Here is a 114,878-nt window from a genome sequence, read left to right on the forward strand (position 1 = left end):
TAATGAACAGCGACATATTTGCTTCTTCTAATGGATTACCTTGACGATGCGCACTTAGTGATAAGCGCACCGAACAACAAGGCTAGTTGATGTTTGCCTCAAGCCTCGTCGGTCTCTGCTGCGGCGAGCGCAATACCCATAAAGCTGTCGGCAGTAAGGCTCGCCCCGCCGACAAGCGCGCCGCCGACATTGGGGACAGCAAATATCTCGCTCGCATTTTCGGGCTTAACCGAGCCACCGTAGAGGATGCGAACGGCCTCGCCGTGCTCTTCGCCGTAAAGCTTGATCAACAGCTTGCGGATCTCACCATGCATTTCTTCGATGTCAGCGGCCTCAGCCGTCTTGCCTGTGCCAATCGCCCAAATCGGCTCATAGGCGACGGCCAGCATCTCGGTGGGGTTCTCAATTTCAGCTGGCAACGACGCTTTTAGTTGGCGTGTGACAAACGACACCGCATTGCCCGCCTCGCGTGTCTCATCGCTCTCACCGCAGCACATGATGACCCGCAGGCCAACAGAAAGCGCCGAATCGGCCTTAGACTGCACCAAAGCGTTGGCTTCTTTGTACGCTTGGCGCCGCTCAGAGTGGCCCAGGATCACAAATTTGCCGCCCGCATCAGCGACCATAGCCGCCGAGATATCGCCAGTGTGCGCGCCGCCGTCCTGCTCGTGGCAATCCTGTGCGCCCACAGCGATTTGTTCTGCCTCGCGGTGGATTGGGTGAATGAGAGTGTAAGGCGGCGCAATCGCCACCTCCACCTTCATATGACGCTGCGCCGCCCGGTCAATCGAGCGTGCTTCAGAGAGCATGGCTCTGGTGCCATGCATTTTCCAATTTCCTACGATGTAGGGCCGTTGGGACATTGAGTTACCTTGAAATCGAAATCACGAATCTTGGCTCTACATGTAAGGTCGAGCGGGCGCGTCGGCTAGCGGAGCGATTAAGTTTAGTCAAAACCCCTTTCAACCTGTTGCCGCGAGGTCGCAGGGTCGATAAAGCGCCGATGCAGCACATTGTGAGCAACGGATGCCGGGAAAAAGGCGAATTTCAGCCATTCCGACATCTTTTGTATCGCCATGATGTTGCTGACGCCAAAATGAAGCGGCGTAAAGAACAGAATAATTGCGATGCAAAACGCAAAAGCAAAAGCACCGGGAATTGACTTAGATGATCTCGCTTTTTCGTAACTTCTTCCAGTCGAAGATTGGCCTGCCCATCTTTATCGGCTTTCTTGTCATCGTGGCGCTTGCTTTTGCGTCTGCTGATGTCACCGGCTCTGCAACTTTTGGTGGGCTTAGCGGAGATGATAAAGTCGCAGCTGTTGGCGGCAACACCATCTCGGCCAATGAAGCCAGTGGCGCGATCAACAATGCCCTGAGGCGCGCAAGACAGCAAAATCCCACGATCACTATGCCGCAATTCGTCGAACAAGGCGGCATGGATGCTGAGCTTGATGTCCTGATTGATCGCTATGCCTTGGGCCTGTTTGCGCGAGAGAACGGCCTTCGTGCGGGCGACAATCTGGTAAACAGCGAGATTTTACAGATAGCCGCATTCCGCAATCTAACCGGCGATTTTGATCAGGACGTATATGAAACAGCGCTGCGCCAGCAGGGCATCACCGATGCGATCCTTAAGAAAGACATTGCTGACGGTCTTCTGGCTCAACAGATTTTGAGGCCCGCCCTCACCTCGCCAACGCTTCCGATGACGGCTGCAAAACAGTATGCTTCGCTGGTTCTGGAACGCCGCAAAGGCGCGATCGCACAGGTCTCCAGCATGGCCTACGCCCCGGAAGGCGACCCAAGCGATGAGGTTCTTTCAGAGTTCTACGGCGAGAATCAGACCAATTTCATCCTGCCCGAACGCCGCACCGTACGCTTTGCAGGTTTTGGAGCTGGCGATATCACCAAAGACCTCACGCCAAGCGCAAAGCAAATTGCAGCCCGGTTTGAACGCGATGCGGCAAACTATGCAGCGCAAGAACGCCGCTCTTTCAGCTCCTTCGTTGTTCCAACCGAGGACGCAGCAAAAGCGATCACTCAGCGTATTCGGGGCGGTACCTCATTGGAGGCTGCTGCCAGTGAGGCGGGCTTTAACGTCTCTGAAGGTGCGCTGCGCGATCAGGAGGCGACCGGGTCTTCCACCAGCTTTGCAGTCGCGGAAGAACTGTTCAAAACTGATCGCGGCGCCATGATCAACCCTGCCAGGGGCGCTCTTGGTTGGTATGTGGCGCGCGTCGATGAAATCGAACGGACCCCTGCCCGCACGCTTGATCAGGTCAGCGGTGAAATCTCCGCTCAACTCGAACAAGAAGCGCTCGCAGCAGAGCTTGCTGAACTCAGTTCCAAGATCGAGGAAATGGTTGATACCGGCACCTCCCTTACCGATGTGGCCGAACAGTATGGTTTGGAGGTGGTGACCGCCTCTAACCTTACCGCAGACGGCGCAATCTTTGGTGCGCCTGGTCAGTCGGTCAACGCAACCGTGCGCCCGCTGGTTGAGACCGCTTTCCAGATGGAAGAAGGCAATCCTCAGCTGGCAGAAATCATTCCGGGATCGCAATTTGCGGTGTTTGATGTCTCCGAAATCACCGAAAGCGCAGCGCCGCCACTCGATGAAGTGCGCGAGCCTGTCACAATGGCCTGGAGGCTTTCAGAGGGCAGTAAAGAAGCGCGCAAGGTCGCAGACAAGGTTCTCAAGAGCATTGAGGGCGGCACACCCATTGCCAAAGCATTGAGCGATGCAGGGGTTGAGGCACGCGCGCTCAGAGAAGTCGACCTTAGCCGCCGCGAGCTCTTGTCGTCACAAAACCAACGGGTGCCATCGTCGCTCGTTCTCCTGTTCTCAATGGCTCAAGGCTCGGCCAAGGTCCTTGAAAACAACAACGACCTTGGCTGGTTCATCGTCAATCTTGATGAAATTTCAGTGGAAGAGATGGCCGATGACAACCCATTGCTTTTGCAAACACAAGGCCAACTCTCACAGGCGCTTGCCAACGAATATGCCGACCAGCTTTCTCGCGCGGTTCGCGAAGAAGTTGGTGTCGAGCGAAATCCAGAGGCCATTGAAGCGCTTCGTGCAAATCTAGTCGGCGAGAGCTGATCTGCTCGCCTCTCTAACCCTCAAGGTACTCGCGTGAGCCAAGCCCCGCTTCAAGGTGCGACGCTGGAAAACGCTGTCGATGCTGTGCGTCTTCTTGAGCAAGGCGCGCCGGCACTCGTGTGGCGCAAGGTCGTGGCGGATTGTGATACGCCTGTTGGAGCTGCGCGGCGGTTGATTGAACCGGGGCGCGGGGATTTTCTGCTGGAATCGGTGGAAGGAGGCGAAGTGCGTGGGCGCTATAGCCTGCTTGGGCTTGATCCTGACTTGGTGTTTCGCGCGACCGAAGGCGAGGCGGCGATCAATGCCATGTGGAAGCATGATCGTTATGCGTTTCGCGCTTGCGAAGGCAATGCGATGCAAGAGCTGCGCGCGCTCTCGCAAAAGTGCCGGATTGATGTGCCCGAAGGTCTGCCCCCGGCTCTTGCGTGCCTTGTCGGGTATTTTGGCTATGAAACGATAGGGCTCGTTGAAACCTTGCCCCGCGCACCTCAGGGCGAGTTGGCGCTTCCCGACATGTTGTTTGTGCGGCCAACTGTCATCCTCGTGTTTGATGGATTGTCCGATGAACTGTTTTGTGTCGCCCCCATTTGGGAGACCTCCGATCCGAAAAACGCGGTCGAACAGGCCGGTGACCGCATTGATGAAACCTTAAGGGCACTCGCTCAACGTCGGCCCGAAGAACCTAGGGCTTCAGCCGACGCCGTTGTGCCGGAACTCGCGCCCGTCATGTCCGGCGACGACTACAAGGCGATGGTGGCGCGGGCGAAGGACTATATCCTTGCAGGCGACATCTTTCAGGTCGTGCTGGCGCAGCGTTTCACCTGTCCTTTTGAGCTGCCTCCTCTGGCGCTTTACCGCAGTTTGCGCCGGGTAAACCCATCGCCGTTTCTATATTTCCTCGACCTGCCCGGTTTTGCGATTGTGGGCTCTAGTCCCGAAATCCTTGTCAGGGTGAGAGATGGCGAAGTCACTATCCGCCCTATCGCGGGTACACGCCCACGCGGCACTGACCGGCAAGAGGACGATGCTAATGAAACGTCGCTTCTGGCTGATCCAAAGGAACTGGCTGAACACCTCATGCTGCTTGATCTGGGCCGCAATGATGTGGGCCGCGTGGCCTCGAAAGGCAGCGTTGAAGTCACCGACAGCTTCACCATCGAACGCTATAGCCACGTCATGCACATTGTCAGCAATGTGATTGGCCAGCTTGCTGATGACAAAGACGCATTGGATGCCGTCTTCGCAGGCTTTCCCGCTGGCACCGTATCGGGCGCTCCCAAGATCAGAGCATGTGAAATTATCGCTGAGTTAGAGCCTGAAACACGCGGGGCATATGCAGGCGGCGTTGGGTATTTCGCGCCCGATGGCTCTGTCGACAGTTGCATCGTTTTACGCACAGCTGTGGTCAAAGATGGTACAATGCATGTGCAAGCGGGGGCCGGGATCGTTGCCGATAGCGAACCGGACTATGAACTTGCCGAATGCCGCGCGAAAGCGGGCGCATTGATAGCGGCCGCACGCGAAGCCGTGCGCGTCGCAAGCGAACCGGGATTTGGCCAATGAAGCGCTATGCTGTTCTCTTAAGCGGACTTTTCGCACTTGCCGCATGCGATCAGCAACCGGCAGGCGAGCCCGTGGTGCGCGCTGAGATTGGTGATGCTGTGCCGCGTGAGGCTCAGCAGACTGTTGAAACTGTGGCTGCGGCAGATGAGACCGGAACTGACAGCGTGTGCAATTCTGTCACGTTTGAGGGCGTCTCACTAACGCATTGCGTCGCTGATCCGGCGGCGCACCGCATCTCCACCGGGCTTGCGCCATCGAGTGGCCCGAATTTTGGCACTATCGAAGGTTGGGCTGCGGGACGCGATGAAAGCGCAATCGCCTTTGTGATGAACGGCGGCATGTATGATGACGCGTTAAAACCGCTTGGCTATTTTGTGCGCGATGAGGACCGTTTGGCAGAGCTTGACCGCGCTGACGGGAGCGGGAATTTCTATCTCAAGCCCAATGGTGTGTTCTTTGGTACGGGCGGTAAGTGGCGCGTCCTGGACAGCGACACCTTCCTGCGCACCATCGGCACGCGGCCTGAATTCGGGACACAGTCTGGCCCCATGTTGGTGATCGGTGGCAAGCTGCACCCGGAAATTCAGGAAAACGGCCCCTCCAAAGCGATCCGCAACGGTGTCGGCGTGGACAGTTCGGGCAAGGCACATTTCGTGATCTCGAACGAGGCTTTGAGCTTTGGCCAGCTTGCCCGCTATTTCCGCGATGAACTCAAGACACCCAATGCGCTTTTCCTTGATGGCAACGTGTCATCGCTCTGGGATCCGGCAAATGGCCGCATGGACAGCCGCCGGGTAGGCCCATTGTTGGTGGTGAAGGCGAAGTGATGAACAGCAATATGCTCAGCTACGAACGCACGCTTTACCCGGAGATTGAGCCTTACGAAACGGGCATGCTCGATGTGAGCGAAGGGCACTCGCTCTATTACGAGCGCGTGGGCACACCGGGAGCAAAGCCAGCGGTCTTCCTCCACGGCGGCCCTGGCGGCGGCATGAGCCCTTCCCACCGCCGGCAATGGGATCCGGCCAAATACGACGTGCTCCTGTTCGATCAGCGCGGCTGCGGGCTCTCGACGCCCTTTGCCGAGATCGAGAACAACGACACATGGCGCATTGTCGCCGATATTGAGGCCTTGCGCAAAATGTGCGGCCACGATGCATGGCAAGTGTTCGGCGGCTCATGGGGTTCAACCCTTGCGCTCGCCTATGCGCAAAAACATCCTGAGCGCACCACTGAACTCGTCCTTCGCGGGGTTTTCCTCGCCCGGCAGGCGGAAAAGCAGTGGCTCTACCGTTACGGCGCAAGTGAGATTATGGCTGAGCAATGGGACGCGTTTTCCGGCCACATTCCGCAAAGCGAACGCGGCGATCTCGTGAAAGCATATTACGAGCGCCTCACCAGTGACGATGAGCCCACCCGCCTTGCGGCTGCGACCCAGTGGTCCTTGTGGGAGGGCACGGTTGCAACGCTTCTTCCCAACGACGACCTGCTCGCCGATTTCGAAGAGCCGGCAAAGGCAGTTCCTTTTGCCCGGATTTGCGCGCGGTTTTTCCTCGAAGACTTCTTCCTCGAAGAAGACCAACTCCTTCGCGATATGCAAGCGGTCGCCCACATCCCAACCATCATCGTGCAAGGCCGCCACGACATCTGCACCCCGCCCGGTGCTGCATGGGCGGTCAAAAAGGCCATGCCCAATGCAGAGCTTTGGATGATCCACGATGCAGGCCATTCAGCAGGCGAACCGGGGATTGTGGATGGTTTGGTGCGGGCAACTGACAAGTTTGCGGAAGGGTCTCAATGAGCCAAATATTGGTCATCGACAATTACGACAGCTTCACCTTCAACCTTGTCCATTATCTGATGGAACTTGGCGCGGATGTGCAGGTTGAGCGCAATGACGCCATGACGGCCAATGAAGCGCTCGCCACAAAAGCCAGCGGATTTCTCATTTCGCCCGGCCCCTGCACCCCCAATGAAGCAGGTGTGAGCCTCGATTTGGTGGCGGCTTGCGCGGATGCTCAGAAACCCTTGATGGGTGTGTGCCTTGGTCACCAATCCATCGGTCAGCACTTCGGCGGCACCGTCACACGCGGCGGATTGATGCATGGGAAGACCTCCCCTGTCACTCATGACGGCAGCGGGCTATTTGAAGGCGTCCCAACCCCCTTCACCGCCACGCGTTATCACAGCCTTGAGGTGGTCGATGTGCCCGACAGCCTTATCGCCAATGCACATGCTGATACGCCAGGCGAAGATCACCCTAGTGTTATGGGTGTCCGCCATGCTGAGCTTCCCATTCACTCGGTACAATTCCACCCAGAGAGCATTGCGACAGAACATGGCCATGCTTTGCTTGCCAATTTCATGATAATCTGCGGGCTTGAGCCAGAGGAGATGGCTTAATGACCAGCCTACCCCTCGACGCCCCCTCCCTCACCCGCGCCGAAGCAGATGAAGTGTTTGCCAATATCCTCGATCTGAAAGTCAGTGCGGAAGAAATCGAAGCCTTCCTCATCGCCCTTTCCGCACGCGGGGAGACCGCCGTGGAAATCGCCGCCGCAGCCAGCGCCATGCGCGAGCGGGTGAACGGTATCGAGGCGCCCGACAACGCGGTTGATTGCTGCGGCACCGGCGGCGATGGGCAGCATACCCTCAACGTTTCCACCGCCGTCAGCCTTGTGGTGGCCGCTTGCGGTGTGCCCGTTGCAAAACATGGCAATAGAGCCGCCTCGTCCAAATCAGGTGCAGCAGACACTTTGGAGGCCTTGGGGCTTGATCTCGATGCCGCTGTCAGATGCGCGCAGAAGACGTTGGACGAGGTTGGCATTTGCTTCCTCTTTGCCCGTGTGCACCACCCTGCCCTTGGGCCCATTGCGCCCATCCGTGAGAAAATCGGCAAGCGCACCATTTTCAATCTGCTTGGCCCCCTTACCAATCCCGCTGGCGTAAGGCGGCAGTTGATTGGTCTGGCGAGCCCTGAACTTGTGCCGATGTATGCCGAGGCTAAGGCAAGCCTTGATCCCGATCACACCTTTATTGTTTCGGGGGACGAGGGGCTGGACGAACTCTCGCTTGCTGGCGGAAACACCTTAGCCGACGTTCGCAGCGGCGGCGTCACTATGCGCCGAATTGAAGCCAGTGATATCGGCCTAGCGAACGCACCGCTTGAGGCCATTCGAGGCGATGATGCGACCTATAACGCGGCTGCCCTTACGCGTCTGCTAGATGGCGAGAAAAGCGCTTACCGTGATGCCGTGCTGCTCAATGCGGCAGGCACTCTCGTGGTCGCAGGTGTTGCGGCTGACTGGAACGAGGGCGCGGCCAGGGCGGCAGAGGCTCTCGACAGCGGGGCCGCCAAAACGCTCCTCGCCAAATGGATTGAACTCACGGTATAGCTCGGCGCTCACATGAACAAACTCGAAGAAATCTGCACCAAAAAGCGCGAAGAAGTGGCCGAGCGCAAATCCGCGACCACCATTGCCGCGCTCGAATCGGCTGCCCAAGAGCAAACAGTGCCCCGCGGTTTCGAAGCCGCATTGCGCACAAAGGTTGAAACCGGATTTGCTCTTATCGCCGAGGTTAAAAAGGCAAGCCCTTCCAAAGGCCTTATTCGCCCTGACTTTCGCCCCGCAGATCACGCACGAGAATATGAGAAAGGCGGCGCTGCCTGCCTTAGCGTCCTTACCGATGCGCCTTATTTCCAAGGACACGAGGACTATCTGGTCGAGGCGCGCGGCGCGTGCACCATCCCGGTTTTGCGCAAAGATTTCATGGTCGATCCCTGGCAGTGCCTTGAAGCGCGTGCCATCGGGGCAGACGCCATCCTCATTATCGTTGCCGCACTGGACAATGCGCAAATGGCCGAGATCGAGGTGGCGGCGCTTGAATACTCGATGGATGTGCTAGTTGAGGTTCACGATGAGGCGGAGATGGAACGCGCCCTCACCCATCTCAAAAGCCGCCTGATTGGCGTCAACAACCGCGACCTTAAAACCTTTACAACCTCGCTCTCCACAACCGAACGCTTGGCTCCGCTTGCCCCCGAAGGCGCTCTGCTTGTTGGTGAAAGTGGCATCGCAGCCCACACCGATTGCGAGCGGCTTTCTCGGGCCGGTGTGCGCACATTCCTTGTGGGGGAAAGCCTGATGCGGGCAGATGATATTGCCGGGGCCACACGCACGCTCCTCCACGGTTAGCTCTGATTGGATTGTCCTACTGCGACCAAGTCTGGCATGACGGTGCGATGACCATTCCTATCCTTGCCCTTCAATCGACTGGGTCGATTAATGCGACTTCCATTGATCGATTGGATTTCAGCCCCAGGACAGTGTGCCAAGTGTGCCAAACTTCCAACATTGGAGCCGTTGCATGAGCCGACTCACTCACCTTGGAAAAGATGGCGCCGCGCATATGGTGGATGTTGGCGCAAAGGCACAAACGCACCGCGTCGCCATCGCCAGCGGCTTGATCAGCATGTCCGAAGAGGCACTCAAGGCGATCCACGAAGGCGACGCGCCAAAAGGCGATGTCCTGGGCACAGCACGCATCGCTGGCATCATGGCGGCCAAGCGCACAGGCGATCTTATCCCATTGTGCCACCCGCTCGGTCTTGAGGCGGTGACGGTCGACTTCACCTTTGACGAATGCGCCATCCGCGCAACAGCAAGCGCCTCTCTCACCGGCAAAACCGGGGTTGAGATGGAGGCTATGGTTGCGGTCTCCACTGCCCTCCTCACCATCTACGACATGGCCAAGGCGATCGACAAAGGCATGGTGATTGGCGAGGTACGCTTGATCGAGAAGCGCGGCGGCAAGTCGGGCACATGGAAGGCGGACGCGCTGTGAGCGCAATGCTCTCGCTGCAAGAGGCACAGGAAAGGCTCCTCGCACTCACACCTCAATCGCGGTCATCGCGCGTTGCGATCAACGACGTTACCCTCTGTTCGAACCAATGGCTTGCCAGCGATCACTACGCCGCCCGCACTCAGCCACCATGCGACCTGTCAGCGATGGACGGTTATGCCATCAGCGGCGCTGGACCATGGCAAAAGGTAGGCGAAAGCAAAGCCGGGACGCCGTTTGCAGGGGCGCTATTGCCTGGACAATGTACGCGCATATCAACGGGCGCCCATATGCCCGAAGGCGCTAAGGCCGTGCTCATCCAAGAGAATGCAGAGGTAGAAGGTGAGGTGGTCAAGCCCATCCACCTACCTCAGACCGGCCAACATGTACGGCGCAAAGGCTTCGACTTTGAGGACGGTCAGCTTGTGCTTCCCAAAGGCAGCGCGGCAACGCCCGCGGCCCTTGCCTTAGCGATCTCCGCTGGGGTCAGCACGCTTGATGTGGTGTCCCCGCCCTCGGTCGCGATCCTTGATAGCGGGGACGAGTTGGTCGAGGCTGGACAGCCCTGCGCACTCCACCAGATCCCGGCTAGCAATGGGTCGATGTTGGCCGCGATGCTGCACCCTTATGTAGGCGCCACAGACCGTCTCGGTCCCGTCCCCGATGACCGCGCCCGGTTGGCAGAAGCGCTGAGTCAGGCCGAAAAGCATGATATCCTCATAACCTCAGGCGGGGCATCTGTTGGCGACCATGACCTTGTGCAGGACGCTCTGCGTGAATGGGGCGCTGAGATCGATTTTTGGAAGGTTGCGATCAAGCCGGGCAAGCCGTTGATGGTGGCGACGCGCCAGACCCAAGCGGGGCGTCAAGTCATCCTTGGTCTTCCCGGCAACCCGGTCTCAAGCTTTGTGACTGCTTTTCTCTTTGCGTTGCCATTGGTGCGCAAGTGCCTTGGTGCGCCTAACCCGCTCTTTGAAACTGTACAGATGACCGCAGGCGAGGCCATCCCTGCCACCGGGCCACGTCATGAGTTCTTACGCGGCATCCTATCAGAGGGAATCGCACAGCTTGCATCTTCACAAGACTCAAGCGCTTTAGGGGCGCTCGCCGTGGCCAATTGCCTCATCAGCCGCCCACCCCATTCGCCGGCTGCCCAAACGGGTGACAAGGTGGAAGTCTATTGCCTTTGAAATGGCGGTTTTCTGCCAGCCTTGTGGAAATCGGCGTGTTGACTTGCGAACAGAAGTTGCCTATTCGTTCCGCATTCGTTCACCATAAGGGTCGAACGGTTAGCGTTCTGTATCGCACCTGTTCTGCTTTTGCGCATAGGGTGCTTCTTGGGAGCGCGCGATCTTGGCACTGCGTTTGGGATGCGCAACGTTGCGTCCTTTCGCGAAGAGTGCGGCTGATGGAGTTTGCCCATGCTTACGGCAAAGCAACATGAATTGATCCGTTTCATTCAGCAACGCCTGGAAGAAACAGGCGTGTCACCCAGTTTTGAAGAAATGAAAGAAGCGCTTGATCTTAAGAGTAAGTCAGGCGTGCACCGCCTGATCTCTGCGCTTGAGGAACGCGGCTTTATTCGGCGTCTTCCCAACAGGGCCCGCGCGCTTGAAGTTATCAAGAACCCTGAGGATGCAACACCTAATGCGCGTCCTGCTCTTGCTTCGGCGGCGAATGATACCGTTGCGGCGAATGCTTCTGCGCCAAGAGCGCCCGAACCTGCAAACGATGTGATCGAAATCCCACTGCATGGGCGGATCGCAGCAGGCGCACCGATTGAGGCGCTAGAAGGACAAAGCTCGCTTCCTGTCCCCGCAGCATTGCTCGGACCGGGGGAGCATTACGCGCTGGAGGTATCGGGCGATTCGATGATCGAGGCCGGCATCTTTGATGGTGACTTTGCACTGGTCCGGCGCACGAACACCGCGCGCGATGGCGAAATTGTGGTGGCGCTTGTGAAAGGCGAAGAGGCAACTCTCAAATATCTCCATAAGGATGGCGGCTTAGTTCGCCTTGATCCGGCCAATGCGACGTATGACCCTCAAGTCTATGGTCCAGAAGAGGTCGAAGTCCAAGGTAAGCTTGCCGGGCTATTGCGGCGTTACCACTGACCGCGATCAGTGCGGTGATATGCTGGGCGGGAGTTTAATCACTCGCGCCCGGCTTTCCACCAGCCATGCTCACCTTGTGTCTTGCTGACGCTGGTGATGGTTTGATCGGCAAGGTTGATGGAAAGGCCACCGGTCTGCTCAAGCAGGCGGCGATCGGCTTTGAGCCATTTGGGCTGGCACGAGCGTGGCAGAAACCGATCAGCCACAACTATGTCCGACTGCTCACAAGCTGCCGCAAGCGAACGCTCTTCGATGAGCTCGCGGTTGCGGGCCATAAGAAGGGACCAGTCCCTGCCCCCACGCTGGAGGACAATGGTGCAAAATTCAGGAGAGCATCGCGCGCCGTCCCACTGCGCAAGAGGAATGGGTTCGGAAGTAACACTTGAAAGTTCAAGGAGATTGTCGCGAGAATATGAAGAGCGGCTGTCGCGCAGGGACAAAAGCCTGCGCTCCCCATCTTGGCCGAGCATGGTGATGCCCACATGGCGCCCCTCCCTACCGATAAGGACATCAGGTATAGGCGTCATAACAAGCAACGCCGTCGCAATCGCAGCGGGCATAAAACCCCAGAGCCGCGCTCGACCAGACCATAAGGCAAGCCAAAGCCCGCCCGCGGTAAACAAAGCGATAGTGGCACCGCTCATCTGCGGCATGAGCTTAACCGCTCCGGGCTGCGCAGATGTGAAGTGGGCAATACCAAGAAGCAGATTGAGCGACTTTTCTGTTAGCCACCAAAATGGCGCGCCAAGCCCTACGATATCAAAGATCAAACCCAGCGCGATGAGTGGCATCGAGACAAAGGTGACAAGCGGGATCGCGATGACATTTGCAAAGGCTCCGTAAAGCCCAGCGCGGTGAAAATGGAATAGGACAATGGGCATGAGAGCGATTTCAATTACCAAGCCTGTTAGGAACAGCATCGCCGTGCCCCTACCAAAGCGCGCAAAGCTGCTCTCCTCACGCGGCGCAAGGAAGGCTCTCACAGGCGCGCTCGAATGCAAGGCGACGATGGCAAGAACGGCGGAAAAGCTCATTTGGAAGCTGGGCCCGACGACACTCTCGGGCCAAAGAAGCAGTACGAAAACGGCGGCAACCGCCACCATCCGCAAACTCAAGGCATCGCGCCCGCTTGCAAGAGCAACCAGCACAAGCATGGCAGCAGCACACGCGCGCACCGTAGGGACCTGCGCCCCGGTCAGAAGTGTGTAGCCAATGCCAGCAATTGCCCCCACACCGGCTGCAATCACCGGCAATCTCACACGCAGGGCAAGGGAGGGAAACAAAGCGAGCAATTTGACCGCCACAAGATAGGCCGCCCCGATCACGGCGGTGACGTGCAATCCGCTAATCGCAAGCAAGTGGGTAAGACCTGCATCGCGCATGGCAGCTCTGTCAATTTCTCCAATCGCCCCCCTGTCTCCGCTTGCAAAAGCCGCAGCAATGGTCCCGGCGGACCCGTCCACTTTGCCCCTTACATGGGCCGACAAGGCTCGCTGCATCTGAGCAATAAAGCCGCCGCTTTCGCCCTGTCGAATGACGTCCACAGGCCCAACCACACTCCCCGATGCCGCAAGCCCTTTGAACCACGCAGCGCGCGCAAAGTCATACGCGCCCGGCAACATAGGGCTAGCAGGCGGCATCAGGCGCACCCGCATACGCACGACGGCTCCCTCGACAAGCGTGCTTGTGCCGCCACCTGTACCAAACCGCTTGTCTGTCTCGGCTAATGTCTCAAGCGGGATGTTTACTCGGATCTTGCGGCTTTGAGCGGTCTCGGCGTCTCTCACAGCTAAAACCAAACGGATGCGGTTCTGTGAGGGCTGGTCTTCGCGTGCCAATACATACCCCTGTACCCGCTCAACGCTTGGCCGCTCGATAGCTTGGGCACCTACAAATTCGGAGCGCAGCCAGATGACGCTCATGCCGGCTGCAAAAACCAAAGCGCAAGCAATGATTGCACTGCGTAGATGGCCGCGTTCCTCGACCCCTCGCCATGCTGCGAGCGCAGCCAAAGCCAACAGCACGCAAAGGCCTATTGCGCTGGCCCATTGCCAAGGCGATTTAAGGGCGAACCAAGTGAGAATTCCGCTGGCAAACACGACGGCGAGCCATGGGGCTCGGTCAAACCCGGCATTTGCGAGAAATTCCTCAGCACCATCGCCAATAGACTGCCAAATACTGGACAATCCGGCGCCTCTTTGCCAGAGGCCGTGCGAAGCCTTTTGAGGCGCGAAAGGGGTACTGCCCGCTTCGGTTTCACCGCCAGCGGGAGCATCTCCCATAGGAATGATCGGCGCATCGGCCATCGGCTCGCTTCCCCCTCGGGTAGGCACCGCTTCTTTGCACCAAACGGATGAGGATATTAGATCGATGGCGACCCAATCGTCAAATTCTTTGGACAGTTCAACGGTAGTCACAAGGTTTGCACCGTCACCCACTGGTTTCCTGCATATTGGCGGCGCGCGTACTGCGTTGTTTAATTGGCTTTTTGCTCGTCACCATGGCGGTAAAGCGCTTTTGCGGATTGAGGACACCGACAAAAAGCGGTCCACTCAAGCAGCCATCGATGCCATTCTTGATGGTCTGGATTGGCTTGGTCTTGACTATGACGAGGAGCCGGTTTTCCAGTCGAAGCAAGCAGAGCGTCACGCCGCTGTCGCCCATCAGCTGCTCGAAGCAGGCCATGCTTATAAATGCTTTGCTTCGCCCGAAGAGCTTGAGAAAATGCGCGCTGAACAGCGAGCTAATAAGAAACCTCTGCGCTATGATGGACGTTGGCGCGATCGTGACCCATCTGAAGCCCCCGATGGCGCATCATACACCATAAGGCTCAAAACCCCGGTTGAAGGTGAAACAACGATTGCAGACAAGGTCCAAGGCGACGTGTCGGTGAAGAACGAGGAGCTTGATGACTACATCATTCTTCGCGCTGATGGGACGCCGACTTATATGCTTGCGGTGGTGGTCGATGACCATGACATGGGCGTGACCCATGTGATCCGGGGCGATGATCACTTGAACAACGCCTTTCGCCAATTGCCTATTTACCGCGCCATGAATGCGATTGAAGGAGGTTGGCCTGATCCAATCTATGCCCACGTTCCACTAATCCACGGGTCAGATGGTGGTAAGCTTTCAAAGCGCCACGGTGCACTTGGCGCAGAGACATATCGCGATGAGTATGGCATCCTTCCTCAAGCGTTGTTCAATTATCTCCTCCGCCTTGGTTGGGCCCATGGTGACCGTGAAGAGATCACATCCGAAGAAGCAATCGAACTGTTCGACCTTGCTGGCGTCGGCAAAAGCCCCTCACGGTTTGACCTGAAGAAGCTGGAGAATCTCAACGGGCATTACATCCGTGAGGAAGCCGATGAAAAGCTTGCACCACTTGTTGCAAAGCGCATCGGGGAAGGCGCCGATATCGAATTGCTAACCAAGGCGATGCCAGTCCTGAAGCCTCGTGCTAAGACCCTCGATGAACTGGCTGATGGTGCTGGTTTTCTCTTTGCCAAGCGTCCACTTGAGATGACTGAAAAGGCTGCAAAATTCTTGGACGATGACGCACGCGCACGGCTTAGGTCTATTTCTGCTGCATTATCAGCCGAAAATGACTGGACAATGGAGGCTCTCGAAGCCACTACGAAGGCGCTTGCCGAGGAATTGGATCTAGGATTTGGCAAGCTGGCGCAGCCAATGCGTGCTGCCCTGACTGGGACGACAACCTCGCCTGGAATTTTTGACGTACTGGTCCTGCTTGGACGGGACGAGATCCTTAGCTCGCCTCGACGCAGAAGCTGCGTAACCGAGGGGGTTGGGATTAGGGAAAGACAAATTAGGAGACACATGGTGGCTGACAAGCAAGCGAAGCTCGAACTTGGCGGTGGATCGAACGAATTTCCTGTGCTCGAAGGTAGCATTGGGCCCGATGTAATCGACATTCGCAAGCTCTATGGCGCAACCGATGCTTTCACATTTGATCCCGGCTATAAGTCGACGGCAAGCTGCGAAAGTGCGCTGACTTATATTGACGGTCAGGAAGGCGTTCTTCTCCACCGTGGATACCCGATCGGGCAATTGGCTGAGCATTCCAGCTTCATGGAAGTGAGCTATCTGCTCCTCAACGGCGAGCTGCCAAGCGGCGATGAACTCAACACGTTTGAGGAAACGATCACGCGCCACACTATGCTCCACGAACAGCTGTCGACGTTCTACACTGGCTTCCGCCGCGACGCGCACCCTATGGCAATCATGTGCGGCGTTGTGGGCGCGCTCTCTGCATTCTACCACGACAGCACGGACATCTCCGATCCAGAGCACCGCAAGATTTCTTCGCACCGCCTGATCGCAAAGATGCCGACAATTGCCGCAATGGCGTATAAATATGCGGTCGGTCAGCCCTTCCTTTATCCAGACAATTCATTGTCTTACACAGGCAACTTCCTGCGCATGACCTTCGGTGTGCCGGCAGAAGAGTATGAAGTTCACCCTGCGATTGAAAAGGCGATGGACCGGATTTTCATCCTCCACGCAGACCACGAGCAGAACGCATCGACCTCAACAGTGCGTCTGGCTGGGTCTTCGGGCGCTAACCCATTTGCGTGTATCGCAGCGGGTATTGCCTGCCTATGGGGCCCTGCACACGGCGGCGCGAACGAAGCTGCGCTTAATATGCTTCAAGAAATTGGCACGCCTGACCGCATCCCGCACTACATTGAGCGGGCCAAAGACAAAAACGATCCGTTCCGTCTGATGGGCTTTGGGCACCGTGTCTACAAAAACTATGACCCGCGTGCTGCCGTGATGCAGCAGACCCTGCGCGAGGTATTCGAAGCGCTCAAGACCACTGACCCCGTATTCGAAACCGCACTGAAACTCGAAGAAATCGCGCTCAACGACGACTATTTCAAAGAGAAGAAGCTTTTCCCGAATGTCGATTTCTATTCAGGCATTATTCTGAGTTCCATCGGCTTTCCAACAACCATGTTTACCGCACTCTTTGCGCTTGCACGTACGGTCGGCTGGGTGGCGCAGTGGAATGAAATGATCTCTGATCCAGCTCAGGTTATTGGCCGTCCGCGTCAGCTTTACACCGGCCCGACACAGCGGGACTATGTCCCTGTTGGTCAGCGCTAAGAAGCTTAAAGAGTTTGAAAGGGCGTGGTTTGCATTTGCAGGCCGCGCCTTTTTTGCACCTGCTTTAAACTTCTGAAAAGGCAGGAAGGATGAGGTTGAATTGGGCACCGACCAACTCATCATTGCTTTGAGGTGCAAGCACTTCAAGATCGCCTTGCATCGCGCGGGCGAGCTTTCGTGAGATGAAGAGGCCCAATCCTGAGCCGGTATCATTGCCGCCGTCACTATCGCGTCCAAGACGCTCAAACTTATCGAAAATCTTTGCCGCTTGGGCTTGAGTGACGCCGGGTCCCTGATCGCTTACTGTGACAGCGACACTTGTTTCGGATTGAGATGCAACAGATACGGTGACCTCACTTCCTTCCGGAGAATACGCAATAGCGTTGCCGATAAGATTGATAAGGATCTGGAGAACGCGGCGAAACTCAGCTTGGGCATAGCATGTTTGCACCGCACCCTCGACGTTCACAGCAATACCGCGCGCCTGGGCCCTGACACCAAGGATACCCGCGGAACGTTTCGCGACATCAAAGAGATCAACACGCTCTTTTGCTGTCTTAAAGCCGGGCGCTTCCACCACTTCTAGGTCTGCAAGGTCATCCAGCATGCCCGATAAATGTTGCCCGGCGGAGGCTATGTTGGCCGCATATTCGCTGTATTCAGCGCGCAGCGGCCCGGCAAGACGGGCGTGCATCGTCTCAGCATTGGCGATTATGCGTGCAATAGGTTGACGCAGCACCGGGGTAAGCGCGCTTCCTATTAATCGGGAATGCCCCGGCTCCCCTTCATCTGAAAGCGGTTCGACAGCAGAGAGATTGCCGAGGGGTTCGTCTGCTATGAGAAGCAATTGGAACCCTTGGGGCGCCGATGACGATGGACCGTTGGGCAGAAGTCTCACTCGCCAATTGCGCTTCGATCCAGGGACACTGGACTTGGCCCCATCGAGAAGCCGCCAATGCAGAGGCTGTTCGTGAGCTATCCCCTGCAACCCAATATAATCGCTCCACAATTTGCCGGGTTTGTCAGATACCGCTTTGGCTAGGGGAGCAGCATCCTTGCTTACCAAGGTCAGGAATTGAAGGTTTTGCCTTGCATCAAGATATCCTTGGATTTCAGCCCCGGCGCGGTCTGCCTCATCCAAGCTTTCGGCGCTGTGATGCGGATTTGCATGGTCAGCTGCGAAGTTTTGCCAATTTTCGATGACAATCTCACATCCCTTGCCGGGCTGTGAACTGTCATCGCCATGCTCAATTGGTCCAATGCGAACGAAGCCGGCAATTACATCGCGCCCATCAAAAGCACTAAATTCGCGTGCTATGCGCAGACGAAGCTCCCGGCTTTGGCGCACGAGTTCCAGCAATTCAGGAACCGCCAAAACACCCGGCAAATGCCCCCCGCATGCCTCTTGCAATTCAGCAAGCAGCTCATCGGCTTGAACCAAGCGATCTTGGTCATCTGTAAGGCCCCTTGCGGCAACGATCGACTGCTGACGGTTCATGTGCCTAAATCGCGCTCATTTCGCGCAGAGTATCAATGGCGTGGTCCCTTGCCATTGCACTAAATCCGCTGGGCATTGACTTTTGGCCCCCAAGCAATGCGATCTGCCGATCTATTGCCGCATTGTCCGCGCCTGCCGCTTTCAGGATGAGAGCAAGCCTGACGCTTTGCCCTTCGTGGCATGCGAAAATGACGCGCTCTCTATCCTGCCGGGTAAGCGAGGCGGCGCAGCTTGCGAATAGAGCAAGCCCTGCATGATTGAGATCGAGCGCTGCGATAGCGCCGCCGTGAAGCGATGTTGCAAGGCGCGTAAGAAGCGCAAGCCTGCTTTCACCTTCATCTATGCCTTGCGTTATAATGTCGCTCACGTTGTGCACCGCAAGCTGGGACAAACCAGTTTCAGCGTTTTCTACATGCGCCAACACATCACCAAGCAGGTCATGAGGCAATTCTGCGAGGGGAATTTCCATGCGGCCTTGATATTGGGCAAAGCGCGATTGGGCTGCAAGCACGCTCATGGCAAGGTCCGCGACTTCAGCTTGGTTTGATGCGATCAATTCCTGCAGGAGCGGATTGAGAACTGGATCGATGCGCGAGCGTTCATTGAGGCCTTGTGCCAGTAAACCTTCAAGAGCAACGCAATACAAATGGTCAATCAGTCGCGTATCAGCCGACAGGCGTTCGGTGATATCGAGGTGCGCCGCCATCGCTTGGGGGCTATCACGGCGGCCATCGAAGAAATGTTCGAGCAGTTGTTCTGCCAAATGGCTCAACATACCTCGCATGCGCGCAACAATTGCATCACTCACAAGGCTTGGGCCTTCTGTTTCAAGCAGATGCGTGACCACAGGCGCAAGCGAACGCAACGCGCGATTGCTGCGCGCCATTTCATCCCGAAGGAATTCGTCCACAAGAGTGGACTGAGAACGGTCTATAGCCATCTTGCCCATTGCGTACCCCTTACAGGGGCATGGTTAAGCCCTCGTTAGCCTCAAGCTTTATCTGACATCATGCCAGCGTGCAGCAGCAATTGCAAAAGCGCTCCCAGGGCAAACGCAATCAACGCCTCGGTAAGATGGTTAAAGAGCGAAGCACCAAGGAAAACAAAGAGATGTGTGGGTAAATCGCGCCAAAATGCGCTCAACACTGGAACCTTAAGCTTTGCAGCCACGTGGGAGAGACCCAGCGCAAAAATTGGAGCTGAAAGACCGACAAGCCAATCAGCGGGCGCTGTCTGCGCGAAAATGAGGACAATTGCAGCTAGGCAAACAACAGCGGGTTCCAATAGGCGATAGCGTCTTGGCGATTGGTCCGCCCCTGAGACGGCGATGCGCATGTGAGCACCAAGGCTGCCAAGTTTTGCGACAAAAGCGCCCACAGCGGCGATAGCGATCCCTGCATTGGAATAGGCTGATACAGAAAATCCGATAGCCAAGCAGAACAAACCCAGCGCCGCGAATGCCGACACCCCTGCCCCCGATTTGAGCCAATAAGCCGACGAGGCACGCACGATCGCTTTGGCAAGAAGTGCTGAAGGGCCGCTCCAGACCGCTTGAGGCAGGCTTGCATCCAACACTGATTGCGATAGCTTCTCAACGCCTTGCGTATCGCTTGCAAGAAGCCAGCGTCCTTGATCAATAAGGGCAGTAGAAAATGGCTCGCAAGGGGTTTGCGCTTGTAACCCTATGCGCAAAAGCAGCGACATCGTATCGCCATCGCTTGGCATATCCTCCAGCTGGGCCACACAGTCGCCCGAAATAAGACCAATGCCTGCCCAATTCCTGTCCCGGTCAATCCGTTCAAAGTCTTCAGGATGATCCATGCTAAACGGATGGTCGGCCGGGATTGTCCTGATGCAGGTTTCTCCAGAGACCTGCGCGTCAAAACCAAGGGCTTGGCTGTCTTGTGGAGGAATTACACCGTCCAAAAGCATCATCACATGGTCGTCTGGCTTAACAAGGCCAACAATCTGCAACGGGCTGCGCGCCGTGTGAAAGGATAAACCGGCACTTTCCAATCTGTGTTGTTGTTCAAGGATGTGGGAAGCCGGTGCGTCGGACAGACAAATAAACCGTTCGCATCCGGCTTTTCGTGCAAAATCAACTTGCCAAGCGAGCACACTGCGTCCCGCAAGCTCCTGCTCGGCCCGCAATGTGCCGATGGGCAGTCGTTTTACTGACGAGATAAGCGCAACGCGCAAGGGCAGGCTCCGCGAGATAGGAAGATAAGCCCAAAGCGCTACGCGGCCTTGCCCTTGCACATCAAGCGCAAGCGAATGTCTGTTTCCACGGTTTTGAGGTGTTTAGACCTAAAATCGGCCCTGACTGTTGCCATTGAATTTTGCAAGAACCGCCTCGATCTCGCGAATAGCAGCGGGTTCACCCGGCGCAGATGCCAGCGCGCTTTCTGCGGCTTCAAGCAATTCCTGAGCGTGAAAGCTCGCCGCTAGGCCTTTTAACCTTAACGCTGCAACATTCCAATTTCCGTCGCAACGTGAACGCTTTAGCAAATCGAGGAGCTTCTCTGCACTTTCGATAAAGGCAGCGCGAAGCTCGCCCAACAAAGCCGAGTTATCTCCAGCTGCCGCCGCCAGAGTCGCATCAAGAGCACCACTTTCATACGCCATGCGAAGGGGCATAACCGTAATCGAGTTAATGTGGGGTTTATCCTGAGCCGCGGTGTGGTATTCTCAGCCACATGGCAGGTAGGAAACACATTCGCGCGGTCGGCCAAGGAGCTGGAACCAAGGCGCAATCCGAGAGCATAGATGCAAGCGATGCAGCCGCTGGCGGCGATCTAGCCGCAAGCGAAGGCGTGGATTTCAGCGATGCGATTGAGCCAGAGGCCGCTCTCGATGATGAAGAGCTGTACCTTGAAGAAGAGGTTGAGACGACCACTACTCCTGCGCGCTTGACGTGGATTATCCCATCGCTCGCAGTTCTCGGAGTCGCGCTTTGGACTGGCTTTTATGGTTGGGCCATGCAAGCCCAAATCGTGAGCGCCTTTGGTGCACCGGTCGAATGGACACGGTTGCTAATTGATTGGTCTGTTCCTGTGCTTTTGGTGGGCGTCGCCTGGCTTCTGGCTATGCGCCACTCGCGCGTTGAGGCACGCCGATTTGCCGACAGTGCGGCGCTCTTATCTCAAGAAAGCCGAGAGCTGGAAAGCCGCTTAACCGTTGTAAATCGAGAGCTCAGCCTCGCACGCGAATTCCTCGGCGCGCAGTCCCTTGAATTGGAATCGCTTGGCCGTGTCGCAAGTGAGCGCATTTCTGCTCATGCCGACACGCTGCAATCCCTCATCAAGGACAATGGAGCTCAAGTCGACGCTATTTCCAGCGCAAGCGAGAGCGCGCTTGGAAATATGACACGCCTTCGCGATGACCTTCCTGTCGTCGCAAACTCTGCCAGGGACGTCTCAAATCAGGTCGGTGCCGCCGGTCGCACAGCTCAAGAACAAGTTGAAAAACTCGTTGGCGGTTTTGAGCGGCTCAATGAGTTTGGCAAAGCCAGTGAGAGCCAGGTCAAATCGCTCGATGGCAGGGTAGGAGATATTCTAAGCCGGTTCCAAGCGCAACTTGAGCTTATTGAAGAACACGCAGGTTCCAAGCTCGAACATGTAAAGCACGAGACCGAGGAATACCGAGGAGAGGTCGAGAGCGCTGAGAGTGCTGCGCTTGACGCGCTCAAAGAACGTCTGGGCCAACTCAAGGCCGATACGCAGAGCGTTGGCGCGGAACTCAGGCAGGCCGAAGAGAAGGCGATGGAGCAGCTTACAGCTTCGAAAGAACGCTTCTCGGATGAGGTGGCAAAGGCGATAAACTGGCTCGACGAAATTGACGCAAAAGCGATAAGTCTGGCCCGCTCCCGCGTCGATGAGCTCAACGACAAAGTCACCCTTTTCACCGACCAATTGGACACGCGCGACCGCGAATTCAATGAACAAGTCACCCGGGTTCAAGAGACCTTCTCAACCAACGAGGCTCAAGCCAGCGAGGTCCTAGCACAGCGCCTTGCTGATCTGGATGATGCCTTAGCCCTACGCCGAGAGGCTCAGAATAACGAGACCGAAAAGCTGATCGCGCATTCGAGCGCTATGACGCAGCAAGTTGAGCAGCTTACCTCCCTTATCAGCTCAGCAAGCGAGCAGAGTGAGACCGCCCGGGTAACCCTCTCATCAGGTTTGGAGACCATCGAAGAGCAATTGGAGGCGAAGCGAGAGACCCTTCGTCAAACGCAAGGCGAAATCGCGGAGCTTACCGAGGCGAGCGTGCGTCTTTTGGAGATCATCCAATCAAGCGCTTCGTTTAGCCGCGAAGATTTGCCTCAAGCGATGGAAACCGCGTTAAACACTTTGGGCGAGGTTGAAGGCCGGGCTGAAGAAGTCTCGACACTTATGCTCTCAACCAATGAGAAGGCGCAAAACCTCTCTGATTACCTTATCGATGCGCGGGGCAAGATTGATGCGAACGATGAAAGCGTCGAAGCCTTGCAAGCCAAGGTGGCTCAGCAATCAGAAGAAGCCTTGGTGAAAATTGGCGGCCTGCAAAGCGGACTTGCTCAACTGGCAGAGCAGAGCGAGGGACTTGCAGGCAAAACCAATGGCGAATTGCAGGCCAGCATCGCCAAGCTAGAAGAGGCAACCAAGGGCGTGTTTGAAACCTTGGATACAGGTGCCCGTGAAAAGGTCGATGATTTGGCCAGCACCTTGTCAAAGCGCGCTGTGGCATCGCTTGAACGCTCTATGCGCAACGATACAGAAGAGACCGTTGGAAGGCTTGAGCAGGCCGCCGCCCATGCATCAGGCGTAGGGCGTGAGGCGACCGCGCAGCTGCGCGATCAATTGGCCAAAGTGAACGAGCTAACTGTCAATCTGGAACAGCGGATTGCCCGCGCACGCGAGCTGGCTGAGGAGCAGGTCAACAATGACTTCTCGCGGCGTATGGCGCTGATCACCGATAGCCTCAATTCCTCGGCAATCGACCTGACTTCGGCGCTGGCTCAAGAGGTCTCGGACACATCGTGGGATGCGTATCTCAAGGGAGATCGGGGCATCTTTACACGCCGTGCGGTTCGTTTGATTGACAACGGCGAAGCAAAAGAAATCGCTGAACTTTATCAAAACGATGACGAGTTTAAAGCCAATGTGAGCCGCTACATACACGACTTTGAAGCAATGCTTCGATCAGTCCTTTCGACCCGCGATGGTAAGGCTTTGGGCGTGACGGTGCTGGGTTCTGATGTAGGTAAGCTTTACGTGGTTCTCGCCCAATCGATCGAGCGCCTGCGTCAGTGATCTTGAGCAAGAACGTGCTCTAATTTGCCGCGCTCTGTGGAGGTTTAGGCAAGATATCAAGGTCACTCACGCTGACCCAGCCATACTCATAATTCAAAACAAAGAGCGTTGTTAGGACAATCGCCGCGACTGTTGCACGAATAAGCAGCGGGCCAGGCTTGAAACTGGAAGGAGCGCTCTCGGCCTGACCTGGCACCAGCGCTTCCCCAACTTCTTCGGATGTGCGCACGCCAAAGGGCAGCATGACAAAAGCGCTCATCACCCAGAAGAGGAAATAGATGGCGAGGATTGACGTCCACTGCATTAGTCGGCGTCCTTTCTCAGCCCCGGCATCAACACGCGAACTTGCGGATTTTTGCCCGACCAACGCCGTGCAGCGCGGCGCGCTGCGAGACGCGCTGCCTCATGAACGGCCGCCGGGTCTTGAGCATCGCGCCCTTTGAGCCTGCCGATAGCCTTCAGGATGTCCTCGCTGGTTTCCTCGATGAACTCGGCCAAGTCCTCATCAAGCGGAAGACCGATGGCCTCCACTAGCGGAGCTTCTCCGCGCGCAAGGACCACCACCACCAGACCCTCGAATGAGATGCGCCGACGCATTGTGACAGCATCGCCGTCAGCAGGTGCAATTATGTCGCCATCAAGAACGAGCCGCCCGTTGCGCACTTCACCAAGTTTGCCCGGCTCACCCGGAGCGAGACGAACGATATCGCCATTGGATTGGACGACATTGCTCGGGATGCCAAACTCTTTGCCGACCCGAGCTTGCTCTCGCATGTGCCGCATCTCACCGTGAACAGGGACGAGCACCTCAGGACGCAGCCAACCATAAAGTGCCTCGAGTTCCGGGCGTCCCGGGTGGCCTGATACGTGGATAAAGCTTTGGCGGTCGGTGATCATCTCGATCCCGCGCGCAGCAAGCTGGTTCTGCATCTTGCCAACGGCGATTTCATTGCCGGGAATGAGCCGCGAGGAAAACAGGATAACATCACCCGGCACCAGTTCTAACGGGTGATTGTCATCAGCGATCCGAGCAAGAGCCGCGCGAGGTTCCCCCTGCCCGCCGGTCGCTAAGATCATCACCTCGCCGCGCGGCAATCTCATTGCTGTGTCGAAATCGACTGGTGTGGGGAAGTCTTCGAGATAGCCATTGTCCTGCGCGACTTCGAGGATTCGGTCGATTGAGCGACCAGCAACGCAGACTTGTCGGCCATTTTCACGGGCGACTTCGCCAAGGGTTTGAAGCCGAGCAACATTGCTAGCAAATGTCGTCACCAGGACGCGCTTGCCCTTGTGCTTTGCGACCTCTTCCATCAACCCTTTATGAACGGCGCCTTCGGACCCAGATGGTTCGGGGTTGAATACATTGGTGCTGTCACACACCAATGCCAAGACACCCTCATCGCCAATCTCGCGCAGCTCGTCCTCTGTGGTCGGCTCTCCGATAATGGGGTCTTCGTCGAGCTTCCAATCGCCGGTGTGGAACACGCGGCCATAAGGCGTATCGATGAGAAGAGCGTTCCCTTCGGCAATAGAGTGTGCGAGCGGGAGATAGGTTACATTGAAAGGCCCTATATCAATCTGACCGTGGTCTTCCTCGATAATGTTGAGTTCAACCTTGCCCAGAAGGCCTGCTTCTTCAAGCTTCCTTGCCACCAGGTCGGCGGTGAATGGCGTTGCATAAAGTGGCACGCCGAGTTCGCCCGCGAAATAGGGTACGGCGCCAATATGATCTTCATGCGCGTGGGTTAGGACAATGCCGAGCAGATCCTTGGTCCGCTCTTCGATGAACTCAAGGTCAGCAAATACGAGGTCTACCCCGGGGTACTCACCGCCCGAAAAGGTCATGCCAAGGTCAACCATCAGCCATTTGCCATCGCACCCATACAAGTTGACGTTCATGCCAATTTCGCCTGAACCGCCAAGGGCTAGGAACAGCAGTTCTTTTTCTGGTGTATAGTTCTTTTTCACGTGGGGTTTATCGTTCTTTTATAGGAGTTTGAGCGCTTTAGGACAGAGCTTGTTTCGCAAGGATCGCGAGACCCTCAATAGTCAAATCCGTGTCCACTTCGTCAAAGATATTGGTCGCTTCATCAAACAGGATCGCAAGCCCGCCCGTGGCCACCACCTTTACGGGGCGGCCAATTTCGGTCTTCATTCGCGCTACAATCCCTTCCATCATAGCGACATAACCCCAGAACACTCCAATGAGCATTTGGTCTTCGGTGTTGCGTCCAATGACACTTTGGCTGGCGGGCGTTGCTATAGCGATACGGGGAAGCTTTGCGGTTTTGCCCACCAATGCGTCGAGCGACAGATTGATCCCCGGTGCGATAGAGCCGCCCTTATAGGTGCCGTTAAAGTCAATCGCCTCAAACTTGGTGGCGGTTCCAAAATCGATAACGATCAAATCGCCGCCAAACTTGTGGTGCGCGGCTAAGATATTGAGCGCTCGGTCTGCACCAAGCGAGGTGGGTTGATCTACATCAGCAACAAATGGCCAAGCCGCTTTGCCCTCGCCCGCCTTCAAAGGCGTGATGCCGAAATATTTCTGCGCGAGCACCGTCAAATTGTGATCGGCGCGAGGTACAACCGAGGCGTAGATAATCCCCGTAATATCCTCGCGCGCAACACCTTCAATCGTGAGCAATTGCAGCAACCACACCGCATACTCATCGCCTGTCCGGCGCGGGTCCGTCGCAATCCGCCAGCGCGCTTTAGGAGGTGTGGCAAAACCGCCCTCCCCATTCGGTTCGAACAGCGCAAAGACAACATTGGTATTTCCAACATCAGCTGCCAGCAGCATCAGCTATGCTCCCTCAAGAAATCACGCTCAAGAAATGTCCCCTGCCCGAATGACACGTTCCGAGCCATCCGCCAAGCGCAGCCGCAAAGCCCCGTCACTTTCTTCCAGACCTGCGAAGGTCCCGGTGATGTAAGTGCCATCTGTATCGTGCACCGTCACGCTTGATCCGCTGGCATGAATGGAGCGTTCGAGGAACTGCGAAAGCAGTGGGGCAAGCCCATTTTCCCGCCACTGCACGAGCCAATGAGCAAACCTTGCAGCGAGGGTTTCGGCAAAGCTGGATAGCTCAACCGGGCCGGCGATATCCGAGAGTGCTGCAGTTTTGCGGTCGCTAAGGTCGGGTGCTTTGGCCAAGTTCACCCCGATGCCTGCCACGATCTTGTTGCCCACTAGCTCCAGCAGGATGCCGGAGAGTTTGCCCCCATCCAGCACAACGTCATTGGGCCATTTGAGGCGTAGCTTTTCGGTGTCCGGCAAAGCTGTTGCTGCCGCATCGTAAACCGCCATCGCGGCGACAAAGCTGAGCGAGGCAGGCCGCGGATCGCCTGCATTCAATTCGACAACGCATGAGCCCATAAAATTGCCTGAACCATCGAACCACTCGCGCCCCTGACGGCCCTTGCCCGCACTCTGGCGTTTGGCAACAAGCCAGTCCCCTTCGCTTACACCCTCGCCCGAGCCAATTGCGCGGACCAAGTCGGCGTTGGTCGAGCCGGTTTCTTCAACGACTCTGATTGATGGCGGGGCTATCAAATCGCCAAGAACAGCGAAGACGCAGCCTTGTTGGTGAGATCCGTCAGCGATCCGGTGAGCAAATAGCCAAGCGGCGAGATAATCACCGCACAGATGCCCAAAAGCACCCAATGCGAAGTCTCGGCTTTTCCGGTGGCAACGCCAGCGGGCTCATCAAAGAACATGACCTTCACAAACTTGATATAGTAGAACGCACCGATGACGCTGGCTGCGATGGCGATGGCGGCGAACGCGACAAGGTCCGCGTCCACCACGGCCTGGAACACCACAAACTTGCTGTAGAACCCGAGCAGTGGCGGAATACCGGCGAGGCTGAACATGAATACAAGCAGCGCCCATGCGATTGCAGGACGCGTGACTGCAAGACCAGCGATATCGCCAAACGTCTCAAACAGATTGCCATCTTCGCCGCGCAGCATCAGCAATGCGGTAAAGCTGCCAAGGCTCATCACGACATAGATGAAGAGATAAACCAACATCGAGCTTGCACCAGCGGGCGTGGCAACAGCCAGCCCCAGAAGGATAAAGCCGATGTTGTTGATCGAGGAATAGGCAAGAAGGCGTTTGAGGTTGTCCTGACCAATCGCCCCCAACGCGCCGAATACGATGGACGCCAATGCTGTGAACATCACAATCTGCTGCCAAGCCTGAACCTGACCACCGAAGACTTCGAACACCACACGCGCGGTGAGCGCTACTGCGGCAACTTTTGGAGCAGTGGCGAAAAACAAAGTGACGGGCGTTGGTGCACCTTCGTATACGTCGGGCGTCCACATGTGGAATGGGACAGCGGCGATCTTAAACGCAAGTCCTGCCATCACAAAGATGAGGCCGAACAACTGTCCGGTCGAAAGGTCGCCTTCAAGCCCAGCACGAACGCTGGCGAAGTCGGTGGCTCCAGTGAAGCCGTAAAGGAGACTCATTCCGTAAAGCAGAATACCCGATGCAAGCGCGCCCAAGACGAAATACTTGAGGCCCGCTTCGGTCGAACGCTCATCTTTCCGAAGGATGGCTGCGAGCACATAGGCCGCCAATGAGTTCAGCTCGAGCCCCATATAGAGCGTCATAAAGTCGCTGGCCGAGACCATGATGCTCATGCCCACAGTCGCGAATAGGATCAGCACAGGATATTCCGCGCGAAGCCCGCGCTCGCTCGATGCGGCGGGTCCGTTGAAGAAGGACGGCGCCACAACAAGCGCGCCAATCGCTGCCAAGTAGATCAGAGCTTTGGCGAATAGTGCAAAGCTATCGACCTTCATCAAAGTGCCGAATGCATAGCTGTCAGGACCGTCCACCCCAAGGTGAAGGCCGGGTATGGTGAAGAGCCCTGCAACAAACAGCGCTCCGGCAGCAACGATAGTCACCGCGCGCGAGGCCTTATCGCCAACCCATGCAGCGACGAGCAATAGGACAAGGCCAGTACCAATAAGGATCAACTCTGGCGTGATCAGGGCGAAGGATGATGGGAAATCAAGCATTAGTGTTGGCCCTCCCCTTCGTGGCTCTCGAACTCAATAGCGTTCGCGGCCTTTTCAAGAGGCTCTCCGCTTGCAAGCGCTGCATCGCTGGCGGGCGCTGAGGCTGCAAGCCGCGCATCAAGCGCTGCGATATCGGCGCGCATGGGAGCAAGGAAACTCTCAGGATAAACGCCCATCCAAATGACGACGGCCGCAATCGGTGTCATCATGATCCACTCGCGCGCGGTGATGTCTTTCATCGCGGCGGCATCGGCGTTCTTCTGATCGCCAAATGCCACGCGGCGGTAGAGGTAGAGCATGTAAGCTGCGCCCAAGATGATGCCGGTGGTGCTGACAAGCGCCACGAGGCTGGAAGTTTGGTAGATGCCTGCAAGCGACAGGAACTCACCCACAAAACCGCTGGTGCCGGGAAGGCCGATCGAAGCCATCGTGAACAGCAGGAAGAACAGCGCGTAATACGGCATGTTGATGGAAAGCCCGCCGTAGCGTTCAATCTCGCGAGTGTGGAGCCGGTCGTAGATAACACCAACGCAAAGGAACAATGCGCCCGACACAAGGCCGTGAGACAGCATAACGATCATCGCGCCTTCAAGGCCCTGCACATTGAAGGCAAACAGCCCGACGGTCACAATCGCCATGTGTGCAACCGATGAATATGCGATAAGCTTCTTCATATCAGCCTGAACCAGAGCGACCAGCGAGGTGTAAATCACCGCGATCATCGACAGGATGAAGACGAACCATGCAAAGTCCGCGCTAGCCTCCGGGAACATCGGCAGGCTGAAACGGATAAAGCCGTATCCGCCCAGTTTCAGCAAGACGCCCGCTAGGATCACGGAGCCCGCAGTAGGCGCCTGAACGTGCGCATCGGGAAGCCAAGTGTGAAATGGCCACATGGGAACCTTCACCGCAAAGCTCGCAAAGAATGCCAGCCACAGCCACGTCTGAGCCCCGCCGGGGAAGTCGTACTGCATCAGCGTTGGAATGTCGGAGGTGCCAGCCTCGCTCACCATCCAGAACATCGCGATCAGCATCAGAACCGAGCCGATCAGCGTGTATAGGAAGAATTTGTACGAGGCGTAGATGCGGTTATCGCCGCCCCACACACCGATGATGAGATACATCGGGATAAGGCCGGCTTCGAAGAAAATGTAGAACAGGAACAGATCCTGCGCTGCAAACGTCCCGATCATGAGCACTTCCATAAACAGGAAGGCCGCCATGTATTCACCGATGCGCTTTTTGATCGAACCCCAACTGGCAAGAATGCAGATAGGCATCAAGAACACGCTGAGCATGATGAGCATCAGGGCAATGCCGTCGATCCCAAGCGCATAAGAGAAGCCCGCGACAAGCTCGTACTTCTCTTGGAACTGCCACTGCGCCCCGCCAATCTCGTAATTGGCCCAGAGCATCACGCCCAAAGCAAAGGTCACGAGCGTTGCGCCTAACGCGATGATACGCGAGGCTTGCCCAGCGAACAGACATGCGATGGCTGCCGCCAATGGCACCAGCATCATGGTGGTGAGGATGGGAAAGTCCATTACGCTCAAAGACCCCTAGAGCAGCACATAAGTGACAGCGGCAATCAGGCCCAAAAGCATGATCAACGCATAGGTGTAGAGATAGCCCGACTGGATCGTCTTGGCTGCAAGAGAGCCGCGCTGAACCACGGCGGCGATGCCGTTTGGTCCAAACCGGTCGATGGTTCCAATATCGCCCAATTTCCAGAACTGACGGCCAAGCCAGAAGGCGGGCTTTACGAAGATCGCATCATAAAGCTCGTCGAAATACCATTTGCGGAACACGAAGTTGTGAAGCCACCCAAAGCTTGCAACGAACTTGGCGGGAATGTCAGGCTTCGCGATGTAGGCGATATAGGCTCCGACAAAGCCTAGCACCATGACCACAAAGGCCGAATATTTCACCCAGTATGGCACTACGTGCAGCGCCTGGATAAGGTTGTCGTTGTAGAAGATCGAACCTGCCCAGAAGCTTGCATCATCAATGAAGCTTGGTGCGAAGACTTGGCCCGCCAGAACCGCCCCGGTGGACAGCACCACAAGCGGGATCAGCATAGCAATTGGGCTTTCGTGCGGGTGATAGCCACCCGTAGTGTCTTCGCCCGCTTCTTCGGGTGTTTTGTGCACTGTGTGCTGAATATGCTCGCTCTCAATCCAGCGCGGCTTACCCCAGAAGGTCAGGAACATCAGACGCCAGCTGTAGAAGCTGGTGAGAAGCGCCGCCGTAACACCGGCCCAGAAGGCAATGGTGCTGGTGGTGGTGCCGCGCGCAAAGGCTGCTTCAAGGATCGCGTCCTTCGACCAGAAGCCAGCGAAACCTGCGCCGAGGTGATAAACACCAAGCCCCGTTATCGCGAGCGTTCCCAAGAGCATCGCCACAAAAGTCAGCGGGATGTGCTTACGAAGGCCGCCATAGTAGCGCATATCCTGCTCATGGTGCATCGCGTGGATCACCGAGCCTGCGCCCAAGAACAGCAGCGCCTTAAAGAATGCGTGAGTGAACAGATGGAACATCGCAACGCCGTATGCGCCAATGCCAGCGGCAAAGAACATATATCCCAGCTGCGAACAGGTTGAGTAAGCGATCACCCGCTTAATGTCCCACTGCGTCGTGCCGATGGTTGCCGCGAAGAAACACGTCGCCGCACCCACAATCGTCACAATCATCAAGGCGGTCGGCGCTGCCTCGAACATGGGTGAAAGACGGCAGACCATAAATACGCCTGCGGTCACCATGGTCGCTGCGTGGATAAGAGCCGACACTGGCGTCGGCCCCTCCATCGCGTCTGGAAGCCATGTGTGGAGACCCAATTGCGCCGACTTACCCATCGCTCCGATAAAGAGCAGGAAGCACAGGATATCCATCGTCGGCAAACGCATGCCGAGAAAACCGATGGTCGAACCACTCATGCCGGCAGAAGCTGCCAAGATCTCAGGGATAGAGGTCGTCTGAAACACCAGGAACGTGCCAAAGATACCCAGCATAAAGCCAAGATCACCCACACGGTTGACCACAAAGGCCTTAATCGCAGCAGCGCCCGCAGACGGCTTTTTGAACCAGAACCCGATCAGCAAGTAAGAGGCAAGCCCCACCCCTTCCCAACCGAAGAACATTTGAACGAGGTTGTCGGCCGTCACCAGCATCAGCATGGCGAAGGTGAAGAGCGAAAGGTAGGCAAAGAAGCGCGGCTGATCCGGGTCTTCCTCCATATAGCCCCAGCTATACAGGTGAACGAGCGCGGAAACCGAGTTGATCACCACCAGCATCACTGCGGTGAGAGCATCGACACGCAAAGCCCAGTCGAAGGTTAAATCACCCGATTGCACCCATTGCAGGACAGGCACGACTTCGGCGGAATGCGCGCCTGTAAGAAAACCGATAAAGATCAACCAACTCAAAGCGGCCGATAGGAACAGACCGCCGGTCGTGATCGACTTGGCAATCGTGTTGCCCAGCATGCGGTTGCCCAGCCCTGCAATGATCGCAGCGATCAGCGGGGCAAAGACGATGATAAGGATTTGCGTGTCCATGGTTCGCTTAGCCCTTCATCCGAGCGGCATCATCGACCGCAATCGTGCCTTGGCGACGGTAATAGATGACGAGGATAGCAAGCCCGATAGCCGCTTCAGCAGCAGCAACGGTCAGAACCATCATCGCGAAAATCTGACCCACAAGGTCACCCATGAAGGCGCTGAATGCGACAAGGTTGATGTTCACCGCGAGTAGGATGAGCTCGACCGACATCAAAATGACGATGATGTTCTTGCGGTTGAGGAAAATGCCCAAGACGCCCAGCACGAAGAGGATAGCCCCAACGATTAGATAGTGTTCAACGCCGATAGTCATAGATCGACCCCCTGCCCGACTTCCGGGTTCTTCATCACTGTGGCCTCTTCAGGACGGCGGGCAATCTGTTTGCCAATATCTTGTTGCGCGCGGCTGCCTGGAGGCGGCGGCTGGAATGTCAGCACAATCGCGCCGATCATCGCGACCAAGAGGATGATGCCAGCGATCTCAAACAGGATGATGTAGCGGCCATAAAGCAGCGCGCCGAGCGCCTCGATGTTCGATTGGCTGGCGCTTTGAACAGCGGTGCCATCAGGCGTGCCGAGATCGACCCCGCCGGCTCCATAGGCTCCAAGGCCAAGGCCGAGCTCCGCCAGCAACACCAACGCGAGAGCAATCCCAAGCGGAAAGTTCTTGATGAACCCGGCCCGCATCGCGGCAAAGTCGATGTCGAGCATCATCACCACGAACAAGAACAACACCGCGACCGCGCCTACATAAACGATGACGAGGAGCATCGCGATAAACTCCGCGCCCACCAGCACCATGAGGCCCGCGGCGTTGAAAAACGCGAGGATAAGCCACAGCACCGAGTGCACCGGATTGCGCGACATGATGACCATCACCGCGCTCGCGATGACGATACCTGCGAACAGGTAGAAGGCTAAAGCTTGTATCATCTGATCCCTGTTATCCCGTCCAGCCCGTCAAGACTTGGCCGCGCCCTTAACGATAGGGCGCGTCCGCTTCAAGGTTAGCCGCAATGGCCCGTTCCCATTTGTCACCATTTGCGAGGAGTTTGGCCTTGTCATAGAGCAATTCCTCGCGTGTTTCGGTGGCGTATTCGAAGTTTGGCCCCTCGACCACGGCATCCACCGGGCAGGCCTCCTGACAAAAGCCGCAATAGATGCACTTCGTCATATCAATGTCATAGCGCGTGGTGCGGCGGCTGCCGTCTTCGCGCGGTTCGCTCTCAATCGTGATTGCCTGAGCCGGACACACCGCTTCGCACAATTTGCAAGCAATGCAGCGCTCTTCACCATTTGGATAACGACGCAGCGCATGTTCACCGCGAAAACGCGGGGAAAGCGGTGATTTCTCAAAAGGGTAGTTGATCGTCGCCTTGGGCTTGAAGAAATACTTCAAAGTCAGCGCATGCGCTTTCAGGAATTCCCAGAGGGTGAAGCTCTTAAGGAGCTGGGTTGCGGTGGTCATTACGATTCCTTCGCAGCGACTGGCTGCGTATTGGTCACTTCAACGATTTCGGATGGGGTGACTGTTTCAGGATCCACGAGCGGCGCTGGACCCGTAAAATGCCCCGTCGCCATCAGATAGCCGCTGATCACCGCCACAAACCCAAGGCTCATCGGCAGGAACACTTTCCAACCAAGCCGCATCAGTTGGTCATAGCGATAGCGCGGCACGGTCGCCCAGATCCAGCTAAACAGCAGGAAGAAGAAGAAGGTCTTTAGGAGGAACCAGATAAAGCCCGGCACATAGTAAAGCGGTGCCCACTCAATCGGTGGCAACCATCCGCCCATGAACAAGATCGTGCACAGCGAACACATCAGCAGGATGTTCGCATATTCACCCAGCCAGAACAGCGCGAAGGCCATGGATGAATATTCGGTCTGATACCCTGCGACGAGCTCGGACTCGGCCTCTGTCAGGTCAAACGGAGCGCGCGCTGTCTCAGCCAGAGCCGAGATAAAGAACACCACAAACATCGGGAAAAGCAGCGGGTTAAAGAAGAACCCGTTGACGATGCCGAGCCCATGCCCGCGCTGCGCCTCGATGATGCCGGAGAGGTTGAACGTGCCCGCCCACAGGACAACGCACACCAAAATAAAGCCGATGGAGACCTCGTAAGAGATCATCTGCGCGGCGGCCCGCATGGCTGAGAAGAATGGGTATTTCGAGTTCGACGCCCACCCGCTCATCACCACGCCGTAAACGCCCAAAGAGCTGATCGCGAGGATGTAGAGCAGCCCCACATTGATATCTGCGAGTACTCCGCCATCCCAAAACGGAATCACCGCCCATGCGGCCAAGGCCACAGTAAAGGTGATGATCGGTGCAAGCAGGAAAATGCCTTTGTTGGCGGCGCTTGGGATGATGGTCTCTTGCAAGAACACCTTAAGCCCGTCGGCAAAGCTCTGCAGCAAGCCAAACGGCCCCACAACATTGGGCCCGCGCCGAAGCATAATCGCGCCCAGCACCTTACGGTCGACATAGATCACCATAGCAACGGCCAGCATCACCGGGAGTGCGATCAGGAGGATGCCCGCCATAGTAGCGACAAACCAAGCCCATTCGTATGGGAGGCCAAGAGTTTCAAAGAACGCGGTCATTGATTCATCCCCCAGGTGATCTCCTGCGAAAGCAGGAGTCCAGCCTCAAAGTCCGATGATGGATCCCTGCGTTCGCAGGAAATCACGGGTGCGAGAAAGCTCATTCCGCAGCCTCCTTCATCTCATCGCCGTGGAGCAGTTCTGCCGAACATTGCTGCATCACCGCTGAGGCGCGGGCGATTGGGTTGGTGAGGTAGAAATCTTTGACCGGATAGGCGCTGATCACGCCTTCCGCCTTGGCTTTGCTGTCCGCCTTGGGAAGCGCGCCGTAGTCGGCGAGCGCTTCTTCACCCAGAGCGGGCACTTCGGAAATCATCGCACCTTGAAGTTGTTCAAAGCTGTCAAACCCAACGCTCACACCTATCGCATCGGCAAGCGCGCGCAGGATCGTCCAATCTTCGCGCGCATCGCCGGGTGCAAACACCGCTTTTTCAGCGAACTGCACGCGGCCTTCGGTGTTGACGTAGGTGCCATCTTTCTCCGCATAGGAGGCTGCAGGCAGAATGATATCTGCATTATGCGCGCCTTTGTCGCCGTGATGGCCGATGTAGACTTTGAGGCTGTCCGCAAATGGCGCAAAGTCCATCTCGTCCGCGCCAAGGCTAATGAGTACTTTGGGTTTCGCCGCAGCGATATCCGCCATGCCTCCTTCTTGCGCATAGCCAAGCATCAAGCCGCCCATGCGCGCGGCGCTAAAGTGCAATACGTTGAAGCCGTTCCACCCCTCTTTCACGAGGCCAAACTTGTCGACCAGCTTAAGGCCCGCTCCAAGCGCGCCTTGAGCCAGAGCCGCACCACCCATGATTACCGCAGGACGCTCGGCTGCCTTCATGGCATCACCAAGAACCTTAGGAACGCGGTTCAGAACCTTGAGGTCTTCCCCAAGGAACTCCGCCGGATAAGTGGTCTCCCATTCCGGACCCACCACAAAGACCTTAGCGCCCGCTTTCACAGCCTTGCGAATACGCACGTTCACCAACGCCGCTTCCCAGCGGATGTACGAACCAACGATCAGGATGCAATCCGCCGTCTCAATTCCCGCAAGCGTCGAGTTGAAATTCACCGCTGCAAGGTTGGAGACATCATAGGCCATGCCAGTCTGGCGACCTTCAAGCAGCGTCGAGCCACACGCCTTAAGCAGAGCCTTGGCCGCAAACATGGTCTCACAATCGACCATATCGCCAGCGACCGCTGCGACGGAGGATTTGTCGGCTTGCATCGCGCCAGCAATGGCCGAGAACGCCTCTGACCAATCGGACGCCGCAAGCTTGCCGTCTTTGCGCACAAACACGCGGTCCAAGCGGCGCTTGGTCAGGCCGTCGACCTGATACCGCGCTTTGTCCGACAGCCACTCCTCATTCACATCATCATTGATGCGAGGAAGCGCGCGCATAACTTCGCGACCCTTGGAATGGAGCGAGATATTCGCACCAACCGCGTCCGACACATCAATGCTAAGCGTCCGCTTCAATTCCCACGGGCGAGCCTCAAACGCATATGGACGCGATGTGAGAGCTCCCACAGGGCAAAGGTCGATCACATTGGCGCTAAGCTCATGCGCCGCCGCCTTTTCCAGATAGGTCGTGATCTGCATATCCTCGCCGCGATAGAGCGCGCCAATCTCGTCCACGCCCGCGATCTCTTCAGAGAAACGCACACAGCGCGTGCAGTGAATGCAGCGGGTCATCACCGTCTTGATCAGCGGACCCATATATTTCTCAGTCACAGCGCGGCGCTGCTCCTGCGTGCGGCTCGTGCCCTTGCCATAGGTCATGGACTGATCTTGCAAATCGCACTCACCGCCTTGGTCACAAATCGGGCAATCAAGCGGGTGGTTGATAAGGAGAAATTCCATCACCCCTTCGCGCGCCTTTTTGACCAAGGCGCTGTCCGTGCGGATCTCCTGACCTTCGGTGGCAGGAAGCGCACAAGACGCTTGAGGCTTGGGCGGCCCAGGCTTCACTTCGACCAGACACATGCGGCAATTGCCGGCAATCGACAGGCGCTCGTGATAGCAGAAGCGCGGGATTTCTTTCCCCGCTTCCTCACACGCCTGAAGCACGGTTGCCCCTTGAGGGACTTCGATCTCTTGGCCGTCTACGGTTACCTTAGGCACGAGCGCCTCCCTCGCGAGTGAAGAGCCAAACAGCGGGCGACAGGAGTGCTGATACCAAAGCAAATCCGAGAGGAGGTATGAGCATCAGAAATACCGCATCACCAATTTGGTTTGCAGCCTCGCCTCGAATACCTCCGTTCAATCCGACAATCGCAGTTAACCCAATGCCGATAGCGGCTAGAACCAGAAACAAGCCGGTGAGGTAGACAGCGGACTTCAAGACAAATCTCATTCCGCTGCCTCCCGGAATTGTGCGTTGTGTTCTTCGATGCGGCGCTCCAGCTCAGGGCGGAAGTGGCGGATGAGGCCTTGGATTGGCCAAGCCGCAGCATCGCCAAGTGCGCAGATTGTGTGGCCTTCGACCTGCTTGGTGACTTCGTGCAGCATGTCGATCTCTTCGATCTCAGCGTCGCCGGTGCGAAGCCGCTCCATCATGCGCCACATCCAACCGGTGCCCTCACGGCACGGCGTACATTGGCCGCAAGATTCGTGCTTGTAGAAGTAGCTGAGGCGAGAGATCGCACGCACGATATCCGTGGATTTGTCCATCACGATAACGCCTGCCGTGCCGAGGCCCGAACCAAGCTCTTTAAGCCCGTCAAAATCCATCGGCGCGTCCCAAATCTGCTCAGCCGGAACCAGCGGCACCGATGAACCACCAGGAATAACGGCGAGCAGGTTCTCCTTACCACCGCGAATGCCGCCGCAGTGTTTCTCAATCAGCTCGCTGAATGGGATGCTGAGCGCCTCTTCCACAACGCAAGGCTTGTTCACATGGCCGCTGATCTGGAAGAGCTTGGTGCCCTTGTTGTTTTCACGCCCAAAGCTTGCAAACCACTCGGCACTGCGGCGAAGGATTGTGGGCACAACCGCAATGCTCTCAACATTGTTGACCGTCGTCGGACAGCCATAAAGCCCAGCGCCCGCCGGGAATGGCGGCTTCAAGCGCGGCTGACCCTTTTTGCCCTCAAGGCTTTCGATCATCGCTGTCTCTTCACCGCAAATGTAAGCGCCCGCGCCCCGGTGCATAAACACGTCGAAGTCATAGCCTGAGCCGCTCGCGTTCTTGCCAATCAGCCCAGCGTCATACGCCTCATCAATCGCGGCCTGCAGCGTCTCAGCCTCACGGATATATTCGCCGCGAATGTAGATATAGGCCGCGCGTGCTCGCATAGCGAAACCGGCGACCAAAGCGCCTTCGATCAACTTGTGCGGATCGTGGCGGATAATCTCGCGGTCTTTGCATGAACCGGGTTCAGATTCGTCAGCGTTGATGACGAGGAAGCTCGGACGACCATCAGCGCTCTGCTTAGGCATAAACGACCATTTGAGACCGGTCGGGAAGCCCGCCCCGCCCCGGCCGCGCAGGCCGGATGCCTTGATCTCTTCGATGATCGCGTCTTGCCCGCGCTCTATCAGAGCCTTGGTGCCATCCCAATCGCCGCGCGCCTGCGCGGCTTTAAGGCCCCAATCCTGAAAGCCATAGACATTGGTAAAGATGCGGTCCTTATCAGCCAGCATCATCTGATCCCTTCTGCATTTCCCGTGCTTTGCGAGCCACACGAAGTTGTCGCAAAGTCAAAACCTGAAAAACCAACCCCATCCCCATAAGGCCAACACCAAGCGGACGCTCACCGGTCGCGGACAGATATGCGCCTGCGCCAAAGGCGATGAGACCTGCCATCATCAAAGCAAGAGTGCCGCCGTTCATTCGTCGTCCCCCAGCTTTGCGTTGACCACAAACAGGACAACCGCGAGCGCCAGCATAACCGATCCAAGAGCAATCCAGACCGCGCTCATCCGATCGCCCCTGATTGCCATAGATAAGCCATCACCCCGATGATCAGCACGATCACGGACACGCGGAGCAAGCCCATCAACACCTTGTAGGCGATGAAGGCTAAGGCCAACGCGAGCAGGATCGAGAGCACGTCCATCTAGGATTACCAGTTACCCCTCATACTCTGGCCGATAATCGTGATTGGCATCGACCATCTCTTTGAGGCTAGTCGGCCCGCCCGCAGGCTCCGAGGTATGACGCCCGGGCTCCTGCGTACCAGTTTTCGGCGTTTCTCCAGCAGCCAGCGCATCAAGCACCGCGTCGAGGCGTTCCGGCGTCAAATCTTCGTAATTGTCATCGTTGATCTGAACCATGGGAGCGGTGGCGCAATTGCCCATGCACTCAACCTCAGTCAGCGTCCAAAGACCGTCTTCGGAGACTTTGCCAAATGCCATGCCGCGCTTCTTGCAAGCGCTGATAATGCCGTCCGACCCGCGCAGCATACATGGCGTCGTGCCGCAGACCTGCACGTGATATTTCCCGACCGGCTTCATATTGTACATGAAGTAGAAAGTCGCGACTTCGAGCACGCGGATCACCGGCACGTCGATATATTTGGCGACATATTCGATGACAGGCAGCGGGAGCCAGCCTTGCGTATCGGTCTCCTCACCCACCTGACGCTGTGCAAGGTCAAGCAGCGGCATCGTCGCCGATTTCGCCCGGCCTTCGGGGTATTTGGCGATGTGGTAATCGGCCTTTTTCTTATTCTCTTTCGACCACTCAAAAGAACCCCAGCGCGCGCGCAGTTCAGGGGTATCGGGTGCGGGTGTACGGTCAGCCATTTTCGCTTCCTTTGTTCCGCAAAACTTCGAGCAATGTCAGAACTGCGAAAACCGATGCCGCGCCAGCGATTGCATAAGGCAAACGAACGTCAAAACCCAAGACCACCATGAGCCAGAAAACTCCAATTACTATTATCGTAATCAGCGCATTGCGAAAATGATGCTTGCCAACTGTCACCGATCACACTCCCCAAACACCACATCAATCGCGCCCAGAATAGCCGTCGCATCGGCCAGCATGTGGCCTTTGGTCATCATCTCCATCGCTTGTAGGTGCGAGAATGCGGTCGGGCGGATTTTGCAGCGGTAGGGCTTATTCGTTCCATCGCTGACGAGATACACGCCGAACTCACCCTTGGGGCTCTCGGTTGCGACGTAAACTTCGCCTGCTGGTACGTGAAAGCCCTCGGTGTAGAGCTTGAAGTGGTGGATCAGGCTTTCCATCGATTGCTTCATCTCACCGCGCTTGGGCGGGGAAACCTTGCCATCGGTGCTCGCAATCGGCCCCTGAGGCATATCGCGCAGGCACTGTTTGATTATCTTGGCGCTCTCGCGAACTTCCTTCACGCGCACCATGAAGCGGTCGTAGCAATCCGAATTGGTGCCCACAGGAATATCGAATTCCATGCGGTCATAGACATCATAGGGCTGCGATTTGCGCAGGTCCCATGGAATGCCCGCTGCACGGATCATCGGACCGGAAAAGCCCCAAGCAATCGCATCATCGCGGCCCACAATGGCGATATCGACATTGCGCTGCTTAAAGATGCGGTTGTCCATCACGAGGCTCATCGCATCGTCGAACAGCTGGAAGAACCGGTTGTCGAGCCAATCGCCAATATCCACGAGCAGTTTCTCGGGCACATCCTGATGCACACCGCCGGGACGGAACCATGCCGAGTGCATCCGCGCGCCAGAGGCTCGCTCAAAGAAGTTGAGGCAGTCTTCGCGCAGTTCAAACACCCAAAGGTTCGGCGTCATCGCGCCCACATCCATGACGTGCGCGCCAATGTTGAGCATGTGGTTGCAGATGCGGGTAAGCTCGGCAAACAGCACGCGAAGATATTGCGCGCGCTCTGGCACTTCGATGTTTAGCAGCTTCTCGATCGCGAGCACGTATGAGTGCTCCTGACATAGCGGCGAACAGTAATCGAGGCGGTCAAAATACGGCAGCGCCTGAAGATAGGTCTTCTGCTCGATCAGCTTTTCAGTGCCGCGGTGGAGCAGGCCTACGTGCGGATCGACCCGTTCAACCACTTCGCCGTCAAGCTCCATCACCATGCGAAGCACGCCGTGTGCTGCTGGGTGCTGAGGCCCAAAGTTCAGCGTGTAATTCTTGATGACATCGCCGTCATTGGTGGGCGATTCTTCGATTTGGACGCTCATTTACCGCCCTCCTCATCTTCGATTTCAATCTCGATCATGTCGGGCGGGACAGCATCCGTGCCTTCCGCCGCTTTTTCTTCCGCTTTGGCGCCAGCGCCGGTATCCGCCGGCTTTTCTGTCACCTTCGGCTTGTCCACTTGAGGCGGACCGTCCGCCTTCTCATCGCCCGGAAGCACATAGTCCGAACCCTCCCAAGGGGAGAGAAAGTCGAAGGTGCGCATATCCTGCGGAAGCTCAACCGGCTCAGAAACAACGCGTTTTTCCTCTTCGGAATAGCGCAGTTCGGTGTAGCCAGTCATCGGGAAGTCTTTGCGGAACGGGTGCCCTTCAAAGCCGTAATCTGTGAGAATACGGCGAAGGTCCTGGTTGCCTTCAAACACCACGCCGTAAAGGTCGAACACCTCGCGCTCGAGCCAGCCTGCATTGGGCCATAGCGTCGTAACGGTCGGCACAGGCGTATCAGCGCTCGCCGAACACTTCACCATCACCCTATGGTTCTTGGTGAGTGAAAGCAGCATGTAGACAACCTCAAACCGCTCAGCACGGTCCGGATAATCAGCACCCGCGATCTCCATCAGTTGCTGGTACTCATGATCCTCTTTGAGGGACTTAAGCACCGTCGCAATTTCTTCGCGTTTCGCCGTGAGGATGATCTCGCCATGCTGCTCGGCGCTGCCCTCGAGCCAAACACTCAATGAGCCGGCAAGCGCATCGATCACGCCTTCATTGGAGGCATATTTCGGAGCGGAGTGAACAACGGTCACAGGTCTATCTCCTAGCGCTCAATTGTGCCGACACGGCGAATTTTGCGCTGCAATTGCATCACGCCATAAAGCAGCGCCTCAGCCGTTGGAGGGCAGCCCGGCACATAGATATCAACCGGCACAATCCGGTCACAACCGCGCACAACGGAGTAGGAATAGTGGTAATAGCCACCGCCATTCGCACACGACCCCATGCTGATCACATATTTGGGATCGGACATCTGGTCGTAAACCTTGCGAAGAGCCGGAGCCATTTTGTTGCAGAGCGTGCCCGCGACGATCATCACATCTGATTGACGCGGGGATGCACGAGGGGCCGCACCAAACCGCTCCATATCATAGCGCGGCATGTTCACGTGGATCATCTCCACCGCGCAGCACGCAAGACCAAAGGTCATCCACCACAACGAGCCAGTGCGCGCCCACTGAAACAGATCTTCGGTGGAAGTGACGAGGAAGCCCTTGTCATTTACCTCGGATTGAAGAGCGCGGAAGTAGTCTTGATCCGGCGCACGCACTTCGCCGCCCTTGGCGGTTTCCAAAGCGCTCACGTCCGAAAGGTTTGCAGGGGGAGTAATCGTGTTCATAGCTAATCCCTTAGGGCCGTCGCCCTATTGCCAATCGAGGGCACCCTTCTTCCACTCATAAGCCAGCCCAATAGCCAGAATAGTGAGGAAGGTCATCATACCGATCCAGCCAACCCAGCCCGTCTCCCCAAGGCTTACCGCCCATGGGAAAAGGAACGCCGCCTCAAGGTCGAAAATAATAAAGCTGATCGCAACCAGATAAAACTGCACGTCAAACTGACTGCGCGAGATCCTCAAAAGCGGGAAAACCGCATTCATATTCTGAGAGCTTTTCAGCGTCCGGATTGTGCGTGCCAGTCAGGCGCGAGACGCCCATTGGCAGGAACACAAAAAGGACGGAAAGCCCGAGGGCTACGCCAATGAATAGCAGTATCGGCAGATACTGACTTAGGTCGACAGATTGGTCGATCATCCCGCTGTCCATGTATTTTTAATCCCAATGGCCTGCCCCCTACGCCTGCCCTCGTCCGCGTGCAAGGGAAAGTGACGCGCAAAAGGCTGCATTTTCCGTGCATAAAACCGAACCGTCGCCGCACCGCTTTGTCAACCGGGCAAAGACGTAGTTGTTGCAAACGAAAAGGACCGAGCCGCCAAGGCCCGGTCCAATGTCGATCAGAATTACCCAAACACCCTCAAACTTGAGGTTTGCCTGAGTTACTTCATCAAGCCAGCAATCGCCTTTTTCGTGGCCTTGCCATAAGGTGGTTTAAACCCGCCAAGCTTGGCGATATCGAGCTTTGGCTGATGATAAACAGCGCGCGCGTGGCTGAACTCCTTAAAACCCTCAATCGCGTGGTAGCTGCCCATGCCAGATGGGCCGACACCGCCAAACGGCAGGTTCTCATTGCTGATATGAAAGATCACATCGTTGGTGGTCACACCCCCTGAAATGGTGCGGGTGAGAACACGCTCTTGCTCACCTTTGTCCTCGCCAAAATAATAAAGACCAAGCGGACGATCGTTTTCGTTCACATAATCAACTGCCTCATCCACTGCGCGGTAAGTCTTCACCGGCAACACAGGACCAAAAATCTCCTCCTGCATTGCCTGCATCTCATCATTGACGTTTTTAAGGATCGTCAAAGGCATTTTGCGCTGGTTCGCATTGCCAAAGTCCTCGCCCGCAGGGTTCACCTCGATCACTTCAGCGCCCTTGTCGCGCGCGTCTTCAACCATACCCTGAAGCCGTTCGAAATGGCGGTCAGAGACGATGGAGGCATAATCATCATTATGAAGCACAGTCGGGTACATATTGGTCGCCCCCTGCACCACGCCGTTGATCGCCTCGTCTTCGCTTTCTTGAGGCACGTACATATAATCAGGCGCTAGGCAGATTTGCCCAGCGTTCATCATCTTGCCCAAGGCGATACGCTCGCCCGCTTTGGCGAAATCAGCGCTTTTGCCCATGATTACAGGAGACTTACCGCCCAATTCGAGCGTGACCGGCACAAGGTTAGCAGCGGCCGCTTCCATCACGCGGCGCCCTGTCGCAGTAGAGCCCGTGAACACGAGGTGATCGAAGGGCAGCGAGGAAAAGGCGGCTGCCACTTCAGGCCCGCCTGTTACGACCGTAAGCTCGTCTTTCGTGAAGTATTCCTCAACAAGCTCAGCCATCAGCATGCTGGTGCGCTCGGTAAATTCGCTTGGCTTGATCATTGCGCGGTTGCCAGCAGCAAAAATCTGCATCAGCGGTCCAAGAGCGAGTTGAACCGGGAAGTTCCAGGGTGACAAAATGCCAATCACGCCCTTCGGCTCGTAACGAAGCTCGCCCTTACCTCCCAAAAGGTTCAAAGGAAATTGAGGGCTGCGTTTTTCAGTTTTGGCCCATTTGTCCATGTTCTTAAGCGCATGCTTGCCCGCGCCAACGGTCGTCGCGATATCGGTAATCATCGACTGATCCACCGAACGGCTGCCAAAATCGGCGGCCATGGTTTTGCAGAAGTCTTCGCCGTGGTCTTTCAACAGGGCCATCGCCCGTTTGATCCGATCCTTGCGCATCGCCATGCTTTCAGGCCGAGATGCCGTAAAAGCGTCTCGTTGAAGTCTCAGCATAGCTTCCTGTTCTTCGCGCCGGTCGTTAGCCATAGCCACCCTCTCTCAGTTTATCTTAGTTTCGATTTGAGACGCACCTTGCGCGAACTCGGCCAGCGGCGCAAGTTCATTGCACCCCTCAACGAGGGAAGCGCGTTGCGTTTCTGTTGAGTGAACCCTAATTGAGCACCCAACAAAGACCCCTCCTTTTGAAGGACCCAATCCATGAGCCAATTTGCCTCCTCCGATCCAGTTGTGTTCCTGTCTTACGCCCGCACGCCGATGGGCGGTATGCAAGGAGCGCTTTCAGATGTGTCCGCCACTGACCTTGGCGCGACAGCGGTGAAAGCGGCCGTCGAACGCTCAGGCGTTGCAGGCGAAAAGTTTGACCGCGCCTATATGGGCTGTGTTTTGCCTGCGGGTCTCGGCCAGGCCCCTGCCCGCCAGGCCGCTTTGAAAGCAGGCCTCCCCAAATCCGTCCAAGCGACCACTGTGAACAAAGTCTGCGGCTCCGGCATGCAGACGGTCATCATGGGGGCCGAGGCTCTTGCAAGCGGTACTATCGACTATGTCATCGCAGGCGGGATGGAGAGCATGACCAATGCGCCATACCTTCTCAAAAAGCACCGCTCGGGCGCGCGGATTGGGCACGATACGACATACGACCACATGTTCCTCGATGGGCTTGAGGATGCCTATGAAGAAGGCCGCGCGATGGGCACTTTTGCTCAGGATACAGCGGACGAATATCAGCTGACCCGCGAAGAGCAGGACGCCTATTCGATTGAATCGCTGTCCCGCGCCAATGCCGCGATTGAAAGCGGGGCGTTTGCGGATGAAGTGGTTCCGGTGACTTTCAAAACTCGTAAGGGCGAAGTGACGGTCGACACTGATGAGCAGCCCGGAAAGGGGCGCCCGGACAAGATCCCGACGCTTCGAGCAGCCTTTGCCAAAGACGGCACGATTACAGCGGCCACCTCAAGCTCCATCTCAGACGGCGCTGCCGCAGTGGTCCTCACCCGCGAAAGTGTCGCTAAGAAAAACGGCCAAGAGCCAGTGGCGAAAGTGGTCGCAATGGCCGCCCATGCGCGCGAGCCGAAAGATTTCACAGTTGCCCCGGTCGGCGCAATTGAAAAAGTCCTCGCCAACGCTGGCTGGTCAATCGACGATGTGGACCTTTGGGAGGTGAACGAAGCGTTCGCTTGCGTTGCTATGTTTGCCATGCGCGATATCGGCATCGATCACGCTAAGATTAACGTCAACGGCGGCGCTACCGCTTTGGGTCACCCCATTGGTGCATCAGGCACGCGGATCGTTGTGACACTCCTCAATGCGCTGAAGTCTCAGGGTAAGAAACGCGGTGTTGCAAGTCTGTGTATCGGAGGCGGTGAGGCAACAGCAGTCGCGGTGGAATTGGTTTGAGGTTGAAGGGGCCGTTTATTCTGAGCCCCCTGCCTTACATTTCACCAGCGCCCCAAATACGCTCGGCGAGCACCCAACCGCTTTTCCCGCTGATATCAATCTCGCAAAAGCTGTCACGGCAACGCAGCAGCTCGGCAACAACGCCGGGCTGTGCTTGCCAGCGCAATGTCGAGGTCGCAGAAGGCTCTTCGCGCAATTCAGCATTGCCCTCACCCACAATAAGCGCCCCCAATTTCGGGCTCAGCTGGCTTGAGGCGATCCAACCTTGCGTCCCATCAGGGTCTTGGACGAGGCGCCATCCTTCACGAAGGCGCACCACTTGAACCGGCAGTCCTTTACGCTTGTACACCCAATCGATCGGGAAATCCTGGCTCGGCCCCTTACGCATGTTGACCTCATCAAAACGAAGCGTTGCCCAATACGGAACAGCGCGATCTTGAGCTGAGAGTTCATTATGTGGAGCTGCCATCCAAAATGTGAACGCCACGGCAAAGAGTGCGAGAAATCTGAAAGCTTTCATGGGGGCCGTGATAACCAAGCTCAGCGCTGAATTTCAAGGCTAATAGCAGCTCTCATGTAAACCCCTGTACCAAAGCGGGAATTACGAAAGCTGCGCAAACCTGCCTTGACGCCGCTTCCTGAAAGCCCGTAGCGCTCTTCGAACCATGTCGCAGATCCACAAACCGCCCCAATTCGCCTCTGGCAAACCCAAAGTCGTTGTGACCCGCCACCTTGCACCTGCGGTCGAGGCGCGGATGGAGGAGCTGTTTGACGCGACGCTCAACACCAATGACGCGCCGATGAGCCGCGACGAATTGGTCGAGGCTATGGAAAATTGCGACGTGTTAGTTCCCACCGTGACGGACCGCATTGACGCTGAGATGATCGCTGGCGCTGGCAAAAACCTGCGCCTGATCGCCAACTTTGGTGCAGGCACAGAGCACATCGACCTTGCCGCTGCTGCTGCGCGTAAGATCCTGGTGACCAACACACCCGGTGTATTCACCGATGACACAGCGGACCTGGCCATGGCCGGCATCATCGGTGTTCCGCGCCGTATCCGCGAAGGCGTTGAACTCATCCGAGGCGGTAAATGGACCGGTTGGGCCCCCACCGGAATGTTGGGCCGTAAGATCGGTGGCAAAGTGCTTGGGATAATCGGCATGGGCCGGATCGGACAGGCCGTGGCCCACCGTGCCCGCGCCTTTGGGATGGAGATTGCCTATACCGGGCGCCGTCCACTGCCAGCTGCCATGGAAACGATGCTGGGCGCACGGTTTGTGGCCGATGTGGATACACTTATGGCTGAGGCCGATATCCTGACACTCCACTGCCCGCTAACCGACGAAACGCGCGGGCTGATCGATGCACGCCGAATTGCGCTGATGAAACCAGGTTCCAGCATCGTGAACACTGCGCGCGGCGAGATTATCGACCAAGAGGCGCTCATCGCTGCACTGCAATCAGGACACCTCGCAGGCGCTGGCCTTGATGTATACCCCGACGAGCCTGTGGTGGACCCGCGCCTGATCCGGCATCCCAATGTCATGACCCTGCCCCATATTGGCAGCGCCACTGTTGAGGGCCGCGAGGCGTCGGGCGAGAAGGTGATCGCCAATATACAGTTCTGGGTGAACGGCCACAGGCCGCCCGATCAGGTTCTGACAGCGCTGGTCGGCGGCTGAACCTTCGCAAGCTCACCCCCCACAATTTCGGCGATTTCTTTGGCGTCTCGGCGACCTGCTCCAAAGGTCATATGGCGCGCTTTTGGCATTTCGATTTCCACATCGCGCTCATGCGGAAGCCCGCGCGCGCATTCAACCGCAATAACACCATCGCGCTTCGACCAAACGGCGACCGTGTGCACAGGGGGCTTTACGGCCGCATCATCTTTGATTGGGGGCGCATCGACGGTGTGCTTGTTAAGGCGGTTATAGATGCGCCAGGCATGGTTGGCCTTTCGGCTACCCGAAAAAGGCGAGCCGAGCGTAACGACCATCGCCACCTTCTCTGGGTGCCTTTGGGCAAGAACGCGGGTGTAGAGACCGCCAAGGCTCCACCCCACGAGGATAACCGGGCCACCATGGCGCTTTGATATTTTGCGCAGGCGCTTCTCCGCTTTTTTCATGCGCTTGCGGGTGACACCGCGCATAAACCCCATCTTTGAGGCATAGGTCTTGAACCCAGATTGATTGAGCGTCCGCCGCAGCACCGAGGTCGAATAATCACGCGACATAAGCCCGGGGACGACGATAATCGGCGGAGGGTCGTCCAACGCGCTGACAACCTGTGGGACCCGCTTCACATTGCGCCACCTGCCAAATAGGATCAGCGGAATACAAGGAAGTTCCTGTAGCAGGAGCAAGAACGCAGGGGGCTTTTCACTCATCAAAGACTAAGCGAATAGAGCTTGTTAAAGTCACCGGGTTCATAACCGCCAAAGGACCCGCATGGCTCAAAACCAAAGCTTTCGTAAAGGCCAACAGCGGCGTCAAAAAGTTCGCCTGATCCGGTTTCCAGCTTCACTGCTTTAAACCCATGTTTGCGTGCCCGTTCAATAAGGTGGGTGAGCATTGCTTTACCAGCGCCGGTTCCCCGCGCATCAGGGTGAGCCCTCATGGATTTGATTTCGCCAAAACCATCATGAAGCTTCAACGCGCCAATGGAGAGGAGCCTTTCCTCATCCCAAGCGGCATAGAATTCCACCTCGGGCGCTTTCAATCCCGACAGGTCAAGAAAATGGCAAGTGCCGGGCGGCGAGCCTGCATCCATCTCGCGCCCATGCAGTTCGATCAGCGCAATGACTTCAGGTTCTGATATGTCACTGCGTCTGATTTCCATCGCTCACCTCACTTGCTCAATCGGCTAAGGAATTTGGCCCACTCTTCGTCAACATAGCCACTAAGAAACACACGCTCCTCAGCTTTGCTTAACACAGAGCCCCGTTTAGCGAGTACACGCTCACGAATAAAGTCATCAGGCCACCCAGCCCATTCGCCCGCCACGTCAAACAAATTGAAGACAAAGGCCGGAGCAACCTCATTGCGATAAATCCACTCAAGCTCTTCAATTGAATAAGGCGAACGGGCCAATGTGGCCGCCATCCGATCGTACTGTTTATCGTCGAACCATGTATCGAGAAAGGTATCGGCTAGGACCACCCAGACAGGGAGCCTATGAGAAACATCTTCTTCGCCGAGTGTCTCTATTCTCAACTCACAAACTTACTCATCAGCATTGAGCCATTGGTGCCGCCAAAGCCAAAGCTGTTGGTCATCACCGTATCCAGCCCAGCGTTTTCAACGAGGCTTGTGGCGATCTCTTCTGGCTTCAAGGCCGGATCAAGGTTTTCGACGTTAATCGATGGGATGATAAAGTCGTTTTGAAGCGCGAGCAGGCAATAGACCGCCTCTTGCGCGCCGGTTGCGCCTTGGGAGTGACCGGTCATCGACTTGGTAGAGCTGACCGGCGGGGTGGAGCCTTCCCCAAACACACGGCGCACCGCTTCGATCTCGCCCACATCGCCCACCGGGGTCGATGTACCATGCGCGTTGATGTAGCTTACTTTGCGGCCCTCTGGCAGGGTCTTGAGAGCGCCTGCCATGGCCCGCTCACCGCCCTCGCCCGATGGCGCGACCATGTCTGCGCCATCCGAAGTGGCGCAGAAGCCCGTGACTTCCGCGTAGATTTTCGCGCCACGCGCCTGCGCATGCTCAAGGCTTTCGAGCACAACCATCGCGCCGCCGCCACCAATGACAAAGCCATCGCGGTCTGCATCAAATGCGCGCGATGCGCGGGTAGGTGTGTCGTTATACTTGCTCGACATCGCGCCCATGGCGTCAAACAGGCAAGAGAGCGTCCAATCAAGCTCTTCACCGCCGCCGCCAAACATCACGTCCTGCGTGCCAAGCGCGATTTGCTGCGCGGCCATGCCGATGCAGTGGAGCGAGGTGGAACACGCCGAGGTGATCGAGAAGTTCATGCCCTTGATCTGGTAAGCGGTCGCAAGGTTTGCGCTAACGGTTGAGGACATGGTCTTGGGCACAGCCAATGGCCCAATACGCTTGGTCGCACCGGATTTCAGCACCACTTGGTGCGCCGCCAACATCGCAGAGGTAGAAGGCCCGCCCGAACCCGCAATCACGCCGGTCATCGGGTTGATCACGTCGCTCTCTTCAAGCCCCGCATCCGCAATCGCCTGTCCCATGGCGATATAAGCATAGGCAGCGCCCGGCCCCATGAACCGCAGCGTGCGTTTCTCAACATGCTCTTTGATATCAAGATCAACCGCACCCGCAATCTGCGAGCGAAAGCCGTGCTCGGCCATGTCTTCGTTGAAACTGATGCCCGATTTTCCGGCTTTCAAAGAGGCGGTGACCTCTTCAGCATTATTCCCGATGGAGGATACAATCCCCAGTCCCGTTATCACTACGCGGCGCATTTGATCCCCTGACATCCTGCGTTCACAATCACGCTTCTGAGAGCGCAACCTTCATATCTTTAACCTGATAGATGACTTCGCCATCCGCCTCGACCACGCCGTCGGCAACGCCCATGGTCAGACGGCGGGTTTGCACCGCCTTAGTGAAGTTCACGTAATATTTGAGCATCTTGCGATCTGGGCGCACCATGCCGGTGAGTTTTACCTCGCCAACGCCAAGCGCATAACCTCGCCCCTTCCAACCGCGCCAGCCAAGGTTGAAACCCGTCAGCTGCCACAATCCATCAAGCCCCAAGCATCCCGGCATAATCGGATTGCCGGGAAAGTGGCAGTCGAAGAACCACAGGTCTGGGTTGATATCATATTCGGCCACCACATGGCCTTTGCCATGTTCCCCGCCATCGCCTGAAATATCGGTGATACGGTCCATCATCAACATAGGCGGCGCGGGCAATTGCGCATTGCCTTCGCCAAACAGCTCTCCGCGAGCGCATTTCAGTAGGTCTTCGCGGTCAAAACTGGTCGGAAAATCTGTCATTGCGGGCCCTTGGCTCCTAGCCTTTTATCGTTGTTGTGCCGGGGCGACTAGCACCGTGATCATGCTATGAAAAGACTGCGAGTGTGGGTGCGTTGATAAGTGCAATCGTCACACGTTCGCACAAGGATTGATCTGATCAGGCTCCACCCGCTGCTCTCCGCGTTCGAAGCGAGCAAAATAGCTGGTCAAATCAGGTCGCTCGACAAATTCGACAAGTTTATATCCCACCGCCTTCATCTCGCAGAAAAGCAGCTGGGGTGGGATACCGCCCTGATGGGTTGGCCGGTCATATTCAACCACGATAATCTGCCCGCCCCGCGCCAACGCAGGCCACATCCTCCACATAAAGGCATAAGGCTCCGTTACCTCGCTGTAGACGTGGACGAGGAAAATCCGATCGAAACTGTCGGTGGGAAGGCGCGGATCATCGCTCTCGCCAAGCTTGATGAAGGTGTTTTCCAAGCGTTCTCGCTCAACCCTTTGGCCAAGCCGGGCAAGCGCCTCGCTGTCGATGTCTTGCGCAAGAACCCGTCCGCTTTCACCAACGCGGGTGCCGAGGCGAACCGTGTAATAGCCCTCACCTGCACCGATATCGGCGACTGTCATGCCCTCGGAAATGTTCGCCAGATCCATAACCGCCTGAGCCTCGCCGCGCTCTTCGCGTGCGTCCTCATCGGGAAAGGGATCGACCGCACCGCCTGCTCCACCGGGCAATTCGCGGTCAGCGACGGGAAATGCAGCGACACTCTCTGGCCGGTCAAAGGCAGGCGCATCGCACCCTGAAACCGCTGAAAGGGCCGCTAAAGCGACAACACCAAGGTATGCGCGGTGGATCATGGAATGGGTAGCGCCCTCATGCCAGACACGAAAACATCGAACGCAAGGTCCCCCTGACGCCAAGGGGATTGCCGCTCATCGGTGCGCTTGTTCACTGCAATCGCCGTTTTGCGAAACACGCTATCAAGCGACTGGCGACGGTCGATTTGTTTCGCAAATTCAATTGCGAAGGGACTGCCCTTGCCCGGTTGATCGCCGTCTTCGGCAACATTGCCGGGCTCTGTTGAAAAGAAGGCGACAGCTGAAAGTCCGCGCAAATTGCCGAGCTGTGCAAGACCTTGCCCGGCGCCCGACATATCTTCGAGGCGGATGTAATTGAGGCTGCGCGTTGCTCCGTCTATAGCGACAATCTCAACATCACCCTCTGGCTCTGCATCGAAATAGGGGTTGTTGCGGCAGGCATCGATAATGATCACTGCGCCGCGCGCGCGCTGAGTGATCTGAGTGACCAAGGCATCGAGGGGAATCAGCGAAGAACCATCGGAGCTCAGCAGATAATTCAGCCCATCAAATTGAAACCCGTGCCCTGCAAAATAGAACATGCCAATATCATCGCCCGACAGCGTATCAAGCCACGCATCAAAACCGGCCTGCCATTCTTCAGCGCTTGGTTCTTCAAGGACAGTCAGGTCACGCACATTGGTCTTGGCTAATGAGGAACGGATCAGCCGCAAGTCTGCTCTCGGATTGGCGAGCCTCAGCTCCTCATCCTTAGCGTTCTCATAGTTGGATGCAATCAGCAGCGCTTTGACTTCGGCATACGCAGCGCTCGGCAGCGCCAAGGCCATCACTGCCAGTGCAAGCGCACTCAGGAAACGCATCACCACCATCAGAGCCTCAATGACAGCCCAAGATTGACCCCATGATTAACCCGCGCATCTGAAAAGCTCTGATCACCGGAAATGGGGAAAAACAAGACCGCCCGGTAGCGCACATCAAGCGCAAGGCTGTCTGAGAGGATGAATTGCGCTCCAACCGCGATATCTGGTCCAAGGCTGATCTCGTCAGGATTCTCGAAATCGGACCGCAGATCGTTACCTTGCGCACTTACAGGACTGGTGATCGTCCTAGCAGTGTAGGCGGGTTGATAACTGGCGTGCATCATGCCGTTAGCAAAAGCGACTGCATTCTCTCCGATTGGCGCAAACAAGGTCGCCCCTGCCCTCGCACTGGCGGTTACGAGTGCGGCATCATTCGTAGTCGCAAACTCCGATACGCTTGATTGGGGCGATACAGCCATCCCGGTTTCCTGCGAGAGGATCTCTGCAGCGATTATTCCGGTCTCGGCATTGCGGATATTGATGTCGGCATCGGCCTCAATTCGCTCAAGGCGAACCCCTGCGAAGAACGCGAAACGCTCATTCTGGCGGCGCTGCCACGTCGCTTCGAGATCAATGCGTTTGTAGTCGACACTTCCCGAAAGCGTCTGTGTCGCGATATCTGTGATACTCGCATCGCCGACTTCAAGCGTTGAGGTCGTGGACGACAACAGCTCAATAGTTCCAGAACCTTCGCCATAGCCAGCGCTCAAGGTGAAGCGGTCACGGTCGTCTCCAAAGTTGATCATGCCACCAAACATGGCAAATCCGATTTGGTTGGCCGTTACTCCCTCGCCCTCAAACGATGTGTTGAATGTGACCTCATCGTTCTGAAAAATGTCGCGCACATTTTGAAGAAAAGCCTCATCGTCTTGCCGGGCGATCAGAACCTGGTCGCTTCCATCTGATGTACGAAGGTTGGAATTGTCAAAGTAGTAGGCAATGCGCGGGCCCACGATGACGTCCGCAGCAGCAGGACTAGCGCTGACAAAAACTGCCAAACATAATGCGCCTTTTAGGCCTGCCTTACTCAACATCCTCAACATCAACTGTTTCCCCGGTCACGCGCTGCGCGAGCGCTGCTGAAATGTAGCCATCGATCTCGCCGTCGAGCACCTTATCTGGCGAGGAACTGGTAAAGCCTGTCCTAAGGTCTTTGACCATTTGGTAGGGTTGAAGGACATAAGACCGGATCTGGTGGCCCCAGCCAATCTCGCTCTTTTCCTGATATTCGCCAGACGCCTCAGCCTCGCGGATTTGCATTTCGCGTTCAAACAGCCGCGCTTTAAGCATGTTCATCGCGGTTGCGCGGTTCTTGTGCTGAGAACGGTCGTTTTGCGATGCCACCACAATGCCGGTGGGCTGGTGGGTGATGCGGACCGCTGAATCGGTGGTGTTGACGTGCTGACCGCCTGCGCCGGATGCGCGGTAGGTGTCCACTTTGAGGTCGGCGGGGTTGATCTCGATATCTATATCATCGTCGATCACAGGGTAGACCCAGACGCTTGAGAAGCTTGTGTGGCGTTTGGCGGCGCTGTCATAGGGGCTGATCCGGACAAGCCGGTGGACGCCGCTTTCGGTCTTGGCATAGCCATAGGCGTTCTCGCCTTTGATCAGCAATGTTGCAGACTTGATGCCAGCCTGATCGCCAGCCTGATATTCCACGGTTTCGATCTTGAACCCGCGCCGTTCAGCCCAGCGGCCATACATGCGAAAGAGCATTTCGGCCCAATCCTGGCTTTCGGTGCCCCCGGCCCCTGCGTGGATTTCGAGATAGGTGTCGTTGCCGTCCGCCTCGCCTGAAAGAAGCGCTTGCACTTTGTCAGCATCAGCGCGCGCTGCAAGTTTTTCAAGGCTGGCAAGACCATCATTGATGATGCTCTCCTCGCCCTCAGCCTCGCCCATTTCGATGAATTCGACCGCGTCACCCATCTCAGAAGAGATATCGTTGACTGTGCCAATCGCATTCTCAAGCAGCTTTTGCTCACGGCTGATTTTCTGCGCTTCTTTGGGATTGTCCCACAGCGCCGGGTCCTGAACCCGCGCATTGAGCTCATCAAGACGCCGCAAAGCGCGCTCCCAATCCAGCGATTGGCGCACGAGGTCGAGGGCTGCCTCGATCCGGTCAATATGGGCTTGGGCCTCGGCCCGCATGGCAATTTCCTAAATCGTGTCTGAGCGCCTCGATTAGCGCTGGATAGGCGATTGTAAAGAGCGCGCGCTTGCTAATCCGAAAGTGAGCGGACCGCTGCGAGAGTTTTGGAAACATGTGCACGATAATCACTGTCGGAATGGACCAGTGCAATCCGGCCATCGGGCGCGATGACATAGGATGTGCGGCTTGCCAGTCCTGATGAGCCAAGCGCCACGTCATACGCCTCGATCAAACGCTCTCCTGCAACACCGACAGGAAACGCATCGCGGCATTCCTCTTTGCTAAAGCGTTTGAGCGTGTCGATTTCGTCGTTGGACATGCCAATAACGCTTGCGCCTTCTTTACGAAAATCGGGCATCGCCTCGGCAAAGGCATTGGCCTCCAATGTGCAGCCAGAGGTGAAGGCCTTGGGGTAGAAGTAAAGCACCACCGGCCCTTTTCGAAGAGCGGCGGCGAGTGAAAAGCCCATTTCTTTGCCTGCAAGCGCTGCTCTGGTGGTGAAATTCGGTGCCTCAATCCCGACAGGCAAATCCGCCTTCGCAGGGGCCGAGAACGCCAAACTTGCAGCAAGGGTGATAAGGGCGAGGTTCAAGATGCGCATCAGTAAATTCCGCCCTGTTCTTCGGCAAAGTTCTCAGGCTGACCTTCAGCCCGGCGCGTCTGACCGCTGCCACCGCTACGTCCCGCTGCGATTAGAGCAAGGATCTCATCACGCTTCGCGGCTATCTCATCCTGACGCGTCGAGCGCTCCGGCTCGGTATCAGGTTTAAACGCCTCCCAGATTATATCGGATTTGGGATTGCCCGAAGGCCATCCTGCAAGCACTTTCTTGCCCGTGCGCCGGTCGACCCGAACCATGCGAATACCCTCTGGTGCGACCGGCGGGAGATCAGACCAATGATCGCGCGAGCTCTTTATGAGATCCTTGATAATCGGGGCAACAATCGTGCCGCCATAAGCATAGCCGCCCATATTGCGCGGCGTATCAAAGCCCATGTAAGCGCCCGCAATAATCCGCTGCGTCCCGCCAACAAACCACACATCTTTAGGGCCGCTGGTGGTGCCGGTCTTACCGAACAAAGGCAGACCAAGATCGTTGAGAACCGTCGCCGTCCCGCGCGTCACTACGCCTTCGAGCATGTGCATGATCTGAAACGCAGTGCGTGGGTCCATTGCCTGCCGGCCCTTAATCCCAAAGCGCGGCATCGAAGAACCATCGTAAGCGGCCATATTACAGCCATTGCACGGGCGATTGTCCGCGCGCCAGATGACTTTGCCTTGGCGATCCTGCACGTAATCGATGACCGTTGGCCGGTTCAATCGCCCGTGGTTCGCAAGAGCGCCGTAAGCGGCCACAATGCGCGAAACTGTTGTTTCTTCTGAACCCAAAGACGTCGCTGCATAAGGGTCAGCATCATCGCTAATGTCGAGCGCTTTGATCGTATCGACAACATTGTTCATGCCCGCCTGCATGCCAATCTGAACGGTCATAATGTTCTGCGATTGCTCAAGCCCATAGCGCATCGGAAATTGCCCAGCGCGCCCGCCGCGAATGCATTTTTCGCCCAGTTGGCGGCCCTGATAATAGCAATAGCGTGTGTTATCGATTTCGGTCGATGGGGTCATCCCGTTGTCGAGGCCGGTGGCGTACACAAACGGCTTAATTGTCGAACCCGGCTGGCGCATGGCCTGGGTGGCACGATTGAAATCTGAAAGGCGATGATCAAAACCGCCCTGCATCGCAAGTACACGGCCGCTTTGCGCGTTTTGCACCACAAGCCCGCCTTGCGCAGACGGGACCGTTTCAACGCGAAAACCATTGCCGCTTGGGCTTGCTGTAATCACATCGCCCGCTTTCAAAGCATTGGGCAGATTGGTGAGCGGCGCTTCGTCGCCATTGGAAAAGCCGATGGTCGCAGAAGAGCCAGTGCGCGCCGTCACAACGCCAACACGCCAGTCTTCATAGCGTACGGATAGGAAGGAGCTTGCCAGCTGACTTGCCCAATTGCCCTCGCTCACATCGATCGTCGCAACCGGCCCAGACCATCCGCGACGCCCGTGATATCGGCGCAGACCCCGGCGCAAGCTGTCGCGCGCGGCGTTCTGCATCTCGACATCCAGCGATGTGCGCACCCAAAGGCCGCCGGCATACACGCTGTTCTCGCCGTCTTCCGCAGACTCGCCAAAGTCCGCGATCAATTGGCGGCGCACCTCTTCAAGGAAATACCCCGCATCCGCGCTGCGCTGCGAGCGTTGCTGAACAAGGCCCAAGGGTTTAGCGGCAGCCGCCGCACGCTCAGCTTCTGTGATAAAGCCATTGTCTTCCATTTGAGCGAGCACAAAATCGCGCCGGTCCATGGCCGCTTGCTCTTGACCCTTGCGTCCATAGCGTTCCGGCGCTTTGGGAAGGATCGCAAGGAATGCCACCTCGTGCAGCTCAAGATCGCCCACATCCTTGTCAAAATAGGCACGTGCTGCCGCTTGCACACCAAAAGAACGACGCCCCAGTGGAATTTCATTCAAATAAAGCTCAAGGATTTGCTCTTTTTCCAGCACGCCTTCGATGCGGCTGGCAAGGATCATCTCTTTAAGCTTACGGGTGACCGAATACTCATCGCCTAGCAGAAGGATTTTCGCCAGCTGCTGTGTGATGGTCGAACCACCTACAGCGCGCTCGCCTGAGCCATATTTGGTCGCATAATCAAACACAGCGTTTGCCGTGCCGGTGACATCAACGCCGCCATGGCTGAAAAAGGTCTTATCCTCTGCAGAAAGATAGGCCTGAACCAAACTGTCGGGGAAATCACCATATTGCAGCTGGACCCGGCGTTCACGCGCATAAGAATGGACAATCTCGCCATCCGCCCCGCGCACCACTGTGGGAAGCGGCGTTTGATACTCGACCAAGCTTTCTGCCTCGGGAAGATCACTCGCGAGGAAAAACCAAAGCGCAAGCCAAAGAATGATCGCACCGACCACCATCAAGGCCAGCAGTTTGAACAACACACTGTTACGCCATTTCTCGCCAAACCAAGCGGCAGCCCCGCCCAAATCGCGGTTCAAGCGATAGCGAACATAGGCGAAAAACGGGAGATCGGCAGGATCAGCTATGGGGGTATCAGTCGACATATCGTACAGGATTTACTGAGGTTCGATCCGAATTGCTAGCGTCTAGATGTTTTGCACAAATCCGTTAGATTGGGCCGCTAGATTGGGCCCTAGATCACGTCTCAGCACGGCGTGCCAGAAACACTCGGATGGCCCGTTCCAGAACATCAACATAATCCTTGCGCCCCTCTTTGCTCGTCAACTTACGCAAATCAGCGTCATTCGTGACAAAACCGCTTTCAAAAAGCACTCCTGGAACATCGGGCGCACGAAGCACTGCAAGGCCCGCTGAACGATTGGCAAAGGGATGAAACTTAATCTTGCCCTGCCCCTCACGGAGGATCAATTCCAACATCTCATTGGCGTCCTCTTGTGTGCGCTGCTGAGATAGCTCGACCAGGATGTCGCTCACCTCGCTGTTGTCTGTCTCCACTTTGATCCCGTTGAGACGGTCAGCGGCATTTTCCCGCTCTGCAAACCGCGCCGCAGCCTCGCTCGATGCCTCGTTGGAAAGCGTGTAAACAGTCGCTCCAGAAACTTCGGATCTGTCCCCGGCAGAATCGACGTGAAGTGAAACAAACAGGTCCGCCTCTAATTGGCGGGCTATTTCTGGGCGGTAAGCCAAGGGAATTATCCGATCATCATCACGCGTCAAAGCCACCCGGATGCCGCCGCGCTCAAGCAAAAGATCACGCAGTTCCAGCGTGAGGTTTAACACGATGTCCTTTTCATAAACCTCAGTGCCATCAGAGCGACGTTTGACCTTCCCAGGGTCACGCCCGCCGTGTCCTGCATCAAGAACAACCAAGGGGCGAGTGGTGTCCTGCGGACCTTCAATTTGGGGAAGCGCAAACGCGGGCGCCTCGCTCGCCATGCTGAGCCGAACGACATAGTCACGGCCCCATTCAGGAACCGGTATCGTCATACCAAAAGCCTTCGCCCCGCCCAGCAGCACAGCCGGAACGCAAAGGATCAACAAAAGGAGCGTACGGACACTCATTACAGATACCGGATTAGAATGTTGCGCATGGATAGCGCAATAGTGTTGCGGGTAAGTTCCCACGATGCTACTTGTTGTTGATAAAGCGTAAAGGTTGGCCTTTTATGGTGAACGCTGGCTTATGAAACTCATAAGCACTTCGCTTTATCCGCAAGCTCGGTGTGCTGGGGATCGCCCCATTCGCAGCCGGCTTTACACAGGTTGATGCAGTGACGAGACGCTCCTCCTCGCAAACACACACCCAGCGCATCGGCGCTGGCGTTGTTGCGAGTCGCAGCGCGGGACAAACCCGCATCTCATCGCTAGCAGACACGTTCATGGCGCCACCCTCCACCATTGGAGATGTCGCCGTTCCTAACACCAGCGCGCACAGCAAAAGGCTGATACCATCACGCATGGGGCGCGCTGATTACCCCAACAATACACGCCTCTCTCGCAGCTTATTGGCGCGAGCGGCAGGCGTCTGGAGAAATACTAATGGCAACGCGCATGCTAATCGATGCGCGCCACTCGGAAGAAACCCGGGTGGCGGTCCTCAAAGGCAACCGGATTGAGGAATTTGATTTCGAATCTGCTGAACACAAGCAGATCAAAGGGAACATATATTTAGCCAAAGTCACGCGGGTCGAACCCTCGTTGCAAGCGGCATTTGTGGATTTTGGCGGCAATCGCCACGGCTTCCTCGCCTTTAACGAAATCCACCCAGACTATTACCAAATCCCTCAGGATGACCGCGAGAAACTCCTCGCCGAAGAAGCAGAGGCCGCTGAAGAAGAGGCGCGCCTGCGTGCTGAGGAAGAGGAAGAAGGCGTTACCCCCGGCGAAGAATATGACGCCGATGAGGAAAGCGCTGAAGGTCTAGCAGAGGACCTTGCCGAAGACGGTCTGGAAGAGATCGACACTTCCGATAAGGACAAGGTTTCCACCATCGAAGACGGCGCATCGGATGACGACGGCGATGACGATGATGAAGACAGCGACGACGAGGAAGAGGCCGAAGAGGCCTCTGACGAGTCCGAAGACGACGAAGGTTCTAGGCCCCGCCGTGGCCGCCGTGGTCGTGGTCGCCGTCGTCAAGGTGGGCGCGGCAACAAGAAAGGTGGCGGCCGCAGTCGCGCCAAAGAAGTCGACGAAGTGCGCGCCAAGCGTATGGCCCTTCGCCGCCGTTACAAAATCCAAGACGTTATTCAGCGCCGTCAGGTTCTGCTCGTACAAGTCGTCAAAGAAGAGCGCGGCAACAAGGGCGCAGCTCTCACCACTTATCTAAGCCTTGCTGGTCGCTACACCGTGCTCATGCCCAACAGCAGCCACGGTGGCGGGATTAGCCGCAAGATCAATTCTTCCAGCGACCGCAAACGTTTAAAGGAAGTCGTAAGCGGGCTTGAGCTTCCCAAATCCATGGGCCTCATCGTGCGCACAGCTGGCCTCTCGCGCACCAAGACCGAGATCAAGCGCGACTTTGATTATCTCGCAAGGCTGTGGGACGGGATTCGTCAGAACACGCTTTCTTCCACCGCGCCATCACTCATCCATTCGGATAGCGACCTAATCAAACGCGCGATCCGCGACATTTACAATCGTGAGATCGAAGAGGTGATCGTCGAAGGGGCCGAAGGGTACAAATCGGCCAAAGCCTTTATGAAGATGCTGATGCCCAGCCACGCGCGCCGGGTGAAAGCCTATTCAGACCCTGTGCCGCTGTTCCAACGCTACGGCGCTGAGGACCAGTTGAGGGCGATGTATGATCCGATGGTTCAGCTGAAATCCGGCGGCTATCTGATTATCAATCCAACCGAGGCTCTGGTCTCGATCGACATCAACTCGGGCCGCTCCACCAAAGAGCACGGCATTGAGCAAACCGCGCTCCACACCAACTTGGAAGCCGCGCGCGAGATCGCTCGTCAATTGCGTTTGCGCGATATGGCAGGCTTGGTCGTGATCGACTTTATCGACATGGAGTACAACTCCAACGTGCGTAAGGTCGAAAAGGCGATGAAAGAGGCGCTGAAGAACGACCGTGCGCGCATTCAGGTGGGCCGCATCTCTGGCTTTGGCCTCATGGAAATGAGCCGCCAGCGCCTGCGGACCGGCGTGCTTGAGGCCACCACCCGTGAATGCCCGCACTGCGATGGCACCGGCCTTGTTCGCACTGCGTCCTCTGCTGGCCTATCCGCTCTGCGTCTTATCGAAGACGAAGCAGCCAAGGGCAAAGGCACGATCATCAAGCTAGCCGCGAGCGCGGAAGCGGCGTTCTATCTGCTCAACGAAAAACGCGCTGAGCTGATGGAAATCGAGCAGCGTTACGGCGTGACCGTTGAGGTTGCTCCCGGCAGCGAAGACGAAGGCGCGAAGATGAGCGTTTCCAGCTCTGGCCCCCGCCCCGCCGAAGCGCCTAAGTTCGAGCCCATCGTTGATGAGGACGATGACGACGACATTCCAGTCGAAGATGACTTCGATGAGGACGACGACGATCAACCTCGCAAGAAAAAGCGCCGCCGCCGCCGTGGTGGCCGTGGCCGCAACAAAAAACGTCAGGATGAAGGTTCAGACGACGGTGATGAGGGTTCAGATGACGACGGGTCAGAGGGCAATGCCTCTGATGAGAATGCATCAGATGACACCCCTGAAGGCGATGAAAAGCCAAAGCGCCGCCGCCGCCGTGGTGGCCGTGGGCGCCGCCGCAAACAGGATGGCGACAGCGAGAACGCATCCGAGGAAACGGCTTCAGACAATGCAGATGACGCAGACGCAGCACCCGTAGCAGAGAGCGAAGAGGCGTCAGAGGGCAAGGCTGAAGAGCCCGTCGCCAAAGAAGCGCCAACCGAAGAGGTGCTGGCAGAAGAAGAGCCAAAACCCGAAAAGCCAAAGCGCAAACGAGCTCCTCGCAAGAAGAAGGTCGAAGAGCCCGCAGAAGAAAAGGCTGCAGAAAAGACTACAGAAAAGGCTGACGCAAAAGCTGCGGAAGAGGCACCAGCTCCGGAAGAGGAGGCTGAGGAAAAGCCCAAACCCAAGCGCAAACGCGCACCACGCAAGAAGAAGGTCGAGCCAGAGGCCGAGGCGGAAGCCCCCGAGTCAAAGGCTGCTGAGACAAAGGCTGCTGAGGCAGATGCTGCGCCAAAAGCGACAGCACCTGTTGCCGATGAAGCGCCTGTTGAGAATGCATCTGGTGATGATGCTGGTGCCCCTAAAAAGCGTGGGTGGTGGCAACGCACTTTCGGCGAGTGATCACTTTCTGACACGAAAAGGCCCGCCTTTGAGACACTCTCTTGAAGGCGGGCTTTTTGTTGGCCTAGACGCCCACTTTTCTGGCCTCGCCCCATTCATTCCACATGGCGAACTTAGGCGCTTTGGGCAGGTAGCCCTGTCCCAAAGGCGCAACCTCAAATCCCGCTCCCCGAAATGCCGCGCCAATGGGCCGCGTCAAATGGCATCCGCCTGCAAGACGCTTCCAAACAGGCTCAATGCGGTTCTGCCATTTGGCAACATCCTTATCAGGCGCACGGCCGTGCTCAAGGAATAGCGCTTTCCCGCCGGGGCGAAGAATACGGCGCATTTCAGACAGAACCGCGTCCGGATCCCGCACCGAGCAAAGCGTAAAAGTGCAAACGACGGTGTCGAAAGAGCTGCTCGCGAACGGGATGTTTTCGCCGATCCCTTGGCGGATATCGGCAGGCCAGCCTTTGGCCTCTGCCTCAGCCTTCGCGGCGTCCAAAAGCCCCCCATGTGGGTCGATCCCCGCATAGCTTTTGACGGCGTCAACATCATAAAACTGCTGATTAATCCCGCCACCGCAGCCAAGCTCAAACACATCGCCCTTTGCCAAAGGCACTACATGAGATCGCCGCTTCATCACCTGACCCGTGCTGCATGCGCAGCGGATAAGCCGCGGCATTACATGTGCATCGTACCAGTCTCCCAACCCCATCGCGCGCTCCTTATTGTGTCGCTTAGGGAAAGATACTGCGCGAAACGGTCCCGTTTGGCTAGGCCGCCTAGGGAGCGATCAGTTTCCCCGCGAAATCAAAAACCTTGCCGCTGTCTTCAGGGCTTGCGCGCACCATGACCTCAACGAGGTTTTGCGCCGCCTGCCGGGGGTCGGTAAGCTGACCATCGGGCAAGCCCTTCTGGAACGGTTTGGAGAGCCCTGTATCAACCGTTCCAGGGTGGAGACCCATCACAACGCCGTGTTTGTGCGTGCGGCCCATCTCATTTGCAAAGTTCTTGATCAGCATATTGAGCGCGGCTTTTGACGCACGGTACGAATGCCATCCGCCAAGCTGGTTGTCTGAAATCGAGCCTACGCGCGCACTTAACGCGGCGAACACAAACCGGTCACCGCGCGGCATCAATGGCAAGATATGCTTGGCAATAAGTGCAGGGCCGATCGTGTTGATCGCAAACACACGCGCCATCACATCCGGGTCAATCTTTCTGAGGGTCCGCTCCGGTCCCTCACCGCTCTCAAGTGTCAAAACACCGCTTGAGACAATCACCCACTCAGGAGGAGCGTTCCTCATAAGGTCGGCGGCGTTCTTGATGCTGGTTTCATCGCTTAGATCGAAGGCAAAGCGCGTTATACCGGGCTGCTCGCCTTCCACAGGTGAGCGGGAGCCTGCAAAGACGGTTTCACAGCCTTTTTCCCTGAGGTAATCGACCATCGCGCCGCCGATCCCTCCACTTGCCCCAAAAATCGCGGCGCTACGGGGAAACGCGGTTTCCCTCGCGGCTGTGTGTTTTCCTACATCGTCCATGGAAGTTATACTGACCCATGTTCAATTGCGTTCCCGAAAATAGCAGCTGGAGAAAAGTGTCACTTTACGGAAAATCCCAAGCTGCTGATTTTTCGTTGTTTGTAGGGGAAACTGTAGGAAACAAGGTGACACATGTGTCACTTTATCGGTTTATGTTGAACACGGCGCAAGACCCGTTTCATACCCAGAAACATCCGGTCTCTTGCCACACACAGCCAACGCGCTAGAGAAGAGATAACGCAAATAGGGATTGAGCGATCATGGCGACTTTTACGCTACCAAAGAACTCGAAAATCAAGGCCAAAGGTCAGGTGCACAAGGCCACTGGTGGTGGCCGCGTCAAGTCGTTCAAAATCTATCGCTATGATCCTGATACCGGCGAAAACCCACGGTATGACAAATTCGAAATCGACCTTGATGAATGCGGGCCCATGGTTTTGGACGCTTTGTTCAAGATCAAGAATGAGATTGACCCAACGCTGACCTTCCGCCGCTCGTGCCGTGAGGGGATTTGTGGGTCTTGCTCTATGAATTTGAACGGCAAGAACAGCCTAGCCTGCACCACCGCAATTGAAGATTTGAAGGGCGAAATTCGCATTACGCCTTTGCCGCATATGGATGTGATCAAGGACCTCGTGCCTGACTTCACCCATTTCTACGCGCAATACGCCTCGATCAAGCCGTGGCTGCAAACGGTCAGCACAACGCCTTCTGGTAAAGAGCGCCTGCAGAGCCCGAAAGAACGTGAAAAACTCGATGGGCTTTACGAGTGTATTTTGTGCGCATGTTGCTCAACTTCTTGCCCATCGTATTGGTGGAACTCGGACAAGTTCCTAGGCCCCGCTATTTTGCTACAGGCCTATCGCTGGCTTGCAGACAGCCGCGATGAAATGACCGGTGAGCGCTTGAATGAACTGGAAGATCCGTTCCGTCTTTATCGCTGTCACACCATCATGAACTGCGCAAACGTGTGTCCTAAAGGATTGTCGCCTGCCAAAGCGATTGCGGAAACCAAAAAGATGATGGCCGAACGCGCTATCTAAAACCGCTTTGATGACCACCGCTTCGCAATCAAAGCTCGAAGAGTATTTCGAAGATGGCCCCTGCCCTGATAATCCAGGTTGGCGTCAATGGAATATCAGGGACAAGACCATTTTCAATGGCGCGGTTATGGGGCATCTCATCACCCGCGTGGATGATGATGGGAAAGCGCGTTTGCGCATGTTTCCAGAGCGTAAGCATCAGAACTTGCAAGGGAATATGCATGGTGCGGTGACGCTTGCGCTGATTGACATTTCGATCTTCACAACGATGCATCTGATCGGTGGCGGCAACGCGGGGCCTTCTGTAACGCTCGAACTTTCAACACAGTTTGTTGGCGCAGGTGACCCGGCTCAGCCCTTGGATGCGGTGAATGAAATTGTGCGGGAAACTGGCAAGCTCATGTTTATTCGTGGACAAGTGGTTCAGGGCGACAACATCATTGCCTCGCACTCCGGGATCGTGCGCAAGATCGTTGCCAAACCTGCGCGAGCATGAAAACCACCCTTGCCCGCTACGAACAGCTCATCGCAAGCGGAGAGCTTAGGGCAGACCCTGATCAAAGGCGGGCGGCGCAACGGCTCGATCGTTTGCAAAAGGAATTGGAGGCCGAGAAACCTGGCGGACTGCTGGCTCAGCTCTTCCCAAAAAAGGCCCCGCGCGCGCAAGGCGTGTACATGTGGGGCGGTGTGGGCCGAGGCAAGTCCATGTTGATGGACCTTTTTCATGATAGCCTGACGATCAAAGAAAAGCGCCGCGTCCACTTCCACGCATTTATGCAGGAAGTGCACACCGAGATGCGCGAGGCGCGCAAATTCCACGAGGGCGATCCCATTCCGGTTGTCGCGGCCAAGCTTGCCGAAGATGTGCGGGTCCTTGCCTTTGATGAAATGGTGGTGACCAATTCTGCGGACGCCATGATCATGAGCCGCTTGTTCACGCAGCTGATCATGGAGCGCGACGTTACCATCGTCACAACCTCAAACCGTCCTCCGCAAGACCTCTACAAAGACGGGCTCAACCGAGAGCATTTCCTACCCTTCATCGATTTGATAGAGCATCAGCTTGATGTGATGGGATTAAACGGTCCTACCGATTACCGGCTTGACCGGATCGGCGATATGAAAAGCTGGTATTCGCCGCTTGGTAATGAGGCGACGGCTCAGGTGCGAGAAGTCTTCTTTCGCCTCACCGATTTTGACCCGGACGATGCCGCAAATGTTCCGTCCGGAGAATTGGCAGTCGGGTCAAAGCGAACAATGCACGTGCCAAAATCGCTAAAGGGTGTGGCCGTGTTCAGCTTCAAAAGGCTTTGCGCAGACGCCCGCGGAGCGCCCGATTATCTCGCGATTGCAAGGGAATACCACACGGTGATCATCGTGGGCATTCCGGAAATGAGCCCCGAATTGCGCAATGAGGCTGCACGATTTATGACGCTGATTGATGCTTTATACGAACATCGGGTGAAGTTGTTTGCGACCGCGGCAAATGCACCAGAAGGCTTGTATCAGTCTGGTGATGGGAGTTTTGAGTTTGAGCGCACCGTTAGCCGACTAAACGAGATGCAAAGCGATGAATATATGGCGCTTGGCCATGGAAGTGAAAATCAGCTGAGTTAGGAGATCAGATCAGGCTGCAGCAAGCCGATCCGCAATACGTCTTTGAGCCGTGACTAGACGGCTCATGACCTTCAAGTCGGTCTCTGATAGTTTAAGGGCGGTCTCAGCCCATAGCTCTGTGATTTCATTGAGCTCTTGCAGATCAATCGGCCATACTCGGTTGGTTGCTTTGCGAGCCCCGACAAGACCAGCATGCCGTCGTTCAGACTTTTTGATGAATTCACGCACCGCGCTCTCACCCTCGCCGGTTTCGACGAGCTGATGAACGATCCCAAGGTCAAACATCTCTTCGGCAGTATAGGTCTTGTTGGACAAGATGATCCGCTCAGCCATGGCTGTGCCGAGTTTGCGGGAAAGAAACGCGTGTGCACCCATACCTGGATAAAGGCCAAACATAATCTCTGGGAGACCAAATGTTGCATGGCGTTCAGCAATAATATGATCAAACGAAAGAAGTGCTTCGAAACCGCCACCAAGCGCTGCGCCCTGCACCAGTCCAATGGTCAAGATTGGAAGGTCGAGCGACCTGGCATTGCGCTCCAAAATGGCGCAACAGCGGTGCCCGTATCCAATAAGTCCGGCGCGATCTCTTGCGCGGATCAGCTTCTGAAAAAGCGCAAGGTCTCCGCCAAAGCAGAACACATCCCTCGAGCGACTACCGAGGATCAGATATCGCAGAGGGACTTTGTCTTCGCCAAACCCACTCGAGATCAGCTTTTGCCAGTTCTCAAAGTCGGAGAGCATGGTTGGGGTAAAGCTGGGCCGACCTTCTGGTCGCATATAGGACCACAATGCAGCAGCACGATCATCATAAAGAACATCGAGCTCGCTCAGTTCAAAAAGCCCTTCTGGAACGGCGCTGTTCACTAAGCTTTCGGCAAGCGCGTCATCGTCTCCTGTAAATAGGATTGGATTTCCAGCATTGCTGTCCATAGCACGAACCTTCCGGACTTGACCCAATAAGCTGGCCTTATAGCCTAGCTCGGCCGCAATCCCGTCTTAATCGCGACTTAAGCAAACTAGTCCGAATTCGTATTATTTTGCAAACACATATTTCGTGGTTCTAGACAGGCAAGAATAACGCTGTGACAAAATGGGACATCAAAGCACAAGACCATTACACAAGCGCTTGCAATCGGTGGACAATTTGGGCCCGTTATCCTTCAATACCCAGTTGCAAAAGCGACTTTTCAAGCATCAACAATTGCCACAAGCTGCGCGAGTTATCGCTTCGACCCGCTATATGAGCTTCGACCAAAGACCCTACGGCGTCTCTGTCGATCCAACCGGACTGGATCAAAATTGAATCCCGCGACATGGCTCTGATGTCGTTTGACAACGGCCCGCGCATCCATTGGGCAATGGGTGTTACGAAACCCTGCTTTGATCGATACAGCACATCGTCAGGCAGATACCGCTCCATACATTTCTTGAGGAGGTATTTACCGGTCGTGCCCTTGACGCGCATGCCCTCTGGCAAGCGCGCCGCGAATTCGACGAGGCGATGATCGAGCAAAGGCTCACGCGCCTCAAGACTTACAGCCATGCTGGTTCTATCAACTTTGGTGAGAATGTCGCCTGGAAGCCAGAAGGCAAGATCAGCGTATTGCGCACGGTCTAAGCCGCTGCGACCAGGAGCATTAGTCATGAGCGCGATCAGCTCATTCTCTGCTGTAAAACCGCCCAATCGTGACCGGAACTGGGGTGTGTAGAGTGATAAGCGCGTCTCGGGCGAAGTCACCGATAGACCTCGGGCGTAACCCGCCTCACCGCTTTCTGCCAGAGCAAGCAGGGTCGTCTTTGCCCTTAGCGGACGCGGAGCCCAATCGGCCTTGGGCCATACCCGCCCCAAGGTCCCAAAAATGGGTTCGCGAATTGAAGAGGGAAGCAGCGAGCGCACCCGTTCTTCGTTGTGATGGAACACCTGGCGGCGATACCCCGCGAACGCTTCATCGGCTCCATCGCCAGACAGCGCAACAGTGACCTTTTCACGGGCCAATTGGCAGACGCGCCAAGTGGGCAATGCCGAGGCATCTGCAAAGGGCTCATCAAACATCGCGGCAAGCGTATCGATTTGCGCAAAATCGTCTTGGCTGACGGTCCTTGCTTCATGGGATGTGGAAAACCGCTCCGCGATCTGCTGAGCATAGCTCGTCTCATCCAGCGCTTCGACATCAAAACCGATTGAGCAGGTGCGCACAGGCTGCGCACTTGCTTCACTCATCAGCGCGACCACGCTCGATGAATCGACACCGCCAGACAAAAACGCGCCCAATGGAACGTCCGACACCATACGCGATTGGACCGCTTCACGCAGCAGGTGAACAAGCTCTGCCGAAAGGTCAGCTTCCTTGCCTTGGCTGCGTTCGGCAAAACTGATGTCCCACCACCGCTTTGGTTCAGGCAAAGGCTTGCCTTGATCGAGCAAAAGGAAGTGCCCGGCCCCAAGCTTTGTTACGCCCTCAAGAATGGCGTGTGTATCAGGCACATACCCCCAGGTCATGTATGCTTCGAGCGCCTGAGGATTGATCCGTTTGCGCATCAACGGGTGCGCAAGAATACCCTTGAGCTCAGAGGCAAAGACGAGGCTTCCATCAGAGAGCCTGGACAAGAACAGAGGCTTTACCCCGAAACGATCGCGCGCCAAGAACAGTTGACGTTTATCAAGGTCATAAAGCGCAAACGCGAACATGCCATCGAGGCGATCTAAGCAGTCCGGGCCCCATCGTTGCCACGCCGCAAGGATGACTTCGGTATCTCCAGACGTCCGAAATTGAGCTCCCTCTAATTCAAGTTCTGCGCGCAATTGCCGGAAGTTGTAAATCTCACCATTAAACGCAATCACCGCTCTACCATCAGACGAATGCATCGGCTGAGGTGAGCCTTCGAGGTCGATAATGGACAATCGGCGGTGACCAAGGCCAACGCCCAGGTCGGTCCAAACCCCCGACCCATCAGGGCCACGGTGCACCATAGCATCGCACATGCGCTCGACCCGAATAGCATCGACCGGCTTTGGCGCCTCAGCGTGAAATATCCCAGCGATCCCGCACATCTTGGATCAAGCGGTTAGCTTATGGTGCTCGGTGCGGCAATGACCGCTGTGGCCCCTGCAAGCAAGGTGAGCGCCAAGACCCCGGTAAGGAGCGCAACTGGACGCGCGAAGCCAAACTCGAATTTGCCCAAGAGGGAAAAGTTGCAGACCTCTTTGGTTGTCCAGCCATACTCTTCCGGATCTTTGTCAAAAAATGGCCATGCCGCGCCAAGGATAACGATCACCACAAAGGCAAAAAAGAACCAGCCATAAAAAACGTGGTCAAATCCAGCGGCAAAATCGACACCTTGGCTTTGAGCGATGTAAACCGTGCCCCATGCCCTGATCCCGTTTGCGATGATCGGCACAATGATCGAGGCAGCAAAAAATGCAATTCGATGGGACCATTTGGTAAAGCGGGTAAACATCACAAGAACTGCAAGGGTTATCATCGCGATGAGAAAGCGGACCCCTGAACACGCTTCTGCTACGACGAAAAGGCCGACCGGCGTATCGATATAAATCCCGTCGTAAAAGGCCGGAATACCGCTCCATTGGGTGAGCACAATCGCGATTTCTGCGGTTATGACTTGAAGTGGCTCAATAATTTCGTCCCCGAAGGGAACGAGGAACACACCAAAGCAGAGCGGTAACGTGAGCAAGACGCTTACCCGCGGACCCAAAGCAGCAATCACCAGACCCTGAAGCGCGCCAACGGCGCCTGCATGGGCAATCAGGTTGGCACCCATGACCCTTCCAATTAGCCAAAGCCCTAATCCTGCCGCAACAACTGCTAATCCAGGAAGCCAAGGCCGGGGGTCAATTCTGGCAAGTTCACTCGCTTTGAGGGCAACAAGCCAACCGATGATAATGGGTACGAGTAAGATGTGTGAATATGTGTCGATGTTCCACCACTGATGGAGCATCTCGGCCCATTCGCGTGCTGTGATGGTGAAAAGGGTAAGAGTGCCCAAACACATTAGGCACAAAGCCTCGCGCCAAGAGGGGCTTATGCGCGACCACACAGTGCTTTTGTCGGCCGGGTCAAGCGACGCTTCATGCTGCATCACGGGCCCCTTTCTCTAAAAAACCAACAAAGTCGGCTATAGGCGCTAAGGTTGCGTCCCAGTCGTGATTGGCCAAAACAAAATCTCGTGCGGCTTTGCCCATCGTGGCTGAGATCGCCGGGACCGCCCTCATTTCATCCACTTTCGCCGCAAACGCATCGACGTCCGCTTCGCAAAGCATCCAGTCGCGGCCATCTTGTGCCGCGATACCGGTTGCAGCTTGGGGTGTGAGGAGCACAGGCTTTTCCATCGCCATGGCTTCAAGCACTTTGTTCTGAACGCCGCGCGCAATCGTTAGAGGGACAAGAACACAATCGGCAGCCGCAATGAACGGCCGCACATCAGGCACCTCTCCCCAAATCGTCACCCCGTCTCTTGCCTCGTCCTGAAGGAGCTTGGTGGGATTGCGGCCTACGATGTGGATTTGGGCGCCAGGGTTAAACCGCTGGTATGAAGCCCAAAATGATTTGATAGCCCAGAGCGCGGCCTGTTCATTGGGAGGGTAATCCATCTGTCCGGTAAAGACGAAATGAGGGCCGGGACGCGACTGAATATCGGCGTCAGGCTTTGTTTTTGCTGGATCAAAAAACACAGCGTCAATTCCATTGCCAACCACCTCAATATTGGCAGCAGAAGGGTCTTTCAGCCGTAAGCGGAACAGCTGCGCCTCATTATCGCTAATTAGGATCGTGGTATCAGCCCGTGCTGCAAGGCGTTCTTCTTCTTTAGCGAGCAGACGCCCCTCACGTTTGTTGAGCCACACTCTCTGACCCGCATCGGCGTAGTTTTCAAATTTGGCGCTATCAACATCGCATAGGTCGACGACAACGCGGCCTGCGAAATCATCAGGAATGTACTGACCCATCTGACCGGAGAAGACAAAAATAGTCGATATCGGGCGGGCCGCCAGTGTCTCGCGCACCCAATTTTCAAGACGCGCGCTGTGAAAAGCTGTAAGGCTGACAGGCTTGCCGGAAAGCACTGCTTCAACACCTGCGAGCACCAAAGGCTTGCCGCGATTGACGATGCAATGCGATGCCGAAATAGCCTCGACATCTGTGCCCCCTGCCCAGTCTTCATCCGTTTCAGCAAAACAAGCCACATGCACAGGGGCAAGGCTCGCCAGCTTTTTTAACAAATGACAACTGCGGATCTTGTCACCACGATTGGGGGGAAATGGCACGCGGTGCGCAAGGAAAAGGATCTCGCTCATCAAACAGCACCCTATGCAAGGCCGCGAGCTATAAATGGCCCGATGGTGTTAGCGATGGGCAAAGGAAGCCTTTTCCAAAGGTCTATTTTTCGGCTGTAAGCCTCGCTCGTCGGGTCCACATCACGGGCCTCTGCGCCCGGAGGTGTCCACATGGAGTACGTGAAAGGCTGAGGATCAAAGCCCCAGTTTTTCTTGAACTTGGCAGGCCCGCTACCAACCTTTGAGCGGCCAAAATCAAACCGCTTCATTCCGCGCGCACGGGCATGGCGCATAAGCTCATAATACATCAGCTCATTGGCTCTCGCGCCCCTCGCAGCAAAGTTTCCACCACCCCAGAAAGGCAAAACTGCACCGCCGTGATAGAATGAAAGAACACTCGCAAGCGGTGCTCCATCACGCGTAACAGTGAGGATATCGCTCTCCTGAGGGAAGGCATCCAACATTTCGCGAAACAGCCGTTTCGAGAAGACTGGCGTTCCAAGGTTGCGCACACTTTGCGAGTATGCAGCGTAGTGAGCCGCCAAGTCTTGCGAAGACCGACCAATACGCACTTCTAACCCGTTTTTGAGGCCCTTTCGCACCTCCGCGCGAGACTTGCGCGGAATTGCCAGCAATTCAGCTTCGTCATCGGCAGCAAGATCACGCTCAAATCCGCAATGCTTACCCGTCACAGTTTGCCAACCCTCCGGGGTAATGCCACCGCGAAGCTCAACGCTGCTGGACCCGGCGCTAAGGGCATAGTCTTGCGCCGCTTTAGCCAGAATATTGGCTGCCTCAGGGGTATCTGCGCAGATACCACCCCCCACTCCAAATCCGCTCGAAACCAGCGCTTTGCCAAACAGCATGGAACGAACATCTGTGAGCGGCAACCAACCCCGGATTACCCCGAGCTGCTCAACAATAAAGCCACCGCCTCGTTGACCCGTCGCGCGCTCGACTGCCCGCAGCCATGCGGTGCGATGAAAGACACTTGCACCGATTTCCGCCACAAAAGCATCGACGCGCAAACACTGTTTTGCATCGGCAAGATCGACGCGTTCAGCTTTCAAAGCAAGGCTCACCGGCACGTTCACGCGGGGGAGCTTTCGCTATGGATATTCGGCACAAAGTCAAAAGCACGACGCGCCTCAATCTGGGCAAGCGCATCCATTCGGCCCCACTCGAACTCTTTCACAAGCCTTGAAAGCTTGCCTGCCATCTTGTCGAGATTGGTGTAATGCCTCAACTTTGAGCGAAGAGGAGCATTGGGTACTCGCGGCTGTGCGGGGTCGACTTCCCAGGGATGGAAATAAAACACGGCCGGGCGCTCATCCTCTCGGTTCACCTGAGCAATCGCCCAGCGCGAAAATGCATAGGGAAGCACACGGAAAAAGCCCCCTCCCCCTGCGGCCAAACGACGTGACCCAAGCAAGGCGGTCGTGACCGGGATCTCCACCATGTCACAGCCTGCAACAGGCCGAAATGCAAAGCGCGGCGCTTCGCGCCAACCATAATGGTCATGCACAACAGGCGCGACGCTTGATGAGTATTGATAGCCCTGCGCTGCGAGAACTTCGAAAGCCCACTGCGAGCGCGGATCAATCGAAAAGCTGGGTGCGCGGTAGCCAATAACCGCTTGTCCTGATGCATCTTCAAGGATTTCGCGCGTGATGCGGATATCTTCTGCAAACTTCGCAGGATCCAAAGTGAAAACGCGCGCATGGTCGAAACCATGGCTAGCCACCTCATGACCAGCATCAGCAATCCGGCGGATCACTTGAGGACAGCGTTTGGCCACCCAACCCAGAGTAAAGAAGGTCGCGCAAACACCTGCATCCTCAAACAGGTCAAGGATACGTGCAACATTGCTCTCGACCCGCAAAGCGAGGTCGTCCCAATCATCACGCTTGATCACGTTTTCAAACGCGCCAACTTGAAACCAGTCCTCTACATCGACGGAAAGCCCGTTGACGATAGGCTGTTTCACAGCGTCTTTGAAAGGGATCGGGCTTTGAGCGTTCATCGACCTTGGAGCCTTTGCTTGCAGTTAGGCCGCCTCACGCGACTTGTCATCCTCGAGCCACTCGATGAGCATTGTCATCACGTGCCGGAATGAACGCTCTTGCTCTTCAAGACGCGCCTCGATCCGGTTCAAAGCATCGCTAAGGTCCTCATCACCTGCCGATTGCGGCATTTTGAGTTCAGGCTCCGCACCCGCAGCTTGAAGCTCACCGATGGCAGCTTCGAGCTCAGCTGCACGGGCATCGCGTTGAGCCATCATGGCTGCCACTTCGGTTGCCGGTACGCTCTCAATCTCTGCCTGAGCATCAAGTGCCAATGGCTCGGCCGGAGCTTCCGGTGTCATCACTGGTCTTGGTGCGGACTTGAATTCAGGGACGGGTTTCTTGACGACCGGTTCTGGTGCCTTCACCGCAGCGGGCACCGAACGAGCGCCAGAGCCACGATGCTGGTCCTCCGCCATCTCATCAAGAACCGCGGTAAGCATGCGCAGCGCGATTTGGTCACGCTCTTCAATTGCCCCAAGCAAAAGGACCCGGTTCATGATTTGGTTTACACGCCGGGGAATGCCCCCCGTCGCCTCATAGAGCGAAGGCAGAATGCCCGCTTCAAGCGAGGGATGGTTTTCCCAACCCACATGCATCAGACGGTGGTGGACATAATCCTCCAGTTCCTCTGCATCGAGCGCTTCAAGGTGATGCGAGGCAATGATCCGCTGACGCAGCTGATCAAGATTAGGGTGATGCGCCAGGGTTCGGCGGAATTCAGGCTGACCCAACAAAAGGCTCTGAAGCAAAGGGTGTGAGCCTAGTTGGAAGTTAGAGAGCATGCGAAGCTCTTCGAGCGCTGTAAACTCCAAGTTCTGGCATTCATCCACGATCAAAAGGCAACGGCGACCCGCGCGCGCTTCGTCTTGAAGGAATTGCTCAATAGCCCCCAAAGCGCCCGCTTTGTCCTTGCCGTCGACCGGGATGCCGAAGCTTTGAGCCACAACATGGATCAACTCTTCGCCGTCGAGCGCCGATGTTACCACCTGCGCCACCGTGAGCGCATCGGGATCGATGCGTTCCATCAAGTGCGCCACTAATGTGGATTTACCGGCTCCCACCTCGCCAGTGATGACGATAAAGCCTTCGCCCTGATTGAGACCGTATCCAAGATAGCTCATCGCCTTTTTGTGGCTAGCGCTCTCGAAATAGAACTCAGGATCAGGGGTTAGCTGAAACGGTCGTCCACTGAAGCCGTAATATTGATCGTACATTTCCCTAACGCTCCATCGATCCCTTAGAAGTCATACCGCAGGCCCAGCAAAGCTGAGGCATTGGTGAAGTCTTCATCGGAGAATTCGCTGTCGATATAATCCACTGCAACCGCTGCTCGTGCTGACAGTCTACCCGCGATAGAGCGGCTGTAGGCGGCAGATGCACCCAAAGCAGTGAGGTCACCATTTTCGTCGCTGCCCGACTGGAACAGGTTGACGTAGGCATTGGTAGTCAACGAGCCACTGCGTCCGATATCCCGGCTAAGCGAGCCGGTGACGTAATAGCTCTCATCCACCACGCCATCGAGTGCTCCAAGCACTCCGCCAGCATCGGCGATAAAGCTGCGGCGGTCATATCCCGCCCCAAGCGCTGCGTTCAAGCGGCCGATCTTCTGCTGGTAACTTGCAGCAACGCCGCGCCCACGGAAAGCAGAGCTGCGAATAGAGCCGAGCGGATTGACAAGACCAAGGCCCTCATTGCTCTGCACAAGACCACCAAAGTCGCCTGAGAATGGGTTGCGCTGGGCTTGGAAATCGCTTGAGACTTGTGCAAGCGAGTTGTTCAGCACACCGCCAAAGCCGGAAATGCCATCATAGACCTGAACAGCAAGCGAGCTGCGAGAGCTCGGCACATAGCTGAAGGTGCCGTAATATGTCGTGCTGTCATAGCGGCGACCAACTCTTGCCTCGAGGCTAGTGCGTGGGCTTGGGCGCCACAAAACGCCAGCATCCCACAAAAGGCCATCGACCTCGAATGCAACAACGCGATCAGACGCGCTGTCGGTCACAAACCTGCCATCCTCGTTGCGGATAGGATTTCCAGCTGCGTCCAATAGTGCATCGCGGTTTGAAACTTCCACATCCTCATAGCCCGCACCGCCAACAAGGGCGAGCGTGGGCGTCACAGGAATGGTCACGTCCCCGCGAACATAGACATCACGCACCCGCTGATCGAGGTTGGAGACATCTTCTTGATATCCACCAGCGCTAACCGCCAGGCCTACGGGCAGAATATCGCCAGGGGCCGTACCAATCGCTGCACGCCCGCCATAGGTGATGCTGTCATCAAAAGTGTCGATTTGTTCGCCATTTGAGTTGAATACGGCGCTGTCTGCCTCGAACCGGTTGTAGCCTACGCGGGCGTTGCCTTCGATTTCCAGCGCGCCGGCGCGGGTCTTGAATTCAGGCCCAACAAAGGCGCTGTAAACCTGATTGGTGGCCTCGTTGCTGACCAATGGGTTAGCTGAAACAGCCCCGCCCTGATCTACGCGTGTACGACTTGCCAGCGCGCCTGCCTGCAAGGTCAGCGCTTGCGGCACGACGGACAAATAGCCGCGCGCGATACCGCTTATTGTATCTGAATCAACATCATCGTCGCCATAACTAAAGTTGCGTTCGTAGCGCAGCGAAACCGACGCACCGCTGTTGCGTCCGCGCACGTTGGTGTCGATACCCGCTGCAACCTGCGTAAAGGTCAATTGATCGCTTACTGGCGAGAGTTGTGCGGTGAGGATCTGCGAAACCTCAATGTATGGCTGCACCGTTACAGCGCGGCCTTCGCGGCTCTCTTGCTCTTCTTGAGCAATCGCAGGTGTGGCCATCGCAATAAGAGCAACGCCGGTGATGAAGCTTCCAGTTAGGGTACGCATTTTCATTCCTCCCCTTCGCCATAATAGTCGCCAAAGCGGCGGCCTGACGGGCTGAATTGGGTCGCATTAAGAAGAAGTTTTATGTCTGAGCAGGCAGACAAAAGCTGCACCGCGTCATCGAGTGCCGCGCGGCTTGTATCGTCCGCGCGAACCACCAAAACGGTCTGACCAACATGGGCTGCAAGTTCTGCAGCGGGTGAGGCAGCCAGAGCTGGCGGGGTGTCAAAAATCAAAAACCGATTAGGCGCACCGCGCGTTAAACGATCAAGCACCTCGCCGGTGCGATTGCTGGTTAGATATTCCAGAATCTCGCGCGCTGCTTGTGCCAGCTGGCAGGATAAACAGGCCTGGAATATCGGTCGGAGAAACCAAGTCTTCAGGTCGCAGGCTCTTGTCAGATAGCGCGTCCATCAAGCCTACGCCAAGATCAACATCAAGACGCCGGGCGACTGATGGGTTCATCACGTCTGCATCGACCAAAATGACTTCGACATCGCGTTCAGCAGCCAAAGCAATGGCTAGGTTCATCGCGCAATATGTCTTGCCCTCATCAGGGTGCGGAGAGCTGACGAGAACACGCCGTGCGTTATCGTCACCTGCATGACGCGCATCGGCGAGCAATTCGCGCTTGATGATGCGGAATTCTTCGAGAAGTCCGGTCACAGGCGCTTCTGGACAGATCAGGCCTTCATCTTCCAAAACTTCGCGATCGATGTGAATTCGTGGGCCGCGAAGAGCGACGGCACGTTCGGGCTTGGGCTGAGAAGGGGGCTGAGAAGGGAGCTGAGAAGCGGGCTCAGAAGGGGCAGGTGCGCGGTGTTGAAGCGCATCTTCGTAATCCCCTTGCGCAGGCGAGAACTGAGGCGGCACAGCGGCGGCTTGCCGTTTTGCTGGTGGCACAAAGGGACGCGGTGCCTTTGGCAGGTTTGAGGGCACCGGGCTGGTGCCGAAACCATCCAAGCCAAATACCGCATCGGCCCGCTCAAGAAGCGAACCACGGCCTCTGACAGGCTTGGCCCCTTTACGGGTGAAGTTGCTCTGATCCGTCATCTTTGTCCCTTCACACTATCGTCCCGATCGAGACGACCTCGATGACTAAGAGAATGGCGAGCACGCCGAAGAGACCAGCAAAGGCCCCGGCAAACTGCTTGGTGCGCCGTTTACGCAAGGATTGCGCTGCGTCAGAAAGGTTCAGCGAAACAGATCCGATAACAGGCAAGCCCATAGACTTTTCAAGTTTCTGGGCGGTCACAAAGCCTGAACGCAGTTGGCCAAGAACCCATGCGACACCCACTCCTGCACCGATCCCTGCGATCAGCACGCCGAGCAGGAGGAGCGGACGGTTGGGTGCTGCTGGTTTTGGGGAACCACTGGCGGGTCGACTAGGTCGAACTTGTACTGGCTCGTCTCATCCACGACGTCGCTGCGGGTCCGCAATTTCTCGCGGTCTTCAAGCAGCCTTTCATAGTTGTCGCGCAGCACTTCGTAGTCACGGCTGATGCGATTGGCTTCAGCGGCCACCGCGGGTTCCGTCGCCTGGCTCGCAGCAAGCGAGGCCAATTGCGACTGGAGCGCCGCGCGGCGTGATTGAAGCGATTCTATAGAAGCCTGACGATCAGCACGCAGTGCCAAAAGCTGAGTGTATGCAGGATTGGGCGTACCAATGACCTCATTGGGTCCGGCACCGGCGACCTGTTTTGTGAGAATTTCGACCTGCCTTTTGGTTGAGACCACATCAGGGTGCTCCGCAGTGAGACCTCGAGAGCGCAATTCAGCGAGCTGCGATTGCGCTTGAAGCAATGCGGCTTGCGGCCCAACAGCCTCAGCAGAGCCCACGATCGTGCGCGGCGTGCTTGATATTTGCGAATTCATCGCCGCAAGCGCGCTTTGAGCAGCGGCCAAGTCAGCATCAATATCACGCAGCTCCGTGCGGGATTGCTGGACACGCGTAGAAAGTGTGGCAGTGCCGCCGATAAGGTCTGGATATTGCGCCTCGAATGCCAAACGGCGTTCCTCAGCCTCTTCAAGCTCCAGTTTCCGCTCATCGAGCTGTTCGTTCAGGTCATTAATCGCACCGCTGATCTCGGCTCGATTGCCCGAGATGTGCTCTTCGCGGAATATATCGAGAAGCTTTTGCACGACATCGCGGGCAAGTACCGCGTTCTCAGAATCGCTGAGACCGCCCTTCCCGACAGTTGCGCTGATTGAGAACAGAGCGTCCTCTTCGCTTTCAACTTTCACGTCTTTGGAAAGCGCTGCGATGGCTCCTTCAAGCTCTGTGCGATCAGAGATCCCATCGCCAAGTTTTGTCGTGGTGATGACTTTCTCAAGGTTCACTGAGCTTAGAAGCGTCTGACGAACCTTCGCGATTTCGTCCTTGCCATCTCCTGCAATGCCGAGCTGTTCAGACAGAACATCCTCAACATCAACAAAAATACGAGCCTTCGATTCGAACGTATTTGGAATAAGCGCAACGACGAGCCAGCCCAGCAGGCAGACCCCCCAGGCAACGCCAAGCGCAATCCACCGGCGGTGCCAGACAGAATAGAGCGCTGCGCGCAGTTCTTCGAAAAGCTCGTTCATTGTCCCGTCCGCGCCCCTTTAGAACCGGCTCTCGGGGATGAGGATCGTGTCACCCGGTTTAAGCATTACGTTGGCAGAGCTGTCCCCGCGCTTCAGCAAGTCGGACAAACGCAGGCGATATTCCTTTTGCATTCCCGTTGCACGATCGATCCGAAGCAATTTGGAACGATTGCCCGATGCAAATTCACCTAAACCGCCGACAACAATCATTGCATCAAGCACGGTCATATTGGCGCTGTAGGGGATAGAGTTCGGGTCCGCTGCCGCGCCCACAACCTTGATTTGTTGATCAAAGGTTGAGTTAAAGTCGGTCACGATCACAGAGACGATGGGTTGCTCAATATATTGAACAAGCACATCGCGGATGTCGTCCTGAAGCTGTGTTGCGGTTTTCCCAACCGCAGGCATGTCACGCACCAGCGGAATAGTGATCCGGCCATCAGGGCGCACCTGAATGTCCTCAGCGCTAAGCTCTGGATTGCGCCACACATGAATGTTGAGGCTGTCACGCGGCCCGATAAGGTACTCGGTCGAGGGCGCTAGCTGTCCGTCCGCATAGCTTGCAGAGGGAAGCTCAGGGCCCGTCCCCGCACAAGCTGCAAGCGCCGTTGTCGCAATACATGCGCCAGTAAGACGAGCAAAAATGGACAATTTCGACATCGATGCAATTCCTTAGGTCTTTGATGCGGGAGCCTCTGCAAATGTGAGGAGCGACCTCACGCAGAAGGGTTTTCCCGCGAATGACCCGGAGTTACTCGCCGATAATGGTGAACATAATGTTAGTGATGATGGGACTATTGCTGCTTTATCCCATTTCGGGACAGGCGAATTAATGAAGTTTAAACAACGACCTCGGCCGCTGGGCCATGCCCGAGGAAGTTCGCTGGCGATGCTGTTGCACCATATGCGCCAGCGCAAAACACCGCGACGATGTCCCCTACTTCTGCTCTGGGCATCTCAGCCAAATCAGCAAGCCTATCAAGCGGAGTGCAAAGACATCCAACGACGTTGACGATTTCTGCCCGACTGGCCTCAAATCGCGAAGCAATGGCGACCGGATAGTTTCGTCGCACCACAGTTCCAAAGTTTCCCGAGGCCGCCAATTGGTGGTGCAAGCCACCGTCTGTAACGAGATAAGTTTGGCCATGGCTGACCTTACGATCAATCACTTGGCAAAGATAAACCCCTGCTTCTCCAACAAGATAACGGCCCAATTCGATGCAAAGCTCGGTGTCCTGGAGATCACTTGCATGCGTTGAGACCAAACCATGCAACGCCCCTCCCACTGCATCTAAATCGAGCGGTGTGTCGCCTGGGAAATAGGGAATGCCAAACCCGCCGCCCATGTTGAGTTTGGGCAATGGTTCACCAATCTCACCTGACAAAGACAACGCCAAATTCAGGACGTTGCCTTGAGCCTCTATGATGGCATCGGCGCTGAGCGTTTGGCTGCCCGTAAAGATATGAAGCCCGCGCCATTCGGCTCCTTGTGCAATAAGCATCTTCGCAAGAGCAGGAACACGCTCAGCATCAACCCCAAATGGTTTTGCTCCGCCCCCCATCTTCATGCCTGAACCTTTGAGCTCAAAGTCCGGATTCACGCGGATGGCAATGCGCGGCGCTTTGCCGATCTTTTGCCCGATGGTCAGCGAACGCGCTGCTTCGCCCTCAGATTCGCAATTGAGGGTCACGCCGGCCGAAATTGCGGCCTCAAGCTCATCGTCGCGCTTTCCAGGACCCGCAAAGCTTACGCGCGCTGGGTCAATTTGAGCGCGCTGTAACATGGACAGTTCGCCAGAGGAGGCGATGTCGAACCCATCCACGAGGGCGACCATATGCGAGATCACATCAGGGTGAGGATTGGCCTTAACGGCATAGTTTACCCCGATTTGCGCAGGCAAAGCTGCGCGCAGGTCAGCAATTCTGCTCTCAATGTGCGCACGCGAATACACAAATAAGGGGGTGCGCCCTGCGGCTGCCACAAGATCGCTTGCCTTGTTCCCATCAATAGCAAGCTCACCATCAATCGCCGCGTAACCTAACGGGATTGGACCTAAAGGTTTGGTTTTCACTGTGCCACCCTCTCAACCAGCTCTTGATAAAGTGCGGTCCGATCAATCTTCCCATTGGGATTAAGCGGCATGGCCTCTCGCCAGTGGATCACTTGCGGCTGCATGAAATTGGGAAGTTCCTTAAGTAACGCTTTGGGAAGCTTGGATTGCTCATCCGCATTGAGGCTCCCCCTTACCACCAGATGGACGCTGTGCCCAAGGCGTTCATCGGGCAAACCTAGCGCAACAGCTTCAGCCACCAGATCAGTGGCAATTGCTGCTTCCTCGATCTCTTGAGGGCTTATGCGGTTGCCTGCACTTTTGATCATCGCATCGCGGCGGCCAATGAAATAGAGCAGGCCATTGTCCCCGCGTTTCACCCTATCGCCCGACCATACAGCTGTGCCGCCATAATGGGACCCCGCTGGCGCAGGCTTAAAGCGTTCAGCGGTCCGTTTCTCGTCCTTCCAATAGCCTTGCGCAACGAGCGGTCCGCAATGGACAAGTTCACCCTCTTCACCTGGCGATGCAATCCCTCCCTCGTCATTGATCACCATGATCTCTGCAAATGGAATAGCGGTCCCCATGCTGGTCGGATGGGTATCCACCAATGATGGGTCCAGATAGGTTGAACGGAACGCCTCGGTCAGACCGTACATGGGATACAGGTCAGCCTGAGGAAATATCTGCCGCAGATCCTTGACCAGCTCTGTTGTAAGCGCCCCTCCGCTGTTCGTAAGCCTTCTTAAGGGAGCAGATGCAGCCTCGTCCCAATCAAGCTCCGTCAATTGCACCCACAAGGGCGGCACTGCGGCAAGCGTTGTCACACCATGTTTTGCACATGCCTTGGCAACGTCGCGGGGAAATAGAAAGTCCAAAGGCACAACGCTCGCACCAGCATACCAAGTCGAAAGTAACTGATTTTGCCCATAATCAAACGATAGCGGCAGCACTGAAAGTGTCACATCATCGCTCGCAAGTTTCAGATAATGCGCAACACTCACCGCGCCGAGCCACAAATTGGCATGGCTCAGCACCACACCTTTGGGTCGTCCTGTAGAGCCGCTTGTGTAAAGGATTGCGCAAACATCAGAAGTATCAGCGGTTGATGGACCGCAAGTCACACACGCTTCGTATGCGCGATCTAGAACCGTCTGTTCTTCCAACGTTGCACAATCGGAAGGAAGATCACCCTCTTCTAAAGACGTAAGCCTTGATGGTGTGCCGATTAGCATCACAGCGCCGCTATCACCGATGATATGAGCCACTTGCGCGCGTTTCAGCAGTGGATTTATCGGAACATGCACCAGGCCCGCACGCGCCGCCGCAAGCGGCATCAGACAAGTCAGCTCGCCCTTTGCCCCCCATGTCGCAATCCTTGCACCCTTTTGGGTCACTTCGCTTACCAGCCACCCAGCGAGCCAATCCACACGCTGTCTTAACGCATTGTGGTTAAGGACCTTGTTCTTGAGCACCAAGGCTGGTCTTTCTCCATGCCCCTCGTCACACGCTCGTTCAACGAGGTGATCGAGCGGAAATGGGGCTGGATCGGGCTTGGCAGTCATCGGAATCCTTAAGGGCCACGCAATTAGTGATCGAAACGCGGTATCACGACACGGTTAACGACTTGCAAGAGCTGTTGGAAGATGGCTTGGCGGGAGAGATGCGCTCGCCATTTGACCGGATTGAGTGGTATGCCTTGATAGAAGAGGCGTTTAGAGAAGAGGTCTTAAGAGAAGAGTCCGGTCTGGCGCCGTTCATAGCGGCAGCGACCTTGGACAAGCAGCATGCAATCCTTGCGCTTACCGAGCGCAATGGGCTGATCGCTTCTCTTCGCAATTGGTACAGTTTCACATGGCGTGCGCTTGTTCAAGGTGGCGAGACTGGAGACCGGTTGCTTCATGAGATTGCGCGCAAACTGAAATCGCGTTCTCATCGCGTGACGCTCGAACCGGTGCCTGACGAAGACGGATCAGCCACGCGTCTCGCCGCTGCTTTTTCAAAGGCAAGGTGGCGGGTAGAAGTCACTCAATGCGACACCAATCATGTCTTACATGTCGCCGGACGGACGTTCGATGAATATTGGAGCGCGCGCCCAGGACGCTTGCGAACTACGCTCAAGAGAAAAGCGAAAAAGGTCGACACACAAGTCCTCACCACGTTCAATCAGGAAGCTTGGGACGCATTCGAGCACATCTATGGTGCGAGTTGGAAGCCGGAGGAAAATCACCCCCAAATGCTGCGCAAATTTGCCCAACAAGAGTCCGAGGCAGGACGACTTCGCCTAGGACTCGCGCACACAGCTGAAGAGGCGGTCGCAGCGCAGTTTTGGACAGTTGAAGGAGGCAAGGCCTACATCCACAAGCTCGCCCATCTCGAAGGAGCGAGTAAACTCTCAGCAGGCACAACGCTGTCTGCCAAACTCTTCCGACATGTGATTGACGAGGACGGCGTCGAAAGTGTCGACTTTGGCACCGGTACACAAAGTTATAAATCGGATTGGATGGAGGCCACGCGCCCACGATATCGTATCGATTGCCTTAATCTTGCAGCGCCGCGCGCTTGGCTTGAGCTTGCACGTCTCACAGCAAGACGCCTGAGCGACCCAAATCCCCCAGCGCTTGCACCTTCCCCTCCTCAAGGCTAAGTGGCCCCTCGCTCTGGTGCAAACTGAGGGAATTTGGGTCACATGATCGAAGAAACAGATCAACCAGCTGAAACTGATACTTTGGCTGACACAGGTAAGATCGATACTGAGTTAAAGTCGATCATTTCAGATGTGTTGGGCATCGATGCTGAGCAGGCGGACGCTCTTGATGCTGACAGCGGGCTGTTTGGTCACCTTCCCGAACTGGATTCGATGGCCGTTGCCGGCCTCCTCACAGAGATTGAAGACCGTCTCGAGATCGTGATTGAGGACGAAGATGTGGATGGCGAAATGCTTGAAACATATGGTGGGTTGCTCGATTTCGCTGTGACGAAACTGAACACAAAAGCAGAAGCGGAGTAACGCACCGTGGAGGGCACCCAGGCGCGCATGATCGCGACTTGGCGAGCTCCGCTTAAGGGCGAGAATGTCTCTGAAGAGTTGCTTGTGTCCTTCGACAAGGGTCGCGAGAAACGCATCTTGGTGCTGCCTGCCCTATTTGACGAAGCCAACAAATTGCGCCGTTTTACTGTGCAATTGATGCGCGCTTTGGATGCAAATGGGGCAGACTGCTTTTTGCCGGACTTGCCAGGTTGCAACGAAAGCCTTGTTCCTCTTGAAGATCAGACACTTCACAGTTGGCGTTTGGCGGTGGCTGGCGCGATAGAGGCGCTTTCAATTACGCACGTCCTCACGATCAGAGGTGGAGCGCTTTTATCACCCGCGACAATTCCCGGCTGGCAATATGCGCCAGTTTCAGGGCCGAAGATATTACGCGGCCTTTTACGGGCCCGATCAATTGCTTCAAAAGAAGCCGGACTTGAAGAAAACAATGACCAGATGCTCGATACAGGCCGAAAGGAAGGCCTCATGCTCGCAGGCTGGCCCATTGGAGCTTCAATGCTGCGCGAGTTGGAAACCGCCGAACCAAGTCAGCCGGCTTATCAGCGGATCGTCTCACAAAAGGATGTCGCAGGCGCAGGATTATGGCTCCGCGCAGAACCGGGTGAGGACAACGAGGCGTCCGAGGCGCTTGCAGCGCTTATTGCATCGGGCGAAGGATCCACCCAATGAGCCGCCTGCAGTTCTCCTTTGGTTGCAGGGGCCTCATGCTTGCAGGGTCATTGGACACTGCGCCAGGCGTAACAGGATTGCTAATCGTTAACGGTGGCAGCGAAATTCGCTCCGGAGCATTCTCAGGACAATCACACCTTGCAGCTTCGATCGCCAAGAAGGGCTTTCCCGTCTTTCGATTTGATCGCAGGGGGACAGGCGATAGCGAAGGTGATAATCGAGGCTTTCGCAAAAGCTCTGGCGATATCGCCGCCGCGTTAGAGGCGTTCCACGCTATGGCACCCCAGGTCGAGAGGGTGTTTGCCTTTGGGAATTGTGATGCAGCTTCTGCGTTAATGCTATCCCAAGGCGATGGATTTGACGGGCTCATCTTGTCGAACCCCTGGACATTTGCGGATGAACCAGAGGAAACGGGTCAACCACAACATAGCCCCGATGCCGTGCGTGCCCGGTACGCCGCGAAACTCAAGGATCCGCGCGAAATTGCAAGGCTCCTTAAAGGCGGCGTGAACTTGCGAAAATTGGGTCAGGGTATCGCGAAAGCTATGCGTCCAGATCCTAGTCCAAGTACACTTTCACAAGATATGCAAAGGGGCCTCGAAGCCTTTGGTGGGAGCGTTCACATACTGCTCGCCAACGCAGACCGAACTGCGAAAGCTTTTGAGATCGGTTGGGACGCCAAAGACCCTCGCATTAGGCGATGCGTTGGAGCAAGCCATGCCTATGTCGAGCCTGCACACCGCGAATGGCTGGAAGCCCAAGTCTTGTCCGCCTTGCGAAGTTAAACTGACTTAGCGCTCAAACAGGCTTACTAATTCTACATGTGTTGACCAACGGAACTGGCCCACAGGACGTAAGTGTTTAAGCTTGAAACCCGCTTGAGCAAGAAGGGCCCCATCCCTCGCCCAACTCGACGGATTACAGCTAACATACAGCACTTTTGATAAATCGCTCGCTGCAATATCAGCCACTTGAGCCTTCGCACCCGCTCGTGGTGGATCGAGCAGCACAGCGTCAAACCGGCTTAACTCTGTTGATTGCAATGGATTGCGAAAAAGATCGCGGTGCAGCGCGATCACCTTACCCCCGGTTCGACCGCTTGCTGATTTACAAGCAAGATGCGATGCTCGTTCTGCTTCGACAGCGAGAACCTTGCGCCCTTCCACCCGCTTTTTGGCAAGAGCAAATGCAAAAGTTCCAAGACCGGAAAACAAATCTGCCATAACCCGCGCATCGCCAAGCCATTGGCCCGCATCTGCTATCATACGCTCTTCGGCATCCGTGGTTGCCTGAAGAAACGAACCTGGCGGAAGGCCGATTGGAAGGCCTGACATTGTAACGGTCACAGGTTCAGGCTCCCAAACGGTCTCAGGCCCCAATCCTTGATCCACTGTGACGCGGGCAAGGTCATAATTCTTTGCAAACTCAAGAAGCGCCTCGGTCGCATCCAATCCTTCTATCGGGAAATGCGCAAGACCTAGATCCACCCCTTGATCACACTGGGTCAACGCCAAATCCACATTCCCTTTGGGACCATGGCTCGCCACCAAGCGCCGCAACGGTTTTATGAGCGCGGCCAGCTCAGGGGCAAGAACCGGGCAATGCTTCAAATCAACCAACCTGTGTGTGCCCGCCTCACGGTAGCCGATAATCGCGCGTCCTTGCACATTAAGCGCGTGAAGCCCTGCACGGCGTCTGGATGCAGGCGGTGATAAGTGCTCTTTATGCAGATCGCCAATCACCAGCCCTTGGCCTTTCGCAGCGTTAACGACACGCTCGCGCACAAATCGCGCGAGCACCTCATCATCGCAATGCTGCAACTGACAGCCGCCACACTTGCCAAAATGCTCGCAGACCGGCGTCACGTGGTGAGGTCCGTGCGTAATCGCTCCATTGGATTCGACCCGGTCACCAGGAGCGGTTAGTCCGTGATGCGAGCCATCTTCAGCAACACCGTCACCCTTTGCCGCAATGCGCACGATCTCTTGAGCTTTGCTCACAAACACGTCTCCAAAGCTGAAGAAACAGCTTTAGCCAATTCGAGCGGAGTAAATGCACAACCGCAAATCTGCGCGGCCTCACCGTGGAGCCAGACAGCCTCGCATGCTGCTTCAAACGGATCTGCACCGCCGGCCAATCGGCTGAGCGCTATTCCGGAGAGGACATCCCCACTTCCTGCAACCGATAGCCACGATGGAGCCGGTCTGGCGATGCAAAGGCGGCCATCGGGCGCAGCGATCACAGTGTCCGGCCCTTTGGCAATCACCACCATATTGGCCGCTCTGGCTAGCGTTTGAGCTTTGGTGCGGCGTCCCTTTGTCACGATAGAAAAGTTCCGACACATTGCCTCAAGCTCTCCGTCGTGCGGCGTGGCGATGACAGCGGCGGTGTCGGATACCATTGCCGGCGTCAGCAAATGAAGGGCATCTGCATCGGCCACCACCGGCTTTTCAGCTGAAAGTGCAGACCTCAAGCGCCCCAGAGCATTTTCGCAACGTCCCAGCCCCGGCCCAATCAAAACAGCGTCCAATCGCTTGTCTCGCAATACGCTATCGAGATCGCCCGTTTCTTGGACTAAACTTGGGTCTCCAGCATGTACCGGTGCGCAAGCGGCAAGCTTGATATACCCCGCCCCTGCCCGCATCGCTGCCTCAGCAGCCAACCGCGCCGCGCCCGGCATTTCGCCCTCAACTACCAATCCCAGGCCGCGGGTGTACTTATGAGCGTCGTTTGCAGGCGCGCATACATGGGGTCTCGCAAGCACTTGCGCACCACCTTCAACCCCGCCAATCCCAATGCGCACAAGACGCTGGACCCCCATGTTCACGCGGCCGGGGAGCGAGAAATGGGCGAACTTCCAGGCCCCTAAAGCGAGCGTCACGTCAAATTGCGGCAGTTTTTCATTGAGCATTTCCCCGCTGTCACTGGCAATGCCGCTCGGAAGATCAAGAGCTATCGCAAACCCGTGGCGTTCAGCGAGATCACGCAAGAGAAGCACATGCGCGCCAGACAAAGGTCGCGACAGCCCAGAGCCAAAAAGGCAATCGACAAAGACATCACCTTGGGTTTTGCCCCCTGACGTCAGGACCTCCCCTCCCCACAGGCCGAGCGCTTTTTTGGCTGATGGTGTTTTCGGAGGTTCTGGCGCTATCACATTGACGCTCAGGCCAAACTTCTGGAGGCAATGCGCAATAACATAGCCATCACCGCCATTGTTCCCAGGACCACAAAGCACTGTCACGCTACGCCCTGCGGCAAGACGCCTGATCCATTCCGCTGCTCGGCTTGCGGCCACCTTCATCAGGTCGAATTCGGGCATACCGGCATCAAACAAGCGCTGTTCAGCCTCACGCATTTGCTGCGCGGTCAGAATTTGGTTGAGATTGGAGAACGCGGTCACCGGCCTTGTCTTCAGGCTCCTGAAGCGGGTGGCACAGGCATCTTGTAGCGGTCGCCAGCCACCGAGAACTGCCAAAAGCCGCCTTGTGATGGTTCAATCATCTCAAGCTCTTCTGCACCGTCATTGAGAATGATGCTGCTTGCATCTTCGCTCACAGAAAAACGCCGAAATCCGCCATCGGGATGATGGATCAGGAAGTCCCCTGCTCCCGCTTCACCCATCCATTCAAGCGTGCAGTCACTCGCCAAATCAGCCGCCCCGCCAATCGCACATTCAAGAGTGTCACCCTCAGGCTCAGGCGATTGTGCCGCTTCGCAAGCCGTTAAGAGCCCGACTAAAACAACGCTGCTAAATATCCGCAAATACATGGGTCTCTGCCTTCGCTCCAGGATGGGTAAGAGCACCATCACGTGCTGGCCCCACGTTTTGAGCATAGCGCCAAAGGGCGCCGGATTGATAGTCATTGCTGCGCGGCTGCCATGCCTCTTTGCGTTTGGCGAGCGTTGCTTCATCAACCTCAAGATCAATAGTGCCAGCTTCCGCATCGATGGAGATGGTGTCGCCGTCCTCGACCAATGCGATTGGTCCGCAATCGGCTGCCTCTGGGCCCACGTGACCGATGCAGAAACCGCGGGTCGCACCTGAGAAACGACCATCGGTGATAAGCGCAACTTTCTCGCCCATACCCTGACCGTATAGCGCAGCGGTGGTGGAGAGCATTTCGCGCATTCCGGGGCCGCCTTTGGGCCCTTCGTAGCGGATGATGATCACGCTGCCCTCTTCAATGTCGCGTTTCTCAACTGCGGAGAAAGCATCTTCCTCGCAATCGAAAACGCGCGCGGTTCCAGTGAATTGCAATCGCTCCATGCCAGCGACTTTCACTATGGCTCCATCAGGCGCGAGCGAGCCTTTAAGGCCGACAACACCGCCCGTTGGCGTGATTGGCTTAGCGACGTCGTAGAAGACCTTTTGATCGGGGTTCCAGGTGATCTCTTCGATGTTCTCACCCAGGGTCTTACCCGTCACCGTGATCGGGTTGGGATCGAGGAAGCCGCCTTCGAGCAGCGTTTTCATGCCCATGTAGATACCGCCCGCCTCATGCATATCCTTGGCGACATACTTACCACCAGGCTTGAGGTCAGCGATGTAAGGCGTTGATTTGAATATCTCGGCTACATCGAACAGGTCAAAATCAATCCCCGCCTCGCTCGCCATAGCTGGCAAGTGAAGCGCGGCATTGGTGGAGCCGCCGGTTGCCGCGACAACGCGCGCGGCGTTCTCAAAAGCTTCCTTTGTGCAGATATCGCGTGGGCGCAGGTTAATCTTCAAAAGCTCCATCACCTGAGCGCCAGCAGCGCGCGCAATCTCTTCGCGTGATCTGAAAGGAGCAGGCGCCATATTGCTGTTTGGCAGGGATAATCCGATAGCCTCGCCCACACACGCCATGGTGTTTGCTGTGAACTGACCACCGCAAGCGCCGTGGCCGGGACAAGCAACCTTCTCGAGCGCGATAAGCTCCTGAAGCGGGCAATTGCCAGCGGCGTGCTGTCCCACGGCCTCGAACACGTCGACAACAGTCACATCCTCACCCTTGTGGGTGCCAGGTAGGATCGAGCCGCCATAGACGAAGATCGAGGGCACATTGAGGCGCAGCATCGACATCATCATACCGGGCAAGCTTTTGTCGCAGCCTGCAAAGCCAACCAGCGCGTCATAGCAGTGCCCGCGCACGGACACTTCGACGCTGTCTGCAATCACCTCGCGGCTAATAAGCGAACTCTTCATGCCTTGGTGTCCCATCGCGATGCCATCGGTCACTGTGATCGTGTTGAACCGGCGCGGGGTCCCTCCGTTCGTAATTACACCTTCGCGGCAGATATCAGCCTGCGCGTTCAGGGTGGTGTTGCAAGGCGCGCTGTCATTGCCTGCGCTTGCGACCGCCACGAATGGCTGCGCAATCTCTTCCTCGGTCATGCCCATGGCGTAGTAATACGAGCGGTGCGGTGCGCGCTCAGGACCTACGGAAACGTGGCGCGAGGGAAGTTTGGATTTGTCGAAAGACATATTGTTACTCTTAGAGCTGGAATTGCGACACGGCCTGTGCCCTTAGGCAAGCTCTTGTGCAACCCTTGACGCGACTTTGGCAAGCAACTGAGCCCAGTGTTTTTGCCCCTTGGGTGTCGCAATGAGGTCCTGCCGGATCTCTGTCGCAAGATATGGTCTGCCGAAGGGCTCGGCATGGCGGTTCATCGTCGCATTCAATTGGCGGCCTGAATAGGGCTCATTGTCGCCGACAGTGAAGCCTACTTCGCGAAAGAACTGGATAGCGAGGCGCGCGGCGCGGTCGTCTTGGTTGCAGAGGAACGCTATTTCCCACGGGCGCGGTTCATCGCTGGTGGCAAGCTTTGGCGTGAAGCTGTGCAGCGAGATGATGAGGTCGGGGGCGCGCTCGTCCAACCACTTTGCCATCGCTTCGTGATAGGGTCGGTAAATGCCGTTAAGACGCGCCTCGACATCGCAGCCGATGTTGCCGTGGATCGTGTGGCCGTCGCTCTTCTTTGGGACAACGTGCGCGTGATCCTCTTCCCGGTGGAGATCGATCACAAGGCGGCTGACTGTGGCGAGATGCGCCGGAATGCCGTGGTGGGCCGCCATCTCTTCGGCAATGCCTTGAACGCCAATATCGACCGCAATGTGTTCGCGCATGAGCGCCTCGTCGATGCCGAGGTCAATACCTTCGGGGACCCGCGCGGAGGCATGGTCGGAGACGCAGACGATCCCGCCTTTTGTGGGCTCTCCGATTTGGCGGTAGGGCATGTTCACCGCAGCTTTCCAGCCATTTGCCACCATTCGGGACGCTTGCGAGTGATTGCCTTTGCCGCTTCATCGCGCGCTTCTTCACTCGCGAAGAGCGCAAAGCAGGTCGCGCCAGAGCCCGACATACGCGCAAGGATCGCATCAGTCGCGGTCAATTGCTCCAGCACGTCGCAGATCGGCAGAACAATATCGCAAGCCGGGTTCTCGAGCGAATTACGGCCAAACATAGCGATGTCCTTCGCCGATCCTTCTGGGAGCGGACCTTCATCTATGCCGTTCCATGCCTTGAACACGGGGCCCGTTGAAAGCGGAATGCGAGGGTTCACCAAGAGCACCGGTGTGCCCCTCATATCGTCCTCAAGCGGCTCCAACTCGGTGCCGGTGCCACGCCCAATCGCGGTTTCGCTGCGCACACAAGAAGGCACATCTGCGCCAAGCTTTGCTGCGCGGCTCTGCCAGTCGTCGGGAAGGCCGTGGAGGCGCTCTACCAGCCGAAAGACCGCGCCTGCATCAGCAGAGCCGCCACCCAGCCCTGCGGCGACAGGGAGGTTCTTTTCGAGGGTGACTTCCAAGCCCTCTGCACGCGGCAGGACGGAAAGTGCTTTAGCCACCAAATTGTCGAACGGGTTATCGATACCCTTCGCAAATTCACCCACGGTGATCACGCGGTCTTCCACTGCGGGTGCGGCGCTCAGCGTGTCGCCAGCGTCCACAAAGGCGAACAGCGTCTCAAGCTGATGATATCCATCCTCGCGCCTACGCCGGACGTGCAGCGCAAGATTGATTTTGGCGTAGGCGGTTTCTTGCATGTTTCAATCAACCGCGCGCGAGATAATGGGCCATGTTTTGCTCAACATGCGCCTCTAGCACGGACAACAATTCGGAATCTTGCTCGCCATCGAGGAAATCGAGTTCGTCTAAATCATCGTTCCATTGTGCATCCAAGATATCCCATCTTTCATCTTGTGACATAACTGGAAGTTCGACTCCTAGGCCGTCAAGGATCAGAGATAACCGCGCGGCAGCCTTGGTTGCTCCGACTAACCGAAGCGACGCGAGGACTTCCTTCGCATCTCGGTCACTTGAGGCTGTCAGATAGCTGTTGAACCCTCCATTGTTGGTCAATCCCATGAACTCCGCTGCAAGCGACGCGGCACGCCACTCCGTCCCAACATCACAATTATCGGGATCACATTTCAGAACAAAGTTGTTCCAAGCCTGAGTTTTGGAATCAACCAACGAGGCAATCACATATTCGGATAGTTAGGCCCACCCGCCCCTTCGGGCGTTACCCAGTTGATGTTCTGGTTGGGGTCTTTGATATCACACGTCTTGCAGTGGACGCAGTTTTGCGAGTTGATTTGGAAGCGCGGTTCTCTGCCCTCTTCCTCAATCCACTCATAAACGCCCGCCGGGCAATAGCGCGACGAAGGCCCGCCAAAGACGTCGTATTCACTCGCCTTTTGCAGATCGAGATCACCCACCTGCAAGTGAACCGGTTGGTCCTCCGCGTGGTTGGTGAAGGAATACGCCACATTGGTCAGGCGGTCGAAGCTGATCTCGCCGTCGGGCTTGGGGTACTCGATTTTCGGGTAAAGGTCAGCGCGGCCCGTTTGAGTGTAGTCAGCGTGGTGCTTCATCGCGATCGGCAGGCCGATCTTGAGCGTGCGCATCCACATATCAACACCCGCCACGATGGAACCAATGTCCTCGCCGAATTTGGCAACGGCAGGTTCTGCGTTCTGAACCTTCTTAAGCTCATCCGCGATCCAGCTTGAACGAACCGCAGGCTCATAGCCTTGAAGCTCTGGCTGGCTCTCATGGCCTTCGATTTCCGCGACAATCGCCTCGGCGCACAGCATGCCGCTCTTCATAGCGGTGTGAGAGCCCTTAATGCGCGGTACGTTTACGAAACCAGCCGCACAGCCGATCAACGCGCCGCCTGGGAATGCAAGCTTTGGCACCGATTGCCAGCCGCCTTCGTTGATGACGCGCGCGCCGTAAGCGACACGGGTGCCCCCTTCCAGATATTCGCGGATTGCCGGGTGCTGCTTCCAGCGTTGGAATTCTTGATACGGCGAAACCCAAGGGTTCTTGTAATCCAGCGCGGTCACAAAGCCGATGGCGACTTGATTGTTCGCTTGATGGTAGAAAAAGCCCCCGCCCCATGTCTGGCTCTCGCTAAGCGGCCAGCCTTGGGTGTGGATCACACGGCCTGGAACGTGTTTCTTGGGATCAATGTCCCAGAGCTCTTTGATACCAAGCCCGTAAACCTGCGGCTCACAATTGGCCTCTAGGTCGTATTTGGCTTTGATGCCTTTTGTGAGGCTCCCGCGTGCGCCTTCTGCGAACAGGGTGTATTTTGCCTCAATCTCCATGCCCGGCTGATAATCAGGCTTGTGGCTGCCATCTTCAGCAATGCCCATGTCTTGCGTCACGACGCCTTTGACCGCGCCATTGTCGTCATACATGACGCCTGACGCTGGGAAGCCCGGGAAGACCATCACGCCAAGCGCTTCGGCCTGTTCACCAAGCCAGCGGGTCATATTACCAAGTGAGCCGGTATAGCAGCCTTTATTGCTCATCAGCGGCGGCATCACGATATGCGGGAGGGACATCTTGCCGTTCTTGGTAAGAGACCAGTGCCAGTTATCGGTAACCGGCGTTTCCGCCATTGGGCAGTCCATATCGCGCCAGTCGGGGAAAAGTTCGGTGAGCGCTTTGGGATCGACCACCGCACCAGACAGAATATGCGCCCCGATTTCGGACCCTTTTTCAAGGACTACGACTTCGAGTTCTTCATTCAACTGCTTCAAACGGATTGCAGCGGAAAGGCCAGCTGGCCCGCCACCCACAATCACGACGTCGCATGGCATTGATTCGCGTTCGCTCATCGGCTCTTATCCCAATTATTAGTCTTGCGAGCATACTCGCATATTATGTGTAGACCTGCACTTGCTAAGCAGCGCGGTCACAGTCAAGGGGGGCATTGAACACTATGGACACGTCAAACCCCGCTTTAGCATACGAATTGCAGGCTGCCTTGGATTGGTGGCAGTTGGCTGGTGTCGACAGTGACTTTAGCGATGACGCTACGGATTGGCTTGGTGAAACAGCGCCAACGGCAAAACCCGATCAGCAAAACTCGGCTCAGAAAATGCAGAGCGGCCCACAAGGCGGCAGGCCCGCGCGGGATAGAGCGCAGGATGAGAAATCTTCCAAGGCGATTGAGCGCAAGGACCTACTCGGCCCGAATCCTCCACAAACTCTTGAGGAGTTTCGCGAGTGGTGGCTGTCGGCTCCGGGTCTGGACGCGATTGGCCCACGTGGCCGAATAGCACCGCGCGGCCCTCAAGGAGCGAACCTTATGGTGCTTGTTATTGATCCAGAACAAGCCGACCGCGATACGCTCCTAAATGGGCCCCAGGGCAAGCTATTGAACAACATACTCATTGCTATGGGTGTCGACCCCGATTCGGTCTATGTCGCCTCTGCGCTGCCCCGCCACACCCCAATGGCGGATACAGCACATATTGCTGCATCCGGAATGGACGAAATCACGCAGTTTCACGTTAACCTTGTTTCCCCGCAGAGGGTCTTGGCTTTCGGTGCAGGCATCCCGCCGCTTTTGGGCCACGGATTAACGAATGACCTCTCGCTTTTACAAGAAATCAACCAAACAAGCACACCTATACCGCTGTTCGCGACTGAAGGACTGGACGCCATGATGGCGATGCCCCGTCTGAAGGCTAAGTTCTGGCGGAGATGGATCGAATGGTCGGCCCAAGAAAGACATTGAACGGGATAGTGTTTAAATCAATGCGCAAAGCTTTGACCGGTCTTGGGTTAGTGTCCGCCGTCATCATATCGCCTGTTGTGATGTCATCTGGCGCTGCGGCGCAAAATGGCAACTTGGTCGCGCAATATGAGCGGCAGAGCAGCTCTGTCCCTGCGCAGCTGAGTGCGGGCGAGCGTCGCCACTACCAGCAGGTTTTCGCAAGTATCGATGCTCAGAAGTGGGATGATGTTCGCGCGCTGCTTGGCAATTACACCGATAGCGTGCTGCATCAGATTGCGGTCGCCGAATTCTACACTCACTCCAAGAGCCCCAAGGTTTCCGCTGAGCAAATATCAGAGTGGTTTCGTGATGGCGTGCATCTGCCTCAATCCGAACAACTCGGACGTTTGGGCACACGGCGGGGGCTTGAATGGCTCCCAGCCTTCCCGCGGACCATCGATCTTGCCCGCCAACCCGGAATAACAAAGCGCACGCGCCCCCGCACGGTCAAAGATGGCACGCTCACTTCCGCCAATAAATCCGCGATCCTTGACGCGATCCGCAATGATGACCCGATGGGCGCGTACAGCGTACTTGAGCAAGCTGATCCATATTTGAGCTCAGCCTCGCGCGCAGAATGGCGCCAACGCGTCGCGTGGAGCTTCTATATCGAGAACGATGATCAGAACGCTCTCGCGCTCGCGCAAACCGTCTCGCACGGATCGGGCGCATGGGTTGCTGAAGGCGAATGGGTTGCAGGACTTGCAGCGTGGCGGCTTGGGTATTGCCAAGTGGCCGCAGACAGCTTTGCCCGTGCAGCGGATCGTTCCACCAATGCCGAACTGACCTCGGCGGCGCACTATTGGGCGCACCGCTCATTAGTCCGGTGCCGCGAGCCGGGCGCTGCGCAAGCTCACCTCGAAAGCGCAGCGCGTTATGACGAGACACTGTATGGTCTCCTTGCCGTCGATCAGCTTGGGATTGAACTGCCGTCCGCCGCGCCCGTGCAACAGCTCTCAAGCGCTGAGTGGAGCTCCGTTTCTGATCGCGCTAACATCCGCATCGCAAAGGCGCTGGTAGAGATTGGCCGGCCCGGTCTGGCAGACGAGGTGCTTCGTCACGAAGCGCGCATTGGTCGGGCTCAAGATTACTACGCGGTTGCCAAATTGGCGCGTGAACTGGGGCTACCTTCAACGCAGCTATTTATGTCCAATTACGCGCCTCGGGGCATGCGTGCTGAGCGTTCCTTGCGTTATCCGGTGGCCAATTGGCAACCTGCCACCGGCTGGCGAGTAGACCCATCGCTTGCCTTCGCGCACGCGCTTCAGGAAAGCAATTTTCGCGCAGGAGCCGTGTCTCCTGCCAATGCACGCGGCCTGATGCAGATTATGCCGGGCACCGCGCGCGACCATAATCGCCGGTTGAACCTCGGGGCGAGTTATGCGGATCTAAACAAGCCGGAGGTGAACCTTGCTTATGGTCAGCAACACCTTGAAATGCTGCGTGACAGCGGCGCGACGGGGGGCCTTCTGCCCAAGATCATGGCCGCCTATAACGCAGGCCTCACCCCGGTCAGCCGCTGGAACACCGAGATTAACGATCAGGGCGACCCGCTTCTATGGATGGAATCGATTCCCTATTGGGAGACGCGCGGATATGTCGCCATCGTGATGCGCAATTACTGGATGTATGAGCGCGCCGCTGGCGTCCCCTCGCCCTCTCGCCGTGCCCTTTCACAAGGACAGTGGCCTACCTTCCCGCTTCCCGCTAGAACCCGGTCTGCCTACATCGAGTATCAGCAGTAACGGGAAAGACCACAGTGGCGATTGACGAAACGCGGACCTTCAAACCCATCAATATCGCCGTCCTGACAGTCTCCGACACACGAACGCCTGAGACCGATACATCGGGTGATATCCTTGCGAAGCGTGTGACGGACAAAGGTCACAATCTGGCCTCCCGCACCATCGTCAAAGACGACGCCGAAGTCCTCGCCGCGCAATTTGATGCATGGATCGATGATCCCGATATTGACGCGGTTATCTCAACCGGAGGAACTGGCCTGACGGGCCGCGATGTAACCCCCGAAGCCTTCACCCGCATCGAAAGTGCACGCGACATCCCCGGTTTTGGCGAGCTGTTCCGTTGGCTCTCCTACAAGACCATCGGCACCAGCACCGTCCAATCCAGAGCCTGTGCCATAGTCGCGCGCGGCACCTATCTCTTCGCCCTCCCCGGCTCCAATGGAGCGGTCAAGGACGGGTGGGACGGCATCCTTGACGAACAACTCGACAGCCGCAATCGGCCCTGCAATTTTGTCGAGTTAATGCCACGCCTGACCGAGGATTGATGTGCGTTTGCCAGCGCTCTGCGCGATAACCTTCTTTCTAACGGCGTGCGCGCCGCCTGCCGATGTTGCTACTGTAAACAAGGCCTGCCTTGTCTCGCATGAACAAAGAGTGGATGCACACCAGCTTGATTGGGCCGACTTTGATCAGCGCGGCGGAGAACCGGGAAGCTTTCGCGAACTGGTAAACGCACAGTGTTATCCAGAAGCGTTCAATGCTTATCAGGATTGGATTCAACATGGACCAGGTTTTCAATCGCAAAGAGAGCGCGGTGTGGGCCATTTTCATATGGCTCAGACGCTTGGATTTATGGGCGACCGCGAAGGTGCGCTGTCTCTTCTGCCAAAGGCTCTGAGAAACGCAGACGGCAGCGATCCGGGGGCGGCAGAGTGGAATCATTATGTGACCGGGGTGAGAGCTTTTTTGAGAAAGACACCCCGTCTATTGAGCGTGCGATCCAATCACTCACCCAGATGAGCTCTCCTGCGTCTGAGCGATGGGCCATCGCACTTCGCTCGCTTACAAACTGCTTTGACGAAAGCTACTACGAGGCCACCTCACTTCGTTGCCGCGCTGAATAGGCGGTGATTTTGCAAGGGTCATGTCGCAATAATCCTTCACAAACGACCCTCGTTCCTTATATGTTCTCATTCGATGAGAAGCTCACAACACCCCGATTATCACAAGGGTCGAGGCGCCGCCTCTGCCAAGGTCCCCACCCGTTTTGGCCTCGCCTCGCGGGAGACCGACGGCGACTGGCGCGACTATGTGGAAAGCCTTGGCGCGCATGATGCGCCGCCGGTGAAATTACGCACTCAGGTGACGCAAGAGCGCCCAAAGACGATCCTTTCGTTCAACTCATCGCCTGATGTGCCGTTTGACCGCTCGATCAACGCCTATCGAGGATGCGAGCATGGCTGTGTGTATTGCTTTGCGCGCCCTACCCACGCCTATCACGATTTGTCGCCGGGCTTGGATTTTGAAACGCAGCTGTTTGCCAAACCAGAGGCGGCTGAGCTTTTGCGCAAGACGCTGGCCAAACGAGGGTACAAACCAGCGCCCATTGCGCTTGGCACCAACACTGATCCCTATCAGCCCATCGAGAAACGCTATCAGATCACGCGCGGAATATTGGAGGCGTGCCTTGATGCCCGCCATCCGGTGACGATCACGACAAAGTCTGACCGGGTCTTGCGCGATATTGATCTGTTGAAGAAGATGGCGCAGCGCAACCTCGTCGCGGTGGCGATCTCGGTGACCTCGCTTGACCCGGTGCTTTCGGGCAAATTGGAGCCGCGCTGTACAGCCCCTGTCAAACGGATTGCTGCTCTCGGAAAACTTGCTGAGGCTGGTGTACCCGTTCACTGCTCGGTTTCCCCCATCATCCCCGCGATCACTGATGAATTCATGGAAGAGATCATCGCGCGTGTTGGCGAAGTTGGTGTTAAGAGCGCCAATTGGATACCCCTACGCCTCCCGCACGAGGTCGCCCCGCTGTTTCGCGAGTGGTTAGCGGTTCACTATCCTGACCGCGCGAGCAAGGTGATGCGGATTGTGCGCGAGATACGTGGCGGCAAAGACAATGACCCCAATTTCTTCACCCGGATGAAGCCGCAAGGGGTTTGGGCCGACATGTTCCGTGCGCGGTTCGCCTTGGCGTGTAAACGCAGCGGTGTGGGACACGGGAAGACCGCGCCTAAGTTTGAGCTGGATTGTGAGGGGTTTCGCGCACCGGAAGTGGGCGGGCAGATGCGGCTGTTGTGAAGAGGTGCTTTCTCGAACCGAAAAAACCGGGACTTGTGGATCAATGCTCCCGATTCGTTTGGATCGGCTGCTTGTTAAAATGAGCGCGACCGTGCTCATACACGCACGAAAAGTCTCAATAATTTCAAAGATTGATTCACATGATTCAATCACCAAATTTTTCTTCACAGATTCGATTTGGGGGTTGCGCAACTAACGACTCAAGCTTTCACCGCGCGTCGCTGCACTGCAGCATGTGCTTGAACTCGAGCTCGATGCAATATCATGGTTAATAGTCCGTTGACCCGATTCAGCTTCTGATTCATCATCTGGTGGTCAGAGCGGTCTTGGGTCCAAACTAGGAGCGTGGGGAGCACACAGCCATGCTAGCCAGCTGCGGTCTATTCATACGACCTGTGTACGGCAGTGTCGCTCCCTCCTGACACTAGGTGACAAAAATGTAGGAAAATCGCAAATGCAAATCGCGGCTCTAGAAATCAGAGAAACCCCGTAAACCAGCGTTGCTAGCGACAAAGGCCTACTTTTTCCCACTGATTTTTTTGCGACAAACTCAGGTCAGTTTGTGAGGCGTCTCACCCAAAGCCCCCGCCAGCCTCGCCCGGCTTAAACCGCATCAAGCGGCTATCCATCAGCGCTGCCGTCCGGTTTACCACCGCAAGCTGATAGTCCGCATCCTTGATCATCGCAAAGAACGCGCCTGAATTGGGGTACTCAGCCACGAAGCCATCGTGCCAGACTTTGTCATCGGGCTCTGGTCCTGTGACCATAGTCTGAAACGCCCCGCGCCAAACGACTTTGCCGCCTACGCCTGCGAAGATCGGACCAGACGTCGTGCCATATTCCTCATAAGCGCGCCTGCCGGTCCAGCCATTGCCGTGGTGCTCATGGCCTTCCGGATACTCAGCCAGCTCGCGATATCGCAGCAGGTTGAGCATATGGATCGGTTCGTCACGTGGTAGGTCTTTGAACGCCTGAAAATTGGCCGGACTTGGGTCGATATAGGCTTTGGCCATATTTTGTATCCCTGTTTTTTGTATTCTGATGCTTTGGCCGCGTGGCTACGAGGCAGCGGGTCCATGGGTTGCCCAGACACGGTGGCGGCCATTGCGCATGATCAGCACCACTTGATAGCGGTCCACGCGGCTACCCTGCTCCATGCCGGGAGAACCGATCGGCATTCCGGGAACACTGAGCCCGACCGCATCGGGGCGCTCGGCAAGCAGGCGCTTGATGTCTTCAGCGGGCACATGGCCCTCAATCACGTAACCCTCGACCATGGCAGTGTGACACCCGCGCAAGTTGCGAGGCACCCCAGCGGCATCGGCAACCGGATTAAGATCATCGACATTACGCACCTGCATGTTGAAGCCCGCCGCTTCCATCCGTTCCACCCAAACCGCGCAGCATCCGCACCACGCAGTCTTTGCCACGTCGATCACGCTCGCTGCGGCAGAGGATGTACAGGCAAGCAGAGCAAGAGGCGCCATCACGGCGGCAAAGCAGGAATGCGCGCGTCTCATGTTCACCCCTCCAGCTTGTAGTCCGAGAACCGCTCGCGAAGGTCCTTCTTCGAGATTTTGCCGGTTGCCGTGTGCGGGATATCGTCCACGAACTCGACCGCATCAGGCAGCCACCATTTGGCGATGAGCGGCTTCAAGTGCTCAATGATATCATCGCCAGTGACGCTGGAGCCTTCGTTGCGAACAACGAACAGCACAGGCCGCTCATCCCATTTGGAGTGGTACATGCCCACACACGCCGCCTCGGCGACTTCGGGGTGACCAACGGCAGCGTTCTCAAGTTCAACCGAGCTGATCCACTCGCCCCCTGACTTAATCACGTCCTTGGTGCGGTCGGTCAGTTGGAGCGTGCCGTCGGGGTGAATGATGCCCACATCGCCTGTGTCGAACCAGCCATCGTTGTTGGTCGCATCGGCCTCTGCTTTGAGATAGCGGCGAATGATCCAGGGCCCACGAATTTGGAGTGCACCCGACGCCTCTCCATCGCGTGGCAGCTCAGTGGTCATATCGTCGAGGTCCACAATACGCAGCTCAACACCAAAAATCGGGCGCCCCTGCATCGCGGTCTTGTCGACCTTTTCGTCGAACGAAAGCTGATCCCAATCCCAAGTCGGTCCGCCAACGGTGCCGATAGGAGAGGTCTCCGTCATGCCCCAAGCATGCTGTACGCGGGTGCCGTTTTTCATGAGCCGCTCGATCATAAAGCGCGGGCAGGCCGAACCGCCGATAGTGGCCGCTTTCAAGGGCGGCAGATCGATGCCTTCTTTGTCACAATATTGGAAGTGTGCGAGCCAGACGGTCGGCACCCCTGCACTATCGGTCACACCTTCGCGGATCATCAGCTCGTGCAACACTGCCGGGTCATTGACCGCTGAAAACACGAACTTGATCCCTGCCATCGCGCCTGCATAGGGCAACCCCCACGAAGCCGCATGGAACATGGGCACCACCGGCAGCATGACTGACGAGCCAGAGAAATTAAAAGCCGCCGGTTGCAAGCCAGCCATCGCGTGCATGATGGTTGAGCGGTGCTCATACTGAACGCCCTTGGGGTTCCCCGTCGTGCCGCTGGTGTAGCAGATCATGCAGGGGTCGCGCTCGTCGCCTTGGAACCACTCATATTCGCCATCTTGCGCGCCGATCCAGTCCTCAAATGATTGCGCATTTTCCCCGGAATCAAAGCAGATGTAGTGTTCCACCGTGGTCCAGCGGTCTTTCATCTTGTCAACGATCGGCTGGAAAGCGGCATCATAAAGGAGCACCCGGTCTTCGGCGTGCGTCACAATATATTCCAGCTGATCTTCGAACAGGCGCGGGTTCACAGTGTGAAGCACACCGCCCATGCCAGCAACGCCGTACCAGCTGACCAGATGGCGCGAATGGTTCATGGCAAGGCTAGCCACGCGTTCACCGGGCTTAATACCAAGAGCCTCCAGTGCCTGCGCCATCTTTAAAGCATCGGCGCGAATGCCCGCCCAATCAGTGCGCGTCTCGCTGCCATCGGCCCAGCGCGTCACGATTTCACGTCCACCAGATTCGCGGGACGCTGCATCAATCACGTGCGTGATCCGCATCGACCAATCCTGCATAGCGCCAAGTGTTTGCGTGGGCATGGTAGTTTTCTCTCCCTTCAGGTGTCACCGGCCCTTTGCCAGGGCATCTCTTCGCACAGGATCATGGCGCTTGTGCGCACCCTTGGCAATTATGATCTTAAGGGAGCTCAAAAGAGTGTGCGCACACGGTTCGTCCCGTTAATCGGGCGCACCGTAATCAAAAATCGCCACAGCCCCTAATTTTCACTCAAAAAGAGGCTATTCCTACCATACCGGGATGAAAAATCGCGCTGCGTTCGAATTTCTTTCGGAACCTTGCGGAGTTTCCATTTGTATGCATTTCGGACCGACACTCGCTTGTCAGTATCGCGGGACGGCAATATTGGCTTTTGCGACTTAGACGAAAGGAAAATTGTGACTAAGAAGTTATTTTTATTGGCTGGAGCTGCAGCAATTGCCGCTGTTCCTGCACAGGCTCGTGAGGGCCAGCCTTACATCGGTATCGAAGGCGGATATGTGCTTGGCACCGACATCGACATGGATCTCGAGTCTCCCGCTGAGGAAGATCGCGCGGCTCGTGTTGACCGCGAAGGCGGCTTTGAAATTGGCGCCGTTGCCGGTTACGATTTTGGCCCTCTGCGTGTTGAGGCTGATCTTAGCTATCGCAAAAGCGATGTCGATGGATTGGAGGCAATCACGCCTGGCTTCATCAACAACACCGGTCTGCCCGTTGGCGCAGTCGACGCGGACATCGGCGCAGCTGACGTTTTCGCAGCGATGATCAACGGTATTCTCGAATTCGGCAGTGACGATGGCATTACCGTCTTTGCTGGCGGCGGTGCAGGGATCGCTCATGTTGAGGTCCAGGCTGGTAACAATACCATCGGCGTTCCGATTAGCGATGGCGACACCGGCCTTGCTTATCAGGCGCTCGCGGGTGCGCGCTTTGCCGTGAATGATAACATCGATCTTGGTCTAAAGTACCGTTACTTTGTGCGCGATGATGTGAACATCACTGCACGCAACGTGACTGAACTTGAAGCGAGTTATGAATCGCACTCAATCCTGGCGAGCCTGCTTTACAACTTTGGTGCGCCAACACCTCCGCCACCCCCACCACCACCGGCTCGTCCGGCTCCGCCGCCACCACCACCACCGGTTGCAGCACCACCACCACCTCCGCCGCCACCACCGCCGTGCAACACCGGGCCGTACATCGTGTTCTTTGACTTTGACGAATCTGTGATCACGTCGGACGCGGCAAGGATTTTGGACAATGCAGTCACGGCATACTCCAACTGCGGAACCGCTGCCGTGATGCTGGCAGGTCACACTGACAGGTCGGGCAGCAATTCTTACAACGAAGCTTTGGCCGGACGCCGTAACGCCAGCGTGACGCAATATCTCGCCGGCAAAGGCATTCCGATGGGCCGCATCTCATCACAAGCCTTTGGTGAAACGCAGAACCGTGTCCCAACCGAAGACGGCGTGCGCGAACTGCAAAACCGCCGCGTTGAAGTCACCTATGGCCCAGGCTCGGGCATGTAGATTTCCAGCTTCTTAGCTGAAACAAAAAACAAAATGGGGCCGGGAGAATGAACTCCCGGCCCCATTTTTTAGTCATGAGCAATCGAGAATAGCGTTTTACGCCACCAGTTTGAGATTTGCTCTGCCCCGCGCTGGGGTGAGCGATACGTTAGAAACGCCATCAACCTCCGCCAGACGCTCTGCCAAATCTCCGCCCAGAACAAAATTTGTACCAAGCCTTATATGCGCGTCCTCGTCATCGCTGAGCACGAGACGCAAGAGAACTTCGCCTTGCGCAGCCGGTGATGTGCCCAGTTCAAGCTTTAGCTCGGGGATGGCATCAAGGCTGTGAACATCGGCCTTAAGTATCATAGGGATCGAGCCGGAAACCGCAGCCAATGGTCTTGCTCCGCGAACGGTCAACCGCGGCGGCTCGCCAGGGTTGGGGCTGTCGAGTTCAACGGTCAAAAGCACGCACTCACCGCTAGCTGCCCACTCTGGGAATTTCTCCACAAGCGATTCCTCAAAGCATGCGCTGGAAAACTGGCCTGAGCTATCGGAGAAATCTGCCCTTATGAATTCGGCGCCACGCTTTGTTCGCCCTTTGCTTGCGCTTTCAACCATCGCCGCGATCATCGCAGTTGAGCGACCACCGGCAGGTGCGCCGCCGTCCATCAAGCTTTGGTAGGTTCGCGCACCATGCGCATTGGCAGCTTCGCGATATTGCTGCACGGGGTGCGCAGAGAAATAGAAGCCGAAGTTTTCACGCTCCTTTGCCATTTGTTCGATGCGAGGCCATGGCTCTGTGACTTGCAGGCGTAAGTCGTCTTGGGGGGCATTGTCGCCGCCAAAAAGACCCCCTGCCCGCTCGACCGCTCGCGCGCGGCGGCTTCTGCTGTGGCAAGCAGCAGGTCGGCATTAGCAAACAACTCGCCTCGATTGGGGTGAAGCCCGTCCAAGGCGCCTGCACAAATGAGACCCTCCAACTGGCGCCGGTTCATCGAGCCTTGGGGAATACGCTCGAAGAAGTCCTTGAGGCTTTCAAATTTCCCATTCGCCTCGCGCTCGGCAACGATGGCATCCATCGCTTTTTCGCCGACGTTGCGGATGCCGGCGAGCGCGTACCGCACGGCATAACCATGATCGGTTTGCTCGGTTGTGTATTTCGCCTGCGAGTAGTTCACATCGGGGGCGAGGACTTCGACACCTGCTCCCCCTTCACGCTCCACCGGATAGCGCCGCGCGTCATCGACGAAAATGCTGAGCTTGTCCGATTGGTGCATGTCGAAGCACATAGAGGCGGCGAAAAACTCCTCCGGATAATGCGCTTTGAGCCATGCGGTCTGGAAAGCGAGAAGCGCGTAAGCAGCCGCGTGTGATTTGTTGAAACCATAGCCTGCGAATTTGTCGATCAAATCGAAGAGCTCATTGGCTTGCTTCGCTTCGATATCAGAGACTTTCTTACAGCCTTCGACAAAGGTGCCGCGCTGTATGTCCATCTCTGCCTGGACCTTTTTACCCATGGCCCGGCGCAAGAGATCCGCATCACCCAGCGAATAACCGGCAAGAATTTGGGCGGCCTGCATCACCTGTTCCTGATAGACGAAAATGCCGTAGGTTTCTTTGAGAATACCCTCGAGCTTTGCGTGCGGATATTCAATCGGAACCTCGCCCGCTTTACGCTGTCCAAACAGCGGAATGTTGTCCATAGGCCCCGGACGATAGAGCGAGACCAGCGCGATGATATCGCCAAAATTCGACGGCTTCACCGCTTTCAGCGTCCGCCGCATGCCTTCCGATTCCAGCTGGAACACGCCCACGGTGTTACCCGACTGCATGAGGTCATAGACACCTGTGTCGTCCAGGGGCAGCGCGCCGAGATCAATGTCGATGCCTCGCTCTGCCAGAAGATCGACAGCTTTGCGCAGCACAGACAGCGTCTTGAGCCCCAAGAAGTCGAACTTGACCAGCCCAGAGCTCTCGACATTCTTCATGTCATATTGCGTCACCGGCATATCGGAACGCGGGTCGCGGTATAGTGGCACCAACTGCGCCAAAGGCCTGTCGCCGATCACGACGCCGGCGGCGTGGGTTGAGCTGTTTCGTGGCAGCCCCTCCAGCTGCAAGGCCAAATCAACGAGGCGCTTCACCTCATTGTCATTGTCGTACTCTTGCTTAAAATCAGCCGCACCATTGAGCGCACGCGGCAGTGTCCAAGGATCGGTCGGATGATTGGGGACCATTTTGCACAAACGGTCCACCTGACCATAGCTCATCTGCAAAATCCGCCCGCAATCGCGCAGCACCGCGCGCGCTTTCATCTTACCAAAAGTGATGATCTGCGCGACGTGATCGGCGCCGTATTTCTCTTGGACATAGCGGATGACTTCGCCGCGCCGTGTCTCGCAGAAATCGATATCGAAATCGGGCATGGACACACGTTCCGGATTCAAGAACCGCTCAAACAGCAAGCCCAATTGGATCGGGTCCAAATCGGTAATCGTCAGCGCCCATGCCACAATCGAGCCTGCACCAGAACCACGCCCCGGTCCCACCGGAATGCCCTGATCCTTGGCCCATTGGATAAAGTCAGCAACGATCAAAAAGTAGCCCGGGAACCCCATATTGACGATGATGCCAATCTCGTAATCGAGCCGTTCAAAATAGACCGCGCGGTCTTCATCTGAGAGGTCCTCATAGGAAGAAAGTCGATCTTCGAGCCCCGCTTTGGACAGGTCCGCGAGCATCTTGGCCTCGCCTTCCAAGTCGCCAGCAAGGCTCGGCAAAATAGGATCGCGGTATGGCGGCGCATAGGCACAGCGCTGAGCTATGACGAGGGTGTTCGAAATTGCCTCAGGCAGATCGATAAACAAGTCGCGCATCATATGCGCCGTTTTGACATATGCCTCTTGGTTGGTGCGCGGGCGGTCTTCATTCTCAACGTAGGTTGAATTTGCAATGCACAGCATGGCGTCATGCGCCTTGTGCATATGCGGTTCTGCAAAGTTCGAAGGATTGGTGGCAACCAACGGTAGGTTTCGCGCATAGGCCATATCGAGAAGCGGCTCTTCCGCGCGTTCGCACACGGGATCGCCGTGGCGCGCAAGCTCGATATAAAGGCGATTTGGGAACAGCATCTCAAGCTTTTCCACCAACTCGCGCGCCGCATCATTCTGCCCCTCGGCCAGAAGGCGGGTTAGAGCCCCCTCGCCTGCACCTGTCAAAGCAATCAGCCCGTCCGAATGCCCCTCCAGCTCAGACATCTGAACATGCGGCTCAAGCTCCAAAGGCCGGTCGAGGTGCGCCGCGGAAACCAGATGACACAGATTGTCATACCCCGCCTCGTCCTTGGCAAGCAGCGGCAGGTAATCGACGAGGCGTCCATCAGATCCTTCCCGTGCAACGCCCAAAAGCGTGCCAATAATCGGCTGAATGCCCTCACTCTTGCAAGCGCCTGCAAACATGACCGCTCCGTAAAGGCCATTGCGGTCACAAATGGAGATGGCGGGATACTCTCGCTCTTTGGCAAGTTTCGCGATGGCCTTGGGATCAATCGCCCCTTCGAGCATCGAGTATGATGAGAGCACGCGTAAAGGGACAAATGGAGCGAAGAGCATGACATTGAAGGTACGCCTCACCGCGCACCATTCAAGCTTGCGCGCGTGCCCACTTGGGGAAAAGCTGGGGGCAAGCTACTAAGGATGCGACGGGGGAAGCGCCGGGGAAGCGAAGGGAGAGACGCTATGGCCGAAATGATTGAGGTTGAGAACGTCAACACGCCAGGCAAAACCGCCAGAGTCAATGCTGCGAAATACGCTGATATGCACCAAGCGTTCGAAAAGGCTGTGCCGCACGCCTCACCGGGTCTCAATCAGAATGAGATCCGCGAGGGTGTGAAACCGCATTTATCAGAAACGCTGTTTCCGCAAGGCAGTACCTGCGGATGGTGGGCGAAGACCGTTCAACTCGACCTAGAGGCAAAGGGCAAACTTGTCCGCGAGGCGACGAAGCCGCTAAGATGGCACTGGAAGTAAGTGCCTAGAGCAGCTTCTCAATATCCTTCGCGATAGCTGAAGGCGCATCCTGCGGGCCATAACGTTTCACCACCGTGCCATCCCGATCGATCAGAAACTTGGTGAAGTTCCATTTGATCGAGGTTGACCCCATCAGGCCCTTTTTCTCCGACTTCATCCAGTCAAACAAAGGCGATGCATCCGCGCCGTTCACATCCACCTTCGCCATCAATGGAAAAGTGACACCGAAATTGACTTTGCAAAATTCAGCAATCTCATCGGCATTGCCCGGTTCTTGAGCGCCGAACTGATTGCACGGGAAGCCGAGGACTTCGAAATCTTTGTCCTTGAATTGCTGGTAAAGCTTTTCGAGCCCATCATACTGCGGCGTAAATCCACACTTCGACGCAGTGTTCACAACCAACAGAACCTTGCCCTGCTTAGTGGAAAGATCGAGGCTTTCGCCGCGGTTTGTGGTGACAGTAAAATCGGCAACAGTTGTCATGATTGGTCCGTATTCCTTGGTCGGTAAATCTGCGCAGGGCTATCTTCCCACGTCAAACCCTGATCGTTTGAGGCCTGCCTTTGCAAGGTAATGGTCCCGTCGGCGTTATGCGAGTAGATATCGCGCAAAAGATATGTGCGCTGACGAAAGAGGCCTTTCACACGCCAGGTTCCGGTGAGCACGATTTTCCCATCGTTGGCCTCTCCAACCATCTCAAACTGCCCCGTGGTTGGCATCACCGTCTGTTTGCGCCAGTTGCGCTCAGAGGGGTCAAAATAAAGGACTGAGACAAGCGAGTAGTCATTATTCGCTGTCCATCTTTGCAGCAGCGCACAGCCACCATTGATCCACTCGATCTCCATTTGCCCGAACAGACCTTCTCCCCCGTCCAACACGTTGTAGACGTTCCAGCTTCCAGCGAGAAAGTCGAAATCGTCAAAGCCAGTGCCCGCGCAGCCGCCTTTCTTGTGTGGTGGCAACTCTTTTGGGGGAGATGTAGAGACTGGACCTGTGGGAGGAGCTCTGGGTGGAACAGGCATCATCACAGGGGGTGGAGAAGGTGGCTGGCTTGCCGATTCTGGCACTGTTTGAGCGTCCTGCACCAAGGCAAGGGCCAATAAGTCCGACAGCATATTTGATCTCCCCAGATCGGCTCGCTCAGCCTAGCTTAGCACCCCATCGTGAAGCCGAACCACACGGTCCATCCGGCTCGCAAGCCGTTCATTATGCGTCGCAACCAAAGCCGCGCTCCCCTCGCCTCGCACGAGTTCGAGGAATTGCCCGAGCACAGTGTCAGACGTCGCTTCATCAAGGTTCCCGGTAGGCTCATCAGCAAGCACTAAGGTGGGTTGGTTCGCAAGAGCCCTCGCCACGGCAACCCTTTGTTGCTCACCACCTGAAAGCTGACTGGGACGGTGGGTCAGGCGATGACCAAGACCAAGGCTAGAAAGCAAGCTCTCAGCGCGCGCTTTTGCCTCTTCTTCCGGGGTCCCTGCCACCATCTGCGGCATCACCACATTTTCGGTAGCGTTAAAATCGGGCAGCAGATGGTGGAATTGATAGACAAAGCCCAAATGCTCACGCCGCACGCGGGTGCGCCCATCAGAGGCCATTTTCTCAGCACGCTCGCCTGCAATCTGGATTGAACCCTCAAAGCCACCCTCAAGCAAACCGACAGCTTGAAGCATGGTCGATTTACCCGAACCAGACGGCCCCAACAGTGCAACGATTTCACCCGGCATTATATCAAGATCAACCCCGCGCAGCACGTCGATGCGCGTCCCGCCTTGTTCAAAGCTGCGGCAAAGCCCGCGCAAAGATACAATCGGATTACTCATAACGCAGCACCTGCACAGGGTCGGTATTGGAGGCCTTTAGCGCCGGATAGAGCGTCGCCAAAAAGCTCATCGCAATTGCGAGGCTGACAATCCCTGCGATCTCCCATGGGTCCACTCGAACTGGCAGCGAGGTTAGGAAGCGCACTTGTGGGTCCCAAATCTCGACGCCCGTCACCGCAGCAATACCGTTCACAATCCCATTTCGGAAATAAAGCAGCACCAGCCCCAAAAGCAGGCCGACAAGCGTTCCCAATGAGCCAATGGTGGTGCCTGTCGTGACAAAAATCTTGAGAAGCGAGCGGCGCGATGCACCCATAGTGCGCATAATCGCAATGTCGCGCGTCTTCGCCCGCACCAGCATCACAAGGCTGGAAAGGATATTGAAACTAGCCACCAGCACCATAAAGCTGAGCACAAAGAACATCGCCACGCGCTCAACCTCAAGCGCTTCGAAAAGGGTCGAGTTGATCTGCTTCCAATCGGCAATAACCGCTCGGCCCGTGAGCTTTTCTTCAATTCCGCCCAGAATATCGCCAACATTGTCAGGGTCCGTAACGGTGACTTCGATAAGCCCAATCTTATCGCCCATCAGCAAAAGCGTCTGAGCATCTGACATGGGCATGATGACGAAGGTTTCGTCGAAGTCATAAAGGCCAATCTCGAAGATCGCCCCCACTTCATATCCGACTTGCCGGATTGATGTGCCAAACGGCGTTGCGCGGCCTTGCGGGTTTATGATGGTGATCGTGTCGCCGACGCGAATACCGAGGTTTGTGGCTAGCTGTACGCCCAAGGCCACCCTGCCGCTTCCAGGGGTCACATTAGCCATATCGCCCATAATGACTTTGTCAGACATGGACGCGATATCTTCAGCTGTGTTGCCGCGCACGAAAATCGCATTGTTGCGGCCGTTGTAGCCAGCGATGAGTGGCTGTTCGATCAACGGCGAGGCGCTGATCACACCCTCTGTTTCACGAACCTCGTCGAGCACGCCCTCCCAATTGTCGAGCTCACCCCCATAGGCCTGAATGATCGCATGGCCGTTTAGCCCTGCAAATTTGTCCAGCATTTCAGAACGAAAGCCGCCCATAACGCTCATCACAAGGACAAGCATGGCAACAGACAGCATCACAACGCCCACTGAGATACCGGCGACAAGAGCGATAAACGCCTCGCCTTTGCCCGGCCATAAATAGCGCTTGGCGATCATTCTTTCGAAGGGTGTGAGCATGATTGGATGCGCTTGTGATCAGTCCTTGGTGAACGCAGGCTGTAAGCGCCTGATAGCGCCTGCACAATGTGCAATGCAGCGCTATCTGTGTGTAATCCAATAGCCTCACTTTTGTGCCCTTCGCGAACCCATCCGTAGAATCTCGGGGAGCAGGTCAGAAGAACGCTTGTAATTGATCGGTAACACAGCCATTGACCTCGCCATCAGCGGGGATCTTACGACAGCGCAGCGGGCGAGGAACGTAATGGCAGTTACCGAAAAGGGTCAGTTTGACGGTAATATCACCCACCCATTCTACGATGAAGACGGCGATAAGCTGCGCGAGGAATGCGGTGTTTTTGGTGCGATCAATGCAGAGGCAGCCTCAGCGGCAACGGCGTTAGGCTTGCACGCTCTTCAACACCGCGGTCAAGAGGCCGCTGGCATTACCAGCTTTGACGGCAACGACTTCATCTCGCGCCGCGGGCTTGGCCAGGTCGCAGAGCACTTCTCTTCCCAAGAAGCGATTGATGAACTCCCCGGTTCAATGGCGGCAGGCCATGTGCGCTATTCCACCACCGGAGGCGCAGGACTACGCAATGTGCAGCCGCTTTATGCAGAGCTTGCAAGTGGCGGCTTTGCGATTGCGCACAATGGCAATATTTCGAACGCCTTGGCTTTGCGTAAAGACCTGGTTGGCAAAGGCTCGATCTTCCAATCGACCTCTGACACTGAAGTTATCATCCACCTTGTCGCAACCTCGCGTTATCCAACGGTCGCTGATCGGCTGATTGATGCGCTGCGCCTTGTTGAAGGTGCATATGCGCTGATCGTCATGACGCCTGAGGGCATGATTGCCTGCCGCGATCCACTTGGCATTCGCCCGCTTGTCATGGGCAAAATGAAAAAGAGCGACGGGACCGACACGATCCTTTTCGCCAGCGAAAGCGTCGCCTTTGACGTTGTCGGCGCAGAATTTGTCCGTGAAATTGAACCGGGCGAAATGCTTCAGGTGGGCTTCGACGGCAAGATTGACTCGATGCGCCCCTTCGGCAGCCCGCCTCCTCGCCCTTGCATTTTCGAACACGTCTATTTCAGCCGCCCGGACAGCACTTTTGCAGGCCAGAGCGTCTATGAAGCACGCAAAGCCATCGGGCGCGAGCTTGCGATCGAGGCTCCTTGCGATGTCGATCTCATCGTACCTGTTCCCGACAGCGGCGTTCCGGCAGCCATCGGATATGCGCAAGAATCGGGTGTGCCGTTTGAGCTTGGCATTATCCGTTCGCACTATGTGGGCCGCACCTTCATTCAACCCGGAGACGGCGCGCGCGATTCATCGGTAAAGCGCAAACACAACGCCAATCGCGGCCTTGTCGAGGGCAAACGCATCGTCCTCATCGACGATTCAATCGTGCGCGGCACGACCAGCCTCAAGATTGTGCAAATGATGCGCGATGCAGGGGCCAGCGAAGTGCATTTCCGCGTCGCCAGCCCGCCAACCGCGCATTCCTGCTTTTACGGTGTAGACACGCCTGAACGCTCCAAATTGCTCGCCGCACGGATGGATCTGGAGCCGATGCGCGAATATATCCAAGCCGATAGCCTTGCTTTCATCTCGATTGATGGCCTTTACCGCGCGGTCGGATCGAAGGGCCGTGATAAATCCTGCCCCCAGTTTTGCGATGCGTGCTTTACCGGCGAATATCCAACCTCGCTCACCGATATCGTGCGCGCCAAGGAAGGGAGCGATGAGCTCCCTTTTGCTGATCCCAAAGCAGCCTGATAAGGGCCCCAAATGACCGATACAAAACCACTCGCGGGACAAACCGCACTCGTCACTGGTGCAAGCCGAGGCATTGGCGCTGCGACCGCTATCGCATTGGCCAATGCAGGCGCGCACGTGATCATCACCGCGCGCAAGGTTAAAGAGCTCGAAGCGGTTGAGGACAAAATCCACGAGGGCGGCGGGACTTCCACCATTGCGCCGGTTGATATGATGGAACCGGACGCGATCAGCCGCTTAGCAGGTGCCATTGCTGGGCGCTGGGACACGCTTGATCTGATGGTGATTTCAGCGGCTTACCTGCCGGACCTCACACCGCTTAGCCAGATTGACCCAAAACAGTTCAACACCGCAATCTTGACAAATGTTGTCGCCACACAGGCCCTTTTGGCAGGGTTCGACCCGCTTCTTCGCCGCGCAAAACAGGGCAAAATCATCGGTTTGACGAGCAGCGTTGGAGCTTCCCCCGCGCATTTTGGGGTGCCTACGGCTCGACTAAGGCCGCCTTCGACAACCTTCTCGAGACTTACGGCGCAGAAGTTGAAAAGCTGAGCGAATTGCGCGTGGCCATTGTTGACCCCGGAGCCACACGCACGGCGATGCGGGCCCGCGCGTATCCCGGCGAAAACCCCGAGACTCTCAAAGCGCCAGAAGTGGTCGCCGAGCGCTTGGTCGCGCTTGCCGTCAATGGCTTTGAAACCGGCCACCGCGAGCGGATCGATTGACCTTGTGGCGGTGCACGGGATGGATGTTAAGAAAGTCCGTTCGTTAGCGCGCCCTTAACCTTACTTTGCAACTTTCTCTTATAGCGACCTGTGGCAGATCGTACGCGATCAGGAAATTCACCCGCTGATTTGAAGAAGGTTTGTCAAGGCTATGCCATCTGCGACGAATAGCTATCACACCGCAGCACAGGAAGATCGCTGCTCACCGCGCACGCGGCTGACTATCCCTGCAACGCTTCGGGCGTCGGGTGGGCGCGCGTTTCAGACCAATGTGCAGGATCTTTCGATCTCGGGCTTCTCGGCAAGCTCGATCAACCGCATGCATGAAGGCCAGATGTGCTGGCTGACCCTGCCCGGTCTTGAATCGCTTCAAGGTCAGGTCGTGTGGTGGGAAAACTGCATCGTAGGCGTCGCGTTCGAAGAGCTTTTGAGCCCAATCGTGCACGACAACATCCTGCAACGCTATAGCAATACTGGCGTCTCGCGCACGATCATCTGATCGGCAACGCCGACGTTTAATCGACCGCTGAAATCCTTTCCGCCACATCACGCCATGCCGCACGGTGGGCGTTGCTGGTCGCAGTCGACCAATTGCCTACGACGGTGAGCACCAGTTCTTCTTCGGGAATGATGGTAATCGACTGCCCAAATATCCCCTGCGCGCCAAAGCCGCTGGGATAAGTCCACCATTGGTAGCCATAGCCGAAACCCTTCGCGCTCGGATTGGTGGCACTGAAGTCAACATGAGCTTTGCCGGCTTCGGCAAACCATTCCTCTGGCACGCTATCCCCGCCGCCTTCGAGGACGAATACGCCCATGCGCGTGTAGTCGCCAAGCGAGAGCGACAGGCAACACCCTCCGATGCTCCCCCCGCGCGTATCGGCCATCCAGAACAGACCGTTCTCAAAGCCTGCTGGCTCGACGATCTTTTCCTGTGCGTATTCCGCAAGGGAAAGGCCAACCGCGTTCTCGATCACAAGACCGATAAGGTTGGTCTCACCCGTCTTATAGAGCCACTTTTCCCCCGGAGCCGTCTCGCGGCCAAGCTCGCGAAGCTGCGCAACGGATGCCTCAGAGCCGTATTTCAGCATGTACTCATTCATGCGCGCGACGTCAGATTTGGGGTCGGTGTAATCCTCATTCCACGCAACGCCGCTGGTCATGGTGGCGATTTGGCGCACGGTAACACCGTCATAAGCTGAGCCAATCAGCCCGGGCACATAGGCGGTCACCGGATCATCAAGGCTTGAAATAAAGCCGTCGTGTACTGCCGCACCAAGCAAGGTCGAGGTAAAGCTCTTCGCGACCGAAAAGCTTGTCCAACGCTGATCTTGAGCAAGGTCGAGGCCATATTCCTCAAACCGTACCGTGCCCCGTTTGTGTACCATGACGCCCGCAGCATTCGTCTCAGCCATCACTTTGCGAATGTGGGCAGCAAGATCATCCGGCAGGCTTTCGCCTCGCGTTAAACTGCGCGGATTGGTCGAAGCTGGCACCTCCTTGCCAGGAAACCAGTTTTCCATTTCGCGAAAGCGCATGGTGCGCTGTTCATCGTTCCAGAACAGGACTTGGAGTTCTTCTGCGCCGCGCTCTGGTGGAAGCACATCCTCAACCACCGCGAGAACGGGCGGCGCGCTATCGACACCTTCGGCTGCGCCATAGCTGCAGGCGGTTAGAGAGAGCGCCGCTACGCCCGCAAACAGGAATGCCAGTCGGTTCATTGTACAGGTTCGCCTTCTTCTGCGGGTGAGAGGGGATCAATAGCGGCCTGGACGCTGCGATAAAACGCTTGGCGCTGCTCGGCTTGTTCGGCTGGCGTTGCGCTTGGCCAATTGGCGTTAGACGCAATCAACAGATCGCGCGCGGGATCGATAAAGATGCCCTGCCCGAATATGCCTTGGGCGGCATATGAGCCATCATCATAGGTCCACCATTGATAGCCATAACCGCGGCCATCTGTGCCAATATCTGCTTGCTTGACTGTGGCCGCTTCAATCCAGCCCTCTGGCAGAACCGCTTTGCCATCCACCTTGCCTCC

Annotated in this window: 106 protein-coding genes and 4 pseudogenes (2 of these 110 cut by a window edge); 32 read left to right on the forward strand and 78 right to left on the reverse strand. The window is 56.4% G+C overall.

Annotated elements, in window-relative coordinates; translation table 11 throughout:
- The 3 genes from secG to AC0V61_RS15615 form a co-directional block, all read right to left on the reverse strand.
- Positions 1-16, reverse strand: the start of a protein-coding gene (gene secG, locus AC0V61_RS15605; RefSeq protein WP_486159032.1) for a preprotein translocase subunit SecG. The gene continues 380 nt to the left of window position 1, outside the view; 16 of the gene's 396 nt are visible here — the first part of the coding sequence; it begins with the start codon at positions 14-16; the stop codon falls past the left edge of the window.
- Between the two features lie 82 nt (positions 17-98).
- Positions 99-863 (reverse strand): triose-phosphate isomerase, encoded by a 765-nt coding sequence (gene tpiA / locus AC0V61_RS15610; RefSeq protein WP_486159034.1) that lies wholly within the window; start codon positions 861-863, stop codon positions 99-101.
- Between the two features lie 83 nt (positions 864-946).
- Positions 947-1,078, reverse strand: coding sequence for a hypothetical protein (locus tag AC0V61_RS15615; RefSeq protein ID WP_486159036.1), 132 nt, complete (start codon positions 1,076-1,078; stop codon positions 947-949).
- Positions 1,079-1,167: 89 nt separating this feature from the next.
- Between AC0V61_RS15615 and AC0V61_RS15620 the strand changes: the two genes are divergently transcribed.
- The 10 genes from AC0V61_RS15620 to lexA all read left to right on the forward strand — a co-directional run bounded on the left by AC0V61_RS15620 (position 1,168) and on the right by lexA (position 11,624).
- Positions 1,168-3,105: a peptidylprolyl isomerase gene (locus tag AC0V61_RS15620; RefSeq protein WP_486159038.1), complete on the forward strand. Its 1,938-nt coding sequence runs from the start codon at positions 1,168-1,170 to the stop codon at positions 3,103-3,105.
- A 63-nt stretch (positions 3,106-3,168) separates the two neighbouring features.
- The gene (trpE, locus tag AC0V61_RS15625; protein ID WP_486159604.1) at positions 3,169-4,668 is read left to right on the forward strand and encodes an anthranilate synthase component I; all 1,500 of its coding nucleotides are present in this window, start codon (positions 3,169-3,171) and stop codon (positions 4,666-4,668) included.
- Positions 4,665-5,495, forward strand: a complete 831-nt coding sequence (locus tag AC0V61_RS15630; protein WP_486159040.1) for a phosphodiester glycosidase family protein — start codon at positions 4,665-4,667, stop codon at positions 5,493-5,495. Before trpE ends, AC0V61_RS15630 begins: the two co-directional genes overlap by 4 nt.
- Positions 5,496-5,506: 11 nt before the next feature.
- Positions 5,507-6,469, forward strand: coding sequence for a prolyl aminopeptidase (gene pip / locus AC0V61_RS15635; protein ID WP_486159606.1), 963 nt, complete (start codon positions 5,507-5,509; stop codon positions 6,467-6,469).
- A complete protein-coding gene (locus AC0V61_RS15640; RefSeq protein ID WP_486159042.1) occupies positions 6,466-7,071 on the forward strand; it encodes an anthranilate synthase component II in 606 nt (201 codons plus the stop codon). Before pip ends, AC0V61_RS15640 begins: the two co-directional genes overlap by 4 nt.
- Positions 7,071-8,063, forward strand: coding sequence for an anthranilate phosphoribosyltransferase (gene trpD / locus AC0V61_RS15645; RefSeq protein WP_486159044.1), 993 nt, complete (start codon positions 7,071-7,073; stop codon positions 8,061-8,063). The genes AC0V61_RS15640 and trpD overlap by 1 nt, the downstream gene beginning before the upstream one ends.
- A 12-nt stretch (positions 8,064-8,075) precedes the next feature.
- The gene (trpC, locus tag AC0V61_RS15650; protein ID WP_486159046.1) at positions 8,076-8,864 is read left to right on the forward strand and encodes an indole-3-glycerol phosphate synthase TrpC; all 789 of its coding nucleotides are present in this window, start codon (positions 8,076-8,078) and stop codon (positions 8,862-8,864) included.
- A gap of 172 nt (positions 8,865-9,036) precedes the next feature.
- Positions 9,037-9,513 (forward strand): cyclic pyranopterin monophosphate synthase MoaC, encoded by a 477-nt coding sequence (gene moaC / locus AC0V61_RS15655; RefSeq protein WP_486159048.1) that lies wholly within the window; start codon positions 9,037-9,039, stop codon positions 9,511-9,513.
- A 5-nt stretch (positions 9,514-9,518) separates the two neighbouring features.
- Positions 9,519-10,700, forward strand: coding sequence for a molybdopterin molybdotransferase MoeA (locus AC0V61_RS15660; protein WP_486159608.1), 1,182 nt, complete (start codon positions 9,519-9,521; stop codon positions 10,698-10,700).
- A 231-nt stretch (positions 10,701-10,931) separates the two neighbouring features.
- Positions 10,932-11,624 (forward strand): transcriptional repressor LexA, encoded by a 693-nt coding sequence (gene lexA, locus AC0V61_RS15665; RefSeq protein ID WP_486159050.1) that lies wholly within the window; start codon positions 10,932-10,934, stop codon positions 11,622-11,624.
- Positions 11,625-11,662: 38 nt separating this feature from the next.
- On the opposite strand, the gene AC0V61_RS15670 is transcribed toward lexA, so the two are convergent.
- Complete coding sequence (locus AC0V61_RS15670) at positions 11,663-14,062, reverse strand: ComEC/Rec2 family competence protein (protein WP_486159052.1); 2,400 nt, start codon at positions 14,060-14,062, stop codon at positions 11,663-11,665.
- Between AC0V61_RS15670 and gltX the strand changes: the two are divergent.
- Positions 13,995-15,338, forward strand: a pseudogene (gene gltX / locus AC0V61_RS15675) (glutamate--tRNA ligase); the annotation flags it as partial. The gene AC0V61_RS15670 and the pseudogene gltX overlap by 68 nt on opposite strands.
- A 132-nt stretch (positions 15,339-15,470) precedes the next feature.
- The gene (locus AC0V61_RS15680; RefSeq protein ID WP_486159610.1) at positions 15,471-16,757 is read left to right on the forward strand and encodes a citrate synthase; all 1,287 of its coding nucleotides are present in this window, start codon (positions 15,471-15,473) and stop codon (positions 16,755-16,757) included.
- A gap of 64 nt (positions 16,758-16,821) precedes the next feature.
- Here the strand turns inward: AC0V61_RS15680 and AC0V61_RS15685 are convergent, their stop codons facing one another.
- The 4 genes from AC0V61_RS15685 to AC0V61_RS15700 all read right to left on the reverse strand — a co-directional run bounded on the left by AC0V61_RS15685 (position 16,822) and on the right by AC0V61_RS15700 (position 20,880).
- Complete coding sequence (locus AC0V61_RS15685) at positions 16,822-18,255, reverse strand: sensor histidine kinase (RefSeq protein WP_486159053.1); 1,434 nt, start codon at positions 18,253-18,255, stop codon at positions 16,822-16,824.
- A 4-nt stretch (positions 18,256-18,259) separates the two neighbouring features.
- Complete coding sequence (locus tag AC0V61_RS15690) at positions 18,260-19,204, reverse strand: hypothetical protein (RefSeq protein ID WP_486159055.1); 945 nt, start codon at positions 19,202-19,204, stop codon at positions 18,260-18,262.
- Between the two features lie 41 nt (positions 19,205-19,245).
- Positions 19,246-20,229, reverse strand: a complete 984-nt coding sequence (locus tag AC0V61_RS15695) for a hypothetical protein (RefSeq protein ID WP_486159057.1) — start codon at positions 20,227-20,229, stop codon at positions 19,246-19,248.
- Positions 20,230-20,562: 333 nt separating this feature from the next.
- Complete coding sequence (locus tag AC0V61_RS15700) at positions 20,563-20,880, reverse strand: Hpt domain-containing protein (RefSeq protein ID WP_486159059.1); 318 nt, start codon at positions 20,878-20,880, stop codon at positions 20,563-20,565.
- Between the two features lie 71 nt (positions 20,881-20,951).
- On the opposite strand from AC0V61_RS15700, the gene AC0V61_RS15705 reads away from it, so the two are divergent.
- Entirely contained in the window at positions 20,952-23,549 is a 2,598-nt protein-coding gene (locus AC0V61_RS15705; protein WP_486159061.1) for an ATPase, read from the forward strand.
- Between the two features lie 19 nt (positions 23,550-23,568).
- On the opposite strand, the gene AC0V61_RS15710 is transcribed toward AC0V61_RS15705, so the two are convergent.
- The 22 genes and pseudogenes from AC0V61_RS15710 to AC0V61_RS15815 all read right to left on the reverse strand — a co-directional run bounded on the left by AC0V61_RS15710 (position 23,569) and on the right by AC0V61_RS15815 (position 44,307).
- Positions 23,569-23,853, reverse strand: coding sequence for a DUF1467 family protein (locus AC0V61_RS15710; protein ID WP_486159063.1), 285 nt, complete (start codon positions 23,851-23,853; stop codon positions 23,569-23,571).
- On the reverse strand, positions 23,853-25,517 hold the full coding sequence (locus AC0V61_RS15715; protein ID WP_486159064.1) for a ribonuclease J: 1,665 nt from the start codon (positions 25,515-25,517) through the stop codon (positions 23,853-23,855). The genes AC0V61_RS15710 and AC0V61_RS15715 overlap by 1 nt, the downstream gene beginning before the upstream one ends.
- Before the next feature lie 37 nt (positions 25,518-25,554).
- Positions 25,555-26,352, reverse strand: coding sequence for a type III pantothenate kinase (locus AC0V61_RS15720; RefSeq protein WP_486159066.1), 798 nt, complete (start codon positions 26,350-26,352; stop codon positions 25,555-25,557).
- A 27-nt stretch (positions 26,353-26,379) separates the two neighbouring features.
- Entirely contained in the window at positions 26,380-27,105 is a 726-nt protein-coding gene (locus AC0V61_RS15725) for a biotin--[acetyl-CoA-carboxylase] ligase (RefSeq protein ID WP_486159068.1), read from the reverse strand.
- A complete protein-coding gene (gene nuoN / locus AC0V61_RS15730; protein WP_486159070.1) occupies positions 27,102-28,583 on the reverse strand; it encodes an NADH-quinone oxidoreductase subunit NuoN in 1,482 nt (493 codons plus the stop codon). Before nuoN ends, AC0V61_RS15725 begins: the two co-directional genes overlap by 4 nt.
- Complete coding sequence (locus AC0V61_RS15735; RefSeq protein ID WP_486159072.1) at positions 28,583-30,127, reverse strand: NADH-quinone oxidoreductase subunit M; 1,545 nt, start codon at positions 30,125-30,127, stop codon at positions 28,583-28,585. The genes nuoN and AC0V61_RS15735 overlap by 1 nt, the downstream gene beginning before the upstream one ends.
- Positions 30,128-30,142: 15 nt before the next feature.
- Positions 30,143-32,137, reverse strand: a complete 1,995-nt coding sequence (gene nuoL, locus AC0V61_RS15740) for an NADH-quinone oxidoreductase subunit L (protein WP_486159074.1) — start codon at positions 32,135-32,137, stop codon at positions 30,143-30,145.
- 7 nt (positions 32,138-32,144) lie between these two features.
- Positions 32,145-32,453: an NADH-quinone oxidoreductase subunit NuoK gene (gene nuoK / locus AC0V61_RS15745; protein ID WP_486159076.1), complete on the reverse strand. Its 309-nt coding sequence runs from the start codon at positions 32,451-32,453 to the stop codon at positions 32,145-32,147.
- Positions 32,450-33,073, reverse strand: a complete 624-nt coding sequence (locus AC0V61_RS15750) for an NADH-quinone oxidoreductase subunit J (RefSeq protein ID WP_486159078.1) — start codon at positions 33,071-33,073, stop codon at positions 32,450-32,452. Before AC0V61_RS15750 ends, nuoK begins: the two co-directional genes overlap by 4 nt.
- 46 nt (positions 33,074-33,119) lie before the next feature.
- Complete coding sequence (nuoI, locus tag AC0V61_RS15755; protein WP_486159079.1) at positions 33,120-33,608, reverse strand: NADH-quinone oxidoreductase subunit NuoI; 489 nt, start codon at positions 33,606-33,608, stop codon at positions 33,120-33,122.
- Positions 33,608-34,744 carry an NADH-quinone oxidoreductase subunit NuoH gene (nuoH, locus tag AC0V61_RS15760; RefSeq protein WP_486159081.1) on the reverse strand — a complete coding sequence of 379 codons (1,137 nt, stop codon included), beginning with the start codon at positions 34,742-34,744 and terminating at the stop codon, positions 33,608-33,610. The genes nuoI and nuoH overlap by 1 nt, the downstream gene beginning before the upstream one ends.
- A gap of 100 nt (positions 34,745-34,844) precedes the next feature.
- Positions 34,845-36,860, reverse strand: coding sequence for an NADH-quinone oxidoreductase subunit NuoG (nuoG, locus tag AC0V61_RS15765; RefSeq protein ID WP_486159083.1), 2,016 nt, complete (start codon positions 36,858-36,860; stop codon positions 34,845-34,847).
- The gene (locus AC0V61_RS15770; protein ID WP_486159085.1) at positions 36,853-37,092 is read right to left on the reverse strand and encodes a hypothetical protein; all 240 of its coding nucleotides are present in this window, start codon (positions 37,090-37,092) and stop codon (positions 36,853-36,855) included. The genes nuoG and AC0V61_RS15770 overlap by 8 nt, the downstream gene beginning before the upstream one ends.
- Entirely contained in the window at positions 37,089-38,384 is a 1,296-nt protein-coding gene (gene nuoF, locus AC0V61_RS15775) for an NADH-quinone oxidoreductase subunit NuoF (RefSeq protein WP_486159087.1), read from the reverse strand. The genes AC0V61_RS15770 and nuoF overlap by 4 nt, the downstream gene beginning before the upstream one ends.
- On the reverse strand, positions 38,371-38,571 hold the full coding sequence (locus AC0V61_RS15780; RefSeq protein ID WP_486159089.1) for a hypothetical protein: 201 nt from the start codon (positions 38,569-38,571) through the stop codon (positions 38,371-38,373). Before AC0V61_RS15780 ends, nuoF begins: the two co-directional genes overlap by 14 nt.
- 85 nt (positions 38,572-38,656) lie before the next feature.
- Complete coding sequence (locus AC0V61_RS15785; protein ID WP_486159091.1) at positions 38,657-38,797, reverse strand: hypothetical protein; 141 nt, start codon at positions 38,795-38,797, stop codon at positions 38,657-38,659.
- Positions 38,798-38,810: 13 nt separating this feature from the next.
- A complete protein-coding gene (locus AC0V61_RS15790) occupies positions 38,811-39,485 on the reverse strand; it encodes a complex I 24 kDa subunit family protein (protein WP_486159093.1) in 675 nt (224 codons plus the stop codon).
- 174 nt (positions 39,486-39,659) lie between these two features.
- Positions 39,660-40,871 (reverse strand): NADH-quinone oxidoreductase subunit D, encoded by a 1,212-nt coding sequence (locus AC0V61_RS15795; RefSeq protein WP_486159095.1) that lies wholly within the window; start codon positions 40,869-40,871, stop codon positions 39,660-39,662.
- Positions 40,868-41,635, reverse strand: coding sequence for an NADH-quinone oxidoreductase subunit C (locus AC0V61_RS15800; RefSeq protein WP_486159097.1), 768 nt, complete (start codon positions 41,633-41,635; stop codon positions 40,868-40,870). Before AC0V61_RS15800 ends, AC0V61_RS15795 begins: the two co-directional genes overlap by 4 nt.
- 11 nt (positions 41,636-41,646) lie before the next feature.
- Positions 41,647-42,222 (reverse strand): NuoB/complex I 20 kDa subunit family protein, encoded by a 576-nt coding sequence (locus AC0V61_RS15805; protein WP_348156867.1) that lies wholly within the window; start codon positions 42,220-42,222, stop codon positions 41,647-41,649.
- A gap of 24 nt (positions 42,223-42,246) precedes the next feature.
- Positions 42,247-42,634: pseudogene (locus AC0V61_RS15810) on the reverse strand (NADH-quinone oxidoreductase subunit A).
- Between the two features lie 242 nt (positions 42,635-42,876).
- Positions 42,877-44,307, reverse strand: coding sequence for a coniferyl aldehyde dehydrogenase (locus AC0V61_RS15815; protein WP_486159099.1), 1,431 nt, complete (start codon positions 44,305-44,307; stop codon positions 42,877-42,879).
- Positions 44,308-44,478: 171 nt separating this feature from the next.
- On the opposite strand from AC0V61_RS15815, the gene AC0V61_RS15820 reads away from it, so the two are divergent.
- The gene (locus AC0V61_RS15820; RefSeq protein ID WP_486159101.1) at positions 44,479-45,675 is read left to right on the forward strand and encodes a thiolase family protein; all 1,197 of its coding nucleotides are present in this window, start codon (positions 44,479-44,481) and stop codon (positions 45,673-45,675) included.
- Positions 45,676-45,709: 34 nt separating this feature from the next.
- Here AC0V61_RS15820 and AC0V61_RS15825 read toward each other — a convergent pair whose 3' ends face one another.
- Positions 45,710-46,144 (reverse strand): SH3 domain-containing protein, encoded by a 435-nt coding sequence (locus tag AC0V61_RS15825; RefSeq protein ID WP_486159103.1) that lies wholly within the window; start codon positions 46,142-46,144, stop codon positions 45,710-45,712.
- Positions 46,145-46,340: 196 nt separating this feature from the next.
- Between AC0V61_RS15825 and AC0V61_RS15830 the strand changes: the two genes are divergently transcribed.
- Positions 46,341-47,360, forward strand: coding sequence for a 2-hydroxyacid dehydrogenase (locus tag AC0V61_RS15830; RefSeq protein WP_486159105.1), 1,020 nt, complete (start codon positions 46,341-46,343; stop codon positions 47,358-47,360).
- Here the strand turns inward: AC0V61_RS15830 and AC0V61_RS15835 are convergent.
- The 12 genes from AC0V61_RS15835 to AC0V61_RS15890 form a co-directional block, all read right to left on the reverse strand.
- Entirely contained in the window at positions 47,330-48,064 is a 735-nt protein-coding gene (locus AC0V61_RS15835; protein WP_486159107.1) for an alpha/beta fold hydrolase, read from the reverse strand. The genes AC0V61_RS15830 and AC0V61_RS15835 overlap by 31 nt on opposite strands.
- Positions 48,064-48,516, reverse strand: coding sequence for a GNAT family N-acetyltransferase (locus AC0V61_RS15840; protein WP_486159109.1), 453 nt, complete (start codon positions 48,514-48,516; stop codon positions 48,064-48,066). The genes AC0V61_RS15835 and AC0V61_RS15840 overlap by 1 nt, the downstream gene beginning before the upstream one ends.
- Before the next feature lie 8 nt (positions 48,517-48,524).
- On the reverse strand, positions 48,525-48,890 hold the full coding sequence (locus AC0V61_RS15845; protein ID WP_486159111.1) for a DUF7079 family protein: 366 nt from the start codon (positions 48,888-48,890) through the stop codon (positions 48,525-48,527).
- A complete protein-coding gene (locus AC0V61_RS15850; protein WP_486159113.1) occupies positions 48,887-50,116 on the reverse strand; it encodes a beta-ketoacyl synthase N-terminal-like domain-containing protein in 1,230 nt (409 codons plus the stop codon). Before AC0V61_RS15850 ends, AC0V61_RS15845 begins: the two co-directional genes overlap by 4 nt.
- Positions 50,117-50,144: 28 nt before the next feature.
- On the reverse strand, positions 50,145-50,654 hold the full coding sequence (gene fabA / locus AC0V61_RS15855; RefSeq protein WP_486159115.1) for a bifunctional 3-hydroxydecanoyl-ACP dehydratase/trans-2-decenoyl-ACP isomerase: 510 nt from the start codon (positions 50,652-50,654) through the stop codon (positions 50,145-50,147).
- Between the two features lie 108 nt (positions 50,655-50,762).
- Complete coding sequence (locus tag AC0V61_RS15860; RefSeq protein ID WP_486159117.1) at positions 50,763-51,491, reverse strand: class I SAM-dependent methyltransferase; 729 nt, start codon at positions 51,489-51,491, stop codon at positions 50,763-50,765.
- Positions 51,488-52,312 carry a caspase family protein gene (locus tag AC0V61_RS15865; RefSeq protein ID WP_486159119.1) on the reverse strand — a complete coding sequence of 275 codons (825 nt, stop codon included), beginning with the start codon at positions 52,310-52,312 and terminating at the stop codon, positions 51,488-51,490. The genes AC0V61_RS15860 and AC0V61_RS15865 overlap by 4 nt, the downstream gene beginning before the upstream one ends.
- An 8-nt stretch (positions 52,313-52,320) precedes the next feature.
- The gene (locus AC0V61_RS15870) at positions 52,321-53,310 is read right to left on the reverse strand and encodes a hypothetical protein (RefSeq protein ID WP_486159121.1); all 990 of its coding nucleotides are present in this window, start codon (positions 53,308-53,310) and stop codon (positions 52,321-52,323) included.
- Between the two features lie 25 nt (positions 53,311-53,335).
- A complete protein-coding gene (gene prfB / locus AC0V61_RS15875; protein WP_486159123.1) occupies positions 53,336-54,463 on the reverse strand; it encodes a peptide chain release factor 2 in 1,128 nt (375 codons plus the stop codon).
- Positions 54,464-54,534: 71 nt separating this feature from the next.
- Positions 54,535-55,065 carry a peroxiredoxin gene (locus AC0V61_RS15880; protein ID WP_486159125.1) on the reverse strand — a complete coding sequence of 177 codons (531 nt, stop codon included), beginning with the start codon at positions 55,063-55,065 and terminating at the stop codon, positions 54,535-54,537.
- Positions 55,065-57,593, reverse strand: a complete 2,529-nt coding sequence (locus AC0V61_RS15885; RefSeq protein WP_486159127.1) for a penicillin-binding protein 1A — start codon at positions 57,591-57,593, stop codon at positions 55,065-55,067. The genes AC0V61_RS15880 and AC0V61_RS15885 overlap by 1 nt, the downstream gene beginning before the upstream one ends.
- A gap of 94 nt (positions 57,594-57,687) precedes the next feature.
- On the reverse strand, positions 57,688-58,572 hold the full coding sequence (locus tag AC0V61_RS15890; RefSeq protein WP_486159129.1) for an N-acetylmuramoyl-L-alanine amidase family protein: 885 nt from the start codon (positions 58,570-58,572) through the stop codon (positions 57,688-57,690).
- 477 nt (positions 58,573-59,049) lie between these two features.
- Here AC0V61_RS15890 and AC0V61_RS15895 point away from each other — a divergent pair, with 477 nt between their 5' ends.
- Positions 59,050-61,797, forward strand: a complete 2,748-nt coding sequence (locus AC0V61_RS15895) for an Rne/Rng family ribonuclease (RefSeq protein WP_486159131.1) — start codon at positions 59,050-59,052, stop codon at positions 61,795-61,797.
- Between the two features lie 64 nt (positions 61,798-61,861).
- Here AC0V61_RS15895 and AC0V61_RS15900 read toward each other — a convergent pair whose 3' ends face one another.
- Positions 61,862-62,497: a class I SAM-dependent methyltransferase gene (locus AC0V61_RS15900; protein ID WP_486159133.1), complete on the reverse strand. Its 636-nt coding sequence runs from the start codon at positions 62,495-62,497 to the stop codon at positions 61,862-61,864.
- 67 nt (positions 62,498-62,564) lie between these two features.
- Entirely contained in the window at positions 62,565-63,323 is a 759-nt protein-coding gene (locus AC0V61_RS15905) for an SDR family NAD(P)-dependent oxidoreductase (protein WP_486159135.1), read from the reverse strand.
- Between the two features lie 260 nt (positions 63,324-63,583).
- On the opposite strand from AC0V61_RS15905, the gene AC0V61_RS15910 reads away from it, so the two are divergent.
- The 3 genes from AC0V61_RS15910 to zapE are packed head-to-tail and all read left to right on the forward strand — an operon-like array spanning position 63,584 to position 65,983.
- On the forward strand, positions 63,584-64,366 hold the full coding sequence (locus tag AC0V61_RS15910) for a succinate dehydrogenase iron-sulfur subunit (protein ID WP_486159137.1): 783 nt from the start codon (positions 63,584-63,586) through the stop codon (positions 64,364-64,366).
- Positions 64,367-64,376: 10 nt separating this feature from the next.
- Positions 64,377-64,862, forward strand: a complete 486-nt coding sequence (locus AC0V61_RS15915; RefSeq protein WP_486159139.1) for a PaaI family thioesterase — start codon at positions 64,377-64,379, stop codon at positions 64,860-64,862.
- Entirely contained in the window at positions 64,859-65,983 is a 1,125-nt protein-coding gene (zapE, locus tag AC0V61_RS15920) for a cell division protein ZapE (protein ID WP_486159141.1), read from the forward strand. The genes AC0V61_RS15915 and zapE overlap by 4 nt, the downstream gene beginning before the upstream one ends.
- A 9-nt stretch (positions 65,984-65,992) precedes the next feature.
- Here the strand turns inward: zapE and AC0V61_RS15925 are convergent, their stop codons facing one another.
- The 15 genes from AC0V61_RS15925 to AC0V61_RS15995 form a co-directional block, all read right to left on the reverse strand.
- Entirely contained in the window at positions 65,993-66,916 is a 924-nt protein-coding gene (locus AC0V61_RS15925) for a crotonase/enoyl-CoA hydratase family protein (protein ID WP_486159143.1), read from the reverse strand.
- A 223-nt stretch (positions 66,917-67,139) separates the two neighbouring features.
- A complete protein-coding gene (locus tag AC0V61_RS15930; protein WP_486159144.1) occupies positions 67,140-69,038 on the reverse strand; it encodes an XrtA/PEP-CTERM system amidotransferase in 1,899 nt (632 codons plus the stop codon).
- Between the two features lie 14 nt (positions 69,039-69,052).
- The gene (gene xrtA / locus AC0V61_RS15935; protein ID WP_486159146.1) at positions 69,053-70,084 is read right to left on the reverse strand and encodes an exosortase A; all 1,032 of its coding nucleotides are present in this window, start codon (positions 70,082-70,084) and stop codon (positions 69,053-69,055) included.
- Complete coding sequence (locus AC0V61_RS15940; RefSeq protein WP_486159148.1) at positions 70,074-71,297, reverse strand: TIGR03087 family PEP-CTERM/XrtA system glycosyltransferase; 1,224 nt, start codon at positions 71,295-71,297, stop codon at positions 70,074-70,076. The genes xrtA and AC0V61_RS15940 overlap by 11 nt, the downstream gene beginning before the upstream one ends.
- An 11-nt stretch (positions 71,298-71,308) precedes the next feature.
- On the reverse strand, positions 71,309-72,370 hold the full coding sequence (locus tag AC0V61_RS15945) for a FemAB family XrtA/PEP-CTERM system-associated protein (protein ID WP_486159150.1): 1,062 nt from the start codon (positions 72,368-72,370) through the stop codon (positions 71,309-71,311).
- Entirely contained in the window at positions 72,367-73,299 is a 933-nt protein-coding gene (locus AC0V61_RS15950) for an XrtA system polysaccharide deacetylase (RefSeq protein ID WP_486159152.1), read from the reverse strand. Before AC0V61_RS15950 ends, AC0V61_RS15945 begins: the two co-directional genes overlap by 4 nt.
- A 24-nt stretch (positions 73,300-73,323) precedes the next feature.
- Positions 73,324-74,556, reverse strand: a complete 1,233-nt coding sequence (locus tag AC0V61_RS15955) for an XrtA/PEP-CTERM system-associated ATPase (protein ID WP_486159154.1) — start codon at positions 74,554-74,556, stop codon at positions 73,324-73,326.
- Positions 74,557-74,579: 23 nt separating this feature from the next.
- Positions 74,580-76,205 (reverse strand): preprotein translocase subunit YajC, encoded by a 1,626-nt coding sequence (locus AC0V61_RS15960; RefSeq protein ID WP_486159156.1) that lies wholly within the window; start codon positions 76,203-76,205, stop codon positions 74,580-74,582.
- Between the two features lie 2 nt (positions 76,206-76,207).
- Positions 76,208-76,477, reverse strand: a complete 270-nt coding sequence (locus AC0V61_RS15965) for a hypothetical protein (RefSeq protein WP_486159158.1) — start codon at positions 76,475-76,477, stop codon at positions 76,208-76,210.
- Positions 76,470-77,255: a P-loop NTPase family protein gene (locus tag AC0V61_RS15970; RefSeq protein ID WP_486159160.1), complete on the reverse strand. Its 786-nt coding sequence runs from the start codon at positions 77,253-77,255 to the stop codon at positions 76,470-76,472. Before AC0V61_RS15970 ends, AC0V61_RS15965 begins: the two co-directional genes overlap by 8 nt.
- Positions 77,256-77,265: 10 nt before the next feature.
- The gene (locus AC0V61_RS15975) at positions 77,266-77,499 is read right to left on the reverse strand and encodes a hypothetical protein (protein ID WP_486159162.1); all 234 of its coding nucleotides are present in this window, start codon (positions 77,497-77,499) and stop codon (positions 77,266-77,268) included.
- 20 nt (positions 77,500-77,519) lie between these two features.
- Positions 77,520-78,788, reverse strand: coding sequence for an XrtA system polysaccharide chain length determinant (locus AC0V61_RS15980; protein ID WP_486159164.1), 1,269 nt, complete (start codon positions 78,786-78,788; stop codon positions 77,520-77,522).
- Positions 78,789-78,806: 18 nt separating this feature from the next.
- Positions 78,807-79,448: an XrtA/PEP-CTERM system exopolysaccharide export protein gene (locus AC0V61_RS15985; RefSeq protein WP_486159166.1), complete on the reverse strand. Its 642-nt coding sequence runs from the start codon at positions 79,446-79,448 to the stop codon at positions 78,807-78,809.
- A 179-nt stretch (positions 79,449-79,627) separates the two neighbouring features.
- Entirely contained in the window at positions 79,628-80,860 is a 1,233-nt protein-coding gene (locus tag AC0V61_RS15990) for a pyridoxal-dependent decarboxylase, exosortase A system-associated (RefSeq protein ID WP_486159168.1), read from the reverse strand.
- On the reverse strand, positions 80,857-82,404 hold the full coding sequence (locus AC0V61_RS15995) for an acyl-CoA ligase (AMP-forming), exosortase A system-associated (RefSeq protein WP_486159170.1): 1,548 nt from the start codon (positions 82,402-82,404) through the stop codon (positions 80,857-80,859). Before AC0V61_RS15995 ends, AC0V61_RS15990 begins: the two co-directional genes overlap by 4 nt.
- A gap of 26 nt (positions 82,405-82,430) precedes the next feature.
- Here AC0V61_RS15995 and AC0V61_RS16000 point away from each other — a divergent pair, with 26 nt between their 5' ends.
- Genes AC0V61_RS16000 through AC0V61_RS16015 form a run of 4 tightly spaced genes read left to right on the forward strand, consistent with a single transcriptional unit; the run spans position 82,431 to position 85,345 of the window.
- Positions 82,431-83,486, forward strand: a complete 1,056-nt coding sequence (locus AC0V61_RS16000; protein WP_486159172.1) for a GNAT family N-acetyltransferase — start codon at positions 82,431-82,433, stop codon at positions 83,484-83,486.
- Between the two features lie 42 nt (positions 83,487-83,528).
- Complete coding sequence (locus AC0V61_RS16005; protein ID WP_486159174.1) at positions 83,529-83,849, forward strand: acyl carrier protein; 321 nt, start codon at positions 83,529-83,531, stop codon at positions 83,847-83,849.
- Between the two features lie 27 nt (positions 83,850-83,876).
- Positions 83,877-84,560, forward strand: coding sequence for an alpha/beta hydrolase family protein (locus tag AC0V61_RS16010; protein WP_486159176.1), 684 nt, complete (start codon positions 83,877-83,879; stop codon positions 84,558-84,560).
- The gene (locus AC0V61_RS16015; RefSeq protein WP_486159178.1) at positions 84,557-85,345 is read left to right on the forward strand and encodes a hydrolase 1, exosortase A system-associated; all 789 of its coding nucleotides are present in this window, start codon (positions 84,557-84,559) and stop codon (positions 85,343-85,345) included. Before AC0V61_RS16010 ends, AC0V61_RS16015 begins: the two co-directional genes overlap by 4 nt.
- A 6-nt stretch (positions 85,346-85,351) precedes the next feature.
- Here AC0V61_RS16015 and AC0V61_RS16020 read toward each other — a convergent pair whose 3' ends face one another.
- The 8 genes from AC0V61_RS16020 to AC0V61_RS16055 are packed head-to-tail and all read right to left on the reverse strand — an operon-like array spanning position 85,352 to position 93,671.
- The gene (locus AC0V61_RS16020) at positions 85,352-86,560 is read right to left on the reverse strand and encodes a class I SAM-dependent RNA methyltransferase (RefSeq protein ID WP_486159179.1); all 1,209 of its coding nucleotides are present in this window, start codon (positions 86,558-86,560) and stop codon (positions 85,352-85,354) included.
- Complete coding sequence (locus AC0V61_RS16025; RefSeq protein ID WP_486159180.1) at positions 86,557-87,960, reverse strand: NAD(P)H-hydrate dehydratase; 1,404 nt, start codon at positions 87,958-87,960, stop codon at positions 86,557-86,559. The genes AC0V61_RS16020 and AC0V61_RS16025 overlap by 4 nt, the downstream gene beginning before the upstream one ends.
- An 11-nt stretch (positions 87,961-87,971) precedes the next feature.
- Positions 87,972-88,328: a hypothetical protein gene (locus AC0V61_RS16030; RefSeq protein WP_486159182.1), complete on the reverse strand. Its 357-nt coding sequence runs from the start codon at positions 88,326-88,328 to the stop codon at positions 87,972-87,974.
- Positions 88,309-90,024, reverse strand: a complete 1,716-nt coding sequence (gene ilvD, locus AC0V61_RS16035) for a dihydroxy-acid dehydratase (protein ID WP_486159184.1) — start codon at positions 90,022-90,024, stop codon at positions 88,309-88,311. Before ilvD ends, AC0V61_RS16030 begins: the two co-directional genes overlap by 20 nt.
- Positions 90,025-90,066: 42 nt before the next feature.
- On the reverse strand, positions 90,067-90,777 hold the full coding sequence (locus tag AC0V61_RS16040) for an N-formylglutamate amidohydrolase (RefSeq protein ID WP_486159186.1): 711 nt from the start codon (positions 90,775-90,777) through the stop codon (positions 90,067-90,069).
- Between the two features lie 2 nt (positions 90,778-90,779).
- Entirely contained in the window at positions 90,780-91,586 is an 807-nt protein-coding gene (locus AC0V61_RS16045) for a 4-(cytidine 5'-diphospho)-2-C-methyl-D-erythritol kinase (RefSeq protein ID WP_486159188.1), read from the reverse strand.
- A 7-nt stretch (positions 91,587-91,593) separates the two neighbouring features.
- A complete protein-coding gene (locus AC0V61_RS16050) occupies positions 91,594-92,016 on the reverse strand; it encodes a DMP19 family protein (RefSeq protein ID WP_486159190.1) in 423 nt (140 codons plus the stop codon).
- An 8-nt stretch (positions 92,017-92,024) separates the two neighbouring features.
- Complete coding sequence (locus AC0V61_RS16055) at positions 92,025-93,671, reverse strand: electron transfer flavoprotein-ubiquinone oxidoreductase (protein WP_486159192.1); 1,647 nt, start codon at positions 93,669-93,671, stop codon at positions 92,025-92,027.
- 104 nt (positions 93,672-93,775) lie between these two features.
- Here AC0V61_RS16055 and AC0V61_RS16060 point away from each other — a divergent pair, with 104 nt between their 5' ends.
- The 4 genes from AC0V61_RS16060 to AC0V61_RS16075 all read left to right on the forward strand — a co-directional run bounded on the left by AC0V61_RS16060 (position 93,776) and on the right by AC0V61_RS16075 (position 98,667).
- The gene (locus tag AC0V61_RS16060; RefSeq protein ID WP_486159194.1) at positions 93,776-94,576 is read left to right on the forward strand and encodes a uracil-DNA glycosylase family protein; all 801 of its coding nucleotides are present in this window, start codon (positions 93,776-93,778) and stop codon (positions 94,574-94,576) included.
- Between the two features lie 8 nt (positions 94,577-94,584).
- Positions 94,585-96,360, forward strand: coding sequence for a lytic transglycosylase domain-containing protein (locus AC0V61_RS16065; RefSeq protein WP_486159196.1), 1,776 nt, complete (start codon positions 94,585-94,587; stop codon positions 96,358-96,360).
- A gap of 14 nt (positions 96,361-96,374) precedes the next feature.
- On the forward strand, positions 96,375-96,905 hold the full coding sequence (gene moaB / locus AC0V61_RS16070; protein ID WP_486159198.1) for a molybdenum cofactor biosynthesis protein B: 531 nt from the start codon (positions 96,375-96,377) through the stop codon (positions 96,903-96,905).
- A gap of 652 nt (positions 96,906-97,557) precedes the next feature.
- Positions 97,558-98,667, forward strand: coding sequence for a PA0069 family radical SAM protein (locus AC0V61_RS16075; RefSeq protein WP_486159200.1), 1,110 nt, complete (start codon positions 97,558-97,560; stop codon positions 98,665-98,667).
- Between the two features lie 572 nt (positions 98,668-99,239).
- On the opposite strand, the gene AC0V61_RS16080 is transcribed toward AC0V61_RS16075, so the two are convergent.
- From AC0V61_RS16080 to AC0V61_RS16090, 3 genes are read right to left on the reverse strand one after another with little or no spacing between them, the layout of a single operon-like run.
- Entirely contained in the window at positions 99,240-99,680 is a 441-nt protein-coding gene (locus tag AC0V61_RS16080) for a DUF1330 domain-containing protein (protein ID WP_486159202.1), read from the reverse strand.
- Positions 99,681-99,725: 45 nt separating this feature from the next.
- Positions 99,726-100,187 (reverse strand): DUF411 domain-containing protein, encoded by a 462-nt coding sequence (locus AC0V61_RS16085; RefSeq protein WP_486159204.1) that lies wholly within the window; start codon positions 100,185-100,187, stop codon positions 99,726-99,728.
- 2 nt (positions 100,188-100,189) lie between these two features.
- Complete coding sequence (locus AC0V61_RS16090) at positions 100,190-101,800, reverse strand: long-chain fatty acid--CoA ligase (protein ID WP_486159206.1); 1,611 nt, start codon at positions 101,798-101,800, stop codon at positions 100,190-100,192.
- Between the two features lie 375 nt (positions 101,801-102,175).
- On the opposite strand from AC0V61_RS16090, the gene AC0V61_RS16095 reads away from it, so the two are divergent.
- Positions 102,176-103,288: an OmpA family protein gene (locus tag AC0V61_RS16095; RefSeq protein WP_486159208.1), complete on the forward strand. Its 1,113-nt coding sequence runs from the start codon at positions 102,176-102,178 to the stop codon at positions 103,286-103,288.
- Positions 103,289-103,384: 96 nt separating this feature from the next.
- Here the strand turns inward: AC0V61_RS16095 and dnaE are convergent.
- A pseudogene (gene dnaE / locus AC0V61_RS16100) lies at positions 103,385-106,884 on the reverse strand (DNA polymerase III subunit alpha).
- 126 nt (positions 106,885-107,010) lie between these two features.
- Between dnaE and AC0V61_RS16105 the strand changes: the two are divergent.
- The gene (locus AC0V61_RS16105) at positions 107,011-107,301 is read left to right on the forward strand and encodes a DUF6958 family protein (RefSeq protein ID WP_486159210.1); all 291 of its coding nucleotides are present in this window, start codon (positions 107,011-107,013) and stop codon (positions 107,299-107,301) included.
- 4 nt (positions 107,302-107,305) lie between these two features.
- On the opposite strand, the gene AC0V61_RS16110 is transcribed toward AC0V61_RS16105, so the two are convergent.
- From AC0V61_RS16110 to AC0V61_RS16125, 4 genes are all read right to left on the reverse strand, one after another.
- The gene (locus AC0V61_RS16110; RefSeq protein ID WP_486159212.1) at positions 107,306-107,785 is read right to left on the reverse strand and encodes a glutathione peroxidase; all 480 of its coding nucleotides are present in this window, start codon (positions 107,783-107,785) and stop codon (positions 107,306-107,308) included.
- Entirely contained in the window at positions 107,782-108,264 is a 483-nt protein-coding gene (locus tag AC0V61_RS16115; protein ID WP_486159214.1) for a hypothetical protein, read from the reverse strand. Before AC0V61_RS16115 ends, AC0V61_RS16110 begins: the two co-directional genes overlap by 4 nt.
- A gap of 183 nt (positions 108,265-108,447) precedes the next feature.
- Positions 108,448-109,122 carry an ABC transporter ATP-binding protein gene (locus AC0V61_RS16120; protein ID WP_486159216.1) on the reverse strand — a complete coding sequence of 225 codons (675 nt, stop codon included), beginning with the start codon at positions 109,120-109,122 and terminating at the stop codon, positions 108,448-108,450.
- Positions 109,115-110,356, reverse strand: a complete 1,242-nt coding sequence (locus tag AC0V61_RS16125) for a lipoprotein-releasing ABC transporter permease subunit (RefSeq protein WP_486159612.1) — start codon at positions 110,354-110,356, stop codon at positions 109,115-109,117. Before AC0V61_RS16125 ends, AC0V61_RS16120 begins: the two co-directional genes overlap by 8 nt.
- A gap of 241 nt (positions 110,357-110,597) precedes the next feature.
- Here AC0V61_RS16125 and purF point away from each other — a divergent pair, with 241 nt between their 5' ends.
- The 3 genes and pseudogenes from purF (at position 110,598) to AC0V61_RS16140 (ending at position 113,339) form a co-directional block, all read left to right on the forward strand.
- Positions 110,598-112,115: an amidophosphoribosyltransferase gene (gene purF, locus AC0V61_RS16130; RefSeq protein WP_486159217.1), complete on the forward strand. Its 1,518-nt coding sequence runs from the start codon at positions 110,598-110,600 to the stop codon at positions 112,113-112,115.
- A gap of 12 nt (positions 112,116-112,127) precedes the next feature.
- Positions 112,128-112,840, forward strand: a pseudogene (locus tag AC0V61_RS16135) (SDR family NAD(P)-dependent oxidoreductase).
- A 151-nt stretch (positions 112,841-112,991) separates the two neighbouring features.
- Complete coding sequence (locus AC0V61_RS16140; protein WP_486159219.1) at positions 112,992-113,339, forward strand: PilZ domain-containing protein; 348 nt, start codon at positions 112,992-112,994, stop codon at positions 113,337-113,339.
- 16 nt (positions 113,340-113,355) lie between these two features.
- Here AC0V61_RS16140 and AC0V61_RS16145 read toward each other — a convergent pair whose 3' ends face one another.
- Positions 113,356-114,561 carry a serine hydrolase domain-containing protein gene (locus AC0V61_RS16145; protein ID WP_486159221.1) on the reverse strand — a complete coding sequence of 402 codons (1,206 nt, stop codon included), beginning with the start codon at positions 114,559-114,561 and terminating at the stop codon, positions 113,356-113,358.
- Positions 114,558-114,878, reverse strand: the final stretch of a protein-coding gene (locus tag AC0V61_RS16150; RefSeq protein ID WP_486159223.1) for a serine hydrolase domain-containing protein. The gene runs 891 nt beyond the window's last position; 321 of the gene's 1,212 nt are visible here — the last part of the coding sequence; its start codon lies off the right edge, out of view; its stop codon occupies positions 114,558-114,560. The genes AC0V61_RS16145 and AC0V61_RS16150 overlap by 4 nt, the downstream gene beginning before the upstream one ends.

Source organism: Erythrobacter sp. JB1-4 (assembly GCF_057365025.1).

What these genes read in the sequence shown, in the direction of transcription:
- AC0V61_RS15955 (WP_486159154.1), bottom strand. Translation starts at nt 74,556, where the DNA reads ATGTACGATCAATATTACGGCTTCAGTGGACGACCGTTTCAGCTAACC.
- xrtA (WP_486159146.1), bottom strand. Translation starts at nt 70,084, where the DNA reads ATGCAGCATGAAGCGTCGCTTGACCCGGCCGACAAAAGCACTGTGTGG.
- AC0V61_RS15900 (WP_486159133.1), bottom strand. Translation starts at nt 62,497, where the DNA reads ATGGGGTTGGGAGACTGGTACGATGCACATGTAATGCCGCGGCTTATC.
- AC0V61_RS16075 (WP_486159200.1), top strand. Translation starts at nt 97,558, where the DNA reads ATGAGAAGCTCACAACACCCCGATTATCACAAGGGTCGAGGCGCCGCC.
- AC0V61_RS15770 (WP_486159085.1), bottom strand. Translation starts at nt 37,092, where the DNA reads ATGAGATTTGTCTTGAAGTCCGCTGTCTACCTCACCGGCTTGTTTCTG.
- lexA (WP_486159050.1), top strand. Translation starts at nt 10,932, where the DNA reads ATGCTTACGGCAAAGCAACATGAATTGATCCGTTTCATTCAGCAACGC.
- AC0V61_RS15970 (WP_486159160.1), bottom strand. Translation starts at nt 77,255, where the DNA reads ATGACGGATCAGAGCAACTTCACCCGTAAAGGGGCCAAGCCTGTCAGA.
- AC0V61_RS15960 (WP_486159156.1), bottom strand. Translation starts at nt 76,205, where the DNA reads ATGCGTACCCTAACTGGAAGCTTCATCACCGGCGTTGCTCTTATTGCG.
- prfB (WP_486159123.1), bottom strand. Translation starts at nt 54,463, where the DNA reads ATGCGGGCCGAGGCCCAAGCCCATATTGACCGGATCGAGGCAGCCCTC.
- AC0V61_RS15850 (WP_486159113.1), bottom strand. Translation starts at nt 50,116, where the DNA reads ATGCGCCGCGTAGTGATAACGGGACTGGGGATTGTATCCTCCATCGGG.
- AC0V61_RS15640 (WP_486159042.1), top strand. Translation starts at nt 6,466, where the DNA reads ATGAGCCAAATATTGGTCATCGACAATTACGACAGCTTCACCTTCAAC.
- AC0V61_RS15780 (WP_486159089.1), bottom strand. Translation starts at nt 38,571, where the DNA reads ATGAACGGCGGCACTCTTGCTTTGATGATGGCAGGTCTCATCGCCTTT.
- AC0V61_RS15615 (WP_486159036.1), bottom strand. Translation starts at nt 1,078, where the DNA reads ATGGCGATACAAAAGATGTCGGAATGGCTGAAATTCGCCTTTTTCCCG.
- AC0V61_RS16080 (WP_486159202.1), bottom strand. Translation starts at nt 99,680, where the DNA reads ATGGCCAAAGCCTATATCGACCCAAGTCCGGCCAATTTTCAGGCGTTC.
- AC0V61_RS15630 (WP_486159040.1), top strand. Translation starts at nt 4,665, where the DNA reads ATGAAGCGCTATGCTGTTCTCTTAAGCGGACTTTTCGCACTTGCCGCA.
- AC0V61_RS15710 (WP_486159063.1), bottom strand. Translation starts at nt 23,853, where the DNA reads ATGCAGTGGACGTCAATCCTCGCCATCTATTTCCTCTTCTGGGTGATG.
- AC0V61_RS15835 (WP_486159107.1), bottom strand. Translation starts at nt 48,064, where the DNA reads ATGAGTGAAAAGCCCCCTGCGTTCTTGCTCCTGCTACAGGAACTTCCT.
- AC0V61_RS15825 (WP_486159103.1), bottom strand. Translation starts at nt 46,144, where the DNA reads ATGGCAGCTCCACATAATGAACTCTCAGCTCAAGATCGCGCTGTTCCG.
- AC0V61_RS15830 (WP_486159105.1), top strand. Translation starts at nt 46,341, where the DNA reads ATGTCGCAGATCCACAAACCGCCCCAATTCGCCTCTGGCAAACCCAAA.
- pip (WP_486159606.1), top strand. Translation starts at nt 5,507, where the DNA reads ATGCTCAGCTACGAACGCACGCTTTACCCGGAGATTGAGCCTTACGAA.
- AC0V61_RS15895 (WP_486159131.1), top strand. Translation starts at nt 59,050, where the DNA reads ATGGCAACGCGCATGCTAATCGATGCGCGCCACTCGGAAGAAACCCGG.
- AC0V61_RS16105 (WP_486159210.1), top strand. Translation starts at nt 107,011, where the DNA reads ATGGCCGAAATGATTGAGGTTGAGAACGTCAACACGCCAGGCAAAACC.
- AC0V61_RS15750 (WP_486159078.1), bottom strand. Translation starts at nt 33,073, where the DNA reads ATGATACAAGCTTTAGCCTTCTACCTGTTCGCAGGTATCGTCATCGCG.
- AC0V61_RS16110 (WP_486159212.1), bottom strand. Translation starts at nt 107,785, where the DNA reads ATGACAACTGTTGCCGATTTTACTGTCACCACAAACCGCGGCGAAAGC.
- nuoK (WP_486159076.1), bottom strand. Translation starts at nt 32,453, where the DNA reads ATGACTATCGGCGTTGAACACTATCTAATCGTTGGGGCTATCCTCTTC.
- AC0V61_RS15865 (WP_486159119.1), bottom strand. Translation starts at nt 52,312, where the DNA reads ATGCGTTTCCTGAGTGCGCTTGCACTGGCAGTGATGGCCTTGGCGCTG.
- AC0V61_RS15705 (WP_486159061.1), top strand. Translation starts at nt 20,952, where the DNA reads ATGGCAGGTAGGAAACACATTCGCGCGGTCGGCCAAGGAGCTGGAACC.
- AC0V61_RS16140 (WP_486159219.1), top strand. Translation starts at nt 112,992, where the DNA reads ATGCCATCTGCGACGAATAGCTATCACACCGCAGCACAGGAAGATCGC.
- AC0V61_RS16055 (WP_486159192.1), bottom strand. Translation starts at nt 93,671, where the DNA reads ATGAGCGAACGCGAATCAATGCCATGCGACGTCGTGATTGTGGGTGGC.
- AC0V61_RS15930 (WP_486159144.1), bottom strand. Translation starts at nt 69,038, where the DNA reads ATGTGCGGGATCGCTGGGATATTTCACGCTGAGGCGCCAAAGCCGGTC.
- nuoN (WP_486159070.1), bottom strand. Translation starts at nt 28,583, where the DNA reads ATGCTTGATTTCCCATCATCCTTCGCCCTGATCACGCCAGAGTTGATC.
- nuoH (WP_486159081.1), bottom strand. Translation starts at nt 34,744, where the DNA reads ATGACCGCGTTCTTTGAAACTCTTGGCCTCCCATACGAATGGGCTTGG.
- AC0V61_RS15880 (WP_486159125.1), bottom strand. Translation starts at nt 55,065, where the DNA reads ATGCGCATCTTGAACCTCGCCCTTATCACCCTTGCTGCAAGTTTGGCG.
- AC0V61_RS15915 (WP_486159139.1), top strand. Translation starts at nt 64,377, where the DNA reads ATGACCACCGCTTCGCAATCAAAGCTCGAAGAGTATTTCGAAGATGGC.
- trpD (WP_486159044.1), top strand. Translation starts at nt 7,071, where the DNA reads ATGACCAGCCTACCCCTCGACGCCCCCTCCCTCACCCGCGCCGAAGCA.
- AC0V61_RS15995 (WP_486159170.1), bottom strand. Translation starts at nt 82,404, where the DNA reads ATGACTGCCAAGCCCGATCCAGCCCCATTTCCGCTCGATCACCTCGTT.
- AC0V61_RS16040 (WP_486159186.1), bottom strand. Translation starts at nt 90,777, where the DNA reads ATGCCCTACCGCCAAATCGGAGAGCCCACAAAAGGCGGGATCGTCTGC.
- AC0V61_RS15720 (WP_486159066.1), bottom strand. Translation starts at nt 26,352, where the DNA reads ATGCTGCTGGCAGCTGATGTTGGAAATACCAATGTTGTCTTTGCGCTG.
- AC0V61_RS15690 (WP_486159055.1), bottom strand. Translation starts at nt 19,204, where the DNA reads ATGGGCAAGATGGCTATAGACCGTTCTCAGTCCACTCTTGTGGACGAA.
- AC0V61_RS15790 (WP_486159093.1), bottom strand. Translation starts at nt 39,485, where the DNA reads ATGGCTGACCGTACACCCGCACCCGATACCCCTGAACTGCGCGCGCGC.
- zapE (WP_486159141.1), top strand. Translation starts at nt 64,859, where the DNA reads ATGAAAACCACCCTTGCCCGCTACGAACAGCTCATCGCAAGCGGAGAG.
- ilvD (WP_486159184.1), bottom strand. Translation starts at nt 90,024, where the DNA reads ATGTCTTTCGACAAATCCAAACTTCCCTCGCGCCACGTTTCCGTAGGT.
- AC0V61_RS15785 (WP_486159091.1), bottom strand. Translation starts at nt 38,797, where the DNA reads ATGGACGTGCTCTCGATCCTGCTCGCGTTGGCCTTAGCCTTCATCGCC.
- AC0V61_RS15885 (WP_486159127.1), bottom strand. Translation starts at nt 57,593, where the DNA reads ATGTCGACTGATACCCCCATAGCTGATCCTGCCGATCTCCCGTTTTTC.
- tpiA (WP_486159034.1), bottom strand. Translation starts at nt 863, where the DNA reads ATGTCCCAACGGCCCTACATCGTAGGAAATTGGAAAATGCATGGCACC.
- AC0V61_RS16010 (WP_486159176.1), top strand. Translation starts at nt 83,877, where the DNA reads ATGATCGCGACTTGGCGAGCTCCGCTTAAGGGCGAGAATGTCTCTGAA.
- AC0V61_RS15905 (WP_486159135.1), bottom strand. Translation starts at nt 63,323, where the DNA reads ATGGACGATGTAGGAAAACACACAGCCGCGAGGGAAACCGCGTTTCCC.
- AC0V61_RS15950 (WP_486159152.1), bottom strand. Translation starts at nt 73,299, where the DNA reads ATGAACGCTCAAAGCCCGATCCCTTTCAAAGACGCTGTGAAACAGCCT.
- AC0V61_RS15620 (WP_486159038.1), top strand. Translation starts at nt 1,168, where the DNA reads ATGATCTCGCTTTTTCGTAACTTCTTCCAGTCGAAGATTGGCCTGCCC.
- AC0V61_RS16120 (WP_486159216.1), bottom strand. Translation starts at nt 109,122, where the DNA reads ATGAGTAATCCGATTGTATCTTTGCGCGGGCTTTGCCGCAGCTTTGAA.
- AC0V61_RS15985 (WP_486159166.1), bottom strand. Translation starts at nt 79,448, where the DNA reads ATGTCGAAATTGTCCATTTTTGCTCGTCTTACTGGCGCATGTATTGCG.
- nuoF (WP_486159087.1), bottom strand. Translation starts at nt 38,384, where the DNA reads ATGATGCTGGCTGATAAGGACCGCATCTTTACCAATGTCTATGGCTTT.
- AC0V61_RS15940 (WP_486159148.1), bottom strand. Translation starts at nt 71,297, where the DNA reads ATGAGCGAGATCCTTTTCCTTGCGCACCGCGTGCCATTTCCCCCCAAT.
- AC0V61_RS16045 (WP_486159188.1), bottom strand. Translation starts at nt 91,586, where the DNA reads ATGCAAGAAACCGCCTACGCCAAAATCAATCTTGCGCTGCACGTCCGG.
- AC0V61_RS15840 (WP_486159109.1), bottom strand. Translation starts at nt 48,516, where the DNA reads ATGGAAATCAGACGCAGTGACATATCAGAACCTGAAGTCATTGCGCTG.
- fabA (WP_486159115.1), bottom strand. Translation starts at nt 50,654, where the DNA reads ATGACAGATTTTCCGACCAGTTTTGACCGCGAAGACCTACTGAAATGC.
- AC0V61_RS16005 (WP_486159174.1), top strand. Translation starts at nt 83,529, where the DNA reads ATGATCGAAGAAACAGATCAACCAGCTGAAACTGATACTTTGGCTGAC.
- trpC (WP_486159046.1), top strand. Translation starts at nt 8,076, where the DNA reads ATGAACAAACTCGAAGAAATCTGCACCAAAAAGCGCGAAGAAGTGGCC.
- AC0V61_RS15820 (WP_486159101.1), top strand. Translation starts at nt 44,479, where the DNA reads ATGAGCCAATTTGCCTCCTCCGATCCAGTTGTGTTCCTGTCTTACGCC.
- AC0V61_RS16060 (WP_486159194.1), top strand. Translation starts at nt 93,776, where the DNA reads ATGGACACGTCAAACCCCGCTTTAGCATACGAATTGCAGGCTGCCTTG.
- AC0V61_RS16085 (WP_486159204.1), bottom strand. Translation starts at nt 100,187, where the DNA reads ATGAGACGCGCGCATTCCTGCTTTGCCGCCGTGATGGCGCCTCTTGCT.
- AC0V61_RS15815 (WP_486159099.1), bottom strand. Translation starts at nt 44,307, where the DNA reads ATGGCTAACGACCGGCGCGAAGAACAGGAAGCTATGCTGAGACTTCAA.
- AC0V61_RS15685 (WP_486159053.1), bottom strand. Translation starts at nt 18,255, where the DNA reads ATGAACCGTCAGCAGTCGATCGTTGCCGCAAGGGGCCTTACAGATGAC.
- AC0V61_RS15660 (WP_486159608.1), top strand. Translation starts at nt 9,519, where the DNA reads ATGCTCTCGCTGCAAGAGGCACAGGAAAGGCTCCTCGCACTCACACCT.
- AC0V61_RS15700 (WP_486159059.1), bottom strand. Translation starts at nt 20,880, where the DNA reads ATGGCGTATGAAAGTGGTGCTCTTGATGCGACTCTGGCGGCGGCAGCT.
- AC0V61_RS15860 (WP_486159117.1), bottom strand. Translation starts at nt 51,491, where the DNA reads ATGATCCACCGCGCATACCTTGGTGTTGTCGCTTTAGCGGCCCTTTCA.
- nuoI (WP_486159079.1), bottom strand. Translation starts at nt 33,608, where the DNA reads ATGACCACCGCAACCCAGCTCCTTAAGAGCTTCACCCTCTGGGAATTC.
- AC0V61_RS15805 (WP_348156867.1), bottom strand. Translation starts at nt 42,222, where the DNA reads ATGAACACGATTACTCCCCCTGCAAACCTTTCGGACGTGAGCGCTTTG.
- AC0V61_RS16015 (WP_486159178.1), top strand. Translation starts at nt 84,557, where the DNA reads ATGAGCCGCCTGCAGTTCTCCTTTGGTTGCAGGGGCCTCATGCTTGCA.
- AC0V61_RS15910 (WP_486159137.1), top strand. Translation starts at nt 63,584, where the DNA reads ATGGCGACTTTTACGCTACCAAAGAACTCGAAAATCAAGGCCAAAGGT.
- AC0V61_RS16090 (WP_486159206.1), bottom strand. Translation starts at nt 101,800, where the DNA reads ATGCCCACGCAAACACTTGGCGCTATGCAGGATTGGTCGATGCGGATC.
- moaC (WP_486159048.1), top strand. Translation starts at nt 9,037, where the DNA reads ATGAGCCGACTCACTCACCTTGGAAAAGATGGCGCCGCGCATATGGTG.
- AC0V61_RS15980 (WP_486159164.1), bottom strand. Translation starts at nt 78,788, where the DNA reads ATGAACGAGCTTTTCGAAGAACTGCGCGCAGCGCTCTATTCTGTCTGG.
- nuoL (WP_486159074.1), bottom strand. Translation starts at nt 32,137, where the DNA reads ATGGACACGCAAATCCTTATCATCGTCTTTGCCCCGCTGATCGCTGCG.
- AC0V61_RS16145 (WP_486159221.1), bottom strand. Translation starts at nt 114,561, where the DNA reads ATGAACCGACTGGCATTCCTGTTTGCGGGCGTAGCGGCGCTCTCTCTA.
- AC0V61_RS15925 (WP_486159143.1), bottom strand. Translation starts at nt 66,916, where the DNA reads ATGGACAGCAATGCTGGAAATCCAATCCTATTTACAGGAGACGATGAC.
- purF (WP_486159217.1), top strand. Translation starts at nt 110,598, where the DNA reads ATGGCAGTTACCGAAAAGGGTCAGTTTGACGGTAATATCACCCACCCA.
- AC0V61_RS15735 (WP_486159072.1), bottom strand. Translation starts at nt 30,127, where the DNA reads ATGGACTTTCCCATCCTCACCACCATGATGCTGGTGCCATTGGCGGCA.
- AC0V61_RS15795 (WP_486159095.1), bottom strand. Translation starts at nt 40,871, where the DNA reads ATGAGCGTCCAAATCGAAGAATCGCCCACCAATGACGGCGATGTCATC.
- AC0V61_RS16030 (WP_486159182.1), bottom strand. Translation starts at nt 88,328, where the DNA reads ATGTATTTGCGGATATTTAGCAGCGTTGTTTTAGTCGGGCTCTTAACG.
- AC0V61_RS15890 (WP_486159129.1), bottom strand. Translation starts at nt 58,572, where the DNA reads ATGAGTGTCCGTACGCTCCTTTTGTTGATCCTTTGCGTTCCGGCTGTG.